Source organism: Ruegeria sp. ABF4_144 (assembly GCF_056160045.1).
The window spans coordinates 3294017-3406466 of the sequence record NZ_JBSWWK010000001.1 but is presented as its reverse complement, the minus strand read 5'-3'; the positions used below and the strand labels follow the sequence as shown (position 1 = coordinate 3406466).

Annotated in this window: 108 protein-coding genes, 3 tRNA genes and 2 riboswitches (2 of these 113 cut by a window edge); of the genes, 56 read left to right on the top strand and 55 right to left on the bottom strand. The window is 57.1% G+C overall.

Features of this window, described 5'->3' with window-relative positions:
* Both ACXAGD_RS17030 and cysQ read right to left on the bottom strand, forming a co-directional pair.
* Positions 1-713, bottom strand: partial view of a 3-deoxy-manno-octulosonate cytidylyltransferase gene (locus ACXAGD_RS17030; RefSeq protein ID WP_475212084.1) — the 5' portion only. Its footprint begins 88 nt before the window's first position; only the first 713 of its 801 coding nucleotides appear in the window; its start codon is at positions 711-713; its stop codon lies beyond the left edge, outside the window.
* Positions 713-1510, bottom strand: a complete 798-nt coding sequence (gene cysQ / locus ACXAGD_RS17025; protein WP_475212083.1) for a 3'(2'),5'-bisphosphate nucleotidase CysQ — start codon at positions 1508-1510, stop codon at positions 713-715. The genes ACXAGD_RS17030 and cysQ overlap by 1 nt, the downstream gene beginning before the upstream one ends.
* Positions 1511-1632: 122 nt before the next feature.
* Here cysQ and ACXAGD_RS17020 point away from each other — a divergent pair, with 122 nt between their 5' ends.
* Positions 1633-2454: an ABC transporter permease gene (locus tag ACXAGD_RS17020; protein ID WP_475212082.1), complete on the top strand. Its 822-nt coding sequence runs from the start codon at positions 1633-1635 to the stop codon at positions 2452-2454.
* Here the strand turns inward: ACXAGD_RS17020 and ACXAGD_RS17015 are convergent.
* Together ACXAGD_RS17015 and ACXAGD_RS17010 are read right to left on the bottom strand one after the other, a co-directional pair.
* Positions 2451-3053 carry an alpha-ketoglutarate-dependent dioxygenase AlkB family protein gene (locus ACXAGD_RS17015; RefSeq protein ID WP_475212081.1) on the bottom strand — a complete coding sequence of 201 codons (603 nt, stop codon included), beginning with the start codon at positions 3051-3053 and terminating at the stop codon, positions 2451-2453. The genes ACXAGD_RS17020 and ACXAGD_RS17015 overlap by 4 nt on opposite strands.
* Before the next feature lie 66 nt (positions 3054-3119).
* Positions 3120-3266 (bottom strand): hypothetical protein, encoded by a 147-nt coding sequence (locus ACXAGD_RS17010; protein WP_475212080.1) that lies wholly within the window; start codon positions 3264-3266, stop codon positions 3120-3122.
* On the opposite strand from ACXAGD_RS17010, the gene dnaK reads away from it, so the two are divergent.
* From dnaK to radC, 9 genes are all read left to right on the top strand, one after another.
* Positions 3267-5177, top strand: coding sequence for a molecular chaperone DnaK (gene dnaK, locus ACXAGD_RS17005; RefSeq protein WP_475212079.1), 1911 nt, complete (start codon positions 3267-3269; stop codon positions 5175-5177).
* 74 nt (positions 5178-5251) lie between these two features.
* Entirely contained in the window at positions 5252-6403 is a 1152-nt protein-coding gene (gene dnaJ, locus ACXAGD_RS17000) for a molecular chaperone DnaJ (protein WP_475212078.1), read from the top strand.
* 129 nt (positions 6404-6532) lie between these two features.
* Positions 6533-6639, top strand: a riboswitch (TPP riboswitch).
* A 44-nt stretch (positions 6640-6683) separates the two neighbouring features.
* The gene (thiD, locus tag ACXAGD_RS16995; protein ID WP_475212077.1) at positions 6684-7487 is read left to right on the top strand and encodes a bifunctional hydroxymethylpyrimidine kinase/phosphomethylpyrimidine kinase; all 804 of its coding nucleotides are present in this window, start codon (positions 6684-6686) and stop codon (positions 7485-7487) included.
* Entirely contained in the window at positions 7484-8461 is a 978-nt protein-coding gene (locus tag ACXAGD_RS16990; RefSeq protein WP_475212076.1) for an FAD-dependent oxidoreductase, read from the top strand. The genes thiD and ACXAGD_RS16990 overlap by 4 nt, the downstream gene beginning before the upstream one ends.
* Positions 8445-8639 carry a sulfur carrier protein ThiS gene (thiS, locus tag ACXAGD_RS16985; protein WP_475212075.1) on the top strand — a complete coding sequence of 65 codons (195 nt, stop codon included), beginning with the start codon at positions 8445-8447 and terminating at the stop codon, positions 8637-8639. The genes ACXAGD_RS16990 and thiS overlap by 17 nt, the downstream gene beginning before the upstream one ends.
* 2 nt (positions 8640-8641) lie before the next feature.
* The gene (locus ACXAGD_RS16980; RefSeq protein ID WP_475212074.1) at positions 8642-9406 is read left to right on the top strand and encodes a thiazole synthase; all 765 of its coding nucleotides are present in this window, start codon (positions 8642-8644) and stop codon (positions 9404-9406) included.
* Positions 9403-9999, top strand: a complete 597-nt coding sequence (locus ACXAGD_RS16975; RefSeq protein WP_475212073.1) for a thiamine phosphate synthase — start codon at positions 9403-9405, stop codon at positions 9997-9999. Before ACXAGD_RS16980 ends, ACXAGD_RS16975 begins: the two co-directional genes overlap by 4 nt.
* Positions 9996-10958, top strand: coding sequence for a HesA/MoeB/ThiF family protein (locus tag ACXAGD_RS16970; RefSeq protein WP_475212072.1), 963 nt, complete (start codon positions 9996-9998; stop codon positions 10956-10958). Before ACXAGD_RS16975 ends, ACXAGD_RS16970 begins: the two co-directional genes overlap by 4 nt.
* Positions 10959-11079: 121 nt before the next feature.
* Positions 11080-11835, top strand: a complete 756-nt coding sequence (gene radC / locus ACXAGD_RS16965; protein WP_475212071.1) for a RadC family protein — start codon at positions 11080-11082, stop codon at positions 11833-11835.
* Positions 11836-11839: 4 nt separating this feature from the next.
* Here radC and ACXAGD_RS16960 read toward each other — a convergent pair whose 3' ends face one another.
* The 3 genes from ACXAGD_RS16960 to secA form a co-directional block, all read right to left on the bottom strand.
* Positions 11840-13396, bottom strand: a complete 1557-nt coding sequence (locus tag ACXAGD_RS16960) for a substrate-binding domain-containing protein (protein ID WP_475212070.1) — start codon at positions 13394-13396, stop codon at positions 11840-11842.
* Between the two features lie 25 nt (positions 13397-13421).
* Positions 13422-14345: a hypothetical protein gene (locus ACXAGD_RS16955; protein ID WP_475212069.1), complete on the bottom strand. Its 924-nt coding sequence runs from the start codon at positions 14343-14345 to the stop codon at positions 13422-13424.
* A gap of 122 nt (positions 14346-14467) precedes the next feature.
* Positions 14468-17185, bottom strand: coding sequence for a preprotein translocase subunit SecA (gene secA, locus ACXAGD_RS16950; protein ID WP_475212068.1), 2718 nt, complete (start codon positions 17183-17185; stop codon positions 14468-14470).
* Between the two features lie 176 nt (positions 17186-17361).
* On the opposite strand from secA, the gene ACXAGD_RS16945 reads away from it, so the two are divergent.
* The 3 genes from ACXAGD_RS16945 to mutT are packed head-to-tail and all read left to right on the top strand — an operon-like array spanning position 17362 to position 19897.
* A complete protein-coding gene (locus tag ACXAGD_RS16945) occupies positions 17362-18210 on the top strand; it encodes a peptidylprolyl isomerase (RefSeq protein WP_475212067.1) in 849 nt (282 codons plus the stop codon).
* A gap of 6 nt (positions 18211-18216) precedes the next feature.
* Entirely contained in the window at positions 18217-19443 is a 1227-nt protein-coding gene (gene argJ / locus ACXAGD_RS16940; protein WP_475212066.1) for a bifunctional glutamate N-acetyltransferase/amino-acid acetyltransferase ArgJ, read from the top strand.
* 55 nt (positions 19444-19498) lie between these two features.
* Complete coding sequence (gene mutT / locus ACXAGD_RS16935) at positions 19499-19897, top strand: 8-oxo-dGTP diphosphatase MutT (RefSeq protein WP_475212065.1); 399 nt, start codon at positions 19499-19501, stop codon at positions 19895-19897.
* Positions 19898-19921: 24 nt separating this feature from the next.
* Here mutT and ACXAGD_RS16930 read toward each other — a convergent pair whose 3' ends face one another.
* A complete protein-coding gene (locus tag ACXAGD_RS16930) occupies positions 19922-20350 on the bottom strand; it encodes a GFA family protein (protein WP_475212064.1) in 429 nt (142 codons plus the stop codon).
* Positions 20351-20667: 317 nt separating this feature from the next.
* Here ACXAGD_RS16930 and ACXAGD_RS16925 point away from each other — a divergent pair, with 317 nt between their 5' ends.
* The 8 genes from ACXAGD_RS16925 (at position 20668) to ACXAGD_RS16890 (ending at position 29368) form a co-directional block, all read left to right on the top strand.
* Positions 20668-22611: an AMP-binding protein gene (locus ACXAGD_RS16925; RefSeq protein WP_475212626.1), complete on the top strand. Its 1944-nt coding sequence runs from the start codon at positions 20668-20670 to the stop codon at positions 22609-22611.
* A gap of 78 nt (positions 22612-22689) precedes the next feature.
* Positions 22690-23508 carry an ABC transporter ATP-binding protein gene (locus tag ACXAGD_RS16920; protein ID WP_475212063.1) on the top strand — a complete coding sequence of 273 codons (819 nt, stop codon included), beginning with the start codon at positions 22690-22692 and terminating at the stop codon, positions 23506-23508.
* A 29-nt stretch (positions 23509-23537) separates the two neighbouring features.
* On the top strand, positions 23538-24524 hold the full coding sequence (locus ACXAGD_RS16915; RefSeq protein ID WP_475212062.1) for a branched-chain amino acid ABC transporter permease: 987 nt from the start codon (positions 23538-23540) through the stop codon (positions 24522-24524).
* Between the two features lie 3 nt (positions 24525-24527).
* Positions 24528-24785 carry a hypothetical protein gene (locus tag ACXAGD_RS16910; protein WP_475212061.1) on the top strand — a complete coding sequence of 86 codons (258 nt, stop codon included), beginning with the start codon at positions 24528-24530 and terminating at the stop codon, positions 24783-24785.
* Positions 24786-24788: 3 nt separating this feature from the next.
* A complete protein-coding gene (locus tag ACXAGD_RS16905; RefSeq protein ID WP_475212060.1) occupies positions 24789-25865 on the top strand; it encodes a branched-chain amino acid ABC transporter permease in 1077 nt (358 codons plus the stop codon).
* 74 nt (positions 25866-25939) lie between these two features.
* Positions 25940-27223 carry an ABC transporter substrate-binding protein gene (locus ACXAGD_RS16900; RefSeq protein ID WP_475212059.1) on the top strand — a complete coding sequence of 428 codons (1284 nt, stop codon included), beginning with the start codon at positions 25940-25942 and terminating at the stop codon, positions 27221-27223.
* Positions 27224-27294: 71 nt separating this feature from the next.
* Complete coding sequence (locus tag ACXAGD_RS16895) at positions 27295-28128, top strand: ABC transporter ATP-binding protein (protein WP_475212058.1); 834 nt, start codon at positions 27295-27297, stop codon at positions 28126-28128.
* A 13-nt stretch (positions 28129-28141) separates the two neighbouring features.
* Positions 28142-29368: a phenylacetate--CoA ligase family protein gene (locus ACXAGD_RS16890; RefSeq protein ID WP_475212057.1), complete on the top strand. Its 1227-nt coding sequence runs from the start codon at positions 28142-28144 to the stop codon at positions 29366-29368.
* A gap of 68 nt (positions 29369-29436) precedes the next feature.
* Here ACXAGD_RS16890 and ACXAGD_RS16885 read toward each other — a convergent pair whose 3' ends face one another.
* Complete coding sequence (locus ACXAGD_RS16885) at positions 29437-29901, bottom strand: hypothetical protein (protein WP_475212056.1); 465 nt, start codon at positions 29899-29901, stop codon at positions 29437-29439.
* A gap of 187 nt (positions 29902-30088) precedes the next feature.
* Here ACXAGD_RS16885 and ACXAGD_RS16880 point away from each other — a divergent pair, with 187 nt between their 5' ends.
* Entirely contained in the window at positions 30089-31753 is a 1665-nt protein-coding gene (locus tag ACXAGD_RS16880) for an ABC transporter permease (protein WP_475212055.1), read from the top strand.
* Positions 31754-31829: 76 nt separating this feature from the next.
* The gene (locus ACXAGD_RS16875; RefSeq protein ID WP_475212054.1) at positions 31830-32180 is read left to right on the top strand and encodes a DUF2794 domain-containing protein; all 351 of its coding nucleotides are present in this window, start codon (positions 31830-31832) and stop codon (positions 32178-32180) included.
* On the opposite strand, the gene ACXAGD_RS16870 is transcribed toward ACXAGD_RS16875, so the two are convergent.
* The 3 genes from ACXAGD_RS16870 to ACXAGD_RS16860 form a co-directional block, all read right to left on the bottom strand.
* Positions 32177-32914, bottom strand: a complete 738-nt coding sequence (locus tag ACXAGD_RS16870; RefSeq protein ID WP_475212053.1) for a C40 family peptidase — start codon at positions 32912-32914, stop codon at positions 32177-32179. The two genes, ACXAGD_RS16875 and ACXAGD_RS16870, sit on opposite strands and share 4 nt — an antisense overlap.
* A complete protein-coding gene (locus tag ACXAGD_RS16865; RefSeq protein WP_475212052.1) occupies positions 32911-34293 on the bottom strand; it encodes a leucyl aminopeptidase family protein in 1383 nt (460 codons plus the stop codon). Before ACXAGD_RS16865 ends, ACXAGD_RS16870 begins: the two co-directional genes overlap by 4 nt.
* Before the next feature lie 63 nt (positions 34294-34356).
* A complete protein-coding gene (locus ACXAGD_RS16860) occupies positions 34357-34689 on the bottom strand; it encodes a hypothetical protein (protein WP_475212624.1) in 333 nt (110 codons plus the stop codon).
* Positions 34690-34890: 201 nt separating this feature from the next.
* On the opposite strand from ACXAGD_RS16860, the gene ACXAGD_RS16855 reads away from it, so the two are divergent.
* The 9 genes from ACXAGD_RS16855 (at position 34891) to ACXAGD_RS16815 (ending at position 44685) form a co-directional block, all read left to right on the top strand.
* Positions 34891-35541, top strand: a complete 651-nt coding sequence (locus tag ACXAGD_RS16855; protein WP_475212051.1) for a carbonic anhydrase — start codon at positions 34891-34893, stop codon at positions 35539-35541.
* Positions 35542-35646: 105 nt separating this feature from the next.
* On the top strand, positions 35647-36183 hold the full coding sequence (locus tag ACXAGD_RS16850; RefSeq protein ID WP_475212050.1) for an SRPBCC family protein: 537 nt from the start codon (positions 35647-35649) through the stop codon (positions 36181-36183).
* A gap of 131 nt (positions 36184-36314) precedes the next feature.
* On the top strand, positions 36315-37436 hold the full coding sequence (locus ACXAGD_RS16845) for a LacI family DNA-binding transcriptional regulator (protein ID WP_475212049.1): 1122 nt from the start codon (positions 36315-36317) through the stop codon (positions 37434-37436).
* A gap of 32 nt (positions 37437-37468) precedes the next feature.
* A complete protein-coding gene (locus tag ACXAGD_RS16840; protein WP_475212048.1) occupies positions 37469-38824 on the top strand; it encodes an ABC transporter substrate-binding protein in 1356 nt (451 codons plus the stop codon).
* Positions 38825-38881: 57 nt separating this feature from the next.
* Positions 38882-40114, top strand: coding sequence for a carbohydrate ABC transporter permease (locus ACXAGD_RS16835; protein WP_475212047.1), 1233 nt, complete (start codon positions 38882-38884; stop codon positions 40112-40114).
* Positions 40114-41322: a carbohydrate ABC transporter permease gene (locus ACXAGD_RS16830; protein ID WP_475212046.1), complete on the top strand. Its 1209-nt coding sequence runs from the start codon at positions 40114-40116 to the stop codon at positions 41320-41322. The genes ACXAGD_RS16835 and ACXAGD_RS16830 overlap by 1 nt, the downstream gene beginning before the upstream one ends.
* A 5-nt stretch (positions 41323-41327) precedes the next feature.
* Positions 41328-42575, top strand: coding sequence for an MGH1-like glycoside hydrolase domain-containing protein (locus ACXAGD_RS16825; protein WP_475212045.1), 1248 nt, complete (start codon positions 41328-41330; stop codon positions 42573-42575).
* Positions 42575-43621, top strand: coding sequence for an ABC transporter ATP-binding protein (locus ACXAGD_RS16820; protein WP_475212044.1), 1047 nt, complete (start codon positions 42575-42577; stop codon positions 43619-43621). The genes ACXAGD_RS16825 and ACXAGD_RS16820 overlap by 1 nt, the downstream gene beginning before the upstream one ends.
* A 158-nt stretch (positions 43622-43779) precedes the next feature.
* Positions 43780-44685: a YHYH protein gene (locus ACXAGD_RS16815; protein ID WP_475212043.1), complete on the top strand. Its 906-nt coding sequence runs from the start codon at positions 43780-43782 to the stop codon at positions 44683-44685.
* A 73-nt stretch (positions 44686-44758) separates the two neighbouring features.
* Here ACXAGD_RS16815 and ACXAGD_RS16810 read toward each other — a convergent pair whose 3' ends face one another.
* From ACXAGD_RS16810 to ACXAGD_RS16800, 3 genes are all read right to left on the bottom strand, one after another.
* Complete coding sequence (locus tag ACXAGD_RS16810) at positions 44759-45781, bottom strand: aspartate-semialdehyde dehydrogenase (protein WP_475212042.1); 1023 nt, start codon at positions 45779-45781, stop codon at positions 44759-44761.
* Positions 45782-45892: 111 nt separating this feature from the next.
* Complete coding sequence (locus tag ACXAGD_RS16805) at positions 45893-46927, bottom strand: glycosyltransferase family 4 protein (protein WP_475212041.1); 1035 nt, start codon at positions 46925-46927, stop codon at positions 45893-45895.
* A gap of 23 nt (positions 46928-46950) precedes the next feature.
* Complete coding sequence (locus ACXAGD_RS16800; RefSeq protein WP_475212040.1) at positions 46951-48123, bottom strand: MFS transporter; 1173 nt, start codon at positions 48121-48123, stop codon at positions 46951-46953.
* A 142-nt stretch (positions 48124-48265) separates the two neighbouring features.
* Between ACXAGD_RS16800 and ACXAGD_RS16795 the strand changes: the two genes are divergently transcribed.
* Positions 48266-49408 carry a DUF3095 domain-containing protein gene (locus tag ACXAGD_RS16795; RefSeq protein ID WP_475212039.1) on the top strand — a complete coding sequence of 381 codons (1143 nt, stop codon included), beginning with the start codon at positions 48266-48268 and terminating at the stop codon, positions 49406-49408.
* Between the two features lie 4 nt (positions 49409-49412).
* On the opposite strand, the gene ACXAGD_RS16790 is transcribed toward ACXAGD_RS16795, so the two are convergent.
* Both ACXAGD_RS16790 and ACXAGD_RS16785 read right to left on the bottom strand, forming a co-directional pair.
* Positions 49413-50183, bottom strand: a complete 771-nt coding sequence (locus tag ACXAGD_RS16790) for an HpcH/HpaI aldolase family protein (RefSeq protein ID WP_475212038.1) — start codon at positions 50181-50183, stop codon at positions 49413-49415.
* Positions 50184-50193: 10 nt separating this feature from the next.
* Entirely contained in the window at positions 50194-51606 is a 1413-nt protein-coding gene (locus ACXAGD_RS16785; RefSeq protein WP_475212037.1) for a pyridoxal phosphate-dependent decarboxylase family protein, read from the bottom strand.
* A 235-nt stretch (positions 51607-51841) separates the two neighbouring features.
* On the opposite strand from ACXAGD_RS16785, the gene hpaR reads away from it, so the two are divergent.
* Complete coding sequence (gene hpaR / locus ACXAGD_RS16780; RefSeq protein WP_475212036.1) at positions 51842-52276, top strand: homoprotocatechuate degradation operon regulator HpaR; 435 nt, start codon at positions 51842-51844, stop codon at positions 52274-52276.
* A gap of 536 nt (positions 52277-52812) precedes the next feature.
* A complete protein-coding gene (locus ACXAGD_RS16775; RefSeq protein ID WP_475212035.1) occupies positions 52813-53511 on the top strand; it encodes a fumarylacetoacetate hydrolase family protein in 699 nt (232 codons plus the stop codon).
* 3 nt (positions 53512-53514) lie between these two features.
* Here the strand turns inward: ACXAGD_RS16775 and ACXAGD_RS16770 are convergent, their stop codons facing one another.
* Both ACXAGD_RS16770 and ACXAGD_RS16765 read right to left on the bottom strand, forming a co-directional pair.
* Positions 53515-54723, bottom strand: a complete 1209-nt coding sequence (locus ACXAGD_RS16770; protein WP_475212034.1) for a winged helix-turn-helix domain-containing protein — start codon at positions 54721-54723, stop codon at positions 53515-53517.
* Between the two features lie 4 nt (positions 54724-54727).
* Positions 54728-55753: a LacI family DNA-binding transcriptional regulator gene (locus tag ACXAGD_RS16765; RefSeq protein WP_475212033.1), complete on the bottom strand. Its 1026-nt coding sequence runs from the start codon at positions 55751-55753 to the stop codon at positions 54728-54730.
* Between the two features lie 115 nt (positions 55754-55868).
* Between ACXAGD_RS16765 and ACXAGD_RS16760 the strand changes: the two genes are divergently transcribed.
* Positions 55869-55945, top strand: a tRNA-Arg gene (locus ACXAGD_RS16760).
* A gap of 3 nt (positions 55946-55948) precedes the next feature.
* Here the strand turns inward: ACXAGD_RS16760 and ACXAGD_RS16755 are convergent.
* From ACXAGD_RS16755 to ACXAGD_RS16735, 5 genes are all read right to left on the bottom strand, one after another.
* Positions 55949-56965 carry an endonuclease/exonuclease/phosphatase family protein gene (locus ACXAGD_RS16755; RefSeq protein WP_475212032.1) on the bottom strand — a complete coding sequence of 339 codons (1017 nt, stop codon included), beginning with the start codon at positions 56963-56965 and terminating at the stop codon, positions 55949-55951.
* Positions 56962-58008 (bottom strand): ABC transporter ATP-binding protein, encoded by a 1047-nt coding sequence (locus tag ACXAGD_RS16750; protein ID WP_475212031.1) that lies wholly within the window; start codon positions 58006-58008, stop codon positions 56962-56964. The genes ACXAGD_RS16755 and ACXAGD_RS16750 overlap by 4 nt, the downstream gene beginning before the upstream one ends.
* 11 nt (positions 58009-58019) lie before the next feature.
* Positions 58020-58913, bottom strand: coding sequence for an ABC transporter permease subunit (locus ACXAGD_RS16745; protein ID WP_475212030.1), 894 nt, complete (start codon positions 58911-58913; stop codon positions 58020-58022).
* A gap of 11 nt (positions 58914-58924) precedes the next feature.
* Entirely contained in the window at positions 58925-59806 is an 882-nt protein-coding gene (locus ACXAGD_RS16740) for an ABC transporter permease subunit (RefSeq protein ID WP_475212029.1), read from the bottom strand.
* A 75-nt stretch (positions 59807-59881) separates the two neighbouring features.
* Positions 59882-61186 (bottom strand): extracellular solute-binding protein, encoded by a 1305-nt coding sequence (locus ACXAGD_RS16735; protein WP_475212028.1) that lies wholly within the window; start codon positions 61184-61186, stop codon positions 59882-59884.
* 180 nt (positions 61187-61366) lie between these two features.
* On the opposite strand from ACXAGD_RS16735, the gene ACXAGD_RS16730 reads away from it, so the two are divergent.
* Complete coding sequence (locus ACXAGD_RS16730; RefSeq protein ID WP_475212027.1) at positions 61367-62416, top strand: LacI family DNA-binding transcriptional regulator; 1050 nt, start codon at positions 61367-61369, stop codon at positions 62414-62416.
* Between the two features lie 18 nt (positions 62417-62434).
* Here ACXAGD_RS16730 and arsB read toward each other — a convergent pair whose 3' ends face one another.
* From arsB to ACXAGD_RS16710, 4 genes are read right to left on the bottom strand one after another with little or no spacing between them, the layout of a single operon-like run.
* Positions 62435-63487: an ACR3 family arsenite efflux transporter gene (gene arsB, locus ACXAGD_RS16725; protein ID WP_475212026.1), complete on the bottom strand. Its 1053-nt coding sequence runs from the start codon at positions 63485-63487 to the stop codon at positions 62435-62437.
* Entirely contained in the window at positions 63484-64749 is a 1266-nt protein-coding gene (arsJ, locus tag ACXAGD_RS16720; RefSeq protein ID WP_475212025.1) for an organoarsenical effux MFS transporter ArsJ, read from the bottom strand. The genes arsB and arsJ overlap by 4 nt, the downstream gene beginning before the upstream one ends.
* Complete coding sequence (locus ACXAGD_RS16715) at positions 64746-65744, bottom strand: ArsJ-associated glyceraldehyde-3-phosphate dehydrogenase (RefSeq protein WP_475212024.1); 999 nt, start codon at positions 65742-65744, stop codon at positions 64746-64748. Before ACXAGD_RS16715 ends, arsJ begins: the two co-directional genes overlap by 4 nt.
* Positions 65741-66574 (bottom strand): arsenate reductase/protein-tyrosine-phosphatase family protein, encoded by an 834-nt coding sequence (locus tag ACXAGD_RS16710; protein WP_475212023.1) that lies wholly within the window; start codon positions 66572-66574, stop codon positions 65741-65743. The genes ACXAGD_RS16715 and ACXAGD_RS16710 overlap by 4 nt, the downstream gene beginning before the upstream one ends.
* Before the next feature lie 215 nt (positions 66575-66789).
* Between ACXAGD_RS16710 and ACXAGD_RS16705 the strand changes: the two genes are divergently transcribed.
* Positions 66790-66865: transfer RNA gene (locus ACXAGD_RS16705), tRNA-Thr, on the top strand.
* A gap of 615 nt (positions 66866-67480) precedes the next feature.
* Here the strand turns inward: ACXAGD_RS16705 and ACXAGD_RS16700 are convergent.
* From ACXAGD_RS16700 to ACXAGD_RS16670, 7 genes are all read right to left on the bottom strand, one after another.
* Positions 67481-68377 (bottom strand): hypothetical protein, encoded by an 897-nt coding sequence (locus ACXAGD_RS16700; protein ID WP_475212022.1) that lies wholly within the window; start codon positions 68375-68377, stop codon positions 67481-67483.
* A 486-nt stretch (positions 68378-68863) separates the two neighbouring features.
* Positions 68864-70792 (bottom strand): 1-deoxy-D-xylulose-5-phosphate synthase, encoded by a 1929-nt coding sequence (dxs, locus tag ACXAGD_RS16695; RefSeq protein WP_475212021.1) that lies wholly within the window; start codon positions 70790-70792, stop codon positions 68864-68866.
* Positions 70793-70808: 16 nt separating this feature from the next.
* Positions 70809-71675, bottom strand: a complete 867-nt coding sequence (locus tag ACXAGD_RS16690; protein WP_475212020.1) for a polyprenyl synthetase family protein — start codon at positions 71673-71675, stop codon at positions 70809-70811.
* A complete protein-coding gene (locus ACXAGD_RS16685; RefSeq protein ID WP_058272726.1) occupies positions 71676-71918 on the bottom strand; it encodes an exodeoxyribonuclease VII small subunit in 243 nt (80 codons plus the stop codon).
* The gene (locus tag ACXAGD_RS16680) at positions 71915-72841 is read right to left on the bottom strand and encodes a histone deacetylase family protein (RefSeq protein WP_475212019.1); all 927 of its coding nucleotides are present in this window, start codon (positions 72839-72841) and stop codon (positions 71915-71917) included. The genes ACXAGD_RS16685 and ACXAGD_RS16680 overlap by 4 nt, the downstream gene beginning before the upstream one ends.
* Before the next feature lie 69 nt (positions 72842-72910).
* Positions 72911-73612, bottom strand: coding sequence for a response regulator (locus tag ACXAGD_RS16675; protein ID WP_475212018.1), 702 nt, complete (start codon positions 73610-73612; stop codon positions 72911-72913).
* Positions 73609-74121: a MarR family winged helix-turn-helix transcriptional regulator gene (locus ACXAGD_RS16670; protein ID WP_475212017.1), complete on the bottom strand. Its 513-nt coding sequence runs from the start codon at positions 74119-74121 to the stop codon at positions 73609-73611. Before ACXAGD_RS16670 ends, ACXAGD_RS16675 begins: the two co-directional genes overlap by 4 nt.
* Before the next feature lie 159 nt (positions 74122-74280).
* Here ACXAGD_RS16670 and ACXAGD_RS16665 point away from each other — a divergent pair, with 159 nt between their 5' ends.
* From ACXAGD_RS16665 to ACXAGD_RS16650, 4 genes are all read left to right on the top strand, one after another.
* Positions 74281-75147 carry a branched-chain amino acid aminotransferase gene (locus ACXAGD_RS16665; RefSeq protein ID WP_475212016.1) on the top strand — a complete coding sequence of 289 codons (867 nt, stop codon included), beginning with the start codon at positions 74281-74283 and terminating at the stop codon, positions 75145-75147.
* A gap of 126 nt (positions 75148-75273) precedes the next feature.
* Positions 75274-76224 (top strand): AraC family transcriptional regulator, encoded by a 951-nt coding sequence (locus ACXAGD_RS16660; protein WP_475212015.1) that lies wholly within the window; start codon positions 75274-75276, stop codon positions 76222-76224.
* Between the two features lie 109 nt (positions 76225-76333).
* Positions 76334-76699, top strand: coding sequence for an SPW repeat domain-containing protein (locus ACXAGD_RS16655; protein ID WP_475212014.1), 366 nt, complete (start codon positions 76334-76336; stop codon positions 76697-76699).
* Positions 76700-76832: 133 nt separating this feature from the next.
* Complete coding sequence (locus tag ACXAGD_RS16650) at positions 76833-78401, top strand: alkaline phosphatase D family protein (RefSeq protein WP_475212013.1); 1569 nt, start codon at positions 76833-76835, stop codon at positions 78399-78401.
* A gap of 417 nt (positions 78402-78818) precedes the next feature.
* On the opposite strand, the gene cobO is transcribed toward ACXAGD_RS16650, so the two are convergent.
* From cobO to ACXAGD_RS16625, 5 genes are all read right to left on the bottom strand, one after another.
* Positions 78819-79418: a cob(I)yrinic acid a,c-diamide adenosyltransferase gene (cobO, locus tag ACXAGD_RS16645; protein ID WP_475212012.1), complete on the bottom strand. Its 600-nt coding sequence runs from the start codon at positions 79416-79418 to the stop codon at positions 78819-78821.
* A 57-nt stretch (positions 79419-79475) separates the two neighbouring features.
* Positions 79476-80411, bottom strand: a complete 936-nt coding sequence (locus ACXAGD_RS16640) for a DMT family transporter (protein ID WP_475212011.1) — start codon at positions 80409-80411, stop codon at positions 79476-79478.
* Between the two features lie 32 nt (positions 80412-80443).
* Positions 80444-81118, bottom strand: a complete 675-nt coding sequence (locus tag ACXAGD_RS16635) for an HD domain-containing protein (RefSeq protein WP_475212010.1) — start codon at positions 81116-81118, stop codon at positions 80444-80446.
* Complete coding sequence (gene aroC / locus ACXAGD_RS16630) at positions 81102-82202, bottom strand: chorismate synthase (protein ID WP_475212009.1); 1101 nt, start codon at positions 82200-82202, stop codon at positions 81102-81104. The genes ACXAGD_RS16635 and aroC overlap by 17 nt, the downstream gene beginning before the upstream one ends.
* A gap of 93 nt (positions 82203-82295) precedes the next feature.
* Positions 82296-82736 (bottom strand): 6,7-dimethyl-8-ribityllumazine synthase, encoded by a 441-nt coding sequence (locus ACXAGD_RS16625; protein WP_475212008.1) that lies wholly within the window; start codon positions 82734-82736, stop codon positions 82296-82298.
* A gap of 75 nt (positions 82737-82811) precedes the next feature.
* Positions 82812-83010, bottom strand: a riboswitch (FMN riboswitch).
* Positions 83011-83122: 112 nt separating this feature from the next.
* Here ACXAGD_RS16625 and ACXAGD_RS16620 point away from each other — a divergent pair.
* Positions 83123-83731 (top strand): glutathione S-transferase, encoded by a 609-nt coding sequence (locus ACXAGD_RS16620; protein WP_475212007.1) that lies wholly within the window; start codon positions 83123-83125, stop codon positions 83729-83731.
* A gap of 53 nt (positions 83732-83784) precedes the next feature.
* Here the strand turns inward: ACXAGD_RS16620 and ACXAGD_RS16615 are convergent, their stop codons facing one another.
* On the bottom strand, positions 83785-84231 hold the full coding sequence (locus ACXAGD_RS16615) for a c-type cytochrome (protein WP_475212006.1): 447 nt from the start codon (positions 84229-84231) through the stop codon (positions 83785-83787).
* Between the two features lie 473 nt (positions 84232-84704).
* Here ACXAGD_RS16615 and petA point away from each other — a divergent pair, with 473 nt between their 5' ends.
* The 4 genes from petA (at position 84705) to ACXAGD_RS16595 (ending at position 87998) form a co-directional block, all read left to right on the top strand.
* Positions 84705-85289 (top strand): ubiquinol-cytochrome c reductase iron-sulfur subunit, encoded by a 585-nt coding sequence (petA, locus tag ACXAGD_RS16610; RefSeq protein ID WP_475212005.1) that lies wholly within the window; start codon positions 84705-84707, stop codon positions 85287-85289.
* Positions 85290-85303: 14 nt separating this feature from the next.
* Positions 85304-86635, top strand: a complete 1332-nt coding sequence (gene petB, locus ACXAGD_RS16605) for a cytochrome b (RefSeq protein WP_475212004.1) — start codon at positions 85304-85306, stop codon at positions 86633-86635.
* 17 nt (positions 86636-86652) lie between these two features.
* Entirely contained in the window at positions 86653-87438 is a 786-nt protein-coding gene (locus tag ACXAGD_RS16600; RefSeq protein WP_475212003.1) for a cytochrome c1, read from the top strand.
* Positions 87439-87584: 146 nt separating this feature from the next.
* Entirely contained in the window at positions 87585-87998 is a 414-nt protein-coding gene (locus ACXAGD_RS16595; protein WP_475212002.1) for a nuclear transport factor 2 family protein, read from the top strand.
* 11 nt (positions 87999-88009) lie between these two features.
* Here the strand turns inward: ACXAGD_RS16595 and mtaB are convergent, their stop codons facing one another.
* Together mtaB and dapF are read right to left on the bottom strand one after the other, a co-directional pair.
* The gene (mtaB, locus tag ACXAGD_RS16590; protein ID WP_475212001.1) at positions 88010-89266 is read right to left on the bottom strand and encodes a tRNA (N(6)-L-threonylcarbamoyladenosine(37)-C(2))-methylthiotransferase MtaB; all 1257 of its coding nucleotides are present in this window, start codon (positions 89264-89266) and stop codon (positions 88010-88012) included.
* The gene (dapF, locus tag ACXAGD_RS16585; protein WP_475212000.1) at positions 89263-90105 is read right to left on the bottom strand and encodes a diaminopimelate epimerase; all 843 of its coding nucleotides are present in this window, start codon (positions 90103-90105) and stop codon (positions 89263-89265) included. The genes mtaB and dapF overlap by 4 nt, the downstream gene beginning before the upstream one ends.
* A 212-nt stretch (positions 90106-90317) precedes the next feature.
* Between dapF and ACXAGD_RS16580 the strand changes: the two genes are divergently transcribed.
* Together ACXAGD_RS16580 and ACXAGD_RS16575 are read left to right on the top strand one after the other, a co-directional pair.
* Positions 90318-90393 (top strand) — tRNA-Lys (locus ACXAGD_RS16580).
* Positions 90394-90734: 341 nt separating this feature from the next.
* Complete coding sequence (locus ACXAGD_RS16575; protein ID WP_475211999.1) at positions 90735-91103, top strand: DUF3768 domain-containing protein; 369 nt, start codon at positions 90735-90737, stop codon at positions 91101-91103.
* A gap of 39 nt (positions 91104-91142) precedes the next feature.
* Here the strand turns inward: ACXAGD_RS16575 and ACXAGD_RS16570 are convergent, their stop codons facing one another.
* On the bottom strand, positions 91143-91805 hold the full coding sequence (locus tag ACXAGD_RS16570; protein ID WP_475211998.1) for a hypothetical protein: 663 nt from the start codon (positions 91803-91805) through the stop codon (positions 91143-91145).
* 229 nt (positions 91806-92034) lie between these two features.
* On the opposite strand from ACXAGD_RS16570, the gene ACXAGD_RS16565 reads away from it, so the two are divergent.
* Together ACXAGD_RS16565 and ACXAGD_RS16560 are read left to right on the top strand one after the other, a co-directional pair.
* Entirely contained in the window at positions 92035-92373 is a 339-nt protein-coding gene (locus tag ACXAGD_RS16565) for a helix-turn-helix domain-containing protein (protein ID WP_475211997.1), read from the top strand.
* A 282-nt stretch (positions 92374-92655) separates the two neighbouring features.
* Positions 92656-93741 carry a hypothetical protein gene (locus tag ACXAGD_RS16560; protein WP_475211996.1) on the top strand — a complete coding sequence of 362 codons (1086 nt, stop codon included), beginning with the start codon at positions 92656-92658 and terminating at the stop codon, positions 93739-93741.
* Between the two features lie 313 nt (positions 93742-94054).
* On the opposite strand, the gene ACXAGD_RS16555 is transcribed toward ACXAGD_RS16560, so the two are convergent.
* From ACXAGD_RS16555 to ACXAGD_RS16540, 4 genes are all read right to left on the bottom strand, one after another.
* The gene (locus ACXAGD_RS16555) at positions 94055-95971 is read right to left on the bottom strand and encodes a DUF262 domain-containing protein (protein ID WP_475211995.1); all 1917 of its coding nucleotides are present in this window, start codon (positions 95969-95971) and stop codon (positions 94055-94057) included.
* Positions 95972-95983: 12 nt separating this feature from the next.
* The gene (locus tag ACXAGD_RS16550; protein WP_475211994.1) at positions 95984-97594 is read right to left on the bottom strand and encodes a TIGR04141 family sporadically distributed protein; all 1611 of its coding nucleotides are present in this window, start codon (positions 97592-97594) and stop codon (positions 95984-95986) included.
* 261 nt (positions 97595-97855) lie between these two features.
* Complete coding sequence (locus ACXAGD_RS16545; RefSeq protein WP_475211993.1) at positions 97856-98131, bottom strand: hypothetical protein; 276 nt, start codon at positions 98129-98131, stop codon at positions 97856-97858.
* 78 nt (positions 98132-98209) lie between these two features.
* Complete coding sequence (locus tag ACXAGD_RS16540; RefSeq protein WP_475212622.1) at positions 98210-98422, bottom strand: helix-turn-helix domain-containing protein; 213 nt, start codon at positions 98420-98422, stop codon at positions 98210-98212.
* A 119-nt stretch (positions 98423-98541) separates the two neighbouring features.
* Between ACXAGD_RS16540 and ACXAGD_RS16535 the strand changes: the two genes are divergently transcribed.
* The 4 genes from ACXAGD_RS16535 (at position 98542) to ACXAGD_RS16520 (ending at position 103012) form a co-directional block, all read left to right on the top strand.
* Complete coding sequence (locus ACXAGD_RS16535; RefSeq protein ID WP_475211992.1) at positions 98542-99189, top strand: hypothetical protein; 648 nt, start codon at positions 98542-98544, stop codon at positions 99187-99189.
* A 389-nt stretch (positions 99190-99578) separates the two neighbouring features.
* The gene (locus ACXAGD_RS16530) at positions 99579-100082 is read left to right on the top strand and encodes a hypothetical protein (protein WP_475211991.1); all 504 of its coding nucleotides are present in this window, start codon (positions 99579-99581) and stop codon (positions 100080-100082) included.
* Between the two features lie 226 nt (positions 100083-100308).
* Positions 100309-101922, top strand: coding sequence for an AAA family ATPase (locus tag ACXAGD_RS16525; RefSeq protein WP_475211990.1), 1614 nt, complete (start codon positions 100309-100311; stop codon positions 101920-101922).
* Positions 101923-101935: 13 nt separating this feature from the next.
* Entirely contained in the window at positions 101936-103012 is a 1077-nt protein-coding gene (locus tag ACXAGD_RS16520; protein ID WP_475211989.1) for a 5-methylcytosine restriction system specificity protein McrC, read from the top strand.
* On the opposite strand, the gene ACXAGD_RS16515 is transcribed toward ACXAGD_RS16520, so the two are convergent.
* From ACXAGD_RS16515 to ACXAGD_RS16500, 4 genes are all read right to left on the bottom strand, one after another.
* Positions 102962-104257 carry a DNA cytosine methyltransferase gene (locus ACXAGD_RS16515; protein WP_475211988.1) on the bottom strand — a complete coding sequence of 432 codons (1296 nt, stop codon included), beginning with the start codon at positions 104255-104257 and terminating at the stop codon, positions 102962-102964. The genes ACXAGD_RS16520 and ACXAGD_RS16515 overlap by 51 nt on opposite strands.
* A gap of 12 nt (positions 104258-104269) precedes the next feature.
* Positions 104270-105445, bottom strand: coding sequence for a DNA cytosine methyltransferase (locus tag ACXAGD_RS16510; RefSeq protein WP_475211987.1), 1176 nt, complete (start codon positions 105443-105445; stop codon positions 104270-104272).
* 373 nt (positions 105446-105818) lie between these two features.
* Complete coding sequence (locus ACXAGD_RS16505) at positions 105819-106994, bottom strand: tyrosine-type recombinase/integrase (RefSeq protein WP_475211986.1); 1176 nt, start codon at positions 106992-106994, stop codon at positions 105819-105821.
* Between the two features lie 383 nt (positions 106995-107377).
* Positions 107378-107917 (bottom strand): RNA 2'-phosphotransferase, encoded by a 540-nt coding sequence (locus ACXAGD_RS16500; RefSeq protein ID WP_475211985.1) that lies wholly within the window; start codon positions 107915-107917, stop codon positions 107378-107380.
* Positions 107918-108285: 368 nt separating this feature from the next.
* Here ACXAGD_RS16500 and ACXAGD_RS16495 point away from each other — a divergent pair, with 368 nt between their 5' ends.
* Positions 108286-108498, top strand: coding sequence for a hypothetical protein (locus ACXAGD_RS16495; RefSeq protein WP_475211984.1), 213 nt, complete (start codon positions 108286-108288; stop codon positions 108496-108498).
* An 838-nt stretch (positions 108499-109336) separates the two neighbouring features.
* Here ACXAGD_RS16495 and ACXAGD_RS16490 read toward each other — a convergent pair.
* From ACXAGD_RS16490 to ACXAGD_RS16480, 3 genes are all read right to left on the bottom strand, one after another.
* Positions 109337-111340: an acyltransferase family protein gene (locus ACXAGD_RS16490; RefSeq protein ID WP_475211983.1), complete on the bottom strand. Its 2004-nt coding sequence runs from the start codon at positions 111338-111340 to the stop codon at positions 109337-109339.
* A gap of 417 nt (positions 111341-111757) precedes the next feature.
* A complete protein-coding gene (locus ACXAGD_RS16485) occupies positions 111758-112030 on the bottom strand; it encodes a hypothetical protein (protein ID WP_475211982.1) in 273 nt (90 codons plus the stop codon).
* A gap of 419 nt (positions 112031-112449) precedes the next feature.
* Position 112450: a 1-nt sliver of an NnrS family protein gene (locus tag ACXAGD_RS16480; protein WP_475211981.1), read on the bottom strand. 1280 nt of this gene lie beyond the right edge of the window; a 1-nt sliver of its 1281-nt coding sequence is all that appears in the window; its start codon lies beyond the right edge, outside the window — the gene reads right to left on this strand; its stop codon straddles the right edge of the window (only 1 of its three bases is visible, at position 112450).

Genomic DNA, 112450 nt, shown 5'->3' with positions numbered 1-112450 from the left:
TCGACCTCGACGCACAGAACCTTGCGGCCGTTTTCCATGAAGCGCAGCTGTTCCAGCCCTTCCAGTTTCTCCAGCGGACCAACTGGCCAGGTGGGATAGGCGGCCAGCGCGTCAGGGCGATAGGCGTAAACGCCGACATGGTGGAAAACCGGGGTGGCGTCTTCGCCACCATAGGTATCGGCGGTGTAGGGCACGACCTCTTTCGAGAAGTACATGGCGCTGTTGTCAGCTGCGAACACGGCCGTGGTGCCACCGACGCGTCCGTTCTTGCGATCGTTCAGCAGGCTATTGAGCGCGTCACCATCGCAGCGCAAGACCGGCGTGGCCACGCCAGCCTCGGGCGCGGCGCGCAGACCAGCGACTAGATCTTCGACAAACCAATGCGGGGTCAGCGGCGCGTCACCCTGCAGGTTGACCACGATGTCATATCCTGCGCCAAGCACCTCATGCGCCTCGGCGCAGCGTTCGGTGCCATTGCCGCAGGTCTCCGACGTCATCACAACCTCGGCGCCGAAGCCTTCGGCTACTTCGCGGATGCGGTCGTCGTCGGTGGCGACAACCACCTTATCGACGCCCGAGACCGAACAGGCCGCGCGCCAGGACCGCTCGATCAGCGTCATGGCGTTGCCAGTGGCACCGGTCAGCGGCACCAGCGGTTTGCCCGGATAACGGGTCGAGGCGTAACGGGCGGGAATGGCGATCAGAACGGACATTATGCCTCCTTCAGGTCAACACCCGGAGCGTAGGCGATGAAGAATGGGTTTGCATAGCCGTCCTTGCCATAGGTCAGCGGTTCGTGGTTGTCGAACCGGACCACCTTGCCGCCTGCACCTGCCAGAACGGCGTGGCCTGCGGCGGTGTCCCATTCCATGGTGCGACCAACGCGCGGGTACAGATCGGCCTCGCCGGTGGCGACCAGACAGAATTTCAGCGATGAGCCCGCGCTTTTGCTGTCCTGCACTTGATATTTGTTAATGTAATCCTCGGTCGCCTGGTCCCGGTGGGATTTGGACGCCACGATCAACAGTGCGGAATTGTCCGGTTTAGAGACTGAAATTGGCGTTGATTCCCCCGCTTGTGCCTTGTCCAACGCGCCGATTTCCTCAACCGACTGACCGTCGGCTTGTGTATAGAACATACGCCCTTTGGCTGGCGCGTACACAACGCCTCGGGTCGGAACGCCGTTTTCCACCAGCGCGATGTTCACCGTGAAATCGCCGCGACGGTTGATGAATTCCTTGGTGCCGTCCAGCGGGTCGACGATCAGAAAGGTGTCGCCCTTTTCCGAATGCGAGGCGGCCTGTTCCTCGGTCACCAACAGAACGTCAGGGAAGGCCTCGCGCAGACCGGCCGAGATCAACGCATCGGCAGCCTCATCCGCTTCGGTCACGGGGCTGGCGTCGGATTTGACTTTGACGTCGAAATCATCGGCTTCGTAGATCTCCATGATCTTGTCGCCCGCTTCCAGGGCCAAACGTCGAATGACGGGAATAAGGGCGTCGTAGGTCACAAAAATGCTCCGTTCCTGTGATTTGTTGATCGAATATCCTGACGGCCTTATGATGTGCCGGTTACGGATCGGCAAGAAATTCGTGGCAGATTGCAGGTGAAAAAACGGGAAAGACGGTTCGGGTGTACTATTTCAAGCGAAACCAGACACTACTGGGTGGCGCGTTCACAACCGCCGAGCTTATTTTCCATGCCGTTGTGCGCAGCGTTCGATCGCAGCACAGCAACGCGGTACTCGCCATTCTGATCAATATTTTTCAGGTCTTGATCCTGGTGGCGGTGTTTTACACAATCATGTCCTTCATGGGTCCGCGTATCGCTAGAATCCGAGGCGAATTCATTCTGTACCTGCTGTCTGGCGTGTTCCTGTTCCTAACGCATGTCAAATCCGTCAGCGCGGTGGCGGGAGTCAGCACCGGCAACAACCCGATGATGCTGCATTCGCCAATGAACATGATGGTGATGCTGCTGGCGACCGCTTTCGGAGCGCTTTACACACAGGTGGTGACCATCATTATCATCCTGTTCCTGTATAGTGTCGCGGTGTCCCCGATTGAAATTCAGGAGCCCGGCGGTGCATTTGCTATGCTGATACTGTCTTGGTTCACAGGCTGTGCCGTGGGCGTGGTTTTCATGGCTCTGAAACCCTGGCTTCCGACCGTCGCCGTTATCCTGAGCAACATCTACCGGCGCCTGAACATGATCTTTTCCGGAAAAATGTTTTTGGCGAACGCCCTGGGCGGTGCCACGTTGGCCATGTTTGCTTGGAATCCGCTGTTCCATATCATCGACCAATGCCGAGGGTTTGTCTTCCGCAACTACTTTCCGCGCAATACCAGTTGGGAATATGCGCTATGGGTTGGGGTGATCTTGCTGCTGATCGGGCTGCTGGGGATTTTCTTCTCGCGCCAGCATGTCTCGCAAAGCTGGGGTGCACGCCGCTAGCCCGCCACGCGCAAGGTCAGGTTGATCCGCCCCCCTTTAGGCAGCAGTTTCGAAGATCCGAACCGAATGCGGTCGATGCCGTGATAGGTTAGCCGGGCAGGGCCGCCCATAATCACCACATCGCCCGAGTTCAGCCAAATCGACTCGGTCTTGCCACCGCGGGTCTGGTTGCCAATGCGAAACAGGGCGTCATCGCCCAGCGAGATCGACAGCACGGGCCACGAAAAATCGGCCTCGTCCTTGTCCTGATGCAGCCCCATCCGGGCACCTTCGCCATAATAGTTGATCAGACAGCAATCGGGATCACGATCGGGACTTGCCAGATCGCGCCAGATTTCAAGGATGGGATCGGGGATCGTCGGCCAATCAGCGCCTTTGGGATGCTGCGGCTGATATCTGTACCCGGCCTTGTCGGTGACCCAGCCTAAAGACCCGGCCGAGGTCATGCGCACCGACATTTCCTTGCCCGATGGTGTTACCGGTCGGAAAAGCGGTGCGGATTTCAGAATCGGGCGCAGGAGTTCGATCAGCTGCGCCTGTACAGCCGCATCCAGATGAGCTTTTCTAATATCAAATCCGCGCAAAAGCAGCCGCGCCATCAAAGATTCCCCAATCCTTGCCAAAACCTTGCCAAAAAAGGCGCCAGATTCCCGAAAACCTGCGTTTTACAACGCTTGCAGGCCATTCATCCCGCCCTTATATACGCCGAGACGCGCGATGGTGTAGGGCCGTTCGCGCATATCAGATCGGGGCCGGGTGCCATAACGGGTCCGGACCTCGGACATCGCCTTGAAGAGAAAGGGATTGAACATATGGGAAAAGTAATCGGGATTGACCTCGGGACCACCAACTCGTGTGTGGCTATCATGGACGGCTCGCAGCCGAAGGTCATCGAAAACGCCGAAGGGGCGCGGACCACGCCCTCGATCGTCGCATTCACCGAAGATGAGCGACTGGTCGGTCAGCCTGCAAAACGTCAGGCGGTCACCAACCCCGACAACACGATCTTTGGCGTCAAGCGTCTGATCGGTCGTCGTGTGGATGATGCAGAAGTCGAAAAAGATAAGAAAATGGTGCCGTACGCTATCGTTGATGGCGGCAATGGCGACGCGTGGGTTGAAGCCCGCGGTGAGAAATATTCTCCAAGCCAGATCTCGGCCTTCACTCTGGGCAAGATGAAGGAAACAGCCGAGAGCTATCTGGGCGAGGAAGTCACGCAGGCGGTTATCACCGTTCCTGCATACTTCAACGATGCTCAGCGTCAGGCCACCAAAGACGCCGGTAAAATCGCCGGTCTGGAAGTGCTGCGGATCATCAACGAACCGACAGCAGCTGCTCTGGCCTATGGTCTGGACAAGGAAGAAACCCAAACCATCGCGGTCTATGACCTTGGTGGCGGTACTTTCGACGTGACCATTCTGGAAATCGACGACGGCCTGTTCGAAGTTAAGTCGACCAACGGCGACACCTTCCTTGGTGGTGAAGACTTTGACATGCGCATCGTCAACTACCTGGCGGATGAGTTCAAAAAGGAACACGGTGTCGATCTGTCTGCCGACAAGATGGCCCTGCAGCGTCTGAAAGAAGCTGCTGAAAAAGCCAAGATCGAACTGTCCTCGACTTCGCAGACCGAAATCAACCAGCCATTCATCTCGATGGGTTCGAACGGTCAGCCGCTGCACATGGTTATGAAACTGACCCGTGCCAAGCTGGAATCGCTGGTTTCGGACCTGATCAAGAAGTCGATGAAGCCTTGCGCCGCTGCTCTGAAAGATGCCGGTCTGTCGGCCAGCGACGTGGACGAGGTTGTTCTGGTCGGTGGTATGACCCGGATGCCGAAAGTGATCGAAGAGGTCACCAAGTTCTTCGGTAAAGAGCCGCACAAAGGTGTGAACCCGGACGAAGTTGTTGCCATGGGCGCCGCCATTCAAGCCGGTGTTCTGCAGGGCGACGTCAAAGACGTGGTTCTGCTGGACGTGACTCCGCTGTCGCTGGGCATCGAAACGTTGGGTGGCGTCTTCACCCGCCTGATCGACCGCAACACCACGATTCCGACCAAAAAGTCTCAGGTCTTCTCGACCGCTGAAGACAACCAGAACGCCGTAACCATCCGCGTGTTCCAGGGTGAGCGTGAAATGGCTGCGGACAACAAGATCCTGGGTCAGTTCAACCTCGAAGATATCCCGCCGGCACCGCGCGGTATGCCTCAGATCGAGGTGACTTTTGACATCGACGCCAACGGCATTGTCTCGGTTTCGGCCAAGGACAAAGGCACCGGCAAAGAGCAGAAGATCACCATCCAAGCCTCGGGCGGTCTGTCGGATGACGATATCGAAAAGATGGTCAAGGACGCCGAAGAGAACGCGGAAGCCGACAAGGAACGCCGCGAGCTGGTCGACGCCAAGAACCAGGCGGAGAGCCTCATCCACTCGACCGAAAAGTCGATGGAAGAGCATGCCGACAAGGTTGACCCGACCACTATCGAAGCTATCGAGCTGGCGATTGCCGCGCTGAAGGACGAGCTGGAAACCGAGAATGCCGACAAGATCAAGTCGGGTATCCAGAACGTCACCGAAGCCGCGATGAAGCTGGGTGAGGCCATCTATAAGGCGCAAGCCGATGAGGCCGAGGATGAGCCCGCAGCGGCTGATGCTGCTCCGGCCGGTGATGACGACATCGTCGATGCCGAGTTCGAAGATCTGGACGACGACAAGCGTAACTAACGGGAAACCGGGCCAATTTGGGCCGGTCCGGTTGCCGGGCCGGCCCGATTACGTTGAGGCAGAAGGAAACACTGATGTCAAAACGCGACTACTACGATGTGCTCGGCGTGTCCAAGGGCGCATCGGCGGATGAAATCAAAAAAGGCTTTCGCACGAAGGCCAAGGAATTGCATCCCGACCGCAACAAGGACAACCCGGATGCCGAGGCGCAGTTCAAGGAAGCGAACGAAGCCTATGACGTGCTGCGTGATGCCGATAAAAAGGCTGCCTATGACCGATTTGGTCATGCCGCCTTTGAAAACGGCATGGGTGGCGGTGGCCGTCCGGGCGGAGGCTTTGGTCAGGGCGATTTCTCCAGCGCGTTCTCGGATGTGTTCGACGATCTATTTGGCGATTTCATGGGTGGTCAGCGCGGTGGTGCTGGTGGCGGTCGTCGTGCCGCGCGCGGGTCGGACCTGCGCTATAACCTGCGCGTAACGCTGGAAGAGGCGTTCTCGGGCCTGCAGAAAACCATCAGCGTACCGGCGGCCGTGGCTTGTTCGGCCTGTGATGGTTCGGGAGCTGAGGGCGGTGTGGAACCGACCACCTGTCCGACCTGCTCGGGCATGGGCAAGGTCCGCGCGCAGCAGGGTTTCTTCACCGTTGAACGGACCTGCCCGACGTGTTCGGGTCTGGGTCAGATTATCAAGAACCCCTGTAAGTCCTGCAACGGCGCAGGCCGCGTGGAGAAAGAACGCGCGTTGTCTGTGAATATCCCTGCCGGTGTCGAAACCGGCACCCGCATCCGTCTGGCGGGCGAGGGTGAGGCCGGGATGCGTGGTGGCCCTCCGGGCGATCTGTATATCTTTGTCGAAGTTTCCGATCACAAGCTGTTCGAACGCGACAGCGTGAACCTCTATTGCCGCGTACCTGTCAGCATGGCCAAGGCCGCACTAGGCGGGTCGATCGAAGTGCCGACCATCGATGGTGGTCGCGGCCGCGTGCAGATTCCTGCCGGTAGCCAGTCGGGCCGTCAAATGCGCCTGCGTGGCAAAGGTATGCCTGCGCTGCGCGGCGGCGGTGTTGGCGACATGTTCATCGAACTGGCCGTGGAAACGCCGGTCAACCTGACCAGTCGTCAGAAAGAACTGCTGAAAGAATTTGATGATCTGGGTGAAGATAACCATCCGGAATCAAAAAGCTTTTTCTCATCCGTCAAGTCCTTCTGGGATGGGATGAAAGGCTGAGTTTTCATCCGTTTAGCAAATCAAAGAGCCGGTCCAATGGGGCCGGCTTTTATGTTTCATAAGTCCAGATTGACTGAAGACTGCGCCAAAATTGGCCCTTGATTCCTCGGACGAGCCCTGAGATTGTCCGCGCAACCGTTGGGGTGCCCCAATCAAGGGGCTGAGAGGCGTGAATGCGCTAACCCATCGAACCTGATCCGGGCAATACCGGCGTAGGGAACGGTCTAACATGCACAGACGTTTTCCATGCTGCGTTGCCCATTGATGATGGAGCAACGATATGGCGCATATTGCCCTGACAATTGCGGGCTCGGACAGTGGCGGTGGGGCCGGAATTCAGGCAGACCTCAAAGCAATGTCTGCATTGGGCGTATACGGCGCCAGCGTCATCACGGCGGTCACGGCTCAGAATACCCGAGCTGTGACGGCAGTACATGGGATTCCGCTGGATGTGGTTTCCGCCCAGATCGACGCAGTTCTGACTGATCTGGATGTCGGCGCAATCAAGATTGGGATGCTTGCGACGCCAAGCATTATTCAGACAGTCGCAGAGGCCATTGACGGGTTTGGTGGCCCCGTGGTGCTGGACCCGGTTATGATTGCCAAATCCGGCGATACGCTACTGGCGCAGGAAGCGGTGCAGACTTTGCGCGATGTCCTTCTGCCGCGCGCCACCGTGCTGACGCCCAATCTGCCTGAGTCAGCTTGTTTGCTCGGCTGTTCCGAAGCCAACACACCGGATCAAATGATCGAGCAGGGGCTAGCCCTCTGCGGGTTCGGTGCGCAGGCTGTGCTGATGAAAGGGGGACATGGGCGCGGCGATATCTGCCATGACTTGTTGGTCAATGTATCGGGGCAAATCGCTGAGTACATGGCTCCTCGGCAAGAGACGCGGAACACACATGGCACAGGGTGCACCTTGTCGTCTTCGATTGCGGCGGGGTTGGCGCAGGGGCTTGGCCTGATCGACGCTGTCGCGCAGGCACATGACTATTTGCAGGGGGCCATCGCCCGAGCGGACGGTCTGATGATCGGGCAGGGGCATGGCCCGGTACATCATTTCCACCGGGTCTGGTCCGCGTGACGGTCTGGTCGGTCATAGGGTGCGGCGTTGCCGGTCTGGCGGTGGCCAGCGAACTTGTTTCGCGCGGTGCCAAGGTTCAGGTGTTCGACCCCGCTGGCCCACCGGGGCCCCATGGGTGTTCCTGGTGGGCGGGCGGTATGCTGGCCCCTTGGTGTGAGTATGAAAATGCCGAAGAGCCAGTATTGCGGTTGGGGCAGATTGCGTTGGACTGGTGGGCGGCGCGTACGTCGGTGGAAAGGCGGGGCACACTCGTCGTGGCCAACCCGCGTGACCTGCCCGATCTGCGTCGGTTTGCGCGGCGAACCGAAGGTTGCAGCGAAGTCGGTCAGTCCGAAATCGCCAATTTAGAGCCTGATTTGCACAGGTTTACCAAGGGTCTCCATTTCCGAAACGAAGCCCATCTGAACCCACGTCAGGCCTTGCGAGATCTCTATACACAATTGTTGGACCAAGGCGTTGAGTTTCACCGTAAGCTCGCTCCATCGCGGCTTGAAAACGCGATTGACTGTCGCGGGTTGCACGCCCGCGAGGTGCTGCACGATCTGCGCGGCGTGAAGGGCGAGATGTTGGTGATCCGCTGCCCAGACGTGACCCTGACCCGGCCCGTGCGGCTGCTGCATCCAAGGATGCCGCTTTACATCGTGCCGCGCGGTGATGGGATCTACATGCTGGGTGCTACGATGATCGAAAGTGAGGACAGCAGCCGCATCACCGCGCGTTCGATGCTGGAACTGCTCAGCGCCGCCTACGCGCTAAACCCCGCCTTTGGTGAGGCCGAAGTGCTGGAAATTGGGGTCGATCTGCGCCCGGCCTTTCCCGACAACTTGCCGCGTATTCGGCGATTGGGGCGCACAATCTATGCCAATGGCCTCTACCGCCACGGCTATCTGCTGGCCCCGGCACTGGCGCAGGGCGTGGCGGATCTGGCGCTGGACAACAAGCATTCGGAGATGGTCGATGAAGATCGTGCTTAATGGCGAACCACATGAGGTGCGGGCTGAAACCCTATCGGACCTGCTTGCAGAATGCGGATTCTCAGGGCGCGTGGCGACAGCCGTGAACGAGGACTTCGTCCCCTCGGATCTGCGCCTTGCTCACAGGCTGGCGGATGGCGACCGGGTCGAAGTCGTCGCGCCGATGCAAGGAGGTTGAGGATGAAAAGCTTCTACGGCACCCAACTGCATAACCCCCTGATGCTGGGCACGGCGCAATACCCCAGCCCTGCGATCCTGGAACAGGCGTTTCGGAACAGTGGCGCAGGGGTGGCCACGGTCTCGCTGCGACGTGAATCCGGGGCGGGCCAGACCTTTTGGCAGATGATCCGCGAATTGGGTGTGTTGGTCCTGCCGAACACCGCGGGGTGCCATACGGTCAAAGAGGCCGTAACCACCGCCCATATGGCGCGCGAGGTGTTTGATACACCCTGGATCAAGCTGGAACTGATCGGCCACACAGACAGCCTGCAGCCCGACGTGTTCCAATTGGTTGAGGCCGCGCGCATCCTGACAGAGGACGGATTTCAGGTTTTCCCCTACACCACTGATGATCTGATCGTAGGGGAACGTTTGCTGGCCGCTGGTTGTGAGGTGTTGATGCCCTGGGGCGCGCCGATTGGCTCTGGGCGCGGACTGAACAACGCATACGCCCTTCGCGCGATGCGGGCGGAATTTTCGGATGTGCCGCTGGTGATTGACGCCGGGATCGGGTTGCCCAGCCACGCCGCGCAGGCGATGGAGTTGGGATATGATGCGGTTTTGCTGAACACTGCCGTGGCGCGGGCTGGGGACCCGGCGGCAATGGCTAAGGCCATGAAGCTGGCGATCGAAGCCGGGCAATTGGCGCATCAGGCCGACCCGATTGAGGCGCGTGATATGGCAGAGCCCTCGACCCCGGTGATCGGAAAGGCATTCCTGTCATGAGGCTTGACCGGTTCTACCCAATCTTTGATCATTCGGACTGGCTACGGCGGACGCTGCCTTTGGGTGTGAAACTGGTGCAGTTGCGGATAAAGGACCGGCCCGATGCGGTGGTGCGTGAACAGATTGCCCTGTCGCGCGAACTTTGCCGTCAACATGGCACGGTTCTGGTCGTCAACGACCACTGGCAACAGGCGATTGACGCAGGGTGCGACTGGATCCACCTCGGGCAGGAGGATCTGGATGAGGCGGACCTGCAAGCCATCCGCAAGGCGGGGCTGAAACTTGGCGTCTCTACTCATGACGATGATGAGCTGGAGCGGGTGTTGGCGATGGAACCGGATTACGTGGCGCTGGGGCCCGTTTATCCGACGATCCTGAAGAAGATGAAGTGGGAACAGCAGGGCCTGCCCCGTGTCACCGAATGGAAAGCACGGGTGGGTGATATCCCTCTGGTCGGAATTGGTGGCATGAGCGTTGAACGTGCGCCAGGGGTGTTGCAGGCGGGGGCCGATATCGTCTCGGTTGTCACTGATATCACATTGAACGCTGACCCGGAGGCCCGGGTGCGCCAATGGATTGAGGCCACGCGATGAACCGCTATGCCCGCCAGATGATCCTGCCAGAGGTCGGGGCAGAGGGGCAGGCCCGCCTGTCCACCGCGCGGGTTCTGGTTGTGGGCGCAGGGGGGCTGGCTGCTCCGATGCTGCCGCTGTTGGCTGGGGCCGGGGTAGGGCAGCTGACCATCCTGGACCGGGATCAGGTCGACCTTTCGAACCTGCACCGGCAGACGCTATTCACTGAGGCGGATTGTGGGCGCTCAAAGGCAGAGGTTGCAGCGGCGCGGTGTCGAAACTTGAATGTCGAGGTTGCAGTTTTCGCCGAAAAACAGGCTCTAACAAGCCAAAATGTGAGTGGCTTCGTGGACCAGGCAGACGTGGTATTGGACTGCGCCGATAGTTATGCAGCCAGCTATATCCTGTCTGACACCTGCCTCTCGCTGGGTAAGCCGCTGATTTACGCATCCGTGCTTGGGCTGTCGGGCTATGTCGGCGGTTTTTGCGGTGGTGCGCCTTCGCTGCGGGCGGTGTTTCCGGATGCGCCTGATAGTGGTGCAAGCTGCGCAACGGCTGGGGTACTTGGTCCCGTTGTTGGGATGATCGGCGCGTTGCAAGCACAGATGGCGCTGAACCTGATCCTCGGCCTTCAACCCTCGCCGCTGGGGCAGATGGTGCAGGTCGAAGCGCGTACGTTCCGCAGCACGACGTTCCGTTTTGTCGGGGCTCCAGAACCTGAACAGCAGTTTCCGTTCGTTTCGGCCAATCAACTGACCGAGGATGACTTGATCATCGAATTGCGCGGGACTTGTGAAGCACCTGATCTTATCCATCCAAACGCTCGGCGCGTTACAGTGGAGTCGCTTAAAACAGAGCCTAATAGAGGGAAAAGGTTGGCATTGTGTTGTGCGTCCGGCCTGCGCGCATGGCGGGCTGCGGAAGATTTGCAACCGGATTGGTCGGGTGAAATTGTCCTCGTCGCGGCTTCAGCATCCTGAGTGGAGCTGGAACACAAGACTTGAGGGACCCGATCACAGCGATCGCTTTACTCGTTACGGCGCGTCTGGCGGCTGACATGCGTTAACCTTTCGGAAACCGATTCTGCGTCAGTCTGAGGACATGACCCAGAACGCGTTTGCCGAAGCCCCGATGCTGTTTGAAACTGACGAAGCCCCGGTACAGCCGCTGCCGTCGGGGCGATTGCCGTCTTACATCAAGGATCACCGCAAACGGTTGCGCGAAAGGTTCATGTCCGGTGGCTCGGCCGCAATGCCGGACTATGAGCTGTTGGAGCTGATCCTGTTCCGATCCATCCCCCGGCAGGACGTGAAGCCGCTGGCGCGGGTATTGATGGATACCTTCGGTGATTTCAACCGCGTGTTGACCGCGCCCGAGGAAAGGCTGCGTCAGATAAAGGGCGTCGGAGACACCGTGATCACCGATCTGAAAATCCTCGAGGCCTGTGCCCACCGCATGGCCCGCGCGCGGGTGATGCAGCGGCATGTGATCTCAGGCTGGGATGCATTACTAGATTATTGCCACACCACCATGGCGCACCGTGAGACCGAGCAGTTTCGGGTGTTCTATCTGGACCGTAAGAACGTGTTGATCGCGGATGAGGAACAGGCCAAGGGCACCGTGGATCACGTGCCGGTCTACCCGCGCGAGGTGGCGAAACGGGCGCTTGAGCTGAACGCCTCGGCGCTTATTCTTGTGCATAACCATCCGTCGGGTGATCCGACCCCGTCACAGTCGGATATCGACATGACTAATCGGATTCAGGACGCCTGTCTGGCGCTGGGCCTGACCCTGCATGACCACCTTATCATCGGTAAATCGAATGAGTTGAGCTTTCGATCGGAAGGGTATCTTTAAAGGGTTACCTGACCCAGACCTCAACCCGGCGATTGACCTTACGGCCCCAGTCGGTGTCATCGCAAGCCATCGGCATAGCCTCGCCGAACCCATCAACCTCAAGTTCGATACTGTCGGGGATTGCTGTTTCTACCGCCGCCAGAACTGCATTGCGAACTGTTTTTGCCCGCAACAGTGCAATCCGTGCGTTGGCGGCCGCATCACCGTCTCCGTCGCTGAAACCGATAAAAACCAGCTTGCGAACATCCATCGTTCCCGCCTCAAGCTGTTGGGCCAGGTGCTGAATGTTTGACCGTGATTGTGCGTCGGGCCGCGAAGATCCAGCCTCGAACCGGAAGGATAGTGACAGGCGCGACAATGGCCGCAACGTGGTGACCATGCGCTGCAGTTCTTCCAGCCCGACCTCGGTACCGCCTGAGGCCACGGCATTCGCGAATCGGTTTCCCTGCAGGTCTATTGGCATCTTTTCGGGCGCCTGATCGACAAAACCAGCCTCGCGGATTGCCATCTGGGCGTCAGAGCTTTGGGTATAGGCCAGAAACTGACGGGCGACGCGTGGCAAGCGTTGTTGCGGCATGTATAGGAACATGGGCGAGGTTAGCGGGTAGTCCTCGGTTTTGATCGTTTGACGCGTGGCCATCAGCGCATGACCGCATCCCCCCGCCAAGGGAAGGGTCCGGGCTGTATCGGCCTCGGCCTGGCTGGCGATTCCTATGGCAAAGGGATCACCGGCCACGGCCCGCACCAGATCGCTGCCGCGTGTATGTCGAAGCACGGCCTCTGCCAGACCGGCATTGGTGGGGGTCAGCAATCGATCCTCGACAGCTTGGGCCAGCCCCGATCCGGCATCAGGCAGGTGCAGCGCAATCGGCGCGTCCGGCCCGCCCAAAGCGGACCAGTTGTCGATCTCGCCGGCCAACACCAGCGTCAGATCGGACAAGGAAATAAACGGCAACGGGTTGTCCGGTGCCACAATGGGGACCAGTGCATCCAGCGCCACTACCCGCGATCGGCGCGCATGGGTCAGGTCGCCCAGACCGGCGGCCTCGGCATCTTTGGTCTCTTGCGGGCGAATTTCGCGCAAGGCCATCACAATATCGGTTTGGCCCTCGATCAGGTCGTTAAAACCGCGACCTGTGTTGCCAGTGTTGAAAAAGAACCGCCCAAGCGGGGCTACGCGCCCGGGTTGGTACAGCTCAAAAACCCTTTCACTGCTCTGATTGGTGAGGGAGGATAAAGACATGCCTTCCTGTTCGGCAAAGCCCATCAGCAGGGCGGGCAACACCTTTTCGGCCATGACAGACGACCCGGAGAACCTCAGCTCGGCGACAAAATCTGTCAGGTTGGGGCAGGCGGGCCCGTCGCAAGTCACACCGGACCCATCAACTGTCAGTTCGCCGAATTGCGTGTCGACGCGGTAGAACTCGCCATCGAATCCCAGAAGGGTGCCGGCCACCTCGACCTTGCCGTCATGAGACGTAAGCGTGATGTCCTGCGCCTGAACAGTCGAAGTAAGTGTTGCCGAAAACAGTGCGGCTGCCGCCACACGAAGAAATGTCATTGGAAGTTCAAGCCTGCCTGCGGGTTTAGTTTGCCGCGATTGTCAGGTTTTGGAACAGATTATTCAACACCAGAAACTCGCCGGTTCTGGAACAATCCGGAAAGCTGAGCGTCAGGTCGCGTGATCGCAGGCGCTGATCTTCACGCAATTCCAGCGATTGTACGCTTAAATCCTGCCCGCAATTGGCTGCTGTCACTTCGGCCTCGACCGTCAATTCGATCGACCCCGATTGATGGGATTGCGCCGCAGGAAAGGAATAGACCTCGACATTGCGCGCATCGCGGAATGCAGGCTGGGCCAGATGCACGACGTTGCCCGTACCCAGCGTATCAGACCCGGCCGAGACATGACCTGCATCGCCATAGCTGGCTCCAAATTCCAGCGCATGTATCTGCAGATCCGTCTCACCCTGCCATTGGAGGGCAACGCGGGAGTACTGGCCGATGTCGGGGATGTGAGTGGTGGCTACGGTCCCCTTCCGATCCTCAAGCGAGATCAGAAAGATCGCGTATTCCGACAGGGCCGGTATGGTCAGGTCCAATGTGCCGTTTGCGTCTGTCTCCTGCGTTACCGTCAGGCCGCTGTGATGCACTTCGATCCGTTCATTGCCGTGGCAGGGGGCTTTGACGATCAGGCGGGCAGCGGCGCCAGGGACGGCGCTGGCCCGAGCGCTGAGGCCACATTCGGCGCGGTCAGAGGGGGTTGACCGGCTGGGCTTTAGCGATCGTTGTGTTGATGATGCGATCTGGCCTGTTTTGGGGGCGGGAGACGAGGATGTCAGAACGATGTCCTGCAGCCCGGACACACCCGCGTTCTGCGCGGTGGCCACAGCTTCGAGGTCCTGCGACCCGTTCGGTCCAACAGGAATTCCGTTCTGCATCAGGTAACCAATCGCCAGCGCGCAAACGACTGTGCCGCCGGTGGTCACGTAGTTCTTTATTACAAACAAGACACCCTCCCCAGTTGAAGGAGCGAGTCGCATATTGATTAAGAAACACGGCCAATATGTGGCCGTGAGGGGGACTCAATGTGTCTCAATTGCGCTGACTTTAGGTCAAGCGCCAGTTGAATCTAAGTCAGACGCCCGTGGCAATGTTTGAACTTTTTGCCAGACCCGCAGGGGCAGCGGTCATTGCGCGACGGGTTGCCCCAGGTGCTGGGATCATTCTCGTCAAAACCGGGAAGCGCATCGCCCGAGGCTTCGGCCTCGGCCACGGCTTCTGCCTGGTCGGCGGCCTGATCGACCGCCTGTTGCGCCTGTGCCTGTTGCGCCTGCATCTGAGCAAGCATTTCGCGCTGTTCTTCTTCGGTCAGTGGGCGCACGCGCGACAATTGCTGCGTTACGGTTTCGCGCAGGCTGTCCAGCATCCCTTCGAACAGCTGGAAGCTTTCGTTCTTGTATTCGTTCAGCGGGTCGCGCTGCGCATAACCCCGGAAGCCCACAACCGAGCGCAGGTGTTCCAGCGTCAGAAGATGCTCGCGCCATTTGCTGTCGATGGTGTTCAACAGCACCTGTTTTTCGATGTTGCGCATGTTTTCGGGGCCAAAGGCAGCAGCCTTCTGGGCCATCATCTCGTCGGCGGAGTTGATTAGGCGTTCGCGCACCTGCTCATCATCCACGCCTTCTTCGGCGGCCCAATCCTGAACAGGCGCGTCGATGGTCAGCTTGTCCTTGATTGCCTCGTGCAGGCCCTCGGTGTCCCACTGATCGGCATAGGTCTTCGGCGGCATGTATTCGTCGATCAGATCGTCGATCACCTGTTCGCGCATATCCGAAACGATCTCGGACAGATCATCTGAGGACATGATTTCGCGACGCTGGCTGAAGACAACTTTCCGCTGGTCGTTCATTACGTCGTCGAATTTCAGAACGTTCTTGCGCATGTCAAAGTTGCGGCCTTCGACCTTGGATTGCGCGCGTTCCAAAGACTTGTTGACCCAGGGGTGAACGATGGCCTCGCCCTCTTTCATGCCCAGCGTGGTCAGAACCTTGTCCAGCCGTTCCGAGCCGAAGATGCGCATCAGATCGTCTTCGAGGCTCAGGTAGAATACGGTACGGCCCGGGTCGCCCTGACGGCCCGAGCGGCCGCGCAGTTGGTTGTCGATGCGGCGGCTTTCGTGGCGCTCGGACGCCATCACATAAAGACCACCAGCGGCCAGAACCTTTTCTTTTTCTTCCGCGTGGCGGGCCTCTTCGGCAGCGCGCAGTTCCGACGGATCGGCTTCGGGGTTATCGGCCAAAGCCTTCAGAACCTTCATTTCCACATTGCCGCCCAGCTGAATGTCAGTGCCGCGGCCGGCCATGTTGGTGGCGATGGTCACTGCGCCCAGACGGCCGGCATCGGCGACGATCTGCGCTTCTTGCTCGTGCTGGCGGGCGTTCAGAACGTTGTGTTCGATGCCTTCCTTCTGCAGCAGCTGGCTCAGTAGTTCGGATTTCTCGATCGACGTGGTGCCCAGCAGGACCGGTTGGCCCTTTTCCTGCGCTTGCTTCGTCTGTTCGATCATCGCACCATATTTCTCGGCCCCGGTGCGATAGACCTGATCGTCTTCGTCCAGACGAGCGATTGGCTTGTTGGTCGGAACCTCGACCACACCAAGACCGTAGATTTCCGCAAATTCCTCGGCCTCGGTCAGGGCGGTACCGGTCATGCCGCTCAGCTTGTCGTAGAGACGGAAATAGTTTTGGAAGGTCACGCTGGCCAGCGTCACATTTTCGGGCTGGATCTGGACGCCTTCCTTGGCTTCGATGGCCTGGTGCAGACCTTCGGACAGGCGGCGGCCCGGCATCATACGGCCGGTGAATTCATCGATCAGAACGACATTGCCGTCCCGCACGATGTAGTCCTTGTCGCGCGTAAACAGCTTGTGCGCGCGCAGGCCTTGGTTCACGTGGTGCACGACCGTGGTGCTTTCGGGATCATAAAGCGAATGACCTTCGGGGATCAGACCGGCAGCAATTAGTTGCTGCTCCAGAAACTCGTTGCCTTCATCGGTAAAGGTCACGTTGCGGGACTTCTCATCCAGCGAGAAGTGATCGTCGCTCAGCGACGGGATCAGCGCGTCGATGGCAGTATAAAGGTCCGATCGGTCCTGCGACGGCCCCGAGATGATCAGCGGCGTCCGCGCCTCGTCGATCAGGATCGAGTCGACCTCGTCCACGATCGCGAAATTGTGGTATTTCTGGTAAATCTGGTCCAGATCGGCCTTCATATTGTCGCGCAGATAGTCGAACCCAAGCTCATTGTTGGTGGCATAGGTGACGTCGCAGCCATAGGCGGCCTTTTTGTCCGCATCGGGCTGACCCGACCAGATCACGCCGGTGGTCATGCCGACGGCGGCAAAGACCTTACCCATCCATTCCGAGTCTCGCTTGGCCAGGTATTCGTTGACCGTAACCACATGAACGCCTTTGCCAGTCAGCGCGTTCAGATAGGCAGGGAAGGTCGCGACCAGCGTCTTACCCTCACCCGTTTTCATTTCCGAGATATTGCCCTGATGCAGGAAGGTGCCGCCCATCAGCTGCACGTCAAAAGCGCGCAGACCCAGTGCACGCTTGGCACCTTCGCGGACATTAGCAAAGGCTTCGGGCAGCAGATCGTCCAGGCTTTCACCATCCAGCGCCCGCTTGCGCAGTTCTGCTGTCTTCTCGATCAGCCCGTCATCGGACAGTTTCTCGAACTCGGGCTCCAGCGCGTTGATCTTTTCGATCAGCGGGCGGGTCGCCTTGATCTTGCGGTCGTTCGGTGTTCCGAACACCTTTTTGGCGAGCGTTCCGAGTCCCAGCATGTTCACTCCAGCGGATCTGTTCTTGTCTTGGTTGCGACAGGCTTGCCCACCTTGCGCGCAACCCATAGATACGGGGGGTGAAAGGCGGCCCTGTCCAAGGCTTCAAAGCGATGTAAGCGGCAGGTTCCAGAGTGTCAACGCTGCGCCCTGTCGCGGCAAAGAAATAGGATGATTCCATGCCCAAAGGCCTCACTTTTCTGCCATCACTGGCGCTTGCTGCGGTGATGGCCATGCCATTGGCCGCCGAAACCAAACCCGATGCCAGCACCGTCATCGCGCGTGTGAACGGGGATGAGATCACATTGGGTCACGTCATCGCCACCGGGGCTGCCTTGCCCGAGCAGTACCAGCAGATCGAAGACGACGTTCTGTACGAGTTGATCGTTGACCAGCTGATTCAGCAGGCCTTGCTGGGCCAGCAGCAGGACACCTTGTCCAAGCTGAACACGCTGGCTCTGGAAAACGAGACACGCTCGTTGCTGGCGGTGCAGACGGTGAATGCGCTGATCGAAGAAGAACTGACGGATGAGGCGATCCAGGCGGCCTATGACGCGAAATACGCCGATTTCCAGGGTGCGGACGAGTTCAACGCCAGCCACATCCTTGTGGAAACCGAAGAAGAGGCCAATGAGATCAAGGCGCAGCTGGACGACGGCGCCGATTTCGCCGAGCTGGCCAAGGAAAAATCAACCGGCCCGTCCGGTCCCAACGGCGGTGAGCTGGGCTGGTTCGGTTCGGGTCAGATGGTTCCAGCCTTTGAGGCGGCGGTGATCAGTCTGGAAAAGGGTCAGGTATCTGATCCGGTGAAAACCCAGTTCGGCTGGCACGTGGTCACCCTGAACGACAAACGTAAATCCGAAGCGCCGAACATTGATCAGGTGCGCGCCGAGCTGACCCAGACCCTGCAGCAAGAGGTCATTCAGGCCCGTATCGACGGACTGACCCAAGAGGCCGAGATTGAGCGCCCCGCATTGGAAGGTGTTGGCCCCGAGGTTCTGCGTCAGACCGACCTGATTCAGGAGTAAACGCCTGTGGCCACGATTACCAAGGTCTCTCCGCTGGCTCCGGCGGCCTTTCCCGAATTGCCTGCAATTGACGGTGTGCGTTTCGCCACCGTCGAAGCAGGCGTGCGCTATCAGGGCCGTACAGATGTGATGCTGGCCGTGCTTGACCCGGGCACGTCTGTGGCCGGGGTGTTCACTCGCTCTGCCACCCGTGCGGCTCCGGTGCTGGACTGTCAGGAGAAAATCGGCGGGGCCAGTGATGGCCCGGCGGCGATCCTTGTGAATTCGGGCAACGCCAACGCGTTTACCGGGCGTTACGGTCAGACCTCGGTGGCCGAGGTAACGCAAGCTGTCTCAAAAGCCACCGGTGTTCCGGTCGAGCGGATCTTTACCTCGTCTACCGGTGTGATCGGCGAGCCGCTGCCGCATGACCGCATCGTGGCGCAGCTTGAGGCGCTGAAATCGGGCCTCAGCCGTCATGCTATCGAGGACGCCGCGCGCGCCATCATGACCACGGATACATTCCCTAAGGGTGCTAGCGCGCAGGTTGAGATTGATGGCAAAACAGTCTCTATCTCGGGGATTGCCAAGGGTTCGGGCATGATCGCGCCGGATATGGCGACGATGCTGGTTTACATCTTCACCGACGCGCAGGTCGAACAATCCGCCTTGCAAGCCATGCTCGGCGCGCAGACTGACAGGACGTTCAACTGTATTACAGTGGACAGCGATACTTCGACCTCGGACAGCCTGCTGTTGTGCGCGACTGGTGCTTCGGGCGTGGACGCCACCAGCAACGCAGCTTTTGCCGAAGCGCTGGAAACTGTGATGCTGGACCTTGCGCAGCAGGTTGTGCGCGACGGTGAAGGCGCGACGAAATTCGTGGAAATCCGCGTAACCGGCGCCGCCTCGGACGCAGACGCCAAGGTGCATGGGCTGGCGATTGCGAATTCTCCGCTGGTGAAAACCGCAATCGCGGGCGAAGACCCGAACTGGGGCCGCGTGGTCATGGCCATCGGCAAGTCCGGCGCGGCAGCGGATCGGGACCTGCTGAGCATTTCCTTCGGTGACATTCTGGTGGCCGAGAAAGGCTGGGTCAGTCCGGATTACAGCGAAGAAGACGCCGCCGCTTATATGAAAGGTCAGGATCTGGTGATTGCTGTCGATCTTGGGCTGGGCGAGGGGAAATCCACCGTTTGGACCTGTGACCTGACCCACGGCTACATCGAGATCAACGCGGATTATCGCTCGTGAAACCGGAACAATTCCAGCAAAAGTGGAGCCCGGTTTTGCCTCCGGGATTGTGACCATGAAAACAGTCTTAGTTTCTGCCGTTGCCCTGATCGACGTCGAGGGCCGGGTGCTGCTGGCGCAGCGCCCGGAGGGTAAATCCATGGCCGGGCTTTGGGAATTCCCCGGTGGCAAGATCGAACCCGGCGAAACCCCCGAGGCCGCCCTGATCCGCGAATTGCACGAAGAGCTGGGCATCGACACCTGGGCCTCGTGCCTCGCGCCGCTGACTTTCGCCAGCCACAGCTATGAGGATTTCCACCTGCTGATGCCGCTGTTTGCCTGCCGCAAATGGGAGGGCATCCCGCAGTCGAAAGAAGGGCAGGCTTTGAAATGGGTGCGTGCGAATGATCTGCGCAATTACCCGATGCCTGCCGCGGATGTACCGCTGATTCCGATATTGCGGGATTGGCTTTAAACACAAAGTCGACTCTAAATCAGCTTAATTGTCATAGGCGATCAGATCCTCAGGGGCGTGAAGTAGTGTGCCTTCGTACTTCTTCAGATCGTCTTCGATACGAAGCCACGACAGTTTGCTCTGGAAGTTGACGTGGAAGGTCGGAACAAAGTCCTCTGGGTGTTCCATTGAGGCTGCATACAAGTGCATCCCACCGGGGTAGTGGTCAGCTTCAAAGCCAACTGGAGAACCACAATCTCGGCAGAAATGACGAAAAACACCCTTTGAACTTTCGAGTGTTTTGGGTGCTTGGGCGGTCCATTTGAAGTTCCGAAGTGGAACACCCAACCATGCGACTATGGGTGCGGCACAGTTTCGACGGCAATCATCGCAATGGCAGTAGCAAGCCCATGTCACATCGCCTACAAACTCCCATTTTGTATTTTTGCACAGGCAATAGCCTCGCGTTGTCATATCAAGCTCCTAGTTCCATTCGCCCGCTATTGTTGACATAGCCACTGGTCTAAGACTGTTTGAAAGCGAACAGTTAACGTACAAAACACGACCGGAATATGCGGTTTGCAACAGGATCAGATGATCACGCCCGCCCCTGTTACAATTCGTAAGAATTGAGAAAACATCAGGCAAAACTTGGCGCTGATCGTGCCACTGTCCCTTAATCGGGGCGTTGGCGTTCGGGCTTGTAGTCCGAACCTGCCATTTCCGGCTCGGGGAGGAGCCGGATGGGGAGGAGAGAGAGATTGGCTCAGACGCAGTCGGGCGCGGACGGGATGGCCTCCCTTCCGGCGCTGTTAGATCGCAATGCGAAACAGTTCGGGGATGCCCCGGCCTATCGGGAAAAGGAATTCGGCATCTGGCAATGCTGGACTTGGGCGGAAACAGCCGCCGAGGTCCGCGCGATGGCGCTTGGATTTCTGGAAATTGGCGTTGAAAAAGGTGATCATATTGCCGTGATTGGCCGCAACCGTCCGGCGCATTACTGGTCGATGGTAGCCGCACAGATGGTGGGTGCGGTTCCGGTGCCGCTCTATCAGGATTCCGTGGCCGAAGAGATGGCCTATGTGCTGGAACATTGCGGCGCGAAATACGTCGTCTGCGGCGATCAGGAGCAGGTCGACAAGGTCATCGAGATTCAGGAAAACCTGCATCAGGTCAAACACATCCTCTATACCGACAAGCGCGGGATGCGGAAATACGACCATTCCCAGATGAACGCGCTTGAGGACATTATGGCCGAGGGCAACGCGGGCCATCAGCGGTTCGATGCGGAACTGGACAAGCGGACCGCTGCGATCACCTATGACGACACCTGCGTGATGCTTTACACCTCGGGCACCACGGGTAAGCCCAAAGGGGTGGTGCTGTCGAACCGCAACGTGATCGAAAGCGCAAAGAACTCGGCCGAGTTCGATCACCTGACCCGGAATGAGGACATCCTGTCCTATCTGCCGATGGCCTGGGTGGGCGATTTCATATTCTCGATCGGTCAGGCTTATTGGTGCGGTTTCTGCGTAAACTGCCCCGAAAGCGCCGATACGATGATGACCGACCTGCGCGAAATCGGGCCGACTTATTTCTTTGCCCCGCCGCGCGTGTTTGAAACTCAGCTGACCAATGTGATGATCCGTATGGAAGACGCGGGCAAGCTGAAGCAGCGCATGTTCCATCACTTCATGGCCCACGCCAAGAAAGTTGGCGGACTGTTGCTGGACGGCAAGCCGGTGGGTTTTGCGGATCGGATCAAATATGCGCTGGGCAATCTGCTGGTCTATGGTCCGTTGAAGGATACGCTAGGTTATGGCCGCTTTCGGGTGGGATACACTGCGGGTGAGGCCATCGGGCCGGAGATCTTCGATTTCTACCGCTCGTTAGGCATCAATCTGAAGCAGCTTTACGGCCAGACCGAGGCCACCGTCTTCATCACCGTCCAGCCGGATGGTGAGGTGCGGGCGGACACGGTTGGTGTGCCGGCGCCGGCGGTTGAATTGAAGATCGATGACAATGGCGAGATTCACTACCGCTCGCCGGGTGTGTTCGTCGAGTATTACGACAACCCGGCCTCGACGGCTTCGACCAAGGATGCCGAAGGTTGGGTGGCCACCGGGGATGCCGGGTTCATCGAAGAGCACACGGGCCATCTGAGGATTATCGACCGTGCCAAAGATGTGGGCAAGATGGCTGACGGATCAATGTTCGCGCCCAAATATGTCGAGAACAAGCTGAAGTTTTATCCCGATATTCTTGAGGTCGTGCTGTTCGGCAATGGCCGGGATCATTGCGTGGCTTTCATCAATATCGACCTGACGGCGGTGGGCAACTGGGCGGAACGCAATAACGTGGCTTATGCTTCGTATCAGGAATTGGCGAGCCATCCGCGCGTCCTGGATACCATCAGGTCCCACGTGGAAGAGGTGAACAAATCGGTGGCCGCAGACGAGATGTTGTCGGGCTGTCAGGTGCATCGCTTTGTAGTTCTGCACAAGGAACTGGATGCGGATGATGGTGAAATGACACGGACCCGGAAAGTGCGGCGTGGGTTTGTCGAGGAGAAATTCCAGGACATTATCGATGCGCTTTATGACGGGTCCGAAACCGTCTCGACCACAACCGAAGTGACGTATGAGGACGGGCGCAAGGGGGCGATCTCGGCGACGTTGAGTATTGTCGATGCGCCGGTTGTGCCGGTCGCGCAGCATAAAGTTGCCGCGGAATGAAGGCCGGTCGTGTGCCGCTCGACCTGCGGTCATCGCCCCGCCCGCCATCCCGTATTTGCGTAAGTCAGGGAGCGACTGATGCTGGATAATTCCGAAGGATATGTCACCGAAGACGGCCGCAAGATCGGCGGCGTGGTGATGGAGATGAAGAACATCACCCTGCGCTTTGGCGGTGTGGTGGCGATCAAGGATATCTCGTTCGACATTCGTGAGGGTGAGATCCGGGCGATCATCGGGCCGAACGGCGCGGGTAAGTCCTCGATGCTGAACGTGATTTCGGGGTTTTATGTCCCACAAGAGGGTGAGGTTTGGTTTCATGGGTCAAAGCGCCCGCCAATGCGCCCCTATGAGGTGGCGCGGCAGGGCATCGCGCGGACGTTTCAGAACATCGCCCTGTTCGAAGGCATGAGTGTTTTGGACAACGTCATGACTGGGCGCTTGAACTACATGAAGACCAACATGTTCCAGCAAGCCTGGTGGAAGGGCAAAGCCGAGGCGGAAGAGGTGAAAAACCGCGAGGCCGTCGAAAAGATCATCGATTTCCTTGAAATCCAGCACATCCGCAAGACTCCGGTATCGCGCTTGCCTTACGGTTTGAAAAAACGTGTCGAACTGGCACGTGCTTTGGCGGCTGAACCCAAGCTTCTGCTGCTGGATGAGCCGATGGCTGGCATGAATGTCGAAGAGAAAGAGGACATGAGCCGTTTTATCCTCGACGTGAATGATGAGTTCGGCACCACGATCGCCCTGATCGAACACGATATGGGCGTTGTCATGGACCTGAGCGACCGGGTGGTCGTGATGGATTACGGTAAGAAGATCGGTGACGGCACCCCGGATGAGGTGCGCAGCAATCAAGATGTCATCGACGCCTATCTGGGGGTCAGCCATGACTAAGCATCGGACAGACATGGGGAGTGGCGCAGATGTCTGAACAACTCGTATTCGCGATGGAGGTCATCCTCAATGGTCTGATGGCCGGGGTGCTTTATGCGCTGGTCGCGCTGGGCTTTGTGCTGATCTACAAGGCATCCGGAATTTTCAATTACGCCCAAGGGGTTATGGCCCTGTTTGCGGCGATGACGCTGGTTGGAATCATGAGTGGTCAGGTGCCGTTTGCACATCTGATCAACGCGACTTTCGGTACGCATGTGCACAAGTTTGGCTGGAATGTGCCGGCGCTGCTGGCGATTATCCTGACGATGGGCGTCATGGTGTTACTGGCCTGGGCGGTGCAGCGGTTCGTCATGCGCCATCTGGTCGGGCAGGAGCCGATCATCCTGTTCATGGCCACCATTGGTCTGGCCTATTTCCTTGAAGGTGTGGCCGACCTGATGTGGGGGTCTGAGATCAAGACTCTGGATGTGGGTCTGCCGCAGGGCATCAACCTGTGGATCGATGAGACGACATTCAACATCTTCGGCTACGGCTTCTTCATCGACAATCTGGACATTGTGGCGACGGTGATTGCGGCGCTGCTGGTGGCGGCACTTGTCGCGTTCAGCCAGTACACCAAACAAGGCCGGGCGATGCGCGCGGTGGCCGATGATCATCAGGCGGCGTTGTCTGTGGGCATCTCGCTGAACTTCATCTGGATCATGGTCTGGTCGGTGGCAGGTTTCGTAGCGCTGGTCGCGGGCATCATGTGGGGCACCAAGTCGGGCGTTCAGTTCTCGCTGTCGCTGATCGCGCTGAAGGCGCTGCCGGTGCTGATGCTGGGTGGGTTCACCTCGATTCCCGGCGCCATCGTGGGCGGTCTGATCATCGGCGTGGGTGAGAAACTGTTCGAATTCGCCATCGGTCCACTAGTTGGCGGCGCGACCGAGAACTGGTTCGCCTATGTGCTGGCGCTGATCTTCCTCGTGTTCCGGCCGCAGGGCCTGTTCGGTGAGAAGATTATCGAGAGGGTATAGGGCATGACCAAACTCATCGCCATCATCAACGTAATCTCGTGGGCCGGGTTCTGGGCTTTTGGGTACATCGCCATCACATCGGACGATCTGACGGATGGTCAGCTGACCATCGCCGCGATCCTGGCCTTTGCCGGGCTGATCATGGGCGTGCTGGCCTATCTGAAACTGGTCCGCGCCTCTGAGGCGAGCGGATACGCCAAAGGGTCCAACCAACTGGATGCCGAAGCCCGCAACCGGGCGCAGGAACAATGGGGAAAGTAAGACATGTTCTATCGTGAGGCCGGGGATTTCAAAACCTCGTACATTGATGACAGCCAGACCTTCCCGATTAAGTTCGACCGGTATCGGTACTATGTCGTGCTGGCTGTAGCGTTCGGGATCATTCCCTTCCTGATCAACGACTACCTGGCAAACGCGCTGTTGCTGCCGTTCCTGATCTACGCGATTGCTGCGATCGGGCTGAACATTCTGGTGGGCTATTGCGGGCAGGTTTCGCTGGGTACGGGGGGCTTTATGGCTGTGGGGGCCTATGCCTGCTACAAGCTGATGACCGCTTTCCCGGATGTCAGCATGTTCATCCACGTGCTGCTGGCCGGAGGAATCACAGCCATTGTCGGCGTGCTATTCGGCCTGCCGAGCCTTCGGATCAAAGGGTTCTATCTGGCGGTGGCAACGCTGGCGGCGCAGTTCTTCCTTGTGTGGCTGTTCAACCGTGTGCCGTGGTTCTACAACTACTCGGCCTCAGGTCAGATTAACGCGCCCGAGCGTGATGTGTTCGGCATCATCATCACCGGGCCGAACGCCCCTGCATGGGCGACCTACCTGTTCTGCCTGATCTTCCTGACCTTCTGCGCGCTCATCGCGCGGAACCTGACACGCGGAACCACCGGGCGCACCTGGATGGCGATCCGTGATATGGATATCGCGGCCGAGATCATCGGGGTGAACCCGCTGAAGGCGAAACTGACCGCCTTTGCTGTCAGCTCGTTCTTTGTGGGCATCGCCGGGGCGCTGTTCTTCGCGGTCTATCTGGGCGCGGTCGAGGTTGGCGAGGTTTTCGGCATCCAGAAATCGTTCCTGGTGCTGTTCATGATCATTATCGGCGGTTTGGGCTCGATCTTCGGCTCGTTCGCGGGCGCGGCGTTTCTGGTGCTGCTGCCGGTGGTGTTGAAGGTGGTGGGCGCCGACTGGCTGGGCTGGCCCACGGATATCGTGGCGCATTTGCAGCTGGTGATCGTCGGTGGGCTGATCATCCTGTTTCTGATCCTTGAGCCGCACGGTCTGGCGCAGCTTTGGCGTGTGGCGAAAGAGAAACTCAGACTATGGCCGTTCCCGCACTAAGGGGCAGGCCCAATCAGATAACGGGCACAAAAGCCCGACCCCAACATCGGACCAACCAAGGGAGGAGACACCCGATGAAATTGAAACTGGCAACCGCGGCGCTTAGCGCCCTGATGGCCGCAGGGCCAGCTCTGGCGGATCTGGTGATCCCCGATCTGAGCTATCGGACCGGACCTTACGCAGCTGGCGGCATTCCGTTCTCGGACGGGTACAACGACTATTTCACCATGCTGAACGAACGCGATGGCGGTATCGGCGGCGTTCCGATCCGCGTGGTCGAGTGTGAAACTGGCTACAATACCGAAAAAGGCGTTGAGTGCTATGAGTCCACCAAGGGCGAAGGCGCGCTGGTCTATCAACCTCTGTCAACCGGCATCACCTATCAGCTGATCCCGAAAGTGACTGCGGATAACATCCCGCTGCACACGATGGGCTATGGCCGGACTTCAGCCAAGAACGGCTCCGTGTTCAGTCACGTGTTCAACTATCCGGCCAACTACTGGGACGGGGCCTCGGGTGCGATCAACTATTTGCTCGAGGAAAATGGTGGCGACCTGAGCGGCAAGAAAGTCGCGCTGGTCTATCACAACTCGGCTTATGGCAAGGAGCCGATCCGCACGCTGGAAGAGCTGTCCAAGAAACACGGCTTTGAACTGGTGGCCCTGCCGGTCGATCACCCGGGTCAGGAACAGAAGTCGCAGTGGCTGCAAATCCGTCGCGATCGTCCTGACTATGTCCTGATGTGGGGCTGGGGCGTGATGAACCAGGTGGCCGTGCAAGAGGCTGCGAACATCCGTTTCCCGATGGAAAACTTCATCGGCATCTGGTGGTCGGGTTCGGAAAACGACGTTGTGCCCGCCGGTGAGGCCGCAAACGGCTATAAGGCGCTGACCTTCCACAATGTGGGCACGGACTTCCCGGTCTTTGATGACTTGCAGACGCACGTGATTGATGCGGGCAAGGCTGCAGGCGCAGGTGATCAGGTCGGTTCGGTTCTGTACAACCGTGGTCTGTACGCCGCTGTGCTGGCTGCCGAAGCGATCAAGAAAGCGCAAGAGATTTCGGGCAATGCCGACATCACCCCGGCAGAAATGCGCGAAGGTATGGAAGCGCTTGAGATGACTGAGGCGAAAATGGCGGAACTGGGCCTGCCGAACTTTGGTCCGACCTTCTCGGTCTCGTGCGAGAACCACGGCGGTGACGCTCTGGTGGGCGTGACCCAGTGGGACGCGGCGAACAAGACCTGGTCGCTGATCTCGGAGTTCAAACCTACCGACGGTGAAGTGATCGGTGCGCTGATCGACGAAGATTCCGCAGCTTATGCCTCGGAAAACAACATCGAATCGCGCTGCAACTAAAGCGCTTTGACACACCGGGGCGGCGGTGAGTTGCCGCCCCGAACCCCACACTCGCACAAGGACACGCGCAGATGCTGGATGCGGCTCAAACCACCGAAGTTCAGGCAGAAACCCTGCTTGAAGTGAACAATATCGAGGTGATCTACAACCACGTCATCCTGGTTCTGAAGGGTGTCAGCCTGACCGTGCCCAAAGGGGGCATTACCGCTCTGCTCGGCGGAAACGGCGCGGGCAAGACGACGACGCTCAAGGCGGTGTCGAACCTGCTGCAGTCGGAACGCGGTGAGGTCACCAAGGGTACAATCAAGTATCGTGGGACCAGCGTGCATGAAAGTGATCCGGCCGATCTGGTGGAAAAAGGCGTCATCCAGGTGATGGAAGGCCGCCACTGTTTCGAACACCTGACGGTCGAAGAAAACCTGCTGACCGGCGCCTATACCCGCAAAGACGGCAAGGCCGCGATCCAACAGGATCTTGAACTGGTCTACACATATTTCCCCCGCCTCAAGGAACGTCGCCGGTCGCAGGCGGGCTATACTTCGGGCGGTGAGCAACAGATGGTTGCGATGGGGCGCGCACTGATGTCACGGCCCGAGACGATCCTGCTGGACGAACCCTCGATGGGTCTGGCGCCACAGTTGGTCGAAGAGATTTTCGGCATTGTAAAGGATCTGAACGAGAAAGAGGGCGTGTCCTTCCTTCTGGCCGAACAGAACACAAACGTGGCGCTGCGATTTGCGCATTACGGTTACATTCTGGAGTCGGGTCGGGTGGTGATGGATGGCCCGGCAGCCGAGCTGCGTGAAAATCCGGACGTGAAGGAATTCTATCTGGGCATGTCGGACGAGGGGCGCAAAAGCTTCCGCGACGTGCGCTCATATCGCCGCCGCAAGAGGTGGCTGTAAGCGGATGGAGGATATGGTCATGACGAAGTATTACGACGCGCTCGAAACCCGCTCAGCCGACCAGCGTGCCTCCGATCAGGCACGGGCATTGCGTGTCCAGCTTCAGCGAGCACTGTCTGCACCGGGGTTTGAAGCGCATCTGGCTGGTGTGAACACCGACGCTGTCGCCTCGGCTGAGGATCTGGTGAAATTGCCGGTTCTTCGCAAATCCGATCTGGCGCAGGCACAGGCGTCGCGGCCCCCGTTCGGTGGGTTCACGGTCAAACCGGCGCGGCATTTCCACCATGTTTTCCAGTCACCGGGTCCGATTTACGAACCCGGCAGCACTGACCCCGACTGGTGGCGCATGGGGCGGTTCCTGAATGCGGCGGGCGTAGGCCCTGGCGATATCGTGCAGAACTGCTTTGGCTACCACCTAACGCCCGCAGGCATGATCTTTGAAAGCGGCGCGAGGGCCGTAGGGGCCGCCGTGCTACCTGCCGGTACTGGCCAGACCGAGTTGCAGGTGACCGCCGCGCGCGACGTGGGCTGTACCGCGTATGCCGGAACCCCGGACTATCTGAAGGTCATCCTTGACAAGGCAGATGAGATGGGCGTGGCGCTGGGCTTCAACGCGGCCGTTGTCGGCGGCGGCGCGCTGTTCCCGTCCTTGCGTCAGGAATACGCCGACCGCGGCATTTCCTGCCTGCAGTGCTATGCCACCGCCGATCTTGGCAATATCGCTTACGAAAGCTCCGCGATGGAGGGAATGATCATCGACGAACATGTCATCGTGGAGATTGTCACTCCGGGCACCGGAACCCCCGTGGCCGAGGGTGAGGTCGGTGAGGTCGTGGTGACCTCGTTGAACCCAGACTATCCGCTGATCCGGTTTGCCACCGGCGATCTGTCGGCGATCATGCCGGGCCAATCCCCCTGTGGCCGCACCAACTTGTGGATCAAGGGCTGGATGGGCCGGGCCGATCAGACCACCAAGATTAAGGGTATGTTCGTGCGCCCCGAGCAGGTGGCCGCGCTGGTCGAAAAACATGAAGAGATTGTCAAAGCCCGTGTCATCGCTGCCCGACAGGGTGAGATGGACACCATGACCGTTCAGATCGAAAGCCCAGGTGGAGACGGCAACGCCTATGCCAAGTCGGTGATCGAGGTGCTGAAACTGAAGGGCGCGATCGAGGTTGTGGCCCCCGGTTCGCTGCCCAAGGACGGTCTGGTGATCGAGGATCAGCGGGTTTATGAATGATAAATTCGAGGGCGGCGTAGTTTACGCCGCTCGCCAACATTAAAAAAACATGTACCGGACGCGGGTTATCATTTGCTATTCAAGACACTGTTCACACGCACCGGAATACCATCATCTTGCAGCAAGACACCGGAATACAGGCTGTAAGCTAAAAACGAATTGAGTGGGTGCATACTCCATTGAAGCTCGTCCTTCGGGATCACTCCACCAATAATAACCCCTTCTCCGTCGTAGTCGTGTAACCTCATGACAGCTCTTGACCGAAAAATTCGCTTTGACATTTGAAACCCGTTTGCCGCCATCCAGGCCATCAGTTTGTCGGGGTTTGACAATCTTTCGGCTATGGAGAGCAGGCAGAAATCCAACTCTTCCAGAAATCTGATTTTCTTCCAGTTCAGCGTCGAGTTTTCCAATTCGGTTTCGCCCGATACCAGACATTTCGCGGCAAACTCCGCGTCAACACGCGGGTCTGCGTTTACTGAAAGGCCGTGGAACACAAGAATTGACGAAATGAGAAGCGCATTTAGTTTCATCGAATTCCCAGCCCCAAACCTATTGATTGAGTTGGACGTGATCCACTTGCTCACAGCAAGTCCGGAATTCCTGCGCATGACCAAGCAGCAGTTTGTTCATCTTGAGGCCTCAGCCTTTGTTTATTGGTGCTGGAAATTCCGACAAATTTAGTCGAAAAGGCAATCTAGCACCAAGCAAAGAGCCCGCATGGCCGAAATCGAATTTTCAGAACACGGAACGCGCAATCGGGGCGTGTTTGGCACCCGGCTGGTGGGCTCGGTGGCTTGTCTGGTGGCGGCCGCGTGCCTGTTGCCGATGGTGGCTGTTGTTCTGGCGGCGGTCACAGGCGGGACGGATACGATCTCGCACTTGCTGGATACGGTTCTGCCGCGATATGCGCTGACGACGCTTGTATTGGTGGCTCTGGTGGGAACCGGAACCTTTCTAATCGGCGTTGGAGCAGCCTGGCTGGTGACGATGACCCGCTTTCCCGGCGTTCGGTTTCTGGAAATAGCTCTGGTCCTGCCGCTGGCCTTTCCTGCCTATGTTCTGGCCTATGCCTATACCTTTGTGCTGGATCATCCCGGCATCGTTCAAACCACATTGCGCGAGGTAACCGGCTGGGGTCCGCGCGATTATTGGTTCCCCGAGATCCGCTCGACCGAGGGTGCGGCGGTGATGCTGATCCTGGTACTTTATCCTTACGTCTATCTGCTGGCGCGTGCGGCGTTCCTACAGCAAAGCGCCACCGCGTTTCTGGCTGCCCGCGCGCTGGGCAAAAGCCCTTGGCTGGCCTTCTGGCATGTGTCATTGCCGATGGCGCGCCCGGCCATTGCGGGCGGCGTTCTGCTGGCCATTATGGAGACCATCGCCGATTTCGGCACGGTGGCCTATTTCGGCGTGCAGACCTTTGCCACCGGTATCTATACCAGTTGGTTTTCGATCGGAGACCGCGCCGCCGCCGCACAGCTTGCCCTTTGTTTGCTGGGATTTGCGCTGGCCATTGCCGTGATCGAAAGAACCCAACGAGGCAAGGCGAAGTACTATCAGGCCGGCAAAAGCCATGCGACGCTGCAGGTGGCTGAGCTGAAAGGCTGGAAATCCACATTGGCTTTTTGCTTGTGCGCTTTCCCGGTATTTTTGGGTTTTTTACTGCCGGTATTCATTCTGGTCGAAATGGGATTGGAGTCGGAACAAAACCTGCTGTCGCGGCGCTATATCGGGTTCATCCAAAATTCACTGACACTGGCTGGCACGGCGGCGGTCGTCACCGTTTGCGCGGCGATATGTGTGGGGTTCTTTCAACGCCTGCGTCCGGGCCGGGCATCGGCCACAGCGGGTTATCTGGCGCGGCTAGGCTATGCAGTGCCGGGCGGAGTGATCGCGGTGGGCCTGATGGTGCCGTTTGCCAGCTTTGACAACGCGCTGGATGCGTGGATGCGGCAGACTTTTGATATTTCAACCGGGCTCTTGGTGACTGGATCGATTTGGCTGCTGATTGCGGCCTATATGGTGCGGTTTCTGGCTGCCGCGCTCAGCGCTTACGAAGGCGGGCAGAGCACGGTTCACGCCAATATGGACGCCGCCGCGCGGTCTTTGGGGCAGACGCCGCTGGGCACGCTGCGCCGCGTGCATTTGCCGATCCTGACACCATCACTGCTGACAGCGTTGCTGATCGTTTTTGTCGATGTGATGAAAGAGCTTCCTGCAACCCTGATCATGCGCCCGTTCAACTTTGATACACTGGCGGTACAGGCCTATCGGCTGGCCTCGGATGAGCGGCTCGAAGGGGCCGCCGTGCCCTCGCTGGTGATCCTTGCGGTGGGGCTGTTGCCGGTGATTCTGATCTGTCGTCAGGTCGGGCGGCGCTAGGTCACGATCGACCAAAAAACCACACCTTCTCGTGCTTAGGCTTGATTTAAACACGTTTTCCGGCAAGGCTTAGGGTATGAACATGCAGCCTCCCAGCCGGTTTTCTGCTAACTCGGCACAGATGCCCGTCGCGTTCGACCGGCGCGAGATGTCCCATATCCTGTCCGTCTATGGCCGGATGGTCGCCGCCGGGGAAATGCGCGATTACGGTATTTCGAACCTTAAGGATATGGCAGTTTTTTCAATATTCCGACGCACGGCCGAGCATCCGATCTACCGGGTCGAGAAGCATCCTCGCCTGCGTCAAAAACAGGGCATGTATTCGGTGATCGGCATGGATGGCCGCATCCTGAAACGCGGCCACGACCTGCGCACCGTACTGCGGGTTCTGGAGCGTAAACTGATCCGCTCGGTCGACCTTGATTAAAGCCTTTTATGGGATGTTACGGGGCCGTCGCCCTGTTCCAATATGCGCGTGATGGCCTGATCCATCGGCTCGAAGGTTACGTCCATGTGATAGGCGTTGGCGTGCAGCAGCATGTTCTCACCATAGACCCAGGCGACATGGCCCTTCCAGAATAGCAGATCCCCGTGTTTCGGTTCCGTGCCTGCGGGCAAGGCCTGACCCAGTTGTCGTTCCTGATCACCGCTATCGCCAGGGCAGGGGATGCCGCAGGCCAACAGCCCGGCCTGCACCAGACCCGAGCAATCCAGTCCGAACCGGCTGTTCCCGCCCCACAGATAGGGCGTGCCCAGAAACAGCTCTGCTACGGCGACCGGATCGGTCAGATGGGTGGCGTTAAGCTTGGCGTGTACGGCGGGGATGAAGCCCAGTTCCGTTTCCAGAAACCTGTTCTGCTCAGACAGGACCTGAACCCTGCTACCGAAACTCAGCGAGACCCGGTCGGAGCTTTTCATATCCGGTTCCGCATAGGCATGGGTCGCAGGGGCGGTGATCCAGTGGGTACTGGCAACCGGCGCCCCCAACTGGTCCGAGTCGACCCAGCCGGAGTAACCATCCTTATCCGCGGTCACCCGGCTCCAACTGTCTTGGACTTCCGTCACGTTGACCGTATCACCGAACAAAAGCTGCCGGTCCCGCGGACCGTTGGGGTGGCGCAACAGGTTGACCACGGGGTTTATGATACGTTGTCGTGTCATAGGCCCAGCATCTCGGGCAAGGCTGTCAGCAGCGCGCGCGGGCCTTGGCCAAGGCCGCCTTTACTGCGGCCTGGTGCTTTGCTGGCTTGCCAGGAATAGATGTCGAAATGCATGTAACGGCTGTCGCCCACAAACCGGCGCAGGAACAGCGCGGCGGTGATTGATCCCGCAAACCCGCCCGAAGGAGCGTTGTCCAGATCGGCGATACCCGGTTCAATCATCGCCTCGTAGGGTTCGTGGAAGGGCATCCGCCAGACCGGATCGGCGGCCTGTTGACCGGCCCGCGCCAGCGCATCGGCGGCGCCGTCGTCGTCGGTGTAGAACGGTGCCAGATCACCGCCGACAGCTACCCGCGCCGCGCCGGTCAGCGTGGCCATCGAGATCACCATGTCCGGATTGCCCTCATCCGCCAGCGTCAACGCATCGGCCAGCACCAGCCGCCCTTCGGCATCAGTGTTGTTGATCTCGACCGTCAGACCCTTGCGTGAGGTCAGAATATCGCCAGGTCGGAAGGCGTTTCCGGCCACTGAATTCTCAACCGCCGGAATCAGCACCCGCAGTTGAATAGGCAGTTTCAGTGCCATGATCATGCGCGCCAGACCCAGCACGTTGGCGGACCCGCCCATGTCTTTCTTCATCAGCGCCATCGAGCTTCCGGGCTTCAGGTTCAGTCCTCCGGTATCGAAACACACGCCTTTGCCAACCAAAGTCAGCTTGGGGCCGGAGCTGCCCCAGTTCATCTCGATCAAGCGCGGTTCCTGCGCGGCGGCGCGGCCAACGGCGTGGATCATGGGAAAGTTCTGGTCGAGCAGAGCCTGCCCCTTGATCACGTCGCACGAAGCACTGAATTCTTGCGCCAATGACTCGGTCGCCGCTTGCAATTGCTCTGGTCCCATATCCGCGGTGGGCGTGTTTACCAGATCGCGGGTCAGGGCCTCGGCCTGTGCAAGAACCTCGGTCCGGACGGCGTCCAACCCTGCCGGGGCAACCAGTCGTGCCTTTGCCCCGGATTGCGCGGCATAGCGGTCAAACGCATAGCTGGTCAGCAACCAGCCCAGACACTCGGTGCCCTGCACATCTTCAGGCACGCCCGATGCGATGTGATAAGCGCCTTTGGGCAAGGCTTCGGCGGCGGCGGCCAGCGGAAACCGTTTGCGTGCACGGCCTGCGGCTGTGCCATACCCCGCAATAGCAAAGTCCGGAGTGTCATCGGAACCCGGGATCAGGGCGACCTGTCCAAGCGCGCCGGTAAAGCCGCTGGCCTGCACCCAGTTCGACACGTGATCAGGCTGACCCGTCAGCCAGTCATCCAGATCGGGTTGCGCTATGACGTGCAGCGGCAGCGAGGGCTCAGAGGGTGATGCAAAGGACAGGGTCATGGATATCTCGGCTGGTTCGATTTGCGCCCAGCCTAGCCGCCCACGGCCCGTCCGCAAGCCCCGTCAGACGGAAAGATCCTGCTGATCCCAGATCACGGTCAGCGATTTCTCTCCGACCCGGATCAGCCGTGACAGGGTGGCGCCGGTCGCCACCGCATCGCCCGTATCCACGGTCTGCGCCACATCGCCGGCAACACGGGCCAGTGCGACCATGCCGATCTGATCGGCAATTGCCACCAGTGACCGCGCGCATTTGCGCAGGCCCGCCCAGTCGCGCTGCCGCCAGAACCGTTCACAGTTTGAAAGGCGCACGGCCAGTTCCTCGACGGTGCGGCATAGTACATCCAGCGTGTTCTTGTCGCCCAACTGACGATACAGACCACTAAGTTGATCCATGTCCAGCCGGACGGTTTCCTTGTGTTCAAGCGTGAGTATCTTATCCACCACATTTACCCCAATTCTTTACGCCCCCACGGCATAGGCTGACTTTGATGGTGAATTCCTTTGCAAAACCTTGCATCCGCACAGGATAATTGCTCGAATTTTCCGCGAATTCAGGGTAGAGCAGCCCATAGGAACACGAAGATGGACAGAAGAATGGAATTAGCGAAACCTCTGCCGGGCTATCTGGTCAAACGGTACCATGGCTGGAAAGCCACCACCTATTCAGAAAATCAGGTCTGGTATCGCCGCCTGGCGACCGAGGGTCAGCGCCCGCGCGCGATGGTCATTTCGTGTTGCGACAGCCGCGTGCACGTGACCTCGATGTTCGGGGCGGATCAGGGCGATTTCTTCATCCACCGCAATATCGCCAATTTGGTGCCCCCATACGCGCCGGACGGCGATCACCACGGCACCAGTGCGGCGATCGAATATGCCGTCACCGCGCTGAAAGTGGCGCATCTGATCGTGCTGGGCCACTCGCAATGCGGTGGGGTTCAGGGCTGTATCGACATGTGCAAGGGCCAGGCTCCGCAACTGGAGGCCAAAGACAGCTTTGTCGGCCGTTGGATGGATATTCTGAAGCCAAAATACGAACTGGTTGCCGATATCGAAGACAGCGTCGATCAAGCGCGGCAGTTCGAACGGCAGGCCGTTGTCGCTTCGCTCGAGAACCTGATGACCTTCCCGTTCGTGTCCTCGGCGGTGCAAGACGGGTCGCTCAGCCTGCATGGGCTATGGACCGATATCGGTGAGGGCGGGCTGCAATGCTATGACCCGCAGGAAAAGAAATTCGTGGTCGTCTGACCCATTGGAAAATTCTGCTTTTTTGATTGGCGCGGGATCAGGTCTCTGATTCCGCGCGATTTTTTGCTATAGTCGCCTTATCCGGGTTTGCATCGGGGGCGTATCATGCGAGTCATTAAACGCATTCTTGTGGCACTGCTTGTGCTGATTTTACTGCTGATCGGGGTTTCCTACCTGTTGCCCGGACGGGCCGAAGTGTCACGCAGTATCACCATCGACGCCCCGCCCGCTGCCATCTTTCCCTATGTAAATTCGATGCAAGAGACCGAGAAATGGTCGCCTTGGTTGGAACGCGATCCAGAAACGCAGCTAACCTATAGCGGCCCTGAGTCCGGGGTGGGCAATACCTTGAACTGGAGCTCGGAAAATCCGCAAGTCGGGACCGGATCGCAGGAGATCGTCGAAAGCACCCCCGATCAGACGGTCAGAACGGCGCTGGATTTCGGATCGATGGGCACCGCCTTGGCGTCGTTTGATCTGGTGCCCGAGGGTGATCAGACGAAAGTAACATGGGGATTCGTCACCGATCTGGGCCTGAATCCGATGGCGCGTTGGATGGGGCTGATGATGGATGAATGGGTGGGCGGCGACTATGAACGGGGCCTGTCTAATCTGAAAGTGTTGGTCGAAACGCAGGGTTAGCGGATTCTGCCCCCTGGGTAAGTCGCACCATCAGAACGGAAAATCAGCAAAGGCGCTAAAAAATGACCAGTTTGCATCTTTTTTAACTTTTTCGTTGCCGAAACCGGTTTCGGAGCAAACAAATGGAAAAAATGACTACGAATCTCTCATATCAGTCGCTCGCATCGGCGAATCGCACCTCGGTTTCTGGCCGGGTGAAGCTAGACGAGTTGGCGGCGCATCTGGGCCTATCGAAAAGCACGGTGTCGCGTGCGTTGAACGGCTATTCTGATATTTCCGAGGTTACGCGGACCCGTGTCGAAACCGCCGCGCGCAAGCTGGGCTACCGCCCGTTGAGCCACGCTCAGGCAATACGAACCGGACAGGTGCGTGCCATTGCGATGGTGCTGAACAGCGAAGAGCCGGATCAGCACAACCCGTTCCTGCAGGACTTTCTGGCCGGGGCTTGTGAGGCCGCCAGTAGCCTTGATTGGACGATGACGATCTCCACGGCGACTTCGGAACGCGACACGCTGAAAGTGCTCAGCCGCCTGTTCGAGGAACGCAAGGCGGATGGCTTCATCCTGCCGCGAACGATGGTCAAGGATGCGCGCGTCGGGCTTTTGCGCAATCTCGAAGTGCCGCATATCCTTTATGGCCGGACCGGATATGGGCAGCCGAACACGTGGGAGGAAACTTCGTGGTTCGACATTGCGGGCGAAACCGCCATGCGCAAGGCTGTGCTGCGGCTGGCCGGGTTCGGACATACGCGCATCGGGTTTGTCGGCAGCGATCCCAAATTCAACTACAGCCACCTGCGCCGCGATGGGTACACCGATGGTCTGCATCAGGCGGGCTTGCCGCTTGATCCCAACCTGATCCGCGAAGGCGCTCGGACACGCGAAGACGGCGCCGCGCAGGCGATGGCGCTGATGCAGCTGGACCAGCCGCCCACCGCGATTGTCTTTGCCACCGATTTGGCTGCGTTGGGCTTTTGTGCGGCCGCGCAGGATCAGGGGTTTGAGATTGGTCGCGACGTGTCGGTCATCGGTTATGATGGCATTCCGGAATGCCGTTACGCACGCCCCGCGCTGACCACATTCGCAGTCGATTCCCGCATGGCCGGGCAACGGCTGGCAACCTTGCTGATCCGCCAGATCAGGGGCGAGGACCCCGCCAGCCTGCGCGAGCTGACCGAAGCGACTCTGATCGAAGGGGAGTCGGACGGGCCGCCGCATCTGACACCGGCGGAACTGGCGAAGAAACACACGTAATTCAACAAAGACTAACCGGGAGGAGACCACACATGAAACTGACACCCAAAGCCGCAAGGCTGATGCTTGGATCGTCACTGGCACTGGCGCTGACCGCACTGTCCGTGCAGGCCGACACGATCCGGTTCTGGACCACCGAAGAACAGCCCGAGCGTCTGGCCAAACAGCAGGAGATGGCCGATCAGTTCAAGGCCGAAAGCGGCACCACGGTTGAGGTGATCCCTGTCACCGAAAGCGATTTGGGCACGCGCGCCACAGCCGCCTTTGCTGCCGGTGACCTGCCGGACGTGGTCTATCACACGCTGCAATACGCGCTGCCTTGGGCCGAGGCCGGCATTCTGGACACCGAAGCTGCCACCGAGGTGATCGAGGAACTGGGCGCCGACACCTTTGCCCCCGGCGCGCTGGCCATGGCGGCGTTCAACGGTGAAACCGCCTCCGTACCGGTGGATGGCTGGACCCAAATGGTTGTCTATCGCAAAGACCTGTTCGATGAGGCTGGTCTGGAAGCGCCCAACAGCTTTGCCGACATTCAGGCCGCGCTTGAGGCCCTGCACAACCCGCCGGAGATGTACGGCTTTGTGTCGGCCACCAAGGTTGATGAGAACTTCATGAGCCAGGTGTTGGAGCATGTCTTCCTCGCCAATGGTGTCTCGCCGGTCGGCCCTGACGGGTTCCAGCCGCTGGATGAAGCCAAGACCACCGAGGTTCTGGATTTCTACAAGGCGATCTCCAAGGCGTCACCTCCGGGTGAGCTGTACTGGAAGCAATCGCGCGAGCTGTATTTTGATGGCAAAGCAGCGATGATCATCTGGTCGCCCTTCATTCTGGATGAGCTGGCTGGTCTGCGCGACAGCGCCCCACCAACCATCACCGATGACCCGACCTCGCGCGATCTGGCGGGCAAAACGGGTATAGTCACCAAACTGTCCGGCCCGTCGAACCCCGATGGTGCCGCATGGGGCGATGTTCGTTACTTTGGCATCACCAACGATGCGGATACCGACGCGGCGATGGAGTTCGTGAAATACGCCATGGATCAGGGATATACCCAGACGCTGGCTATCGCGCCCGAGGGTAAGTTCCCGGTACGTCGCGGCAATGCCGACAACCCAACCGCCTTTGCTGAAGCCTGGGCCGAGCTGCCTGTAGGCGTGGATCGCAAAGCTCCGCTGGGTGAGCTCTATGAACAGGCGATGATCGACGAGATCGTCGGCGGCCTGGACGTGGCCCAACGTTGGGGCGTGGCCGAAGGGCAGCTGTCGCTGGCCTCGAAGATGATCAACTCTCAGGCCATCAACCGGATCGTGCGTCAGTATATCGACGACGAGATTGACGCCGCCGCCGCCGTCGCGGCCATGAACGAAGAGCTGGCCAAGGTTCAGTAATCCACCAGCATCAGCAGCGGCGTCCGCGCCGCTGCGCACAACCCTTTGAGGTATCCCATGTCTTCGGCCACCCCACCGACCGGAACCGGGGCGCTTGCCAAACGCGAGGCGCGTTTGGCCTGGGCGCTGCTGGCTCCGACCGTGATCAGCGTGTCGCTTGTGGTGATCCTGCCCCTGCTGGCAATCATCTGGATCAGCTTCAAGCCCTTTACCCTCTCGGATCTGCGCCCCCCTGCGCCGGTTGTCCGCGAAAGCCTGCGCGGTTCAGGCGACGATCTGCGGATCGAATACCGTCTGCGTAACTCCAGCCAGGAGATCGCCATTGAGGGCGTGACCCTGAGTGACGTGCTGCCCGACGGTGTGACCGCCGGAGAGATTGCCGCTCCCTGTGTTCTGAGTGGGCAGGAATTGTTCTGCGACTTCGGCACGTTGGAGGGTGGTCAGCGAGAACGTATCCGCATTCCTGTGGCTATCGATGGTGACCCTGACGCGTTCGAGGACGTGGTCGAAGGATCGGAACCGCGCGTCACTGGCAGCGGGCCGAGCGTGTTGACCAATCTGGAATTCAGCCTCGAAAACTTTGCCCGTGTCTTTGACGGCTCGGAATTCTGGGGCGTTCTATGGGTGACCCTGTTCTATACCGTCTTCGGCACCATTGGCGCGTTGGTCATGGGCCTGTTTGCCGCGCTGCTGCTGAACAAGAGCTTCAAGGGGCAGGGGTTTATCCGCGGCCTCTACCTGTTTCCCTATGTTGCCCCGGTGATCGCCGTGGCGTTTACTTGGGTCACGTTGTTCGATCCGTTCTCGGGCTCGGCCAATGCCCTGTTGGTGCAGATGGGCCTCAGCAGTGAGCCGATTAACTTCTTCGGCGAACGCCCTTTGGCTCTGATCATGGTCACCGTGTTCGAAATTTGGCGCTATTTCCCGCTGTCCTTCTTATTCATCCTTGCGCGCATGCAGTCTATCGACTCGAGCATGTATGAGGCCGCGGATATGGACGGAGCCTCACCGTTCCAAAAGTTCTGGTTGCTGAGCATCCCGCAGCTGTTGGGTATCCTGTCGGTGCTGTTCCTGCTGCGCTTCATTTGGACGTTCAATAAGTTCGACGACATCTTCCTGCTGACCGGAGGCAATGCGGGCACTCGCACGCTGACCGTGAATGTGTACGAGCAGGCCTTTGCGGTCTCGAACATCGGGGCGGGCGCGGCGGTGGCCGTGGTGATCCTAATGTGTCTGATCGCCTTCAGCTTTGTCTTCTTCCGTTTCATCAGCCGAGAGGAGGGCCTGTGATGCGCAAAGGGTTTATTACCGGCCCCGCTCTGGGCGCGCTGTGGATGTTGGTGATCGCCACCACCATCGCGGTCACCATGTCTTTCGCAACGGGCGCGGCGTTTCGCCCACAGGTTCTGCTGAGCCTGATTTGGGGCGCGGTGGCCGGGCTGGTCTATGTCCGCTTTCCCGCGCGCCGTGCTCCGGCCCGTCTGGGCGTGGCCGCCCTGCTGGGCCTTTCCTGCCTGACGGGTTTTGGCCCGGTTCTGATTGGGTCGGACACCACGCTGCAAGCGGTTTTGATTACCGTGGTCGCGGTGGCCGTGGTGATGCATATCTCAATGGCCGCGATCCTCAACGAGCTGCCCTTTGCAGAGCTGACCCGTCACGAGTTCGAAGACGCGGTGATCCGGTTCTGCACCGGGTTCGGTTACATCTTCTTCACCGCCATCGTGGTTATCCCCTTCTATGTGATGGTGATGACCAGCCTGAAATCGCAGCAGGCACTGTTACAGAACCCGTTGGATTTCTCGGTCGACCTTGGCCAGGGCTGGGCACTGTTTCGCAGCTACACGGAACTGTTCCGCGACTTCAATTTCGGTACCTACCTGTGGACGTCCTTTTACGTGTCTTGCCTGACCGTGTTCATCACCCTGCTGTTCAGCGTGCCGGGTGCCTATGCGGTGGCGCGGTTCCGGTTTCAGGGGCAAAAGGCGTTCTCACGCTCGATCCTGCTGATCTACATGGTGCCGATGATCGTGCTGGCATTGCCGATCTATATCGCATTCTCACTGACTGGTCTGCGCAACTCGATCCTTGGTATCGTGATGATCTACCCGGTCACCACGATCCCGGTCGCGCTTTATATGCTGCAGGGCTATTTCCGCGGCCTGCCGACCGAGGTCGAAGAGGCCGGCCTGATGGATGGCCTGTCGCGTTTGGCAGTGATCTGGAAAATCACCCTGCCGCTTAGCCTGCCGGCGCTGGCCTCGGTGTCGCTATATGTCTTCATGATCGCCTGGAATGAATTCCTGCTGGCTTTCATGCTGCTGGACGACCCGTCGAAATTTACCCTGACCCGAGGTGTCACGATGCTGAACTCCTCGGAAATCCCCCGCCAACACTTGATGGCCGGGGCGGTGATAGCCACCGTTCCGATCATGGCCCTGTTCTTGGGGCTTGAACGTTTCATGACCAAGGGCCTGACGGCTGGCTCGGTCAAAGGATGACAGACATGAACTACTATACAACGCCGAGTGAATCGGCCCGCAACATCCTGATTGCCAATGATCGGGGCGGCTATACGATCCCGACCAGCGGTCTTTATCCCTATCAGTGGAACTGGGACAGCGCGGTTGCAGCGGTGGGCTTTGCCGAATTCGACATCGATCGCGCCTGGGTTGAGCTTGAGACGCTGTTCTCGGGCCAGTGGAACGATGGCATGGTGCCCCACATCCTGTTCCATAAGCCTGATCCGGGCTACTTCCCCGGGCCGGATGTCTGGGGCGGCACCGGGCCGATTGCCTCTTCGGGTGTGACCCAGCCGCCGCTTGCCGCCACCATGGCACGCCGGGTCTGGGACAAGGACCGCGCGGCGGGTGAGGCGCGCCTTCGCGCCCTGTTCCCGGCCATGCTGGCCTGGCACCGCTGGTTCATGGCGTGGCGTCTGGATGAACATGGCGCCGTCTGCACCACCCATCCTTGGGAGGCCGGACGTGACAATGCGCCGGACTGGGATGGCGCGATGGCGGGGATCGATGCCTCGGACGTGGGTGAATATCAGCGCCGCGACACCAGTCATGTGAACAGCGCCGACCGGCCTACGAAATACGACTATGACCGGTACATCAAACTGGTGCAGATCGGGCGTGAGGTCGGTTGGGATCAGCAGAAATTGCTGGCGCTCAACCCGTTCCGCGTGGCCGACCCGACCATGACCTTCACCACCCTGCGCGCCGCCCGCGATCTGCTGGCCATCAGCGAGGAACTGGGGATCGAAGCCGAAGGGCTCAGCGCCGATGTGGCCCGGCTTGAGGCGGGTGCAAAGTCGCTGTGGAACGAGGCGCTGGGCGCCTTTGACGCCCGCGATGCACATACGGGCGAATGGGCTGAAAGTGTCTCTAACGCAAGCTATCTTTGTTGGTATGCCGGCATACAGTCCCCGCAAATGCTGGACCGTGTGAAAACTGTTCTGACCACCGTCCCCCATCCGATCCCCAGCTATGATCCGAATATGCCCAAGTTTGATGAGCGCCGCTATTGGCGCGGGCCGACCTGGGCCTTCATGAACATGCTGGCAGGCTTTGGTCTTGCGGAAATGGGTCACGGCGTCGAGGCCGAAGCCCTGCGCCTGAAAACCGCGCGTCTGATCGCGGGCCACGGCTTTGCAGAATATTACGACCCGATCACCGGCAGCCCGGCCGGAGGCAATTCATTCACATGGACAGCCGCCGTTTGGCTGCATTGGGCAGGGAGGAACTGATGGGTAGCATCGAGCTCAAAGCCGTCGAGAAATGGTTCGGCGAAGTGCAGGTGATCAAAGGCATCGACCTGCAGATCGAAGAGGGTGAGTTTGTCGTCTTCGTAGGCCCCTCGGGCTGTGGTAAATCCACCCTGCTGCGGATGATCGGCGGGCTCGAGGATATCTCGCGCGGGTCGCTTCTGATCAACGGGAATGACGTCACTGACCACCCGCCCTCGAAACGCGGGCTGACGATGGTGTTCCAGTCCTATGCGCTGTATCCCCACTTGACCGTGGCCGAGAATATGGGGTTCTCGCTGAAGGTGGCGGGTGTGCCCAAGGCTGAGATCGCCGAACGCGTTGGCACCGCCGCCGAGGTGCTCAAGCTGGAACCGTATCTGGAACGCCGCCCCAAGGATCTGTCCGGCGGTCAGCGTCAGCGTGTGGCGATTGGGCGCTCGATTGTGCGCGATCCCACTGCGTTTTTGTTCGATGAACCTCTGTCCAACCTCGACGCCGCCCTGAGGGTCGAGATGCGATACGAGATCGCCAAGCTGCACCAGAGCCTGAACCGCACCATGATCTATGTGACCCACGACCAGGTCGAGGCGATGACACTGGCAGATCGCATCGTGGTGCTGGAGTTTGGAAAAATTGCGCAAGTTGGCACGCCCCGAGAACTGTACGAACGCCCTGCCAACCTGTTCGTAGCACAGTTCATCGGCAGCCCGAAAATGAACGTGCTGCCCTGTACTGTCGCCGGAGACCGGTTCCGGCTGGAGAATGGAGGCAGTGGTCCGTATGACCGTTCCGGCGCGGCCGCGATGCTGGGCATTCGCCCGGAACATATCAGCGTGGTCGAGCCCGGCGCAGGTCACAGCGACGGAATGGTCGAGGTGGTCGAATACCTCGGCGCCGATATGTTCGTCATCGTCGATTGCGGCACCGAGGAGAAAGTCACTGTCCGCTTGGGTGGCGATACCGAGATTAAGGCGGGCAGCAAAATCGGGCTGCATTTCGCCCCGGAAAAACTGCAGTTCTTCGACGCAGACGGGCAGGCACTGTAAATGGCGCGGGGCCAGACCCCGCGCAACTCATTCAGTTATGACGACTTTACGAGGTGCTTTGAGTTCAGCTTAAATCTGTTATCGTCCGATGTAAGTGACACGGTTTCGCAATCCACACGGAGACCAAAAGCGTGAACAGATTAAAAGCTTGTATTTCAATGATCATATTTGCTTCGCCCGTGCTTGCGCAACAAGGCGAAGGAACGAATATTAAGAACGCCATCCTGACAAATAGATCGGGCGATTGTGCCGACTACATCGGCAGTTATGTGGCCGATGTGGAAGATATTCAAAAAGGCAAATCGTATCAGGCTCTGGTCAAGATCGATGCGGACAAGGATACTTGCACGATCGCCTCAAATGGCACGCCCAATCACGACTTCAATGGCGCAACGGCCAGGTTTGCCAATGACTTCCAGCCGCTGCTAAGCGAATTCAGAGTTGCACGAAACCCAGAGAAAGCGGCGCAGCCCACACAATTGGGGCAACAGGCGTATAACGCCGTATTGCTTAACGGTACCCCTGTGGATTTGCTGTCCGCCGGATGTTACCGTCCCGATGGCCCTCGGGCGGATAGGAATGGCAACGTTCTTGCCGGATGCACCACCCGTGATCCATGGCTGATCGATCCACCCTCTTACGACAAGTATTTTGGCGTGGATTTGCATAATGCTCATACGCAACCGGACGGGCGATATCATTATCACGCAAACCCGAATGCTTTGTTCAATGACCGCCAGTTTAATGAACCGTCTCCGGTGATCGGGTTCGCAGCGGACGGGTTTCCAATTTTCGGCACGATATTCAAGGATGAAGAAGGCAACATCCGGGCTGCGGTCTCCGGCTATGAACTGAAGACTGAAGAACGGCCTGGGCCGCCCGCAGGGCCGGGCGGTATGCCTGACGGCACGTATATCGATGACTATGAATTCACGGGCAATGGCGATTTGGACGCGTGTAACGGCATGACCGTTGACGACCAATACGGGTACTATGTCACGACGACTTACCCTTGGATCATGAAGTGCTACATCGGAACCCCTGATCCATCCTTTCGAAAGTAAAATGATTTTGAGTTGCTAACAAAAAACCCCGCCGAGAGCTCGACGGGGTTTCCTGTTCTTAAGTTCTGAGGTCTCAGCCCTTTTTCAGAACCTCACGGCCCAGCAGCTCGGCGATCTGAACTGCGTTCAGGGCGGCACCCTTGCGCAGGTTGTCTGAGACGCACCACAGGTTGATGCCGTTCTCAACGGTCGAGTCCTGACGGATGCGGCTGATGAACGTTGCGAAATCACCGGCGCATTCGATCGGCGAGACGTAGCCACCAGCTTCGCGCTTGTCGATCACCATGATGCCCGGTGCCTCGCGCAGGATGTCGCGGGCCTCGTCTTCGTCCAGGAATTCTTCGAACTCGATGTTCACGGCCTCAGAGTGGCCAACGAACACCGGAACGCGAACGCAGGTTGCGGTGACCTTGATCGACGGATCGACGATCTTTTTGGTTTCCACAACCATCTTCCACTCTTCCTTGGTCGAGCCGTCTTCCATGAAGACGTCGATCTGCGGAATAACGTTGAATGCGATCTGTTTCTGGAACTTCTTCGGTTCAACCTCGGTGGTGGGGTTGTAGATGGCTTTGGTCTGATCCCAAAGCTCATCCATGCCCTCTTTGCCAGCACCCGAAACCGACTGATAGGTCGACACGACAACGCGCTTGATCTTGGCGCGGTCATGCAGCGGCTTCAGCGCGACAACCATCTGCGCGGTCGAGCAGTTGGGGTTGGCGATAATGTTCTTGTTCTTATAGTCGTGAATCGCTTGCGGGTTACATTCCGGCACGATCAGCGGAATGTCCGGGTCGTAGCGATAGAGCGACGAGTTATCGATTACCACACAGCCAGCCGCGGCCGCCTTGGGGGCGTAGACCTTGGTTGCGTCCGAGCCGATGGCGAACAGCGCCATGTCCCAGCCGGTGAAGTCGAAGGTATCGATGTCCTGGGTTGTCAGTGTCTTGTCGCCAAAGCTTACTTCGGTACCCAGCGAACGACGGCTTGCCAGAACGGCGAGTTCATCGACCGGGAACTGGCGTTCCGCCAGGATGTTCAGCATTTCGCGGCCCACGTTACCCGTGGCGCCGGCGACAACGACGCGATAGCCCATTTCATGTCTCCAAAGTTAAGGACGCGCGTTCATAGCCGCGTTGCAGCGAAGAAAAAAGGGTTTTCGGGGTATATTTGCCGCAATGACACCAATTTTACGCAGCTAGTGGTGTCAGGCGTCGTTCAGAAGCCTCTCGTATAGGGCCACAAGGGTCCTGGCCTCGCCATTGATGTCGAAATTCTGTTCGACATGGGCGCGCGCGGCGACGCCGGATCGCGTCAGGGAATCGCGGTCGGACAGCATTTCGGCAGCGGCGTTGGCCAAGGCGGGGATTTCACCGGGCCCCACTACCCGGCCCAACGAGGGGTCGGTGACGATCTCGGAAAACGCGCCCACATCGGTGGCGACGACCGGCACGCCGCAGGCCATTGCCTCAAGCGGAGTAAGCCCGAACCCTTCCCACCGTTGCGGGGCGATGAACAGATCCAGTACCTGATACCATTCGGCGATCTGGTCCACGGTCACTTCGGGCATGAACAGGATACGGTCGGACAGGCCCGCCTTAGCGACCTTGTCCTTGAGTTCGGCCAGAAAACCGGTGTGTTTCTCGGTCGCGCGGCCCATGACGATGCCGTGAACGTCGTCGAAGCGGCCGCACAGATCGATCATCGCATCAACGAAGGCGTCGGTGCCTTTCTGATGCCGGATGCGACCATAACACCCCAGCAACAGGCCTTCTGGCAGGCCCAGTCGCGCCCGAACAGCGGCCTTGTCCTTGGGGGGAGCGAAATCCTGAAGGTTGATGCCATGCATAATCACCTGCGCGTCCCGCTCCAGATACCCCGCGGTCTTGCGCGAGGTGGCGACCACGGCATCCATCTTGTCGATCAGCCATTTGGTATAGCCCGTATGGGCGCGTTGCGAGGCGCTGGTGAACAGCATTTTCAACCTCAGCCGCAGAACGTTGCGCAGGAACAAGCCCAACAGCATCTCGGTATTTCGGCGGGCGTGCCAGACGCGCAGGGTTTTGCGCGACAAAAAGGGTAGGCGGACCAGGGGAATATGCGGAATATCTTCGGGCAGGCCCGGTCCCGTCGCGGCGATATCGATCCATTGCACCTGCAGAGGTACCAGCCGGGCAATCGTCGCGGTCACGCCCGAAAGCCGGCGTTTGAGATTGGGGGCAATGACGCGCGGGTCGGACATGGACTCTCCTGACGGTTCCAGCGTCAGTCGACGCTGTCGCGGCTGAATAGATATATCACGCAGCCGATGGCAAGCGTGACTGCAAAAAAGCCGAATATCGCTGTGTAGGGTGCGGTTGGGCTGATGTCCACCGTGGCTGCATGGATGCGCCCCGTGACGAATTGCGCGATACCAACGCCACCAATGCCAAAGAGGTTCAGCAGGGTCATGCCGCGCCCCACCAGATGCGGTGCCACAAAGGCGCGGCCATGGGCCATGATGACAGGAAAGCTGGCACCCATGAAGCCGATCACCGCCATCAGCACCACCGACAGCCAAACCGCGTTGTCGATCCACAGGCACAGCAGCACCAGTGCCGCCGTGCCCAGCGCATTGCCACCGAAGATCACCCATTTCCGCGTGCCCAACATCCGGTCAAGCGGACCATAAGCGAACGTTCCGGCAATCATTGCCGCCCCCATGATCAGCGTCGCCGTGCCGATCTGTGTGGTGCTGAGGGCGAAAATGTCGCTCAGATACGGCCCGGCCCACAGCCCGCGTGTCGCGGCCGAGGGCGCATAAGCCACCAGCATCAGCGGCAGGATCGTCCACAAAGCAGGTTCTTTCAGAAGGTCCAGCACCGATCCCCGGTGCTCGGTTTCAACCCGTTTGGGATCGTGCACGGTGATCCAGATGCCCAGCGCAATGGCACCTGAAAACAACGCCAGCACCCACATCGTCGCACGCCATCCCATCAGCTCGACCGCCAGCGCTGTGGGGTAAGAAGCCGCCAGATTGCCCACCGATCCAACGCCCAGCATCACGGCGGCCAAAGTCGCAAACCTTGCGGGCGGATACTCTCGGGCAAAAATGTAGTAGGACGCCATCAGGACGGGCGAGCACCCGACCCCGATCAGCCCCATGGCGATGGCAATGTGAAACGGCGTGCTGGCGACGGCAAACAGCGCGGCACCACCTGCGCCGCCGACCAATAGCAATACCGCAGCCGTCAGGCGTGGCCCGATCTGATCAAGTGCCCAACCCACGGGCAGCTGCATCGCCGCAAAGACCAGAAACCAAAGCCCGGATGCAAAGGCCAGATCCTCGGGCGTGGCACCGATATCACGGCCCAGATCAACGCTCAGTACCGCCAGAAAGGCGCGAAAGAACTGGCTGAGCACATAGCCCAGGCACAAGACCACCAAACCTGCCTTCATGAACTGGCTCATCCTCCCCAAGTTGCGCGGAAATGCTTGGCACGTCCCGATGCGTCACACAAGCTCGTGTGCTATACTCTTTTCACCGGACAGCGTTCACAATCGGGCTATCTGTTCCAAAACCCATCACCCTGAGGTGCCGATGAAAGACGCACAGGCCGCCTTTTATGACAGCCTTCCCCGACAGCGGGACTTCACCAGCCTGGCGCAGCCAGCGCGGTTTACACCCGTGCCGGGAGACTGGGTGCTGGGCGTGGCCGACATCGTCGATTCCACCGGTGAGATCGCGCGGGGCCGCTATAAAACCGTCAATATGGTGGGTGCGGCGGTAATCTCGGCCATGATCAACGCGTTAAAAGGGCAGGAGTTTCCTTACGTCTTCGGTGGCGATGGCGCCGGGTTTGCGATCCCCGCAAGTGCTGTCGACACTGCCCGCACGGTGCTGGCCCAGCTGCGGCGCTGGGCGGACGAAGAATTCTCGATTGCGCTGCGCGGGGCACTGGTGCCGGTGTCCGAAATCCGTTCGGCCGGCAGGGATCTGCGGGTGGCACGCTATGCCCCTTCGGACGGGGTCGACTATGCCATGTTTTCTGGCGGCGGTCTGGTTTGGGCAGAAACACAGATGAAATCCGGTGCGTTCGAGGTTCCGCCTGCTGACCCGGGTGCGTTGCCCGATCTGACTGGCCTGTCCTGCCGCTGGTCCAACAGCAAGGCGCGCCACGGTCAGATCGTGTCTCTGGTGGTGCAGCCGACGCAAAAAGCAACCGAGAGCGACTTTTCCGATCTGGCGCGGTCGGTTCTGACGGCCTTGGAACGGTTAGAGCGCGCAGGTCACCCGGTGCCGGAGAACGGTCCCCCGATCAGCTGGCCGCCGCCGGATGTTGAACTGGATGCCCGCGTGTCCCGCGCTGGGGGGAACCTGCTTGGGCAAAGGATAAAGTTGCTGGGGCAGAACCTGCTGATCGCGCTGTTGTTCAAAACCGGCAAGCGAATGGGCGATTTCGATCCCGGACACTACAAACACATGGTCAGCCGCAACGCGGATTTCCGCAAATTCGATGACGGGCTGAAGATGACGCTGGATTGCGACCCGGCCACGCTGAAGCAAATCAAGATCATGCTGGAACAGGCGCGCGAACAGGGCAAGGTCCGATATGGGTTGCATGCGCAGGACGAGGCGATGATGACCTGCTTTGTGCCTTCGGCCATGCGGGACGACCATGTTCACTTCGTCGACGGCGCCTCGGGCGGATATGCGCAGGCCGCGGCCGCGATGCAGGCCTAGGGCGCTATTTTGCCTTCCATTTTGCCGCCAGCGCCCGTGCGGCTTGCGTCAGCAGCATCACGTCGATCCCAACGGCCAAAAACTGCGCGCCCATGTCCAGGTATGCCTGATTGGCCTCATCATTCGTTCCCAGAATGCCGGGCGCTTTGCCCGCCGCTTTGATCCGTGTGATGGCATCGGCGATTGTGGCGCGCACCTCGGGGGCGGTGCTATCGCCCTTAAATCCCATATCTGTAGACAGGTCTGCCGGGCCGATGAAGATACCGTCAACGCCATCGACCTGCAGAATATCGTCCAATGCCGCCATTCCGGCGCGGTTTTCCACCTGCACCAGCAAGCAAATCTGTTCGTCCGCGGTCTGAATGTAATCCGCAACCGAGCCATATCCCGTGGCCCGCGCTGCCCCGGCACCGACCCCGCGAACGCCTTCGGGGGGATAACGGCAGGCCTTCACCAACTCGCGGGCCTGTTCAGCACTATTGACCATGGGCACCAGAATGGTTTGTGCGCCGATATCCAGCACCATCTTGATCAGCGCAGTATCACCCACCGGCACGCGCACCACCGGATGCGAAGGGCTGGCGGCCAGCGCCATCAGTTGATCCCGCAATGACCGGATGTCATTCGGTGCGTGTTCCCCATCGACCACCAACCAGTCGAAACCAGCAGTGCCCATAATCTCGGCTGCGATGGGCTCGGCGAAGCTGTTCCAGCAGCCAATCACGCGTTCGCCATTGATTAGAGCCTGTTTGAACGTATTCGTGGGCGCAGCCATTTGGGAACCTCTATGCTAGGGAGCGTGCGATTTCGGTGATGACATCATAGGCCATGCGGACGTCATCCTCGGTGGTTTCGAACTGACCAGCCTGAAAACGGATCACCAGATCGCCATCAACGCGGGTCTGGGTCAGATAGATGCGGCCATCATCGTTGATCGCGTTGACCAATCGCAGGTTCAGATCGTCCAGATCCATTTGCCCGGCGGGTGTGTAGCGGAATGTCCACAGCGACCACATCGGGGGTGTCACAATCTGGAAATCCGGTTCGGCCCCCAACCGGTCATGAAGGTCATTGGACCAGTTCACATGGTTTCGCAGCCTTTTGCGAAGTCCTTCAAGCCCATAGGCGCGGATCACAAACCACAGTTTTAGCGCCCGGAACCGACGACCCAGAGGCACCGACCATTCTGAGTAGTTGATGATCCCGTCTTTGCCGTGTGTCTTTAGGTATTCCGGGCTGATGGCCAGCGTCTGCACCAGATCGTCGGGGTTCTTCAGGAAATGCGCGCAGCAATCGAACTGCACCCCCAGCCATTTATGCGGGTTGAACACGATACTGTCGGCCTGTGCGATCCCCGGCCAGTAGTGTCGGTAGTCCGGGCAGATCATCGCAGACCCTGCCCAGGCCGCGTCCACATGGGAATACAGCCCGTATTTTTGCGCGATCTTCAGGCATTCATCTACCGGATCTGTTGCTCCGGTGCCGGTGCCGCCGACACACAGAATGACGCCTGCAGGCTGCAAGCCAGAGTCTAAGTCGGACTGAATTGCCGTTTCCAGCGCCTCGGGGTCCATGCCACGCCAGGCGCCCTTGATCGGGATGCGCACCAGATTATCCTGCCCGATCCCCGCCACCCAGATGGCGCGATCCACCGAGGTGTGCACCTCGGCCGAGCAATAAACGCGCAGCGGCTTCTGTCCGAACAGCCCCTGCCGGTTCCCCTGCCAGTTCAAGGCTTTTTCCCGCATGGTCAGTACTGCCGCCAATGTTGCAGACGAGGCAGAGTCCTGAATAACGCCCGCAAACTCCTCAGGCAGGTCTAGCGCCTGACGCAGCCAGTCCATCATCCGCGTTTCCATCTCGGTCGCGGCGGGCGAGGTCTGCCACAACATACATTGCGGTGCGATGGCGCTGGTCAGAAACTCGGCCAGAACCGATGGAGGGGACGTGTTGGCGTTGAAATAAGCGAAGAACCGGGGGTGTTGCCAATGAGTGATCCCAGGCATCACGATATCTTCGAAATCGCGAAAGATATCCTCCATCGCCTGTGCCTGTTCCGGCGGGTGGGCCGGCAGAGCGTCCAGAATTTCGCCTGGCTCGGTTCGGGCACGCACTGGTTTGTCACCCACGGTTAGGTGGTAATCCTGAGCCCATTCGGATATCTTCTTACCCCAGTCGGTGAACTCGTCCCACTTCATGCCAAACCTCGGATATCTGTCAGACCCGGATTTCCCCCGGGTTGAGTTTCTTCATTGTGCCAGTCATGGCTATTCAGCGCCAAAGGTCAATATTAATTGCTATGTTTACTAAATTTGAATTGCATCGGCCCAAAGCGCGTCAACTTGAAAGACCCTAATAAAGGCGAAAGGTAACAATACAACGAGGAATAGATTGGCCCGTTGCAGTGGTGCCGGAATTCGGCGACACTTTCTTATGACCAATGAAGTACCATTGACGTCACGTTCATTGCCCATTGCACTTCTTCGGGCCAGAGAACGGGTCATGGGACCCATTCGCAAGATGCTGGCGGATGTCGGTGTAACGGAACAGCAATGGCGCGTGCTGCGCGTCCTAGACGAGGAAGGCCCGCAAGAGCCGACCCATCTTGCGGACCGGGCATGCCTGCTGTTGCCGAGCCTCACCCGTATTCTGCAAAAGCTCGAGGCCAAGGGGCTGATCCGCAGGGAGATTCATCCAGACGATAAGCGTCGACAGATCGTCGATATCTCAGTCAAGGGAAAGCAGATTATTCACGACAACATTCAGGTGACGGTCCATTTGGCCGAGGATCTGCGTACCAAGCTGGGCCCGGAACGGCACGAGGCGCTGCTGGACCTGTTGAATGAACTGCGCAATCTGGAAGCGTGACACCCCACATTCGAACCCCGCCGGAGACAGGCTTGTCCTCCGGCGGGGCGGCCAGACGTGTACTGGATTTTGAGCCTGGCCCGAGGCCGGTTACGCCGGACAGGTCCCGACGGTCCGACCTACGCTTCAGAAAACGTGCCGGACCGAAATATGCCGGCGCTCTGACACAAGGACTTTGGGGGTAAAGTCATTGGCCGTAGTTCTCCGAAGTATTCGCACCCGATAACACCGCGCGGTTCGCGGGATTATGGGATGTCTTCACGTCCAGACGGGTGCATGTTTACCCGCCGTACCTGTGAGCGGCGGCCAGAGCGCGCCGTACCCCGATTAACCGGCGTATGTTGCTCTGCTATCTTTCAACTTAGAACTGTTCCTGTGGAATCCAAGACAGGGCTCTCGGATTGTGAACGGGGTTTGCCCAGATTTAATGCTTTTGCGGCGTGTTTTGCAGGACCGACCTCTGTGCAAATCGGGTGTCTTGTCCTGCCGGATTGCGCCATTAAGATGCGGGATGTCTGAGACTTAAGGGGGCCGCGATGCCAGGCACAGTGTTTTCTCTACCCGAGCCGATTACCATTCCGGTTCAGGGTCAGCAGGCAGCGTATCCGGTGGGGCGGATTTTCTGTGTAGGCCGCAACTATGCGGCGCACGCGGCGGAGATGGGGCATGAAGTCGACCGCGAAGCACCGTTTTACTTCACCAAATCCGCGCAAAATGCTGTTCTGACCGGCGCGACCGCACCCTATCCACCAGGCACCGATAATTTCCATCATGAGATGGAACTGGCCGTGGCTATCGGCAAGCCTGTGTTCCGTGCCACCAGGGCGCAGGCCTGGGATGCGGTTTACGCCTATGGCTGCGCGCTGGATATGACTCGGCGCGACCTGCAAATCCGCGAGCGCAACAAGCAACGCCCCTGGGATCTGGGTAAGGACCTTGAGGCCGGAGCAGTGTTTGCGCCGTTGACCCCTGCAACCGACTGGTCGCCGGTGGATGACACCCGCATTCATCTAAGCGTGAATGGCGAGGTCCGACAGGATGCAACGTTGAGTGAGCTGATTTGGAAGATCGACGAGATCATCAGCCATCTGTCCGGCTACTACCATTTGCGGCCCGGAGACCTGATCCTGACTGGCACACCGGCCGGAGTCGGCCCGGTACAGGCCGGGGACGTGATCGAAGGTGGCATTGATGGGCTGCAGCCGATCCAATTGACGCTGACGGAAGCGAAATAGAGCCTATTTAGGGTCTTTTAGCCAGTCTTTCGCGAATTCCACACTGTCCAGCCCAGCAAAACGACGGACCCGGTCCAGTTCCGATTGCAGACGACGGGTGCGGGCCTCTGACCACCGCACCTTGCGTTCTGGCCACAGCGCGCTGACTTGCAGGACCCCCCGGTCGCGCTGGGCCTTCATATCGATGCGCCCGATCATCCTGTCGCCCTCCAAGAGCGGAAAAACGTAATACCCATAGGTCCGTTTGGCAGCGGGGACGAAGACCTCGATCCGGTAATGAAAGCCGAACAGCCGCTCAGCCCGATTGCGATCGCGCAGCATGGGGTCAAAGGGGCTCAGCACCCGAATACGGCCCGGAGGTGCGGGCAAGTCCGCTTCGGCAACGCCGGGTCGTGCCAGTAGTTTCCGCACCTGCCCAGTGGCGCAAGTGATTTCAATTTCCTCCAGAAACCCTTGCGTTAGACCCTTTTCGCACCAACCCTTGGCCTCGGCCACACTGACCGTGTCCCAGAAGGCCGCCAACTCTCCGGAGGTGGCAAAGCCCAGCCGGTCCAATGCTGCATTGCAAAGCCAATCCACGGTTTCCTCAGCATCGCAGGCCATGTTGCCCGGACAAAGATGCGTCTCGATCACCCTTTCGGTCAGGTCATAGCGTTTTTGAAATCCGCTTCGGCCAATCACCGTCAACGCTCCTGACCGCCACAGAAACTCCAGCGCGGTTTTCGAGGGATGCCAGTCCCACCAACCGCCCGACCCCTTCTTTTCGTCCTTGCCAACATCTGAGGACGAAACTGGCCCGTGGTCGCGGATATGTTTCAGGACGGTGGCGAATTGCTGTTCGAACCCGTCGCGCCGCCAGTTCTTCCAGCGGGATTTCAAAAGTGCTTCGTCGCGTTGAAACCGCAGGTGCCAATGCGGATAGAACTCCATAGGGATGACGGCTGCGTCATGGGTCCAGTGCTCGAACAACGCTTTGTCGCGCTCATATAAGTTCTTGAGGTTCTTCGCGCGGTAGGACGGCCGGCGCGAAAACAGGATCATGTCATGGGCGCGGGCGACCGTGTTGATACTGTCCAGCTGCACGAAACCCAGGCGGTGGATCAGGTCCAACAGGTCAGCCCCTTTGGACGCACCCGAAGGCTGTTCGGTCAGAGCATGACGGTCCATGAACAGCGCACGGGCCGCCTTGTTGTCCAGCCGCTGCAATGCCACCGGATCAGCGCCGTTTCAGCGTGTCGCCAAAGCTGATTTTGGGGGTCAGTGTCACTCGGGTATCGATCTCGGCTTCCGGTTCAGCCAGTTGCCGGGCGATAATCTCGGCCGCCTTGCGCCCGATCTCCAACCGGCAGGCATCCATCGTGGCCAGCTTACGCGGCAGACCCTGCAACAGTTCGACATTGTTGAACCCGGCCAGGCCGATCTGCCCCGGCACGTCGATGCCCTGTTCCAGCAGATACAGCAAACCACCAGCCCCAATCATGTCGTTGGAATAATAAAGGAAATCCAGTTCGGGCGAGCGTTCTAACATGGCTTGGGTCATCTCGCGGCCCTTGGCCAGAGCCGACCCGCCGGAATAGAACTCGCGATCCTCGATCTCGACACCGTTTTTGCCCAGAACTTCGGTGAAGCCCTCGAACCGCTTTCGCGCCCGGTGGTCTAGTGGCATCTTGGTGCCCATGAAACCGATATGCTGATAACCGGCCTTCAGGATCGCCTCGGCCATTTCACGCCCGGCGCGGCGGTGCGAGATCCCAACCATCGCGTCCACAGGTTTGCCATCGGTATCCATGATCTCAACCACCGGAATTCCGGCCGAATCCAGCATAGCTCGGGCCGCTTCGGTATGCTCAAGCCCCGCAATAATTACGCCGGAGGGCCGCCACGAGAGCATCTCGTACAGGACCTTTTCTTCCTTCTCGGGCAGATAGTCGGTAACGCCGACCACGGGCTGTAGTTCAGTGTCTTCCAGAACCTGATTGATACCGGTCAGAACCTCGGGGAAGACCATGTTCGACAGCGATGGGATGATCACCGCAACCAGATTGACCCGGCTTGAGGCCAGCGCACCTGCGATCTTGTTTGGCACATATCCCAGCTCTTTCGCGGCGGCCAGAACGCGGGTGCGGGTGGCGTCGGACACATCGCCCCGGTTTCTCAGCACCCGGCTGACCGTCATCTCGGATACTCCGGACGCTTCCGAGACATCACGAAGGGTAAGCGGGCGTTTTGTTTCTGTGGTCACGGAGGGCACCTGCGCTGTTGTTTTGCCCGATGGTAGCGTGAACAGGACGCGATTTACAACTGTTGTGCAAAACTCATGACAACCGAAAAAAACCGCGCTACAGAGGGCCTTGCGCGGCCCCGTGGCTCAACTGGATAGAGCAGCCCCCTCCTAAGGGGCAGGTTGCAGGTTCGAATCCTGCCGGGGTCGCCAGTTTCAGGCTGTTTTGGTCTGAGACTGAACAGTGCTCCAGACGCAATCGTGGTCTGACAGCGGCGTTCCTGTTTCGGCAATCGAGGTCAAAATACCGCGTTCCACAGGGGCGAACCCGCGGCCTGCCAGCCAGTCCAGCTTCATTTTTCGGCCCGGGTGCGGGGTGATCAGGCTTGGCCGAGTCGTCAGCCCGGGCGGGGTGAAAGCCCAAGAATAGCCCTGATCCTCGGCCAGATCGAACAGAGTTTCCTGTCGCCAGTCGAAATCGGGCGGCAGGTGGTTTCCAGTATTCAGGTCTCCGCCGATGAGGACCGGCACACCGGGGGCAAAAGCGTCGATTTTCTGCAGCAGTAGATTGAACTGGGCGTGCCGGTGCGCAACATCCGCGTTGCTTTCCAGATGGGTCGAAACCACGCAGATGGGGCCGTTGGCGGTAGGGAGCACCGCGGCGATGGCCATCCGGCCGCCGACGCGGGGTTGCTCGGGGTCGGCGGCCCCGGCCTCGGGCGCGAACCAGTGGCCGTGGTCGTCCAGACGGATCAACGAGGTGCGTTCAAACGGGACCGAGGACAGGATCGCGTTGCCGTGCCAGCCATATTCGTTGAATTCATCACTGCAAAAGGAGCGTTCTGTCGGGCCGCCCAGATCAAGCTCGTGAAACTCAACCCCGAAGGCGTAGACCATGCCCAGCGCGCGCGCCATCTCAGCGGTTGTGTGACGCTGCGCAGTGCGGGCCATGCCGTGATCGACCTCGGACAGCAGAACAACATCCGGGGCGATGGGTTTCAGATGGGTGGCGGTGTCTTCGGGGAACAGGCAGCGTTCCACATTCCAGGCCGCGACGGTGAATTGCCCGGGCAGTTGGGCAACTGAGGCCTCACCCCCCACTTGCAGGGCGTTCATAGCGGGCAGGCCGGACAACAGGCTCCGATGCACTTCGGACGTGCGCGGTGCGGCCAGAATTTCCTTCAGCTGATCCGGAGTCACAGCGGGAAGAGCATCCAAAACTTTTGTAATCACAGGGTTTTTCCCGTTTCCATATCGAACAGCCGCAGGGCGTCGGGTTTTAGGGTGACGCGGGTTTCGCCGGTTTGGACGTCATGGTCCTTGCCAACCATCACCGAAAAGGGCTGATCCGCAATCGCACCGTGCAGTAGGCGATGGGCGCCCAGCTCTTCCAGAATATCAACGCGGAAGGTAACCGGGCCTTGATCATTCAGCTCTACGTCTTCGGGGCGAATGCCCATCGTGACGGGTCCGACATAGGCGGCGGGGGCGGGCATCAGATCGCCATAGCCGTTGATCCGAACCTGCTGTTCGGCCACTTCGGCTTGGATCAGGTTCATCGGCGGTGCGCCCATGAACGAGGCGACAAAGGTCGAGGCCGGGTTGTGATAGATCTCATGCGGGGTGCCGATCTGTTCGATCCGGCCTTCGTTCAGGACAATGATGCGATCCGCCATCGTCATCGCTTCGACCTGATCGTGGGTTACGTAGACGGCGGTCGTGCCAAGGCGGCGTTGCAGGGCCTTGATCTCGATCCGCATCTGGTTGCGCAGCTTTGCGTCAAGGTTCGACAGCGGTTCATCGAACAGGAACAGCGCCGGGTCGCGCACCACTGCGCGGCCCATGGCGACGCGCTGACGCTGGCCGCCGGACAGTTGCGCCGGTTTGCGGTCCAGATATTCGGTCAAGTTCAGCATCTTTGACGCGTCTTCCACCTTGGCGGCGATCTCGGACGCCGGCGTGCCGCGGTTTCTCAGCCCGTAGCCGATATTCTTGCGGACCGTCATATGCGGGTACAAAGCATAGTTCTGGAACACCATCGCGATGTCCCGATCCGCCGGGTCCACATCGTTGACCACCCGGTCGCCGATTTTCAGCGTGCCCTCGGTGATGTCCTCCAACCCCGCGATCATCCGCAACAGGGTGGACTTGCCGCAGCCCGAGGGGCCGACCAAAACAACGAACTCGCCATCCTGAATGGTGAAGCTGGTGCTTTCCACCGCTTGAAAGCCGTTTGGATAGACCTTGCGGATGTCCTCTAAAGAAACCTGAGCCATGCGCGTATTCCTTATTTGTCGGATTCTGTGAGGCCCTTGACGAACCAATTCTGGAAAAAGATCACGATGGCCACGGGCGGGATCATCGCGACGATGGCCAAGGCCAGGGCCTGACCGTGCTCGGGAATGGTCCCGTCGGTATAGGTCAGCACGATCTGCTTGATGCCCCGTACCAGTGTGAAAAAGCTTTCATCGGTGGTGATCAGGGTCGGCCACAGATACTGGTTCCAGCCAAAGACAAACATGATGATGAAAATCGCCGCAATCATCGTCCGGCTGAGCGGCACGAGGATATCGATAAAGAACTTCCACGGGCCTGCGCCGTCGATGCGGGCGGCCTCGGCCAGTTCCTCGGGGACGGACATGAAGAACTGTCGGAAAAAGAACGTACCTGTAGCCGACGCGATCAGCGGCACGATCAAGCCGGTATAGGTGTTCGTCAGGCCTAGTTTCTGGATCGCCTCGTACGAAGGCAGGATGCGCACCTCAAGCGGCAGCAGCAGGGTGGTAAAGATCATCCAGAAGGCCAGCGTAGCAAACCGCAGGCGGAAATAGACAATCGCATAGGCCGCCATCATCGAGATGATGATCTTGCCGACCGCAAAGCCGATGCCCAGAATGAGCGAGTTCATCAGCATCAGCGTGCCATCGACCGTCTGGGTAAAGCCGCCTTTTTCGAACATCGCGGCGTGGAAGTTTTTACCCAGATCGTCACCCAGCGTCAGCTGCAGGCCTTCGCGGTGGATCGTGACCGCATCGTGGCTGGCCGTGGTCAGCGCCATCAGCGGCGGCAGGATCATCAGCAGAGAGCCGAGGATCAGGACAAAGTGATCGCCGACCGCCTCCCATCGAATGCGACGAGGGTGGCGGGTGACGGCGGGTGTTTCCAGCGTTGTATCAGCCATGACAAGCCCCCTCAGGTATAGTGGATCCGGCGTTCAACCAGCCGGAACTGAAAGACGGTCAGGATCAGGACCAGCACCATCAGAACAACGGATTGCGCTGACGATCCGCCCAGATCATTGCCCCGGAACCCGTCCAGATAGACCTTGTAGACCAGCGTCATAGGGTTGTTGCCGGGCTCACCCTTCATCAGCGCGTCGATGATGCCGAACGTGTCGAACAGGGCGTAGGTGATGTTGATGATCAGCAGGAAGAACGCGGTGGGTGCCAGCAGCGGGAAAGTGATCTGCCAGAACCGTCCGGTGGCTGAGCGGTTGTCGATCATCGCCGCCTCGCGCACAGAACGCGGGATGGATTGCAGACCCGACAGGAAAAAGATGAAGTTGACCGGGATCTGCTTCCAGACTGACACGACAATCAGGGCGGTTGCGGTGGCGTTGTAGTTGACGCCCAGTTTGAAATCCCAGCCGAACATCTGAAAGAACTTGGTCATCGGGCCGGTGCTCTGATCAAAGAACAGGATGCCAAGAAAGCCTGCGACTGGTGGTGCAATGGCATAGACCCACATTAGCAGTGTGCGATAGCTCTTGGCTCCGCGCAGCACCTTGTCGGCCTTGACCGCCAGCAACAGCGCGATGGCCAGCGAGAAAAAGGTGACTAAGACCGAAAAGACGATCGTGAACCACGCGATGCGCATGTACTGATCGTTCCCGATCAGAGAGGTATAATTCTCTGCCCCAACAAAGGTCGATCCAAACCCGAACGGGTCTTGCAGAAAGAAGGATGATTGCAGCGCCCAGCCCGCAGGCCAGTAAAAGAAGATGCCGATGATCATCAACTGCGGCAACAGCAGCGCCACAGGTAGCCAGATATTGTCAAAGCCCGCGCGTTTCATGAGTGGTCCGTTACGAAAAAAAGGGGAATGGCCGCGCCAGTGTGACGCGACCATCCCTGGGGGTGATCCCGGGGCTTAGCCCTGGGTCTTAGCGAAGCGGGCCAGCAGTGCGTTGGCTTCCTCTTCGATGGTTTTGAAGGCGGTTTCGACGTCGGTCTCACCGGTCAGGATACGGCCATATTCGCGGTTCATGATGTCGCGGATCTGGACGTAGAAGCCCATGCGGTAGCCCTTGGTGTTTTCGCCCGCTTTGTCCTGCAGCTGGTTCACGCCAACTTCTGCGGCCGGGAAACGGTCATAGTGGCCATCGGTCTTGGCAAGCTCAAAGGCGGCCTCGGTGATCGGCACATAGCCGGTTTCTTGATGCCAGAAATACTGCGTTTCGGGCGAGGTCAGGAAGCGGAAGAATTCGGCGGTTGCCTTGTTTTCCTCGTCCGACTTGCCGGACATCGCAAACAGGGCGGCACCCCCGATGAAGGTTTGGGTCGGTTCGGCGGTCACGGCTTCCCAATAGGGCAGTTCCACGGCGCTGAACTCGAACGGCAGGTCTTTCTGCAGCAGACCGCCGAACGAACCCGACGATCCCAGCCACATGGCTACCTTGCCTTCTTCGAACGGCTTGGCGTTATCGCCCCAGCCGGTGCCGTACCATTCGAACAGGCCGTCTTCTTTCCATTCGGTCACGGCAGTGAAGTGCGCCTTGATGGCATCGTTGTTGACAAGGATTTGCGTGTCGGTGCCGTCGTAGCCGTTGTTGTTGGTGGCAAACGGCAGATCGTGGCGCGACATGAAGTTTTCGGTGAAGATCCAGGGCAGGTGCGACTGGCTGAGTGCGATGTAGCCTGCGCCTTTCAGTGCCGGCGCGGTGGTCGACTGGAACTCTTCCCAGGTTTTCGGCGGGGTTACGCCGGCGGCTTCCAGCGCGTCAATGTTGTAGTACAGAACCGGGGTCGACGAGTTGAACGGCATACCGATCATCTTGCCGTCGCTGTCGGCATAGAAATAGCGCACGCCGGCGATATAGTCGTTGATGTCGAATTCAACACCATTATCGGCCAGCAGGTCCTGAACCGGGATGGTCGCGCCTTTGGCACCGATTACGGTAGCGGCACCGGCATCAAACACCTGCATGACATTTGGCTGCTCACCTGCGCGGAACGCGGCGATACCTGCGGTCAGCGTCTCTTCGTAACTGCCCTTGAAGACCGGAGTGATCTTGTAGTCGTCCTGCGAGGCGTTGAAATCCTCGGCGATTTTGTTGACGGTCTCACCCAGCTGGCCGCCCATCGCGTGCCACCAGGTGATTTCGGTTTCGGCAAAAGCTGCGGTCGCGGAAAAGGCGACAGCGGCAGCCGTTGCGCTGAACTTGAAGTTGGTCATTTCGATCCTCCGGTTCGGGAGCAGCCCCGAGTATTGGCAGATACGCCGTGCTGAGGGGTGGGCCCTCGTCGTGAAAAAGTCTGATGCAATCGGGGAAAGCCCGGACGCAATGCACAGGATGTGCACACGTGGTCACATACGCGGATCGTGTGACAGTCAGGTGAAACTTTTTTAGCAATATTGACAAATTACGCAGAAACAGAGGACAGCTTGGGCGTGGTGGACGACAGCAGAAAAACCGCCGAAAGGCCGCGCCGTGTGACGGCGCAAGCCGTGGCTGACGCGGCCGGAGTGTCGCGTTCCGCTGTCTCGCGCGCTTTTACGCCGGGCGCTTATGTGGATGCGGATAAACGAAAAAAAATCCAAAAGATCGCTGCACGCATGGGCTATCAACCCAACGCTCTGGCTGCAGGGCTCAAAGGGGGACGGTCGCATTTGGTGGCGGTTTTTGTCGGCAACATGCGCAGCACCTACGATTCCGAATTCGTGAACCGCCTGGTGGGTCAGTTGAACGCGCTGAACAAGTGGCCGATTCTGATCGATGGCAGCGATGACAACGACCAAGCGGCCATTGATCAAGTGATGCGATATCCGCTGGACGCGTTGATTCTGCGTGGCGGCAGTATGCCCGGCGCGCTGGTTGAACAGTGCAGTAAGTTCGGTGTTCCCATGATCTCATGCGGCCGCATTGTTGAGGCGTCGGGAGTGGACAACGTGTGCTGCCGCAACGCCGAGGGGATGCGCATCGCAACGCAAGTCCTTATCGACCGGGAGCGCAAGCGGTTCGGGTTTATTGCGGGCGCGAAATGTTTTGCCTCATCCGACGATCGCCGGGCAGGGTTGATGGAGGCTCTGGATCAGGCCAGGCTGCCGCTGATTGCCGAAGAGGCGGGCGAGTTTACCGTCGAAGCCGGATACAACGCCTCGATGAAGCTGCTGCAAGGTCATTATCTGGATGCCTTGGTCTGTGCCAATGACGCCAGCGCAATTGGCGCGCTGATCGCGGCGCGGGAACTGGGGTTCGATGTGCCGGGCGCCCTTTCGATTGTAGGCTTTGACGATATCGAAATGGCTGGATGGCCTAATTTCAATCTGAGCACGGTGAACAATCCCATCGATCAGGCGGTCTCTCATGTGGTGCGCTTGCTGGAACGCCGTTTGTCCGAGCCGGGCAGGCCCAGCGAAACCCTTCTGATCGATCCCTTCTTTGTGCCGCGCGGGACTCACTGATTACGCGTGGGCCACGTGCTACGGCTGGAGGTTCTCCGCGCTTGGCGCACCGATTTCGGCAGGATCCGGGAACCGGTCGCGGGTACGGTTGGCAAAGGCCACCAGAGACAGCATCACCGGCACTTCGACTAGAACGCCCACCACGGTCGCCAAGGCCGCGCCCGAGTTCAGGCCGAACAGGCTGATGGCAACGGCGACGGCGAGTTCGAAGAAGTTCGAGGTGCCGATCATGGCGCAGGGCGCGGCAATACGGTGGGGGACTTTCAGCGCATAAGCTGCTCCGTAGGCCAAGGCGAAGATGCCGTAGCTTTGGATAAGGATCGGCACGGCGATCAGGACAATCACCATCGGTTTCGCCAAAATGGTCTGCCCTTGCAGACCGAACAGGATGACCACCGTGGCAATCAGACCCAGCACCGACCACGGTTTCACTCGGGCCGAAAAGGCGTCGATGGCGTCTTGTGAGCGGAGTTTCCGTCGCGTGATCAACCCGGCGATTAGAGGTAGCACGACATAAAGTACGGTTGCCAGCACCAGCGTTTGCCACGGGACCGAGATGTCGGTGACCCCCAGAAGAAAGGCCACGATGGGCGCAAAAGCCACGACCATGATCAGATCGTTCACCGAGACCTGCACCAACGTATAGGTCGCGTCCCCTTTGGTCAGTTGCGACCAGACAAACACCATCGCGGTGCAGGGGGCCGCGCCCAGCAGGATCAGACCGGCGGTGTATTGCGCGGCATCCTCGGGCTGTATCCATGGGGCGAAGACATAGTCGAAGAACAGCACCGCCAGCAGCGCCATGGTGAAGGGCTTAATCAGCCAGTTGACCACCAGCGTCACGATTAGCCCTTTGGGTTGCCGCGCCACACCGGAGACCGCGCCGAAATCGACGCCCACCATCATCGGATAGACCATCGCCCAGATCAGCAGGGCCACGACCAGATTGACGCTGGCGACCTCGGCCGAGGCGATCAGCCCGACGAGCCCCGGCGCGGCGAGGCCGATCAAAATCCCTGCAATCATTGCAAGGGCGACCCAGACGGTCAGATAGCGTTCGAATATACTCATGAGTATGCCTCAGTCGTTTGATCGGTCAGCTTGCCAGAGGTCAGCGCAGCCAGCGCGACCATGACAGCAGCGGTGCCCAGAACCAGTGGCAGTCCGCCGACCTGATAGGTCAGGCCGGACAACACGGTGCCCACAAGGCGGCCCGTTGCGTTGGCCATGTAGTAGAAGCCTACATCCATCGTTACACGCTCGGACTTGGTGAAGGCTAGGATCAGATAGGAATGCAGCGAGGAGTTGACCGCAAAGATCGCTCCGAACACCAGCAGGCCCAGAACTAGCGTGACCGTCAGCCATGTCTGCGGCCCTTGGGAGACCAGCACCGCAATCGTCAGCGCTGCCGGAACGCAGAACAGGGCGGCGGCCCAGCTGCGGGCAGCGTGGATCAGATCGCCCTCGGTGCGGTCTGAGGCGCGCAGGATCTTGGGTGCGCTGGCCTGAACGGCTCCGTAGAGGATGACCCAGACTGCCATGAAGGTGCCGATCATGAAGAATGCCGCGCGGTTGCCGTCCTCGGTGCCGTCGGACAGGACTGCGTAGAAATAGATCGGGATGCCGACCACAAACCATACGTCCCGCGCGCCGAACAGAAACACCCGTGCCGCCGAGAGCCAATTGACGTTGGAGGATTTCGAGAACACCTCAGAGAATTTTGCGCCCTTGCGCCCCTTGGGGAGGCCCGGCGGCATGAACAGGATCACGGCCACCAGAATGATCGCCAGCACAATCGCCATGGCCAGCGTGGCCCACACAAAACCCAGAGTCGCCAGCAAAGCGGCCCCCAACAGGAAGCCCAAGCCTTTGACGGCGTTTTTCGAGCCGGTCAAAACAGCAACCCAGCGGAACAGACCGCCGCCCTCAGTCGGTGCCAGCAGTTTAACTGCGGATTTCGAAGACATCTTGGCCAGATCCTTAGCCACACCGCTAGCCCCCTGAACGATCATCACAAAGGCAACCTTGGTTGGAATCGCCCAGTTAGGATCTAATTGTGTGAGAACAAGCAGCGCGCCAACCTGTAACGCCAACCCCGCATACAGCGTTGAGGTCAGCCCGAACCGCGCTGCGATCCAACCCGCTGCAAGATTGGTGCCCATACCCGCGACTTCATAAAGAACAAACAGATACGCCAACTGAACCGGCGAGAACCCCATCGTATGAAAGTGCAGCAGCACCAACATACGCAGGGCCCCGTCGGTCAGCATAAAGGCCCAATAGGCCGCCGTGACCGCGATATAGGCCGACAGTCCTTCGGGCCGGGGTGTCACAGCGATGCCCCAACCTTTAGTGCGACGTCGACCAGACGGTGGGCATAGCCCATCTCGTTGTCATACCACGCGTAGATCTTCACCTGCGTCCCGTTCACCACCATGGTCGAGGGCGCGTCGACGATCGAAGACCGCTCGTCATTGGTGTAGTCAGTCGAGACAAGAGGCCGGGTCTCATAACCCAAAATGCCCTTCAACTCTCCTTCAGCTGCGGCTTTGAAGAAAGCGTTGACCTCTTCAGCGGTAGTTTCACGTTCAACCTCGAACACGCAGTCAGTCAGCGAGGCGTTTAGCAGCGGCACCCGCACCGCATGGCCGTTCAACCGACCCTTGAGCTCGGGATAGATTAGCGTGATCGCGGTGGCCGAACCGGTTGTAGTCGGGATCAGCGAGTTCAACGCCGAACGCGCGCGGCGCAGGTCCTTGGCGGGACGGTCCACGATGGTTTGCGTATTGGTCACGTCATGGATCGTGGTCATCGAGCCGTGGCGGATGCAGAGGTTTTCGTGAATGACTTTGACCACCGGGGCCAGACAATTGGTGGTGCAGGAGGCCGCGGTCACGATGTGATGCGAGGCGGGATCATAGGTCTCTTCGTTCACGCCCATGACGATATTGGCGGTGGGGCCGTCCTTAACCGGGGCCGAGACGACAACCTTTTTAACACCCGCTGCAAAATAGGGCGCCAGCTTGGCCTCGGTCTTGAACACTCCGGTGCAGTCGATCACCACGTCCACGTCTTCCAGAGGCAGCTCGTCCAGATCTTTGGTGCCGATAAAGGGCAGGCGCGTGCCGTTGATGGTGACGCTTTCCGCGTCGTGGGAAAACTCCGCATCCCAACGACCGTGCACTGTGTCGAACTCCAGTAGATGCGCGTGCATCTCGGGGTCACCCACCCCGTCATTGATCCAGGCGATCTTTGCGCCCTTTTCCAGCAACGGCTTCAGGGCCAGCTTTCCTATGCGGCCCAGGCCGTTTACAGCGTAAGTCGTCATTTCGTGTCCTCAAGTGACGTTCTGCCGATGTCATCGACAGCAGTTTGCAATGCGATCCGGTCCAGGCTTTCGACCGGCAGAGAGGTAAAGGCCTCGATCCGCCGCTTCAGCGCGCCATAGGCATTCTGGAAGGCCAGGCTTTTCTCGGCATCGGTGCCGGTGGCCTTGACCGGGTCAATCATTCCCCAATGGCCGCTGATCGGCTGACCTTCCCAGGCCGGACATTCTTCGTTGGCGGCCTGGTTGCAGACGGTAAAGACAAAATCCATTTCGGGCGCGCCAGCTGCGGCGAACTCGGACATATGTTTGGAGCGCAAGACCGAGGTGTCATGCCCTTTGTCCTTCAACACCTGCACGGCGAAAGGGTTAAGCTCCGATGTCGGCTGTGTTCCGGCTGAATAGACGTTGAACCGGTCGTTACCCAGTTCGCGCAGCAGCGACTCGGCAAAGATCGAGCGGGCGGAGTTGCCCACGCACAGAAACAGTACATTGAACTTGCGGTCCGTCATGGTGTCATTTCCTTGGCTGAAAGGCATGCAGATATCAGGGCGGCCACGGCAGCAATCGAGGACCAGAAAATCCAGCATGTGCTGCACGTTCTTCATATCGACCGAATAGAGCAGAGATGTTCCCGACCGTTCCTGCGTCACCAGCCCCGAACGCTGCAGCGCATTCAGATAGTTCGACAATGTGCTGGCCTTGATATCCAGCTCTGCCGCCAGCTCTCCGGCGGGCACAGTGTCAGGAAAGCGTCGCATCAACATGCGAAACACCGAGATGCGCTGCGGGTGGCCAAGGATGGCAAGTTGGTCGGTAATCTGTTCTGTCATATTTCATGAAATATAGAAATAATGATTGTACGACAATCCCGAAAATGCGCCGTTACAATATCTTCACAATCCGAACCTGCTGGGCTTGTGACTAGCGCAACGAAGTGCTGGAAGCGTGAGGCGCGAAAACTGAAGCACGGTATAACCAGCAGGAAGAAATCCCATAGATCGAGTCTTGCACGAGCACCCTCGACCGTTTAAACGATCCTTCGCTTGCCTCAATAGCTCAGCTGGTAGAGCAGGTCCTTCGTAAGGACAAGGTCGGGGGTTCGAGTCCCTCTTGAGGCACCATCTTTCCAAGAAACGATGCTGAAAAGCACAAGACTTACAGGTCCCAACTCCGTTATACCCAAGTAGCTTCTCGGCTTTTGGTGACCGATGTCTATGGGATGGCCGCGTCTTCATCCCTGACGTCGTCTTCACCTTAAAGAAATGGGCTTCTGAGTATCGGGGTTTGGTGCAGTAAGGTAACAGGTCAAGCGCCAAACGCCGGAAGGAAGGCTGCGGGCAGTTTCAACTAACCTGGCCTGAGCAAATAAACGCCGCCTGCGTTGCAAGTTTCCGCTGCGTAAAATTGCACCGACTTTGCAACTTCAGAAGTTTGGTCTACTCGGAGGAAACCATTTTGATGGGGGTCAAAATGAAACTAAACGCGTTTGAAATCTGTTGCATTCTGCTGGCCAGCGCAGTGGCGGCGGCCGGGTTTATCGAAGCTGCGAACGCAGTGATTTCTGCTATCTGAACCTTTCGAACACTTAGCGTCCTGATAGGGGCATTGGGTTCCTCTTTGACGTCCGTGGCGCCTACTAAAAGCGCATTTCCTTAACTGCACAGGTCTGGGGGCGAAACTCCCGGGGCATATTCGATGCGGAATTTCGTAAACTCGCTTCCACTGATGATAACCGGTCACCCATCAAGAACCTCACCATCAGCAAAGCAGGAATCGTCGATGATCTTAAATTGCTGAATCTTGTAGCGTCCAAACCAGGCGATGCCTGAGACAAGCCCTTTGACGACGCGAATGTTGATCGTGTCTGTTTCCTTCAGCATCTCTTGCACCTTGTCGGACGACTCGTGGAAAAGTGCGTCGCACGCAAGTTTGAGGTCGACCTGTTCAAATGGGACTTTGGTATTCCCGCGTCGGCCAAATGTGAACGTAAGCCCCTTGTCGGTTTTATTATACTGAACAGGCGACCAGCCCGTCAGCGGTCCAGGGTAGCTCCAATCGAAAACCAGTTGTTCATCGAAGGCGCGACATGTCCCGTCTTGGACCTTCACCGGAAAGATGTCAGTAGGGGTACCGTCTTCTACTTCAAAGAACCGAAAGCCAAGGCGGTAAATATCGTTGCGCGTGGCCCCTTCGGGTGGGGCCGGCAACTTTGTCAGTACCGAGCCACAAAGGGATCGCAGCAACTCACCGGTAATGGTGAAAGTGCTTTTGCCTGACGTGCCGACAAGGATGGGGTTTACTTTCATGTCGAGCGCATACTCGTCGTACATGATGGACCAGGTCGGATCCAAGCTCTGCCAGGTCAGGTCGCCACTAGTATATACCGGACCTGCCTTCCCAGCTGGTCTATTGCTCACCAAGTAAGGTTTGGCGAATAGTGCCAGCAGACCCAAGGCGCCGCAGATCAGAAGAAGCTTAAAGGGAAACTTCTTTTTCGGGGGTGGCCTTGAGGGAATATGCGTGGCCTGCACTTCGGCTCCGATGGGCTCGGGGCCTGTTGAATTACTATCCGGTGACACGTGCTGAATTGCTCCGTAAGCCCATTGTTGCAACAGGACTTTTTCTGAGCCCATTGTTTATTCGGCCAAAGTAAGAAACTCCTGCGGCCGACGCAATCGACCATGTCGGGTGCAAGGTTTCGGAATGGTTCTGCGCCAGCTTGATTGCGGTCCAAAGCGCGGCCAAGACAAATTGAACGTCTTTCCTAAAACAATGTCTCTGCGAATGTGATCCGCATTACTGACGGCCCTGTCGAACCGGTCAATACTGGGTGCAGTTACTGAGTTAGCGCTCATAGTATTTTAAGAGCGCAGTTTTCATTATCCTCCCTGTGGACTGGGCGCGCTTATTATTAAGTGCGTCCTTTTTTGTCCGAAGAGAGTAAATTCTCATTTCCTCCAAAGTGGTTCCTACCGAACGCTGCCCAGATCGTCTGCCGTCTTTCCCTGCGCCCGCCGAGGGGAAATCGTCATCACTGCCTGCGAAGGGGCGTGTTTAGATACCAAGCAAAACGGGCCTTCAGCCAAACACTAAGGCTGCGCTTGGTGCTTCCCTCCGCCTTAGGCGCGTTTTTCACCGATCGTCGTCACGCCCAGCACCGACAACACCTTGGCCTCGATCTGTTCGGCGTTCATCCCTGCAACAGCGTACATATCTGCCGGGCTGGCCTGATCGATGAAGATGTCCGGCAGCACCATCGAGCGGTATTTCAAACCGTGATCGAACACGCCCTCATCCGCCAAAAGTTGCGCCACGTGGCTACCGAACCCGCCAATTGCGCCTTCTTCGATGGTGATGAGCGCTTCATGGTTTGCCGCGAGGTCCAGAACCAGCTCACGATCCAAGGGTTTGGCAAAACGAGCATCGGCAATGGTGGGTGTGATCCCCCGAGCCGAGAGCGCCTCGGCAGCTTTCTGAACCTCAGCCAAACGGGTGCCGAAGGACAACAGCGCCACGCGAGCGCCCTTCTGGATCATCCGACCTTTGCCAATTTCCAGTACCTCGCCGCGTTCGGGCAGATCGACGCCAACGCCCTCACCGCGCGGATAGCGGAACGCGATGGGTCCGTCGTTATGAGCCGCAGCGGTGGCGACCATATGCACCAGTTCGGATTCGTCCGCAGCGGCCATGACGGTCATGCCGGGCAGGTTGGCGAGATAGGCGATGTCGAACGATCCCGCATGGGTGGCACCATCGGCCCCAACCAGACCTGCGCGGTCGATAGCAAACCGCACTGGCAGGCGCTGGATGGCTACGTCATGCACTACCTGATCATACCCACGTTGCAGGAAGGTGGAATACATCGCGCAGAACGGTTTCATCCCCCCGGCTGCCAATGCGGCGGCGAAGGTCACGCCGTGTTGCTCTGCAATTGCCACGTCGAAACAGCGCGAAGGGTAGCGCTCTGCAAATAGGCTTAGCCCTGTGCCGTCCGGCATCGCGGCGGTGACAGCGACAATCTTGTCATCGCGCCCGGCCTCTTCGACCAGTGTCTTGCCAAAGACCGAAGTATAAGATGGCGCGTTGGAAGGCGCTTTGTGCTGCTTGCCGGTCACTACGTCGAACTTGGCAGTTGCATGACCTTTGTCGCGGGCCTGCTCGGCAGGAGCGTAGCCTTTACCCTTTTTGGTCAGCACATGGATCAGGATCGGACCGGTTGCCCGCGCCTTCACCGTCCGCAGAACCGGCAGCAGTTGATCCATGTCGTGCCCGTCAAGGGGCCCGATATAGGAAAAACCCAGTTCTTCGAACAACGTGCCGCCCACAGCCATGCCTTTCAGCATCTCCTTGGCGCGTTTCGCACCTTCGCGGAACGGTTCGGGCAGAAGCGAGACCGCACCTTTGGCGGCGGCTTTTAGATCGTGAAACGGGGCCTCGGTGTAAATCCGCGACAGATAGTTGGACAGCGCACCCACAGGCGGCGCAATGCTCATCTCATTGTCGTTGAGGATGACAATCAGGCGTTTGCCAAGATGACCCGCATTGTTCATCGCCTCGAACGCCATACCGGCGGACATCGAGCCATCGCCGATCACAGCAATCGCATCGCCCAACCCTTCGGGTGTCACACCGCCCAGATCGCGGGCGACGGCAAAACCCAGCGCGGCACTGATCGAGGTTGAACTGTGCGCCGCGCCGAACGGGTCATAGGGGCTTTCGCTGCGTTTGGTGAACCCACTCAGGCCGTCTTTCATACGCAGGGTGCGGATACGGTCGCGTCGTTCAGTCAGGATTTTATGCGGATAGCACTGGTGGCCGACGTCCCAGATGATCTTGTCGCGCGGCGTGTCAAAGACAGCGTGCAGCGCCGTGGTCAACTCGACCACTCCAAGACCTGCGCCCAGATGCCCGCCGGTGACGGACACAGCCGAGATCGTCTCGGCCCGCAATTCTTGCGCCACCTGATGCAACTGTGCGTCCGAAAACTGCTTGAGATCCGTAGGGCGGTTCACAAGGTCCAGCAGGGGCGTATTCGGGCGGTCAGACATTTGGCGCGTTCCTGGCTTAGCTGTCCCGGGCAATAACGAAGCGGGCGGCGTCCTTCAAGGTTTCAGCCGAGGATCCGTACCCATCCATCGCCGCGCAGGCCTCATCGATCAGCTCGGCAGCGCGGGCCTTGGCCGCAGTTAGACCCAGCAGGGATACAAACGTCGCCTTGCCGGCTTCGGCGTCCTTTTGCAGGCGTTTTCCCGCCTTTTCGGCATCACCTTCCACATCAAGGATGTCATCCGCGATCTGAAAAGCAAGCCCAAGGGCTTGGGCATATTGGCGCAAGGGTTCCGGATCAGCTTGCGCCAACCGAGCCCCCGCGCAGGCCGACCATTCGATTAGCGCCCCGGTTTTGCCCGCCTGCAGGCGCGTGATTTCGTCAAGCGACAGCGGAGTCGCCGCCGACTCCGCCGCAATATCCAGCGCCTGACCCAGCACCATGCCTTGCGCTCCGCTGGCTTTGGCCAGTGTCAGGGCGAGATTTGCACGGACGTCGGCAACTCCCACCTCGGGCCGGGTGCACAGTTCGAACGCCAGCGTCTGCAACGCATCTCCGGCCAGAACGGCAGTGCCTTCATCCCATTTCACATGCACAGTCGGACGCCCGCGTCGCATTTCATCGTCATCCATGCAGGGCAGGTCGTCATGCACCAAAGAATAAGCATGCAGGGCCTCAATCCCTGCGGCAGGCCAGATTGCGCGGTCTGCATCCACGCCATGCAGCCGTGCGCTTTCCAGCACCAGAAACCCGCGCAACCGCTTGCCGCCTTCTGTGGCATAGGCCATTGCCCGGGTCACATCCAGATCGTCCAACGCGCCCAGAACCAGATCAAAATGGCTCTGAATCCGCGCCGCATCTTGCGCTAGCTTTTCGCGAAACATTTACTGACCTTCGACAGGCGTCGTCCCGGTCGGCTGACCATTGGCATCCAGAGTGATAGCGGCCACTTTTTCCTCGGCCCGCTTCAGTTCATCCTCACAGCGTTTTTTCAGCGCAGCGCCTCGCTCGTAAAGCGCGATCGACTGGTCCAGCGCCACGTCGCCACGTTCCAACTGGCCAACCACGGCTTCAAGCTCTTTCATCGCCTGTTCGAATGTCATTTGATCAACGGGGGTATCGGTCATCGGGCTGCCTTCATCAATTCTTCCACATGGGCGCGTGTGGCCTCGGCCAGTGCGTTCAGATCATACCCGCCTTCCAGAGTCGAGACGATACGTCCCTCACACATCTCGTCGGCAATCTTGCACAGCTCTGCCGTGATCCAAGCGAAATCACCGGTGGACCAGTTCAGATTGGCCAGTGGATCATCCTGATGGGCGTCAAAACCGGCTGAGATAATGATCAGTTCCGGTTTGAAGGCGCGCAAACGTGGGAAGGCTTGCGTTTCATATGCCGCACGCATTTCCGCCCCGCCAGTTCCAGGGGCGAGAGGGATGTTAAGGACGGTCTCAAAAGCTCCGGTCTCATCCGGACGTCCAGATCCGGGCCATAACGGCATCTGTTGGCTGGTGATCACCAGTGCGCGCTTCTCATCCCACAACAAATCCTGTGTGCCATTGCCGTGATGGACATCGAAGTCAACGACGGCAACACGTTTCAATCCGTGATGATCCAACGCATGTTTCGCTGCTAGAGCGGCGTTGCCAAACAGGCAAAAGCCCATCGCTGTGTCTGTTTCCGCATGATGCCCCGGTGGCCGGATCGCACAAAACGCATTCGGAGCCTCGCCGCCCAATACCATATCCACTGCGCGCACTACGGCCCCGGCGGCACGATAGGCCGCATCGACCGAACCCGGGGACATGAACGTATCCCCGTCAATCTGGGCAAACCCCTCTTCCGGGCGCGCGCTGCGAATATCGCGGACGTAGCTTTCCGGATGCACCCGCAACAGATCATCATCTGCCGCCATGGGGGCCGTCACCCGGTTCAAATCCAGCGACTCCAGCGCGTGCAGGATGTGTTCCAACCGCGCCACCCGTTCCGGATGCCCGCCCGGCGTAACATGCCCCAAACAATCCGCATGAGTCAGTAGGGCAGTTTTCATCGGAATCCCCTGTTCATCTGGCTAAAAGTATCCTCGCTGGAGGCCAAAGTCCGCTGCCCCGCGGCCAATTCAATCTGGTGCCAGCATATATCCGGCGCCGCGTACCGTCTGCAGGTACCGAGGCTGCTTAGGGTCCTGTTCGATCTTACGGCGCAGGCGGGTGATCTGTACATCCACCGCACGCTCCTGTGCTTGACCCTTGTCGCGGCCCAGATCCTCGACCAATTTCGCACGGCTGATCGGCTCACCCGGCTGGGCCGAGAAAATCTTCATTAGCTGGCTCTCGGTTGCCGTCAAACGCACAGGCTCTTCGCCTTGCCACATCTCGCCGCGTTCCACGTCATAACGGATCGGTCCGAGGTTCAAAATTTTGGATGCAGTATCCTGCGCTGGCGTTTCCGGCATCCGTCGCAGGATCGCATTTATCCGCAGCAGCAGCTCTTTCGGTTCAAACGGCTTGGCAAGATAATCATCCGCCCCCGCCTCAAGCCCGGCAATCCGGTGCTCGGTCTCACCGCGCGCCGTCAGCAGCAGGATCGGCGTGCTATGGGTCTCGCGTAGCGTCTTTGTCAGGCTGACGCCATCCTCGCCCGGCATCATCACATCCAGCACGATCATGTCGAAGTCCAGCCCCGACAACACCCGCCTTGCGTGTGCCGCATCCCGGGCTGCGGTAACCAGAAAACCGCTCCGCATCAGGAACTTCTTGAGCAGATCACGAATACGCTCATCGTCGTCAACGATCAGCAGATGGGCGTCCATATCGCTCATGAGGTGGTATCCCGCAGTTTCGTGTAAGCATGACGCATATCAGCATCCATCATCGCTTCAAGCACTTTACGAAATCCTGACACCGCCTCGGGGCCTGCGTCCTTATAGGCGGCACGCATTCGAACGCGCTGGGCCTCGGACAATTTCGCCTCCAGCTCCTTGCCTTTTTCGGTCAGGAACAGATGCCGCTCGCGCTTGTCTACCGTGCCAACACGACTTTCGACGAGGCCATCCTCGATCAACGTCCGCAGCACCCGGTTCAGCGATTGTTTCGTCACCCCCAGAATGGCCAGCAGGTTGTTCACCGTTGTGCCAGGCGCGCGGTTGATGAAGTGAATCGCCCGGTGATGCGCCCGGCCATAGGCCATCTGCGCCAGAATGCGATCGGGGTCTGCGGTAAAGCCGCGATAAGCGAAAAACATCGCCTCGATCCCCTGCCGAAGCTGTTCGTCGGTCAAGAACAACAGGCTTTCACCGCCAAAGACTTGGGCGGGACGCGTATCCGACATAGTATGCCTCATTCGTTACTCGTGCCGAGTTTATGTCAGCGTTGTTGACATTCCAAGAGTGGACAGGTATCGAATCGCAGTTTCTGCGCAACTTTATGTCCGCATCGGACTTAATTGGCGCAACAATCGGAAAATTCAACCCAAGGCTGGAGGTTTCGCATGGCGGGGTATGATGATCGTGATGGCACCATCTGGTTGGATGGCAAACTGGTTCCATGGCGCGATGCCAATGTGCACATCCTGACTCATGCGATGCACTACGCCTCATCCGTGTTCGAGGGTGAACGCGCCTATAACGGCAAGATCTTCAAAAGCCGCGAGCATTCCGAGCGTCTGATCGCTTCGGCCGAAGCGCTGGACATGCCGATACCCTATTCGGTGGACGAGATTGAGGCCGCCAAAGAAGAAGCGCTGAAAGCCAGCGGCCTGCAGGACGCTTATGTCCGCGTGTTGGTCTGGCGCGGATCGGGCGAAGACATGGGTGTCGCATCGGCCAAGAACCCGGTTCGGATGGCAGTGGCTGTCTGGCCCTGGGGGGCCTATTACGGTGATGCCAAGATGCAGGGCGCCAAGCTGGACATCGCGGAATGGAAACGCCCAAGCCCGGAAACCATCCCGGTGCATGCCAAGGCGGCGGGTCTCTACATGATCTGCACCATCTCCAAGCACAAGGCCGAGGCCAAGGGCTGCTCGGACGCGCTGTTCATGGACTGGCGCGGTTACGTGGCCGAGGCGACCGGCGCGAACGTGTTTTTCGTCAAAGATGGTGAGGTGCATACGCCTCTGGCCGATTGCTTCCTGAACGGCATCACCCGCCAGACCGTGATCCAGATGCTGAAAGACAAGGGCATCACCGTCCACGAACGCCGCATCAAGCCCGAGGAAATGGCCGATTTCGAACAGTGCTGGCTGACCGGCACCGCTGCCGAGGTCACCCCGGTCGGGCAGATCGGCGACTACACCTTTGAGGTCGGAGACCTGACCCGCGAGATCGCCTCCGAGTACGAGGCGCTGGTCCGCTCCTGATCAGGCCGACCGACATTTTCTGGAACCCCCGCTGTTTGCGGGGGTTTTTCTTTGCCCGCCGTTCAAGACTTTGTGCAGATCGTTCAGATGGCTGGACGAAGGCGCAGCCGGGTGTAGGTTAACCCCATGTTGGACCTGCTCAGCGATATCCTCACGCGTCTGTCCCTGCGCGGGACATTCTATTTTCGCACCTCTTTCACACCGCCGTTTGGCGTTCAGGTCCCCGCCTTTGAAAATGTGGCCCGGTTTCATTTCGTTCAGCGTGGAGAGTTGAAGATTTTCGTCTCTAACACAGGCGAAACGCTGCGATTAAAGCAGGGCGACCTGATCCTGATCCCGCATGGTTCTGCCCATGCGCTGCTTTGCAATGAGGTCAAACCGATGGACGCGCTGCCGTTGGAGCAGGTTTTGGACGATGCCGGGTATCAGGGCGATGGCGTGCTGATCTATGGTGGTGAGGACAAAAGCCGCGATACACAGCTGATCTGCGGCCATTTCTCGTTCACCGGGCCGCCGGGGCGGCAGGGCACCGGGCACATGCTGATCGACCGGTTGCCGCCCTACATCCTGATCGAAAACTATGGCGAAGAGGCCGGGGCCTGGATCGAATCCACGCTGCGCATGATCGGGTCCGAAGTCAGCGGTGCCCGGATCGGCGGCGACCTGATCGCCCTGAAACTGTCCGAGGTGCTGTTCGCACAAGCCATCCGCGCCCATCTGGAACATCAAAGCCCCAGCGAATCCGCCCTTGCCGGGTTTGCCGATCCCCGCATTTCCCGCGCTCTGACCGCGTTCCATCAGGCCCCCGCGCAGGAGTGGAGCGTTGAATCGCTGGCGCGCGAGGCCGCTATGTCACGCACCGCCTTCGCCCAGCTCTTTGCCGAGAAGATGGGCACCACGCCAATGCAATACCTGACGGACTGGCGGATGCAGATCGCCTGTCATGGCTTGACCGAAAACCGCTGGAACGTGGCGGATGCGGCGGCCGAGGTCGGCTACGCCTCCGAGGCTGCGTTTTCGCGCGTGTTCAAAAAGCAGATTGGCCTGTCCCCTGCGGCGTATCGGTCCATGCACTGATAAAACTCAGTTCTGAACGATCTGCATAGTTTTACGAACGATCCGGAATTATGCGTCCGAATGCTCTTTCCTAGTTTGGGGTCATGCCAAACAAGGAAAGGAAATTTCAATGTCTGCTCGTTTCGTTACCCGCACCATCCACGCCTATCTGGATTACCCGGTCGCCTTTGCGCTGATGGGGCTGCCCTTCGTTCTGGGGCTGGGGCAATCCAACCCGATGGCCTTGTGGCTGTCTGTAGCAACCGGCGCTGCGGCCTTTGTGTTAACCGTGCTGACCGATCACCACCTCGGCGTCTGGCGGGTGCTGCCTTACAAGCTCCATCTGGCCGTCGATCTGCTGGTTGGCGTTGTGTTTCTGGCCGCGCCCAGCCTGTTTGGGTTCACGGGGCTGGATGCGATATACTACTGGCTGAACGGCGCGGCGGTGGTCGCCGTCATCTCGCTCAGCACGCCGGAAGAGGGTGTAACAGCCTGAGCAGGTTATCCACAAGTGTCACAATATCATCGTGATACTTTCAAGAATCTGAGCCGCTTGTTTTACAAACAAGCGGCTCACTGCCGCTCACCAATCGCGTGGCCCAAAAGGGTCACCAGACAGGAGAGCCACCATGACCCGAATCCTTCGCCCGAACCGCCGCGCCTTTCTGGCAAGCAGCACCGCCTTTGCCGCATCGCTGTCCATGCCTGCGATCAGCCGTGCTGCATCCCGCCCCGTCTTTACCCACGGCGTACAGTCGGGAGATGTCGACATGAGTTCGGGCATGATCTGGACCCGCACGGATCGTCCTGCGCGCGTGATGATGGAGGTCTCGACCACCGAAAGCTTTGCTGACGCCCGCCAGTTGACCCCTATGGACGCCATCCCGAACAGCGACTTCGCGGTTAAGCGGCTGGTCGAAGGGCTGCCCTCGGATCAAGATATCTTCTATCGCTTTGTGGCCGCAGATCTGAGCGACATAAAAGTCGTATCAGAGCCTATTATTGGCCAATTCCGTACTGCACCGTCCGAGCGCCGCAATATCCGCTTTGCATGGTCGGGTGATACAGCGGGGCAGGGCTGGGGTATTGATGACGAAGGGATGCGGACCTATGCGACCATGGCGCAGCACCGGCCGGATTTCTTTATCCACTCGGGCGACACGGTTTATGCCGATGGTCCGATGCAGGATGAGGTCGAAAAAGACGGTCAGCTGATCTGGAAAAACACCACGCTGATCGACGAGAAACGCAAGGTGGCCGAAACGCTGGACGAATTTCGCGCCCAGTGGAAATACAATATGATGGACGATCACGTGCGCGCGATGAACGCTGTTTGCCCGACCTTCTTTCAGTGGGATGACCATGAGGTTGTGAACAACTGGTCGGATGCCAAAGATCTGATCTCGGACGACCGCTATTCCGAGAAATCTGTGCATGTGCTGCAATCACGTGCGGGCCGTGCGTTTCACGAAATGACCCCGCTGCGGATCACGCCGGCCGAGCCTGGGCGCGTGTATCGCAAGATCGCGTATGGTCCGATGCTGGACGTGTTCTTCCTGGATCTGCGCAGCTATCGCGGGCCGAACGGACCGTCGTTGGAGGATGAAATCACCGATCAGTCCCGCATTCTGGGGGCTGAGCAGCTGGCCTGGCTGAAGCGCGAGCTTGCTGCGTCGCCGGCGACATGGAAAGTCATTGCCTCTGACATGCCCATCGGTTTGATCGTCTGGGATCGTTGGAAGGATCAGAAGGGGGCCGAGGCGATAGCGAACGGTGACAGCGGTCCGGCCAAAGGGCGCGAGTTGGAGATCGCCGACCTGCTGCGCTTCATTAAGACCGAAGGCGTCACCAATACGGTCTGGTTCACGGCTGACGTACACTATACCGCTGCGCACTTCTATGACCCTAACAAAGCGAAATTTCAGGATTTTGAGCCGTTCTGGGAGTTCGTATCCGGCCCGCTGCACGCCGGAACGTTTGGACCGAACGCGTTGGACGGGACCTTTGGACCTGAGGTGAAATTCGTCAAAGCGCCGACCGAAGAACAGGGCGCAAATCTGCCGCCCAGCGCAGGTCTTCAGTTCTTTGGCCTGGTCGATATCGACGGAACGACGCAGCAAATGACCGTACGGCTCATGGATCGTGCGGATACCGAGTTGTGGTCGGTCACATTGGACCCGCAGCCGCAGGGGATCTAGTGGGCCGCCCCAACAGCACTATTGGGGAGCGTTTTTTTACCCTTGAAATTTCCGACTAAAATAGTCAGATAACGCGTAACGCCAGATACGCAGGTATCGGCAAAAGGTTTCGAGGCGGTTTGCGGGCTTAGCGCATGAATAGGTGAGAGCCTGCCGCCGCCTCGAAAACGAATGATCGGAGTAAGACATGGGTGATCCGCTGGACGAAATCATGGCAAGGCACGAGGCAGCTACTGCCTGCGGGTGTTCCTGCGACGATGATTTTTGCGCCTATGTTGACAAGCCGCCAAAAGCAGACAGAAACCTGCCAGAAACACTACCGGCCAGCGCTGCAAGCCGCCGTGGGTCAGTCCGGTTTCTGAATGAGAACCCGGCTGGATAACAGCCCCGGGGAAGGGGCTGCATAGGCATTAAACCTCAGAAATCGACGCCACGCTGGGCTTTGATGCCAGCTTGGAACGGGTGCTTTTCTTCGGTCATTTCGGTGACCAGGTCGGCATAGTCGCGCAGCGTTTGCGGTGCATCGCGGCCTGTCAGGAACACTCTGGTTTTGTCGGACCGTTCATTCAATCCGTCGATCACCTGATCAACTGTCAGGTACTCATAGCGCAGAGCGATGTTGATCTCGTCCAGAACCACCAGATCATACTCACCGCTGGCCATCAGGGCGCGCGCCTTGTCAAAGGCGGCGTTGGCGGCGGCGATGTCACGTTCCTTGTCCTGCGTGTCCCAGGTAAAGCCTTCGCCCATCGTGTGCCAGGTCACCAGATCGCGTTCTTCGAAAAAACGGCGCTCACCGGTTTTCCACTTGCCCTTGATGAACTGCACCACGGCAACCTTTTGGCCCCAACCCAACGCCCGGATCACCACACCAAACGCGGCTGAGGATTTGCCCTTGCCCTTGCCGGTGTTGATCAGAACCAGCCCGCGTTCCGGGTCAACGGCCTCAGAGACCTTTTTGCGATGCTGGGCCTGTACCTTCTGCATCTTTTCCTTGTGATCTTGTGCGTCGCTCATGGGCGGAACCTTTCCTGATTTGCGCCCAACCTAAGCGAAGTTTGCCAAAGGTAAAGATCAGGACTTCGGGTCGGGGGCCGACTTGTCCTTGCCCCGGTCTACGCCCAATTGCCGTTCGCGCAGGATGACCAGCACGTTGCCCGCGATCACCAGTGCCGCGCCGCCCAGCATGACAAGCGTCGGCAACTCGTCGAACCAGACATAGCCGATGACAATGGCAAACAGCATGGTGGTGTAATCATATGGCGCCAACATCGAGGCCTGCCCGAAACGGTAGGAGGAAGTCACCAAAATCTGCGCAACGCCACCGATTAGCCCCATAAAGGCTAGTATTAGAGCCTGTTCCCACGTCGGCATGGTCCAACCCCAGAAGGCGGTCAGGGATGACAGCAACGTGGCGGTCAGCGAGAAATAGAACACTACCGCAGCGGGGTGATCGACCTGCACCAGTTGCCGGATGTGGATCTGCACGAAAGCACGCGCCATGGTCGCTGCCAGCACGCAGAGCGCGCCGATAGTGGCGGCGGTGTCCATGTTGTTGCCGCCTAACCGTGGCCAGATCATGATCAGAACCCCGAGCAGGCCGATGGCAACTGCGCCGATACGGATCATGCGGATACGTTCGCCCAGCATGACCGCCGCCAGAATCAGGGTAAAGATCGGAGTGGCATAGCCAATCGCAGTGACCTCGGGCAGGGGGAGCAAGCTGAGACCGGTGAAGGTCAGGCCCATTGCGCTGGTGCCCAGAACGCCGCGCCAGAAATGACCCATAGGCTTTTTGACAACCAGCCCCTGCGCCAGCTCACCCCGATAGACCAGCCAGCCGATGATCACCGGAACCGCAAAGAGCGATCGGAAGAACACCATCTCTCCGGGTGGGAAATCGACCGACAACGCTTTGACCAGCGCCTGCATGGCGGTGAACAGGACCAAAGCGCTGAGTTTCAGCGACACGGCCAACACAGGTCGATGCGATGTTAAGGGTTTTGCCATCGGCGCGACCCTGCGCCTTCGGCTGTCAAAGATCAATGTCCGCTTCGGGAATTTGACCAGTCGGTGGGCAGGGGATGACCGATCTCGTCGGCGAATTCTTCCAGAAACCGGATCATCCGTTGCGTACGTCGCCGCGCCAAATCCGCACCGCCTTCGGTCAGCATGTCATCCGGCAGCGCCAACAGCTTGACCTTCCAATGGTCGATGGAAAAGGCAAGATCGTCCAGCGGGCGGTTTGCCGCAAAAGGATCGGCCGCATCATACAGAGTCCGCCCCAAGGCGCCCGAGACGGAGAAGTTTCGCGCGACACCAATGGCCCCTAGTGCATCCAGCCGATCCGCGTCACGCAGAATGCAGGCCTCGGGTGTTTCGGGCGTGATATTTGCAGAAAAACTATGCGCTTCGATAGCATGCTGAATTGCGCTGATCTGGGTCGGGTTGTAACCAAATTCACGCAGAATAGGCTCTGAATCCTGCGCTGACTTGCGCGAGGCAAGATGGCGTTCGGGATCGTCTTTCGGCAGGTTGATTAGGTCATGCAGGTAACAGGCCGCCAGCAGCACGGAACGGTCCGTCGCCTCATCCGCGATGTTCTGAGCATTCACCCAGACCCGGTCCAGATGGGCCAAGTCATGTGCCGGATCGGTTTCCATTCGCTGCGCGACGACGGCGCGCAGGCGCGTGCGCAGATCAGCCGATCCGTCCACGGTTCTCTCCGATCTGACCGCGATGTAGCAGCAGGTGGTCCAGGATGACACAGGCCATCATTGCCTCGCCCACCGGAACAGCGCGAATGCCGACGCAGGGGTCGTGGCGGCCTTTGGTGATTATCTCGGTTTCTTCGCCCGACTTGGTAATTGTTTTGCGCGTGGTCAGGATCGACGAGGTCGGTTTGACGGCAAAGCGCACCACAACATCCTGTCCGGTCGAGATACCGCCCAGAATACCACCCGCGTGGTTCGAGCTGTATTGCGGGCCGTTCTGGCCCATGAAGATCTCATCTGCATTGGCCTCGCCGGTCAGCTCAGCGGCGGCCATGCCCTCGCCGATTTCCACGCCTTTGACAGCGTTGATCGACATCATCGCAGCGGCCAGATCAGTGTCTAACTTTGCATAAACGGGTGCGCCAAGCCCGGCGGGGACACCGCGTGCCACGACCTCGACCACGGCACCGACCGAGTTGCCGGATTTGCGCAGGTTGTCCAAATATGTGGCCCAATCGACAGCTGCCTGCGCGTCCGGTGTCCAGAACGGGTTCTGCTCGATTTGCGACCAGTCGAAATTGGCGCGGTCGATCTTGTGAGGGCCGATCTGGGTCATATACCCGGTGATCTGCACATTCGATGCGATCTGTTTGATCGCCTCACGGGCCAAGCCGCCTGCGGCCACGCGCGATGCGGTTTCACGGGCCGAACTGCGCCCGCCGCCGCGGTAGTCGCGGATGCCGTATTTCTGCCAATAGGTAATATCGGCGTGCCCTGGACGGAACTTGTCGATGATATCACCGTAGTCTTTGGATCGTTGATCGGTGTTTTCGATCATCAGCTGGACGGGCGTGCCGGTTGTCTGGCCTTCAAACACGCCGGACAGGATTTTCACCTGATCGGGTTCACGGCGCTGAGTGGTGAACTTGTTCTGCCCCGGTTTGCGCTTGTCCAGCCAGTGCTGGATCATGCCCTCGTCAATCGCCACGCCCGGAGGGCAGCCGTCAACGGTCGCACCCAAAGCCGGGCCGTGGCTTTCACCCCAGGTGGTGACGCGGAAGAGGTGTCCAAAGCTGTTCATCGACATGGGGCGTGCTCCTTTGAGGGTTGTGATTAGCGGGCAAGGCCCTTGGCCTCAAGCGGATTTGCGGTTGGGGCAGGGCGCCCCAACCTCATGTTGTCATGCCGCACGGGCCAGCATGGCGCGGGTTTCGGTGATTTTCAGCGCTGCCTGAGCGGCCTCGCGCCCTTTTTCCACGAAATGCGCGCGGTAGATGGCGTTATGGTGGTCGGTTTCCTGATACTGGTGCGGGGTCAGCGAGACCGACAGAACCGGAACGCCGGTGTCCATACCAGCCCGCATCAGGCCATCGACCACGGCTTGGGCCACAAAATCGTGCCGATAGATGCCGCCATCCACAACAAAGGCGGCACAGGCGACGGCCGCGTATTGGCCGGTTTGGGCCAGATCGCGGGCCAGCAGAGGCATCTCGAACGCGCCGGGGACGTCGAAGACATCGACTTGCTCAGCGGGAATAAGCTCCAGAAAACCGTCAAGTGCGCGATCCACGATATCGGAATGCCAGTTGGCTTTGACGAAAGCATAGCGGGTGTGTGTCATCATGATCTCCTTAGCAAAACAGACACGTCACCCAAGGCGATCACGAGCAGACGCGCCGTATCACCGGCGCGGCTAGCACGTTCTCTTCCATCCGGACTTTAACCGTCGACTCTGGCCTCTCACCAGATCTGCTGACACCCTTTAGTGGTTCCACAATTTGTCCGAAAACCGGTTCCCACTTTTCGGATCGTGGACACTGCGGGGCCGCTCGCGGGCTTACGGGTCATGCCCGCATACCGCCGGTGGGGAATTTCACCCCGCCCTGAGAACGAGGCGGAATGTGCCAAGCTGCGTTCACTTCTGCAAGAGGCTTTGCGCCCCACCCAATTGACGGCTTTTGTTTCCATGATCGTCCTGTAAGGTCGCAGCAACCAAGGAGAGCGCGAATGAAACTCTATCACAGTCCAACATCGCCCTATGTCCGCAAGGTAATGGTTTTGCTGCACGAAACCGGCCAGCTTGAGGATGTCGAGGTGCTGAACATCGCCACCACTCCGCTGGCCCCTGCAGACGAGTTGCAGGGCAAAGTGCCTCTAAGACGCATTCCGGCGCTGGAGCGACCCGATGGTCCGACCCTGTTCGATAGCCGCGTGATCTGCGCGTTTCTAGATGCGCGCGCCAAGGCAGGGATGTATCCCGACGGGGCCGGACGCTGGGATGTGCTGACGTTGGAGGCGCTGGCCGACGGCATTTTGGATTCGGCGGTAGGTATGGCATACGAGGCGCGCCTGCGTCCCGAGGACAAACAATGGGACACATGGCTGGATGCGCAATGGGACAAGATCGAACGGGCCTGTGCCGCGTTGAACCAGCGCTGGATGGCGCACCTGTCGGGTCCGCTGGATATGGGGCAGGTGGCCGTGGCCTGTGCGCTGGGCTATCTGGACCTGCGCCATGTTGCGCGGAACTGGCGCAAGGGTAACGATGCGTTGGGTGACTGGTTTTCAGCGTTCAGCGAACGGCCCAGTATGGTGGCGACCCGCCCCGAAGGCTGAGCCCGGTTTCATGAGCGCTGGCCGTGGCAGGCACGGCCAGCGCCGAATAACAGTCAGGGGGTGCTGAACGTGGCGAGATAGGCCGCGATGTCGTCGGCACCTTTTTTCAGTTTCACGCTCATGTTCGGGCGCGCGGTCTCGTCATCCAAGTATTCCTGAATGAACCCGATCGGATCCTGCGAATAAGCGGCGATGTTTTCCTGGGTCCAGACCAGACCCTCTTCGCCGGCGCGGATCATGTCATCGGTGAACATGCCTACGGGAAGCCGCTCGCTGCCGTAACGATAATCGTTCTCGGCGCCAGCGACGCGGCCGACCACCCCATAGAGATTCGGTCCGGTGATGCCGCCTTTGACCAGAACCTCACCGTCTTTGATGATCGCATGGCAGGAAGAGCAGCGGTTATAGAGTTTTTCGCCTTTGGCCGGGTCACCGGCAGCGGCGGCATGTGACGTAAGGGCAATCGTAAGGAGCAACGCAGTTGGAATGAGCTTTGGCATGGAAAACGTCCTGCTGAGGTTGGGATTAATTCGGCCCTTCGTAAATTCCCGTTAAAAGTGCAATCGAAATCAGACCTAAGTAAGCTCCTGTAAAATATCTATTTTTAACTCAGTTTTTTCCCGGTCACGGATTTCACGAAAGTGGGAAATAGCATGGCGAAAATGGGTCAGAATTTTGCAAATCAGGCAGTCCGCGATGGGGGGAAGACTGCTCCCGACGGCTCACGCGCTCCTGACCCGAATCACATGGGGGTGAAATCTGCTGATTGGCGGATTTCCCGGCTTAAGCCTGTCCAAAACTTGAAAAATCACCCCTTCGTTGTGACATGAATGCCCAGATGCGGCGTAGTGCGCGCCTATGACCGCTGGACGAACCGATTTCTCCCGGCTAGATACCCGCGTTGAGACACCGCATTCGTGCGGTGCGCGAGCTATATGCCCGTGCGCGGGCGCTAGAAATCGGAGAGAACCTCGTGTCCCACGCAGAAGACAACGAAGGCACCCGCAGAGATTTCCTCTACTACGTCGCTGGCGGCGCAGGTGTCGTTGCGACGGGTGCAGCCGTATGGCCCCTTGTCAACCAAATGAACCCCTCGGCGGATGTGCAGGCGCTGTCCTCGATCCGCGTGGACGTGAGCGGCGTTGAGCCGGGTACACAGCTGACCGTGAAATGGCTGGGTAAACCTGTGTTCATCCGTCACCGCACCGGTGCCGAGATCACCGAAGCCCAGGAGCAGGACGCCGAAGGCGTAGCTGCGCTGCCGGATCCGCTGGCGCGCAACTTCAATCTGGCTGCTGACGCGCCTGCGACCGACGCCAACCGCGTGATGCCGTCGCCCGAAGGCGAAGCACCCGGCGCCTGGATCGTTCAGATGGGCGTCTGTACTCACCTGGGTTGTGTGCCTCTGGGGGATGCCGGTGACTTTGGCGGCTGGTTCTGCCCCTGCCACGGTTCGCACTATGACCTTGCCGGTCGTATCCGCAAAGGCCCCGCGCCAGAAAACCTGCCCGTCCCGCCCGCTGAGTGGGTGGACAACAGCACCATCAAGCTCGGCTAAGGGAGACCTAACTCATGTCCGGAATTCCCCACGATCATTACGAGCCGAAGACAAACGGCGAGAAGTGGCTGAACAGCCGCCTGCCCATCGTCGGCTTGCTGTACGATACGCTCATGATCCCCACCCCCAAGAACCTGAACTGGATGTGGATCTGGGGCATCGTCCTGACTTTCTGTCTGGCGCTGCAAATCGTCACTGGTATCGTTCTGGTGATGCACTACACCCCGCATGTTGATCTGGCCTTTGCCAGCATCGAACACATCATGCGCAACGTGAATGGCGGCTACATGCTGCGTTACCTGCACATGAACGGCGCGTCGTTGTTCTTTGTTGCGGTTTATATCCACATCTTCCGTGGCCTGTTCTACGGATCATACAAAGCCCCGCGTGAGATCACGTGGATCATCGGGATGCTGATCTACCTGATGATGATGGGCACCGCCTTCATGGGCTACGTTCTTCCCTGGGGTCAGATGTCCTTCTGGGGTGCGACCGTGATCACCGGCCTGTTTGGCGCGATTCCCTTCGTGGGCGACGCGATCCAGACCTGGCTTCTGGGCGGACCCGCAGTGGACAATGCTACGCTGAACCGCTTCTTCTCGCTGCACTATCTGCTGCCGTTCGTAATTGCGGCGCTAGTGATCGTGCACATCTGGGCCTTCCACACCACCGGCAACAACAACCCCACGGGTGTTGAGGTTCGCCGCGGTTCGAAAGCCGAGGCCGAAAAAGATACGCTGCCGTTCTGGCCCTACTTTGTGATCAAGGACCTGTTCGCACTGGCCGTTATCCTGGTCGTGTTCTGGGCGGTTGTCGGCTTTATGCCGAACTATCTTGGCCACCCGGACAACTACATCGAAGCCAACCCGCTGGTGACGCCTGCACACATCGTGCCCGAATGGTACTTCCTGCCGTTCTACGCGATCCTGCGTGCCTTCACCGGTGAGGTTTGGGTTGTTCAGTTCGCCAGCTTCATCACCGGCGGTATCATCGACGCCAAGTTCTTTGGTGTGATTGCGATGTTCGGTGCGATCCTGGCTATGGCTCTGGCGCCGTGGCTGGACACTTCGACCGTGCGTTCGGGTAAGTACCGTCCGATGTTCAAATGGTGGTTCTACCTGCTGGTCATCGACTTCTTTGCCCTGATGTGGCTGGGTGCGATGCCCGCGGAAGAGCCCTATGCGACCTTCTCACTGATCGCGTCCGCCTACTGGTTCGCTTATTTCTTCGTGATCCTGCCGATCCTCGGTGTGATCGAGAAGCCTCTGGCACAGCCCGAGACCATCGAAGAAGACTTCAACGCGCATTATGGCAAGGCTGACGCCGACGCCACGCCGGCCGAGTAAGAAGAGGGACCGGAATCATGTTCAAGAAACTTGCAATCGGTGCCGCATTTGCTTTGGCCCTTGCACCCGCCTCGACCTTTGCGGCAGGTGGCGGTGAGCAACACATCGAGGACTTCAGCTTTTCCTTCGAAGGCCCTTTCGGCACGTGGGACAAGAACCAGCTGCAGCGCGGTCTTCAGATCTATACCGAGGTCTGCGCGGCCTGCCACGGTCTGAGATACGTGCCCCTGCGGACGCTGGAAGACCTGGGTTATTCGGAAGAAGAAGTCATCGCCTATTCGGCGGACAACTTCGAAGTGTTCGATCCCGAGCTGGATGATTTTCGCCCAGCGATCCCAACCGATCACTTCCCGGTTAACGACGGTGTTGGCGCACCGGATCTGAGTCTGATGGCCAAAGCGCGCGCCGGTTTCCACGGCCCCTACGGTCTGGGTATCAACCAGTTGTTCAAAGGTATGGGTGGTGCGGAATACATCGCCTCGCTGCTGGACGGCTATACCGGCCACGAAAAGGAAGAGGCCGGTACGGTCCTGTACGAAAACACCGCCTTCCCGGGTGGTTGGATTTCGATGGCACCGCCGCTGGCTGAGGATCAGGTTGAGTTCACCGATGGTCACCCGGCCACGGTTGAAGCCATGTCCGAAGATATCGCTGCCTTCCTGATGTGGACGGCCGAGCCGAAGATGATGGAGCGCAAATACTCAGGCTTTGTCGGCGTGATCTTCCTGTCGCTGTTGTCGGTACTGCTGTATCTGGTCAACAAGCGCCTGTGGGCCGCTGTGAAGGGCAAAAAGAACGACTGATTGTTCTTATTACCTTAGGATTAGAAAGGCCCGGTGTTCAGCACCGGGCCTTTTTTGTCTGAGGGCCTCGGGATGCTATACTCGATCCGTCCCCATCGTTTCTGGGGCACTGCATTTTCAGCGCAATTCATTTGGGAGGGCGGGTTATGGACACGCAAGGCAACGTCAAAAAGATGTGGAAGGCTTTTGAAGAGTGGAACGCTTGCAAGGCCTCGGATGTCGAGATGTGGGAAAAGTACACGACCGAGGATCTGTGCATGCGCTCGCTGGGTCGAGGGAAATACGGGCTGGATTTCAGTTGCGAGCGCAACGGCAGGGAAGAGATGCAGGAATATCTGGAAGACCTGACCCGTGCGTTCACAATGGAACACTGGACCCTGAAAGACACCATCGCCCAAGATGATCGTGTCGTCGGCCTCGGGGTGTGCGCCTGGACGCACAAGGATTCCGGCAAAACAGTGGAAACGCCGATTGTGATCATCTGCCGGTTTCGCGACGGGCTGGTCTGTGAGTACGACGAATACTACGATACCGCCGCTGTATCAGCAGTGATCAGTTGAGCAAGCCGGTCTTAGACAGTCAGTTGGGTGTCTGTTTGACCGGAAATTCTGGCGGTCACAATCTGCCCTTCGGTTTGAGGCGCTTCGAATGAAACCTCAGTGAATTGCTCGGTGCGGCCCATATGCGGGTTTTCCATCAGAATGTGATGGGTTTTGCCGATCTGGTCGGTCAGGTGTTTCGCGACTTGAGCCTCACCCGCCGCACGTAAGCGGGCGGCGCGATCCTTGATTATATTTCCGTTAATCTGCTGCGGTATACGGGCCGCCGGGGTGCCTTCGCGTTTGGAATAGGGGAAGACGTGCAGCCAGGTCAGATCGCAATCGGTGACCAGTTTGACCGAATTTTCAAAATGCGCCTCGGACTCGGTTGGGAAGCCCGCAATGATGTCAGCGCCAAAGGTCATCTCGGGGCGCAGCTTACGCGCCTCTTCGGTGAACCGGATGGCGTCATCGCGCAGATGGCGGCGTTTCATCCGCTTCAGGATCAGGTCATCCCCGTGCTGCAGCGACAGGTGCAGATGAGGCATCAGGCGCGGCTCGGTCGCGATGGCTTGCATCAGGTTCTCATCCACTTCGATCGAGTCAATCGAGCTGATCCGCAGACGCGGCAGGTCGGGAACCAGTTTGAGGATACGCATCACCAGATCGCCCAGCTTGGGCTGCGCGGGCAGGTCAGCGCCCCATGAGGTCAGGTCTACGCCGGTCAGAACAACCTCGTTATAGCCCCGGTCTACCAGCCGCTTGATCTGATCCACCACAACGCCCGCAGGGACGCTGCGCGAGTTGCCGCGGCCATAGGGGATGATGCAGAAGGTGCAGCGATGATCACAGCCGTTCTGGACCTGCACATAGGCGCGCGAGCGGGTGCCGAAACCGTCGATTAGGTGGCCGGCGGTCTCGGTGACCGACATGATGTCGTCGACCTGAACCGCTTCGGTCTGACCGATGAAGTCCGCCGCCATGCCCTTCCAGGTGTCGGGCTGCATCTTCTCGGTGTTGCCGATGACGGCATCGACCTCATCCATCCGCGAAAAGGTCTCGGGTTCGGTCTGAGCAGCACAGCCGGTCACGATCAGCCGTGCATTGGGGTTTTCACGGCGCAGCTTGCGAATCTCTTGCCGGGCCTTGCGTACGGCCTCGGCCGTGACCGCGCATGTGTTCACCACAACCGCGTCTGTCAGCCCCGCCTGTTGCGAAAGCTCTTTCATCGCCTCGGTCTCATAGGCGTTCAGGCGGCAGCCCAACGTGGTGAATTTGGGCGCGCTCATCCCAGCGAACTCAGGAAATCAGGCGTCAACTTGCCCGAGAACACATGGCAGGTGGGTCCGGTCATCCAAACGCCATCCTCGCGCCAGTCAATCCAGATAGTGCCACCGTCCAGATCAATCTGAACCTTGCGCCCGGTCAGGCCGCGACGGGCTGCAGCCACGGCAGTAGCGCAGGAGGATGAGCCCGAGGCCAGCGTGATGCCCACGCCACGTTCCCAAACGCGCATGCGGATGTGATCCGGGCCGATCACCTGCGCCACTTGAACATTGGTGCGCTCGGGGTAGAGCGGGTGGTATTCATACCGCGATCCGAATTCGCTCAGCGGAATCGCTTCGGCATCCTCGACAAAGAACGTGCAGTGCGGATTGCCCATGCCGGTGGCGGTCGGGCCGCCTTCGATCGGTAGCTCGAGCGTGTCGACCTCTTCCGCCAGGGGAATGTCTTGCCAGTCCAGCTGCGGCAGCCCCATGTTCACCGACGTCATGCCATCGCCCGCATCGCGCGCGTACAAGGTGCCGCGTTCCGTGGTCAGGGTCAGGTCTGTCTTACCAGTCTCTTCCATCAAGAATCGGGCAATACAGCGCGTGGCATTTCCGCAAGCGGCCGAGGTCGACCCGTCTGCATTGTAGAACACTAAATGCGCGTCCGAATCGCCGTTCTCGATCACGGCCAACTGGTCAAAGCCCACACCGAATTGACGGTGCCCGATTCCCTTGGCCAGAGTGGACGAAACCTCAATGGGCTGCGCGCGCGCGTCCACAATGACAAAGTCATTGCCTAGCCCGTGCATCTTCATGAAGGGCAAACCGGTGTCGTGTGTCCGTTGCATGGCGGGCATATAACGATGGTCAGGAAAGGAATCCACCCTGCGGTGAAGATTCCTGAAAAAAGGGGTTGACCCCCCCGCGCCACCTGCCTAATTAGGCCGCCTATCGGGACGCTGGAAACAAGTTAAGTGAAGGCGAAACGAGGCGCAAAATAAGGGCTTGAACCCAGTCGGGTAAATGCTTAGAGAGCGCCACGGATCGACAAAGATCCAGACAAAAGAGTGGGCCGTTAGCTCAGTTGGTAGAGCAACTGACTTTTAATCAGTGGGTCGCAGGTTCGAATCCTGCACGGCTCACCACTTTTTTCAAAGGGTTAGCAAGAATAGGCGAGAATTTCTCACGCCTACAGCAACCACCTAGCAACCACGCGGCATGGATTGACGTAGAAACGTGTAGAAAACCGTTTCGTTGAGCGCGTGGATTTTCTCTTTTGGTGAGACCGTAAGGCATTGTTAATTTGAAGCTTTTTGACATTTGGAAGAGTTTTTGATACACTGACTACGTACAGAGCGGCAATTGACTGTCGCGTGCAACTTCCAAAAGAGCACAGAAAACAAGAACGGCTACGCCCAAAAAGCGAAGCTATGCCTGCCTGTACGTCCTCACAACAATCAAAAATCTCAAAGCACAGGAGCTTTCCATGACGGACAGCAAAATCTCTTCGCATGTCAAATTGACTGACGAAATGTCTCCCACTCAAAAGAACCAAGTTTTGAACGATCATTTCCGAAAGACAGGGGAAGGCGGCATTGTCATGATCTCAATGGGGATTCATCTTCTTGGAAGAGCAACCGTTGACGCCATCATGAAACAACTCGCCGGGGATGCGGGCGACAAAAGTGTGGAAGCTGGCGGCGAACATGATGTGGGGTCAATCAAAGTCAACAATCGAACCGTTGATTGGGAAATCAACTACTACAATAAAGAGCTTGATGATGAATCCCCGGATTCTACGGACCCACTGCAGACAACGAGACATATGGCAGTTTTGCTTTCCACAGAATACTGACTTTGCGAGCCAGCTTCTCAATTCGAGAAGCTGGTTATTTCAATCTTCCCAGTCATCTTCATCATTGGAATCGTCTTCCCCTAGCTCACTGTCGGGTTGAACCTCCAAGTCGTGAGTTTCATCAGAAGAGACGTCCCAATCGTCGTCGTCAGAGTCATCGACAGCAGCGCCTTCCTTGGAGCTTTGCTTGGAAGTTGTTTCCTTAAAGCCCGTTATATACTTGCCCTCTTGATGAATGTATCCGATCAAGTATCCGTGCGGGACGCCTTCCCGCAAAGCGTGGGACAATTGACGGGACAATCGTGTCCTCTCACCCGATCTGACCCACGCTCCGCTGAAATCTACGCCGCGGAAACATAAAAAAATCAGAGACTCAACTTCTTCCCGCTCTTCCGACGGTAGGAGGTGTCCTCCATTGGCGCGCACCAATCTTTCCATTTCGTCTTGAAGAGTGTTTTCCCACCCCTTTAGAAAACAATAGTCGGCCAGCTGGAAGACTAGTCGCTTCAGGACGTTCTTAGGGCGGTCGATCGGCGGCTGGCCCACGAAAGCCAGTTTTTCTGCCGCCTCTACAATCTGCCGAATGTCTTCGACGATGCTTTCAATGCTGGCAGCAAACTCAGCGATATTCTCTGCGTGCGCTAGGTACTCCCCATCTTCAGCAAAGTGTATCCAGCCGCCATTCCTAAAGACTTCACTCATTCTAACCTCAGAACGGGGTTTCGTTTCGCTATCTATAGTGCGTAATTTAAAATCAGCACATCAAATTTTGATTCTACCTGAATAAACTTTATAAGACTTTGTAATATAATGACTTTTTGTTGAAATCTCAGCTGATTACATTCTACACCAATCTGGCATCCTTATAGGGAAGGTTGAACGCCACCGTCGGTTTCGGCGTTGCAGCCTCTAACCAAACAAGGAGATTAAAATGACCCAAGGTATGGGATTAGGAGAGGTTTGCCAGGTCAAACCCAAGGGATCACTGGCTCCGGCGTTCTTGTCGGAAAAGCAAGCCGCATCTTACCTCAATATGTCAGTGCAATGGCTCAGGAAGTGTCGATCGAACGGAACAGGTCCGACTTGGATGAAGTTTGGCCAAGCAATCCGCTATCCAGTTGCTGAGCTGGAAAACTACATCTCACAATCGAGCCGAAAGTTCACTGGGGAAGATGTTGCTAAAGCTGATCAATGTCTCAAGACATCCAGAGATTGGAAATCCAGCTTTGGTACCCGAGTTCGCGAGTACAGCCAGACCAGCACCGATTGAACACCCCAACAACTGCGATGTTGTAGGTAATTGGTAGCAGGCTGACCGGAAGCACTAAGGAACAACGCGCTTCCGGTCCGCTTGCACCAGATAACCCAAGTCAGTCTCAGACAATGACGCAACGGTCGCCAGTGTGACCGAAGTCTCAGTCGTGCCTGACGGACACTGAAAGCTACTACCAATGAAATCCAAGAACCAAAACTCAAAGGCTAATTCGGAACTAAAACCGAAAGCCAAGAAGGGGCACAAGAAGAAGGAAAAAAGCCGTCATGCTGTAAGGGAATGAAGAACACTGAAAAACAGTCTAAACAGTGGGATAAACTATCTAAACAGGGCACTTCTATACGGGATACAGACACTTTTCATCCTGAGACTGTCCTGAAATTCCCAAAGTATGATGATGATGCTGACCACAGCAAAAAGCGTCATCTCGAAGATTGCAAGAAGCAGAAAAAAAACATCTACCGGTGCTTTGAGAACCGCGTGTTTAAAAACACCAACAAAGAAGACTTCTTGGCTCTGGCTGGCTGCAAGAAGTTGTTTGCCGACCATATGCCCGCGTGTGATGTTTATGCACGGTACAGACTCGGCAGACTTTTGATAGATGAGTTTCAGGAACTGCTTCCGAAGTTGATATACGACCGCAACTCGAAAATGTTCATGGTAACCATCGTAGATGACAAACACCACGTCAACGAACGAGGTGGCACGTTTGAGGTGAGCGCGTTCAAGGAAAAGGTTCAGTCTGCCATTCGCACGTATACATCCTTCGATGCTGTCGGAGTGATCGAAGTTCACCCTTTTGTGAACTACCCGTTCGAGAGCAAAGGTAAGTCAATATCCCTGCACGCCCACCTGATATGCTGGGGGCGCGATGCCAAAGAGCTTAAGGTCCTCAAGAAGCGCGCTAAGGGTTTTAAAAGTAAGATCACCAAACTGCCAATTCACTCTAAGAAAATCGACAAAATCGAAGGTCATGTAAGTGGAGCTATACGATATCTACTCAAACCGCATTGCAAAGGAAAAGCGGTTGATCCTCGTAAGTTCGGTAAGGGTAAGCGATGCTTGTACAATTCACGGGGTTTGAAACTGCACCATCATCTGCGTTTGTTTGAAATCGGTGCAAAACTACCGATTGTGCAGACAGTTTTTGGCGTAAACGATGGAGTAGCGGTCAGGAAGCGTGTCGTCGCCAAACTTGAGGCGTGGCAAAAAAGAAGACGGAAACGCAGCACTGAGATCAAGCTTGAGCATCGAGTGTACTCTTTGTTTGAGAAGTTCTTGGCAGATGACAAAAGGCTTAAGAACTATAGGCCGTTTGTCGTTAACTGGCGCAAGACTTCAAGGCGCAAGAAGTCGAGAAAATAAAGTGCTGGGCGGGGGTACTACCCCGCCTACAATCGTTTCCAATGAGCAACCTGGTAAACACAAACCGGACATACTCACGCTATGAATCTAAGGCTGGCTGAGAGCTCACAACCACGAGTGTTGCACCTAGCCGAGTGACTCCGAAGCGCAGGAAACGGACTTTGCAAAGTCTTACTATCGGCTTTTTACTGACTTTGCCCAAACAGTTCGGCGCCCTAGGGCGGGCAGGCCGGACCTGACTTTAACAAGTAAGCTCATGTGCTATACATGCTGTCGCCTTGGAGGTCGCACATTGGATGGGACCCAGAACAGATTACGACGGGGCAATATGGTACACGGTGTCCTCTTGGGTTCGTAGGTCGCTCCATTTGGCGACGATCACATCGCCAATCTCGCCTGCCCGCGATTCGATGCTCTTTTCGGTCCAGCTATCGAACTTCGCAACCATGCGGTTCAGCGCAAGCAGGGAACCAGACAGTTTTTCACGCTTCTTTTCCCAACCGGCGTTGCCCAAGCTGGGGTTCAGAGCGCCAGTGATAAGGGTAAGATTGCCCAACGTATCCACCGACTGCGCGCGGGCTTCGACCAAAGCCTTCATGGCGTCATCCATTGGAACTCCCGCTATCATCGCTTCAAAACTTGATTCGTGCGAAGCGCTCCTACCATCGCTTAGTGGCCAGTGTTCGGCCCACTTGCGCGGCATCACATGTTCGATGGTCAGATTAGAGGTTGCGACAGTAACTTCGTCGAACTTGTCACGAAGATCGTACTCTACGTTCTGAAGGATAAATCGCAGCCGGGGGGTCGGGATCGTCACGTAAGCTCTGCGGCGCAACACCGCTTCCTTCACTTCGGCGTTTGTCGGCATTTTAGAGATGTCGCCCGTCATCGACGTCATATACTTGCTGAATGCATCAAACGTATCTGGCGTCGACTTGGCGGCGCGGATAAAGCTCGTAGTTACCTTGTTGTAGTTCTTCGTCGTAAGGCCGCATAGTTCGCGGCGCACGAGATAGCTTTCAAGAAGCTTGAGTATACGGCCTTGTTCGTCTGCGTCAGGCACATAGCTTAGCACCCAAAGAACAAAGGGATGGAATGTAGACAAATCCCATATCTTCAAGACGTTGGCGATTCGACCAACAACTGTACCCTCCTTGGCTTCCTCAAGCAGCCGGTAGTTTTTGGCGTGACCGATCAGAACGTCCAGCTCTTCAGCCACTGTCGGAAAAGCACGGTCGCGCGCGTAGTGCTGATATTCGGTTGAGATTTTGCCGATGTTGGCGTCTCTCGCCGTCTCGGCTACAACTGTGTGCGCGACAAGGTGGTCCGCTCGGGCGCGCTTCAGTCGGCCCTGACGGACTTCTTCGGTCCAAAAGGGTTCTTCGAAAAGTTTCCAACGCCCATCGAACAGTTTTTCGTCGTTTTCTCCGAGCTTCCGCGCGCGATGGAAGACGCTGTTACGTATGAGGTCAAAGGGTGCGAGCGGTTTCCCAAGCCCATTAAGTGACGCGAATATTTCCTGCGCATCATCGTTTTCGTCCAATTGGATGACGACGATCTGAAATCCCGCAAGGAAGCCTTCAAGCAGCGCCCCAAGCACGGCTTCAGGTTCTTCGCCCATCTCTACCCGGCCGTCTACGAAATCGGCTATGTCCTTGTAAAGGTGATGGTAGGCGAGAAGTAACTTCGGGGTTCCACTTTTCTTGATCCGCCCGGTACCATAGAAGTATCGTGGGGTGAACGACGAGACCACTTCAGCGTATTCTTCCGTCGCGATCTTCTGAAACAAGTTACGGTCGTACGATGAGGGCCAGAGCTTAAACCGCTCCTTTTCAGCGTCCTTCATGCCCTTGTTTTCGTCGTTAAAAAGGTAGGTGCTGGCCACTTCGACGAGGTGCTTTATCTCAAGCTTTCGCGCTATTTCACGGATCGCGACAAGGACGATTTGGAAGGTGGTTATCCGCTGTTGCCCATCGACAAGGAAGCGAAGGGGGACAGCGCCAAAAGCCTGTTGCGACGGTTCGGAATAGATGATCGCCCCGAAGTAATGGGGAAGTGGCGTGCGGTCTTCCTCTAGTCGTTCGACGGCCTTGTCACATAGGTCCTCCCACAATTTAGGAATCTGCTTGTCCGCGTCCGTTTCCCATTCGTAATGACGCTGGTAGACAGGCACGACCCATTGCTGTCGCTGCCCGAGAACAAAATTCAGATCGTGCGCCTTGGCGTCCATGCTTTGGTACCCTTAATCAGTTGGTGTCGGAATGAAGCGCAACGCTACTTCGAAGGCCATGCCCTTCAAGTTGCGGCTTTCATCACGAAGTGTAATGCGGCTAAAAAATGGGATCATGAACTTCCCATCATTGCGTGGGGCGTCAATGATGTGGAATTCAATCTTCCAACCGCTCATGGTGTCGCCAATAGCAGACTCCAGATCGTTGGCCGTTGCCGCGTCTGTTAAGTCTCTGACATTGCCGACAAGCGCCTCGCGGGCCTCTGGTATGGTCTTTAATATTCGGGCCGAATTGCTGCCTTGCTTGAAGAAGTGGCTCAGCACACTTGATTGTCGAGAGCTTTTCTTCACATGGATCAGACGTTTACCCTCAATATCCAGTAGATCGCAGGCTTCGAATTTACCGTAAGGTATTGCTGGAACGGTCAGAATCCGCTGATCCAGAAGAACTTGCCCATATTCGTTGGCGCAGCGCTCATTGTAAGAAAGCTCACTTTCATAACCGGTCTTCTTCCCATCGTCGGAGACCTTTTTTATGATCATCAACGGTGGATTGGGCCAGTCCTCTTTGAGCGTTTCGAAGCCAGCATCAACATCGGTCTTGAATTGTTCATCCAAGCGATACCATTCGCCTTCGCTGATTGCGTATAGTCCGCCGGCTTCTATCACTGAGCCAACTAGAGCTTTCTTGACACTCCATCGTTTTTTGACGCTGGCGTCGTTGTTGAATTCAGCGATTATGCCGTGTTTCTGAATGGCATTCACGTCAAGATCGCCAAGCTTTGCGCCCATTGCCTTCCTATAATTGGACATTAACAGATCGGGAAAGCGACCCTTCAGGCCAGGCCCGTACAGCCCGTAGTAAACCACGTCATCTTCCGACCAACCCGGCATTGAAAGCTCGAAGTTGTCCTCGCCGTCCTTGATGACATCGACCGCTCGTTGGTCAAGCGTAGCAAGGACGAGCCTGTCCAAGATCGGGCGCACCTTGTCGATAATGTAAAAGCCAGTGTTCTTGTATTCTGCCGATTGCGAGCGCATTAGCGCTTCTTCAGCTGTTTCTGGAAGGTCAGAAAGTTCCATCTCTCGCGTTATTTTCAAACCAGTGGCGCCTGAGATGCTATTTGCAAAATCGTCGTCTTCGACGCGCCCAGAGATTCGGCGCACAAGATCAAGGGCTTCGTCTACACCGAATGCTTGCAGATCACGTTGAAACGCAGACTGTGAAACGCCCTTTATTGCTTCGCCGAGATGACTGCTGTCGATCCGTTTGACTTTCGAGTCATCAAGAGAATTGATGGCGACCTTTAAGCCGAAGTCTGACTCAATCTTAGTGTCGTCCAGATACTGCCAGCCATGCGCAAAGGCTGTGGCGAAGATCCGGTCGACGTGTTTGAAAATCACAACTGCGCAAGACGATCTATTCGTCAATGCAGGCGTTCCTGCGAAAACTGTGTTGATATCAGCCAGCCAACTAGGCGGCTTGGGTGGGCTCGGGAATATATAGACAGTCGCCTCGTCTCCGAGATCATCGGAATCGCTCAAGACGGCGTCACCAGCTTGAATCTTTTCTTTTGCGGTATCGGTGAAGACATCTTCAAAATTCTCAATGTCGGGTTTCACAAGATACAGGGAATAACTTTTTGTCTTTGGCAACTGTCTGAATACTCAAAATCAATCTAAAGTTGATTGTTTCAGAGCAAAGATCATTCGTCAACGCGGTGAAGCCGCTCATCATCGAAAAGAAGGGGAGCAAAGGCTTTGCCCGCATCACTCCGTCTGCAGGTCACGTAGCCAATGTCTGGTTTCAGTTGACCTCGTCAGGCGGTTGAAAAGCGGACTCACCTTTGCATGATCAATTGAGGTGAAAGATTAAGAAACGGTTTAGATTTTGATCAAAGCACGTAGTATATGATTTCTAAAATCCTTTTGTGCATGTTCTGTTGCTTCAATGTAGGTGCTAGTTTGCACGATGTATTGTACAGCGGACCCCAGCCACATAACCAATTTAAACGGAAACTTTGCGTCTTTTTGCTGCTCTACAATCATGTAGTCTCTTCCATGGTCGGTGTAGGTACGCCAACCAGTTTGAACACCGTCACTGAACGGAACAAAATTCAGTTCTTTGACACTTACACAATCAGGAAGTTCTGTTAGCATTTTGACTAGTTAGCTCTGCTGCTCTTGAGTTAATCTTTGCGATTTAGATTAGGTAGTCTGAAGTCCTCCTGACATTTTCTACTGCTCATGCTCAACCATCTTTGTCAGTATTTCGCAGAAAGCCTCAGCGCCAGTCGTTGCATCCGCCCACCTCGCAAACTCAACTACATCCATCCGTCTTTCACCAGTTTCGGACTTAGCGACGAACGACTGAACCGTGCCCAAACGTTCTGCGAGCGCAGCTTGCGTCAAGCCTGCTTGGAGTCTGGCTTCTTTGAGGCCAGCTATCAAAATTTGATGCTCTCTGGTTCTGAGGGATTTCAATGTCAGGTGCCGTATTGATCAGTCGTTGGCGACCTGATAATCCCAAGTTAGAATAATCCCATTTTGGAATAAGGCGATCTAACTTGTTGAGAAATATAATTGCATTCCTGCTGTTTGCTTTCGGCAGCGTTGCTTTTGCACAGACAGCGACCGAACGCCACAACCTAGAAACTGCATTCCGTGAGCTCGACCATGCCTCGCGCAAAACGGCGCAATTTGAGCTTAAACAACAGAACTTGTACTCACAGCAGATTGACGGCCTCTGGGGTGCTGGAACGGAGCGGGCTCTATTGGCTGCGCTATTTATGTTGAACGAAGTTGGAACGAGGGTTTCGGTAGAAACGGAAGCCGACGCACAACTTTTCCTCGACTTCATCATAGCTGGTTCTACACAAGGTCTCATTTTTGGTGAAGCTGATGAGCCTGAGGAGAGTATTGGCTTGCCCAGTTGGTTGGCGAACTACCTATCGTTTGACGCACAAATTGCCGATTGGCGACATGCGACTTACCAGATCAAAGTCGCGTCTGCCGCAAACTACTACACGGCCTTGATCCCTTCCGATGCTCAAGTACAGAGCCTGATCCAGGCAGGGCAGTTGCAGGTGATCGCGGAACACATCGCTCCATGCATGGATGAGATGATCGAATTCGGTTTGCAGACCGGGCAAAAACGCGCGACCGATCCTATCTACCCTGATTTTTCACAGGTGTGTGCAGCGTTGGTTCTTCAATAGACCCCAAAACTTGCCGGTCATTGTCTGATCCGAAATTTCTACCCCCTAAAACAGGATACAAAATGAAGTTCTTAATCGGCGCGGTCGCCATGATGGTCTGTTTCTATTTGGGCCAATCGATGCTCCGCAGTGGAATACAGTTGAAGACCAATGGCCATAAGATTAGCGGCTGGTTCCGCATAATCTGTTCTATCCAGTTCATACTAGGTCCACTGATCGGCATGGCGATGATTTTGCCCGCCAAATAGCCAACGATCAATGAGACGGACGAGCCAACCTCAAACTCTCCATCCTGCCGAAATGCGACCTATGATCGTCACGGTGCAATCGCAAAAACCTCTGGCTCAAACCAACAGACAATTCAGACATACAAAAACGAGTAGTGAACGATGGCTTTAACAACCTGCTACGAATGCAAAGCGAAAATCTCCGACCACGCCGCCGCCTGTCCTAGCTGCGGCGCGCCGCAACACACTGTTGAAGACAACGTGCCAAAGAAAAGCGCTGCCCATGAACTTGTGAGGATAGTGGCAGGTTTTGTGGTCGTGAGCTTTGTCTTGACTTATGGGTTGAACTGGTTGTCCCAAGGTGAGCCGCCAAACCCTGTTGAAATGGTGACTGACCTTTTGCGGCAAATGGATTTTGAAGTCGGCGATCTGGATTGCGAGAGTATCCACGATGAAGTCATGGCGCTTTCCAAAGAGCATGCTATTCAGAATAGTGGTGTCACGATGCAGGCCCTCGTGAACATATCGACCGAGTCTCAGTCGCCAAAGGAAGTTAACTGCATCGGCCGTGCGACTTGGTCGAATAGCACCAACAGCCGGGTCGAATACTCAAAAACATATAGGGGCGGAGAGGCGTGGCTTGAGTTTCAAGAATTGTTGTTTTGATAGTCAGCGTCACCCCTCCAAGCATCGTGAAAAAATACACGGCGACGAAAGCGCTAACCCATAGATAACGAGGAGCATGTGCTGAGCGGCGCTCTAACGCGCAGAGCGTGGCCGTTCAGCAAATTTATGCATGTTGTAGCATTGGCGCGTAGTTCGTGCGTCAGTGCCACGCTCTAGCGACGCCAGCATTAAACCAATAATTGGGCAGAGTAAGCGGCACTTGATAATGTTGGTTTATCGCCGTCGGCCGACAGTTGAAGCCATCACTCTGCAACGACGCAAAATCAAATTTGCGCGGGCACAATTTTTGACCTGTGCTCATTCCAAAGTTGAATCTAAGGTAGCCGCCGAAAGAAGAGATCTCAGGGCGGTATTGATGGGCGAGAACGAAACTGACTCGAATGTGCAGAAGTCGGATACATCCGGCGGTCAAGCGCGGGGCATCTCGTTAGAAGAACTGTTTTCCCACCTTGGCGAAGCCTACAGGGGTCAAGGAAGAGACCAACTTACTAACGCTCAAAAAGATGGTTTCCTAGAACCACTTGCTGACGTAGCCGATACGCCTCGGGCACATGTGGATATTCGATCTCTCAATGACGATAAGCAAACCCGCAGATCGATATCAGAGTCCACATTTGCACGTGTTCAATCTGACGTGGAAATGCTGGACTGGATTTTCGTGGGCCGCTGCTCAGGAGAGGAAGACAGCTATGAAAAGATTCTGAACTATATGGCCGAGAAGGTACATATCCTCGCGGGCATATCCGTATTTGTTGGGGCAAGGCCTAACTGGCATGTGATTGGGATCTATTACGACGCTGAGAATATTGAGCGGGCCCGGAAGATTAGTGCTTTCCTGGATTTCAATTTCTCTGAAGCTCACGAAATCCGGGTCCGAGATCGTAGAAACCTTACAAAGAATCTCAGTGACTTAGATGACCCTATTGCATCGGATGTATTCCTGACCGAAGGTGCTAGGTCACAACTCGTTTCCGAACTCATGAGAAAGAAGTGCATTGCCATTCAAGGGCCACCAGGGACGGGCAAAACAGTTGTGGCAAAAAGTATTTCTTTGGAAGTTGCCCGCGACGCAGGTAGAGTACTCTCTCTTCAATTTCATCAATCTTACTCGTACGAAGATTTCATTCGTGGATGGCGACCGACAGGTGATGGCAACCTTGAGTTGGCTGATGGTACATTCCTACAGTTCTGCGAACGTGCGAGGAAGGATCTGGCTAACCCCTATGTGGTGTTTATTGACGAGATCAACAGAGCCAACATCTCTCTAGTCTTTGGTGAAGTACTATCACTCATCGAGGCTACCAAACGAGACGACAAGTTTTCAGTTGCCCTTGCATATAACCGTTCCGGCGACGATAGCGTTTCTTTTTATGTCCCAAAGAACATCTTTCTTGTTTCGACGATGAATACAGCCGACCGCTCGCTGGCTGTGGTTGACTATGCGCTCAGAAGACGATTCTCGTTTGTAGACTTAAACCCTGCCTACGGTGAAACCGAGTTTCACGACTTCGTTGAAGCTAACGGAGTGGACAAAATGTCAGCGCAAGAAATATCTAGAAGGATGAACGCGTTAAACAGCGTGATTAGAGAGGACAACCGAAATTTGGGACCCGGTTACCAAATTGGGCATAGCTACTTTTGTGGAAAGATACCGAAGGGCGCGAGTGTTCAAGATTGGTACTTGAATATCATCCAGCATGAAATCGCCCCACTCTTGCGAGAATACTGGGCCGATGAAGTGGAACTTGCAGACGACCGCATCGCGCAGCTTTCTTTGAAGCTACCCGAAGCGGAAAATCGTAGCGATGGTGCGGTATAGCGTATTCTGAAAAATGCCCCCTAGGATATCTGTTTCAAACTTCTTTTTGATGCTTGTTTATGCTTGGTCTCATTATCGGCCAGACCAGCTCAAACTGTTCGGTTCTGCCGACTACGACAAACCAGTTGATTTTCTTTCTGGCTTGTTGTGCGAAGTTGTTAGGGAAGCAGTTGTACACAATCTCGCTCGCCGCCACTCATTCAAGTCAGAGAGGCTGAGAACTGTTCGTGGTAAAATTGAACTAAGGAAAACGCTTCTGTCACCGGATTGGAAGGCGGGGTCAGTAATTTGCAGACACCCAGTTGTTGTTGTTGACACGTTGGAGAACCAACTAATCAAGGCAACGTTATGTCAGATTTCATCCTCTCCTAGCGTAACTAAGCAATTGAGGTCCGATGCAAAAAAACTTCAATCGGAATTCGTAAGTGTCTCCGATATTGCGCCGTCAAAATCGTATTTTCGTCAAGCTTTGGTTGACAGGTCAATGAAGCGGTACAGGTTTCCTTTGGCGATATGTGAGCTACTGCTCACGCGTGAAATGGTAGAGGACGGCACAGGTAGGACATGGTTTGCTGACTACATTCGCGATGAAGTTGCGATGCGAAGACTGTTCGAAGCCTTTGTTCGTGAGTTCTTGCGATACAAGCTAAAAAGCAAGGCAAAAGTAGGGGGTAGAAGGCTGTCCCCTTACATGCTTGCTATGAAGGAAGGTCATAGCGCAGTAGTCCCATCCATGACTACTGATGTCACCGTTCAAACTGAAACGACAAACCTTGTAATCGATACCAAGTATACGCCTAACTCAATCCAGAAGAAGTTTGGAAATACCACAATACGTTCTGATCACTTCTATCAAATTCAGGCGTACGCAACACACACGGACCGCCATCAACCTGGCCGGTCCACTATGGGAATGGTCTTGTACCCATTGGCTGATTTGGATTTGAATGTTGAATTTAGTTCCGACAATCTCAACTATATTTTTCGGACGCTCGACCTATCCAAGAATTGGCAGGAGGTCGAGGTCGACCTTCTAAGTCTAGTCCAAAACTGCCTGCAGAGAAGCAAGACCGACGTAGTAAGCCAGTAGTGGCGGAACGGCATTTCCAATCATCCGCGCGTACTTCCCCCTCTTTTGCTTCCCGAAGTCAAAAAAGTCTGGGAAGGTTTGAATCCGGGCCCCTTCGTGTGGGGTAATCGTTCGCCTTCGAGTCGGATGAACAAATCTGCCTTGCCCCATAACTAGAAAACCTGTGGTCATCGTCGGCGCTGGAGTGTGTTCCCGCATCCTTCCATAAACCGAGTTATAAGTGTGTGACTTGAGTCTATGGCAATCTGGTCGCATGCTGTCGTCTAACTCATACATGGAGTTGTCGAACAGCCAGTCGACCCGCGCTCTACTTTCGTCGGAAAGGTTGGAGGGTTCGTCAAATTGAGTGCTTGGTTCAATATCTACCAGATCGATCATTGACCAAAGTGGCGTCCGGTACTGAGAGTCGGAAAGCCCATCAAGGCTTTCTCTCCATTGCGTAACTGTTGCGTGACGCTGCGCTGCGAAAACAAACGTTCGCTTTCGACTCTGAGGAACGCCGTAGTCCACCGCATTAAGCGTCACTACTTCAACGAAGTACCCCAATTCTTCTAATGCGAGTATCGTCCGACCAAAGTTACCCGTTCGGTCCCTCTTAACACCGGGAACGTTTTCAATGATTACGGCGGAAGGTTGGAGGATCTCAGCCGCGCGCGCCATAGTGAAATAGAGCGAGTTTCTGGGATCGTTTCTTCGAGTGTAATTATTGAGGTCCGAGTGCCCTTGGCAGGGCGGCCCACCGCAGAGTAGGTCGACGTTGCCGATTTTTTCAATAATTTCGTTTTCCGCTGTGGTCGGTCTTTGTCCAAATACACCGTCGAAAATTTCTGAGATATCACCAACATGCAACTGACACGGGTTCAAATTTCTCCGGTACACGTCGGCGATTTCTGGATCGTGCTCTGCTGCGAAAATGTGTTTAGTACTTCCACCTAATGCTGACGCCGCTTCAGCAAAGCCAAGACTCATTCCGCCGCAACCTGAAAACAGATCAACAATCGAAAAAGTTCTTTCAGCAGATCGGTTACGTGAGCTTTGGGTTCGCTTTAGCCACGCTTGATAGAAGTTATCTGATAAGCGGTTTTCTTTATGTGCAGCAAAAGGCTTGGTGACGTTCAGAAACTGTCCATCACCTTGCCCATGCGTTTGGCAAACAACAGTGCGAGTTATACCGTTTGCTTCGGGCGCAAAGTCTTCCCACACTTTTCGATCGAATACCTTCGCAAAAGTATCTTTCCTCAACATCTCCATAGTAGGTTAAGCCGCTTCTGATTTTTTGATTTCTTTGATTGCCATGCCGTTTGCGTGGTTTTCAATGGCCTCTAGAAACCCATCCACAAACTTCAGTTTCCCTTCTCGCGCACGTTTCAAGAAACCGCGTGATGCCCTCTCCGACAAGGGCTTTACCGGAGATTCTAGGAACTTGTCTAAGCCGACGCTTGGAAGTGTTTCGGGAAACTCTCCAATTTCCACCCTCATAACGCCATCTCCTACATCGTAAGCCGCGTTAGGCCAAACTCTGGCTGTCCAATGACTTGTGTCAAATTCGATCTTGTTAGAACCAGGCGCATTCAGCCTCCTGAAAACCCAATCAGCCAGTCCAACTGGAACTGCATTTCCGACTAGTTTCCACCGAGCTCCCAATTGTCCTCTTGATCCAGTTGCCGACTCAGTCCAGTTGGCTGGAAACCCTTGTAAACGTTCAGCGTCGGTAATGTCTGGTGTTCCAATCAAGCCATTTTTTCTAAACCAAATCGCTGGTGGGGATGGAACGCCGACTCTTGATCCACCCTTAATCGTAGGTACGCAATTGGGTGCCCAGCCGAGCCCATAACGGCCTTCGGTCCAAGAAAACCCACAGGAGGACTCACCGTCATCCAAAATCCACTTTGGCGACGGCACATTGTCTGAAAATAGAACTCCACGAGGATCGTGTGTTCTTGACGCAACGATAATCACTCTACGGCGACGTTGCGGAACGCCTGAAGCTCTTGCATCTACAACCCTGTAGGCCCATCGGTACCCGATTTTTCTCAGCGTCTCAGTAACGAACCGAATTGCTTCGCCTTTTCTCTGCCAAAGCATAAAGGGAACGTTCTCAAGTATTAACCATTCATGGCTTCGTGACTTCTCAAGCAACTTAAAAAGATCAAAAACAATCTTCGTGTCTCTGCCATCTATACCGCTATTGTCGCCTACCAAGCTTAAGTTTTGACAAGGAAAACCAGCTGTAACGGCAAACGCTTTTGGTAGGCTTTGGAGCTCGGATACATCCTGATGCAATTCTGTGCCAGGAAACTTCTCGCGTAGGACCGTTTGTGCATTTGCTTCAATCTCGCATGCCAGACTTGTATCAATGCCGTTGGCTTTCGCTCCCAGTTCAAAGCCACCAATGCCCGAGAACAGGCTTACTATTGTTTTTTTGTTTTCCAAACTGCTCTGCCCCTCTGCCTGTAAGTCGCCATGCGACTGTCGTATATAGCTACCAATAGACTATTGATAACAATATATCGAGGAAAATCGCCTGCGTTCTCGTTTTCTTGTTTGCGCCCTGCGTCATCGTGAGTACAGTCAATAACAAGCGAAACTTCCTGTGTTCTCTATGTGTTCTTATCCCGGGTGGAGGTCAGATGTCTACAATACTGACTCCACAAAATTCTTACTTGGTTAAGTTCTGTTACCTAAAATGATCCGCTAGGTTGCTCTGTCTACAGTAAAATTCGTTTTTCGCCAGCCCACGGGCAGTGCATGTCCGTTTGGGGCTGCGACCATCGGTAACTATGTCGATAGTCTGTGAGTTTTGGGCCTATCCAATGGACTCACTTACGACCATGCCAATAGCATTGGCCGCAGCCAATGCAGGGTCGCTGTCAACGTGCGCGTAACGCGCCGTCGTTTGGGTTTGCGTATGGCCAAGCAAGCGACCGATGACCGTGAGACCAACACCTTGGCCGACTGCTATACTTGCTGCGGTGTGGCGCAGATCATGTATCCTGATTTCTTTCAGTTCAGCCGCTTCGCAGATCACTTTCCAAGGTTTTGACAAGTTGACCAGCGGTGCATCCTGTTTTTTGCCGGGAAAAACGTAAACTGAATCAGGGTCGCGGGTAGTGACCTTCTGTGATTGTAAGACCTGAAGTGCGCTATCACCCAAGAACAGTGGTTTCGCCCCGGTTTTGCTATCGGGCAGAGAGATTCGCTTCTTTTCCCAGTCGACCCAGTCCCACTCACACTTGGCGATTTCGTTCCTTCGGGCACCTGTCAGCAATAGGAGCCTGATTAGATTGGCTACATCCGGCCATATTGCACCTTCATCTACCAGATCGCGCATTGCTTTACCGAGCCGGTCCAGTTCGGGGCCAGACAAGAACCGTTCCCGAGATTGCTCTTCAAACTTCTTTACATAGCGGCATGGATTGGTTCCTTGCTCTCGCCACTCCCATGCTTCGCATCTGTTCATCAATGAAGACAACAAGGCCAGCATCCGATTTGCTAAGTATGGCGTGTCACTCAGCGACTGATGTAAGCGGCTAACGTCTGAACGCGACACATCTACTGCTTTGGTGCTACCCAACTTTGGGCCAATGTGCCGCTCCCAGCATGAGGTATAGTCTCGGATGGTCGCGGGCTTCTTGTTGGCCAGTTCCTCGCGTTCGAATTTCTCCCATGCATCAAAGAGCTTTGGTGCGCCGCGTATGGCTAGTCTTTCCCCCTGCGGATCTGCTCCACGTTTCACAGCCGCCAAAATTTGTCGCGCGTGCTCTTTTGCTTGGTCAAACGGGATTTGGCCATGAATGCCAATCGTCACCCAGCGTTGTTTGGCACTGCGCCCACCACCGTAAGAGCGGTATTTTACGACGTACCGCTTTGAGCCGGTCGGCAAAAGTCTCACGCCAAAGCCGGATAGCGTGCCGTCCCAAAGATAAAGTGTCTTATCTTTGCGGCATGTGGCGTTGTCGATTTGTCGTTTAGTCAATTTCATCAGCTTTGGTTCCTCAAAATAGCCACAGCAACCACCTAGCAACCACCGGGCGTAGTACTTTGTGACAAACAGTATGAGGAGAGCGCGAAGGAATCTCAATAAAAACACTTGTATTTCAAATAGTTATACACCATTGTAGCGCTGCGTGGAAAACCGTAGAAAAGCCATTTGAACTAACTTTTAATCAGTGGGTCGCAGGTTCGAATCCTGCACGGCTCACCACTCCAACCCTTGAAAGATGAACGATGTTTGTCGCTTTTGCGCATAGAGCAGTAGGTTCTGCGCATCGCGGACTATCGACCTGCCGCAGAATTGAGCACTTTCAGTGTGGTTCCGCCGGTAGATGGCGTTCAAGGCTGCGCACTTGCTTGCTACGCTTTTTTCTATGCAGTTTTCCCGAATCCCAAGTAGGCCGCAGGCACATTGTCAGTGAGCCAAACACCGTTGTCTGCGCAAAAAAACTGAAACCCGTCTTCGAACATTCGTTGTGCTTCGACACGTAGAACAACAGGCTTGCCGTGTCGTTGGCCGACGCGTTCAGCTGTGGCAGGATCCAATGAGAGGTGAACTTGATGGCGACGCCCGGGGTTTAATCCGTCTGAGAAAATCGAATCCAAATTTGCACTGGCGGTGCCGTGGTAGAGTTCGTTAGGTGGACGTTGCGCCACTAGGCCTAGATCTACATCAAATGAGTGACCCTGAGCTGCTCTGATTCTCAGGCCATCCTCAGAGATAGTGAAGCGTTTTTTGTCGTTGCTTTCGACCAGCCGAATGAGTTCGTCACGGCTTAGTTTTCGATTGGCTTTTTTCAGTTTGCGCAGCAAGTCATCAACGCGAGCCCACCCATGCTTATCAAGTTGAAGATCAATCTCTTCTGGTTTGTGCCGGAGAACCAGACTTAGAAATTTACTCTCTCTGCTCATAGATGACCCGTCCACACTCGACCGTTTTTGCCCCTGGATGAGGTACACAGTTCAGAAGGTGCTTCGGTGATTTAGGTTGGTCAACAGCTATGTTTCCCAGTTGGACACAAGTAGACGCAGGTGGGTACCAGAAGTTAGGTGTGCGCCGAGAGTAGTAGGAAATTACCAGTGGTTACAGTCTCGACCAAAACGATTGATGCGACTTTGATCCAAACCGCTTTCAACAAAGGCCGCATCTACATCCTCTGATAGTGCCTGACACCATTCCCAGGTCTGGGGGACTTTGCCGGCTTTAACTTAGCCTGTAACTCCGAAGATAAGGCACCGGATGCCCATGCATCATGGATATCTAAAAACAGTTCCCAAAAATGGGTTCGCAACTTGACTTGGGGGCCGTTAATGCAATTGCCAAACAAGGGTTTCGTACGGATTTCGGAGCATTTGCGAGGTGGCTACAACGTGTCGATCACAGCAGTGACAAGTATGCCGAACTTTTGGATATTGTTACTGAGTTTGCATTCAAGAATTACCCGTTTGGTCCGGGAGATGTACTTTTCGGCAGAACCCGTCGTAAGCAGTGAATTCACAATGTCACCTCTGCGACCAAGCAGCACCATTTGAATTGTCCGCGTATGACAAGCTTGGTTTTGGGTTTGGGCAACGATGGTTGCCACGAACGCATCAAGTTTTCAGCGCAATAGTACGGTCCAATATTGAACGAGTTTGCGCAGTGTCTTCGTCCAAAACCTGCGGCCAGAAGAATTGGTGTTCATCTCACCATGTTGCAACGTCTGGCTGGCGCTAAAATTTTAAAGCCAGGGTTCGACTTTCCGACTATGTTGCCGGCTATCATCCTGACGATCTTGATAAGTTTACGGCTTCAGTCTTTGAACATGCGAGGGTGGTCACCAATATTCCAACTGGTCATATTTTACTGATCAAGTTGTGCACGCACGCCTGTTTTTTCCGAGGAGGTCACTCAGACTGCCAACGGCAGTTGGGGTCCAAAAGTGTTTTGCAGACCCGGAAGACTTGCGAGATCAGGTTCAAACTCAGGCGCATCGAGTTTAGCCGTTGCGTGGCTCTGAACCTTCTAGCCTTCACTCCGCCATTAGGCTTTGAGGAGAAGTGGTTTGAGGCGATCATTCTTCCTTTTAAGGTCGAATATAGGTGCAGGGTTTGGAGCGCTTGCCTTGGTAAGGACATGGCGCATTTTTGGCCAGCATGGCGAGAGACTTCGACCAGCAAGTCGCGGAAATCCAATAGGCACAGCAGTGTTCAACCGGTAACAGCCCTTGGCGTTCCACTCACCGAGGCCGTAGGGCAAATCTGACCGGTGGAAGGTGAACTCCACTCTACATCCGGAATTGTTCGACTAAGCCCATATCGAATCGAATTTCAAAAACTTTCAGTTTTTGATCAGCTATTCATATCCCCAATTTCAAACAGATGTTCACGCAATGCCTCAAAAAATCGATCATACGCAATTGGCGTTAGATGCACTCCGTCGTTCCAATAATAAACCGCCGGTCCTTGACGTAGCAGGCAGTTACGGTCGGAATCACAGAACCATTTGGCAATCGACAAGTAGTTCACAAGGGGATCACCGTCGAAACGGTCGAGTAGGTGATTGTCCAGTTCGTGGAAGAACTCAGATTCCTTGGTGGTATCGCTGGCGAAGCTCTCCGCAATGCCGAAGGTATTATACCATTGGTGTGTGAGCGACGGGATATCAAAGACGGAAAGCTTCGGATTGCCACCAATAACCACAAGGCGCCCACCTTTATCGCTAATCTTCTTTGAAAAGTTGTTCAACGCAACGTCGTAGGCGTCGGTTGGCGGGAAATCCGTTGAGTAACTGCCAAGATAAGCCGGATTCGTAAAGAAGAGACGCAGAACTACAATATCGTTCGCTCCAACTCTCTCAACGACTTCCTGTGAGAGCCAAGTATCGTCCGCCTCTGTACAGGTCCCGCGAATTTTCCCCTGCACGTCGGAAAATGGCAGAGGGAACGGGCAGCTAAAGCCGTAAAGAACACCAAACTCTCGGTTCATTTCGTCCGCTATAGCAGCGACGTGTTCTATGGAACTGCCTGCAAAACTGTCACCTATCAGAATCATGCGCGATCTCTGAGCCGACGAAACAAGACAACGGTCAAGGAACTCTTCGTCCAAAACCGGCTTGGGTGCGTACTGATGTCCAGCCAGATGATGAGGCGTAATGTTACACGACTTGGCAAGCTCACGTGCGGCGACAATCGTTTCATCCTGGCGAGCGATCAATTGGCTCTGATACAATTGGTTCTCGCTCTTGGGACTTCCAAGGGCAAGCATCCCGCCAAATGGATTCCACATAAGGTAAACAAGTGCGGCTGCTGCTGATGCCATTCCGAAACCCAGTTGGACGGTTCTGCCAGGGTAAACCGACCAACGTGCGTATCTCAAAGGACGTTCAACGTAGTGGTAAGAAATAGCCGCCAATCCAAAAATCGTGACGATTTGAGGAATAAATGTCGCCAGCGAAATTCCGATGGTCCAACGGCTAATAACGAGAATAGGCCAGTGCCAAAGGTAAATTGAATACGATGCAAGCCCAATCCACAAGAAGGCTTTGTTTGTCAGCGCTACGCGCAGGAAACCACTCTGGTTTGTGCCCATAATCAATCCGCAGGTTCCCAGCACAGCCAGCGGTGTAGCAACCCGGGCGGCTTCTTCTGGCAGCGAAAAGCTGAAACAAAGTAGCGCCAGCCCGATCAAGGCGACGGCTGTCCCACTCCGCTTCTTCAGGTTTACCTCCGCAAGGCACAGAATGCAGCCTGCCGCAAGCTCCCAGAACCTAGCGGGCATTAAGTAGAAGCCAAAGGTTGGATTTCTGACAATTAGATAGTCAAAAACGAGAAGGGAGAGAATTCCCAAAAGTGCTAGGAAACCAATGGCAACATACTTCTGACCACGGTTTATTGCGCCAAGAAAGAAATAAAGAACAACCGGGAAAATGAAATAGTACTGTTCTTCAACCCCAAGTGACCACGTGTGAGTGAATGTATTGAACTCGCTTGCAATACTAAAGTAGTCCTGTGCGTTTATAGCGAGAAGTATATTGGACAGGCCGAACATGGCGGCCATCCCAGTATAGATCGACTCCTCGGGGTCAGGGTGAAAGAATGCTGTCAGCAATGCTCCGACAATCACCACGATGGCAAGCGCTGGTATCAGCCTCTTCAACCGTCGGCTGTAAAACTGCAAAATATAGCGGCCAAATCCAGACTCTTTAGTTCGAACCAGAGAGCGAGTGATAACGAACCCGGAAATTACAAAAAACACGTCTACGCCAAGGTAGCCACCAGGCAACAGGTCAGCGTTGAAATGGAAAAGTACGACGCTCAGTACTGCGATAGCTCGCAAGCCGGTAATTTCGTCCAATTGTTGAGAGGAGCCGTGCGAAAATCTCATACCTAGGCCTAACTAAAGAAGAAATGTGGGGAAGCTTAGCGGTGTCCGGGCGGTTCCTACCCACAAGAGCGAGCAAAAGTAAACTGAAAATGTTTCCGTCGCTCGTTCTGCACTTAACTGTCATTCCGACTGCAGTTCTGGCCCCGCTTTTAATCCTCTGTATTAACGGGTCCTCGTGAACCGCGATTTGGAATTCAGCCGATCCGCATGAGGCTACGGGCATCGAGTACCCCTCGGTCAAACCTAGGGTACGCACTCCATTGGGGGTTGTGCGCCTCAGAGTGCGCCACGTTCGCTCGAGGCGTCGATTATCATCCCCTCCGAGCCGAGGTCATCCAGCTTGGCCGTTGTATTCGCTGAAAGGGCTTGTGCAATCCGTGCCTGCGCCTAAGAAGCTGGGTTACCAACAGGCCACGCAATGAAGTCCCTTGCGGCTGGCCCACCGGCCAGAATTCCGGATGCTGCCCCGCGTATCAGCGCGCCCACGTCCATACCCTCAGCGAGACCTGCAGCCCGCTCAGAGATATCGCTATCGGTGTGACCGAAGCCAGCAAGGCCACCGTACACAGCGCCGCCTATGGCTGACCTCATCACAATCTTCCCCGGTGTCGATGCTTTCAACTGACGCAGCTTGAGTGCTGCAATCGGGTCCTTACTCAATATCCTAACTCCTGATAGCGGCGGGGCAGGACTTCTTGCTGGGCGGGCGTCAGGCTGTCTACGTCGGTGTTGTTGAGCTCCCAAACTTCCATATTGGAAAAGTTGAAGTCCTGCGCATTACAGGTTTGCGTGGGCCTCGACGAAACCGCCTAAACCGTGCCGTCATCCAAGATTTGCCAGCTTCCTTCGCCATATACGGAAGCAAATGGTGGTGAATTCTGAAGTTTTTCATCAAACGATGGTGCGACGAAGTTCAACGTAAATATGTGTTTTTCTAAATTTTTGTCAGCGCCATGAAATCTGACAAAATGGAGAGAAATGGTTCTGGCCGTTCACCTAATAGATGACGCGCAGGTCCGAGACCTGCCTGATTCCCCGCTTATTAAGGGTAGTAACCGACAGGCGCGGTTTTCTTACGCC

What these genes read in the sequence shown, in the direction of transcription:
- ACXAGD_RS16530 (WP_475211991.1), top strand. Translation starts at nt 99,579, where the DNA reads ATGGCTTTAACAACCTGCTACGAATGCAAAGCGAAAATCTCCGACCAC.
- ACXAGD_RS16790 (WP_475212038.1), bottom strand. Translation starts at nt 50,183, where the DNA reads ATGGCTGCGCCCACGAATACGTTCAAACAGGCTCTAATCAATGGCGAA.
- ACXAGD_RS16670 (WP_475212017.1), bottom strand. Translation starts at nt 74,121, where the DNA reads ATGTCGGATACGCGTCCCGCCCAAGTCTTTGGCGGTGAAAGCCTGTTG.
- ACXAGD_RS16570 (WP_475211998.1), bottom strand. Translation starts at nt 91,805, where the DNA reads ATGAGTGAAGTCTTTAGGAATGGCGGCTGGATACACTTTGCTGAAGAT.
- ACXAGD_RS16505 (WP_475211986.1), bottom strand. Translation starts at nt 106,994, where the DNA reads ATGAAATTGACTAAACGACAAATCGACAACGCCACATGCCGCAAAGAT.
- ACXAGD_RS16660 (WP_475212015.1), top strand. Translation starts at nt 75,274, where the DNA reads ATGTTGGACCTGCTCAGCGATATCCTCACGCGTCTGTCCCTGCGCGGG.
- ACXAGD_RS16560 (WP_475211996.1), top strand. Translation starts at nt 92,656, where the DNA reads ATGAAGAACACTGAAAAACAGTCTAAACAGTGGGATAAACTATCTAAA.
- ACXAGD_RS16745 (WP_475212030.1), bottom strand. Translation starts at nt 58,913, where the DNA reads ATGGCTGATACAACGCTGGAAACACCCGCCGTCACCCGCCACCCTCGT.
- arsB (WP_475212026.1), bottom strand. Translation starts at nt 63,487, where the DNA reads ATGAGTATATTCGAACGCTATCTGACCGTCTGGGTCGCCCTTGCAATG.
- ACXAGD_RS16825 (WP_475212045.1), top strand. Translation starts at nt 41,328, where the DNA reads ATGAACTACTATACAACGCCGAGTGAATCGGCCCGCAACATCCTGATT.
- dxs (WP_475212021.1), bottom strand. Translation starts at nt 70,792, where the DNA reads ATGTCTGACCGCCCGAATACGCCCCTGCTGGACCTTGTGAACCGCCCT.
- ACXAGD_RS16600 (WP_475212003.1), top strand. Translation starts at nt 86,653, where the DNA reads ATGTTCAAGAAACTTGCAATCGGTGCCGCATTTGCTTTGGCCCTTGCA.
- hpaR (WP_475212036.1), top strand. Translation starts at nt 51,842, where the DNA reads ATGACCAATGAAGTACCATTGACGTCACGTTCATTGCCCATTGCACTT.
- ACXAGD_RS16875 (WP_475212054.1), top strand. Translation starts at nt 31,830, where the DNA reads ATGAACATGCAGCCTCCCAGCCGGTTTTCTGCTAACTCGGCACAGATG.
- ACXAGD_RS16715 (WP_475212024.1), bottom strand. Translation starts at nt 65,744, where the DNA reads ATGACGACTTACGCTGTAAACGGCCTGGGCCGCATAGGAAAGCTGGCC.
- ACXAGD_RS16735 (WP_475212028.1), bottom strand. Translation starts at nt 61,186, where the DNA reads ATGACCAACTTCAAGTTCAGCGCAACGGCTGCCGCTGTCGCCTTTTCC.
- ACXAGD_RS16900 (WP_475212059.1), top strand. Translation starts at nt 25,940, where the DNA reads ATGAAATTGAAACTGGCAACCGCGGCGCTTAGCGCCCTGATGGCCGCA.
- ACXAGD_RS16515 (WP_475211988.1), bottom strand. Translation starts at nt 104,257, where the DNA reads ATGTTGAGGAAAGATACTTTTGCGAAGGTATTCGATCGAAAAGTGTGG.
- ACXAGD_RS16975 (WP_475212073.1), top strand. Translation starts at nt 9,403, where the DNA reads ATGAGGCTTGACCGGTTCTACCCAATCTTTGATCATTCGGACTGGCTA.
- aroC (WP_475212009.1), bottom strand. Translation starts at nt 82,202, where the DNA reads ATGTCGATGAACAGCTTTGGACACCTCTTCCGCGTCACCACCTGGGGT.
- ACXAGD_RS16740 (WP_475212029.1), bottom strand. Translation starts at nt 59,806, where the DNA reads ATGAAACGCGCGGGCTTTGACAATATCTGGCTACCTGTGGCGCTGCTG.
- secA (WP_475212068.1), bottom strand. Translation starts at nt 17,185, where the DNA reads ATGCTGGGACTCGGAACGCTCGCCAAAAAGGTGTTCGGAACACCGAAC.
- ACXAGD_RS16675 (WP_475212018.1), bottom strand. Translation starts at nt 73,612, where the DNA reads ATGAGCGATATGGACGCCCATCTGCTGATCGTTGACGACGATGAGCGT.
- mutT (WP_475212065.1), top strand. Translation starts at nt 19,499, where the DNA reads ATGAAAACAGTCTTAGTTTCTGCCGTTGCCCTGATCGACGTCGAGGGC.
- ACXAGD_RS16595 (WP_475212002.1), top strand. Translation starts at nt 87,585, where the DNA reads ATGGACACGCAAGGCAACGTCAAAAAGATGTGGAAGGCTTTTGAAGAG.
- ACXAGD_RS16665 (WP_475212016.1), top strand. Translation starts at nt 74,281, where the DNA reads ATGGCGGGGTATGATGATCGTGATGGCACCATCTGGTTGGATGGCAAA.
- ACXAGD_RS16615 (WP_475212006.1), bottom strand. Translation starts at nt 84,231, where the DNA reads ATGCCAAAGCTCATTCCAACTGCGTTGCTCCTTACGATTGCCCTTACG.
- ACXAGD_RS16815 (WP_475212043.1), top strand. Translation starts at nt 43,780, where the DNA reads ATGATCATATTTGCTTCGCCCGTGCTTGCGCAACAAGGCGAAGGAACG.
- thiS (WP_475212075.1), top strand. Translation starts at nt 8,445, where the DNA reads ATGAAGATCGTGCTTAATGGCGAACCACATGAGGTGCGGGCTGAAACC.
- ACXAGD_RS16545 (WP_475211993.1), bottom strand. Translation starts at nt 98,131, where the DNA reads ATGCTAACAGAACTTCCTGATTGTGTAAGTGTCAAAGAACTGAATTTT.
- ACXAGD_RS16655 (WP_475212014.1), top strand. Translation starts at nt 76,334, where the DNA reads ATGTCTGCTCGTTTCGTTACCCGCACCATCCACGCCTATCTGGATTAC.
- ACXAGD_RS16925 (WP_475212626.1), top strand. Translation starts at nt 20,668, where the DNA reads ATGGCCTCCCTTCCGGCGCTGTTAGATCGCAATGCGAAACAGTTCGGG.
- ACXAGD_RS16620 (WP_475212007.1), top strand. Translation starts at nt 83,123, where the DNA reads ATGAAACTCTATCACAGTCCAACATCGCCCTATGTCCGCAAGGTAATG.
- dapF (WP_475212000.1), bottom strand. Translation starts at nt 90,105, where the DNA reads ATGCCCGCCATGCAACGGACACACGACACCGGTTTGCCCTTCATGAAG.
- ACXAGD_RS16835 (WP_475212047.1), top strand. Translation starts at nt 38,882, where the DNA reads ATGTCTTCGGCCACCCCACCGACCGGAACCGGGGCGCTTGCCAAACGC.
- dnaJ (WP_475212078.1), top strand. Translation starts at nt 5,252, where the DNA reads ATGTCAAAACGCGACTACTACGATGTGCTCGGCGTGTCCAAGGGCGCA.
- ACXAGD_RS16915 (WP_475212062.1), top strand. Translation starts at nt 23,538, where the DNA reads ATGTCTGAACAACTCGTATTCGCGATGGAGGTCATCCTCAATGGTCTG.
- ACXAGD_RS16495 (WP_475211984.1), top strand. Translation starts at nt 108,286, where the DNA reads ATGGGTTCGCAACTTGACTTGGGGGCCGTTAATGCAATTGCCAAACAA.
- ACXAGD_RS16880 (WP_475212055.1), top strand. Translation starts at nt 30,089, where the DNA reads ATGGCCGAAATCGAATTTTCAGAACACGGAACGCGCAATCGGGGCGTG.
- ACXAGD_RS16800 (WP_475212040.1), bottom strand. Translation starts at nt 48,123, where the DNA reads ATGAAGGCAGGTTTGGTGGTCTTGTGCCTGGGCTATGTGCTCAGCCAG.
- ACXAGD_RS16960 (WP_475212070.1), bottom strand. Translation starts at nt 13,396, where the DNA reads ATGACATTTCTTCGTGTGGCGGCAGCCGCACTGTTTTCGGCAACACTT.
- dnaK (WP_475212079.1), top strand. Translation starts at nt 3,267, where the DNA reads ATGGGAAAAGTAATCGGGATTGACCTCGGGACCACCAACTCGTGTGTG.
- ACXAGD_RS16805 (WP_475212041.1), bottom strand. Translation starts at nt 46,927, where the DNA reads ATGTCCGACCCGCGCGTCATTGCCCCCAATCTCAAACGCCGGCTTTCG.
- ACXAGD_RS16970 (WP_475212072.1), top strand. Translation starts at nt 9,996, where the DNA reads ATGAACCGCTATGCCCGCCAGATGATCCTGCCAGAGGTCGGGGCAGAG.
- cobO (WP_475212012.1), bottom strand. Translation starts at nt 79,418, where the DNA reads ATGAGCGACGCACAAGATCACAAGGAAAAGATGCAGAAGGTACAGGCC.
- ACXAGD_RS16820 (WP_475212044.1), top strand. Translation starts at nt 42,575, where the DNA reads ATGGGTAGCATCGAGCTCAAAGCCGTCGAGAAATGGTTCGGCGAAGTG.
- ACXAGD_RS17015 (WP_475212081.1), bottom strand. Translation starts at nt 3,053, where the DNA reads ATGGCGCGGCTGCTTTTGCGCGGATTTGATATTAGAAAAGCTCATCTG.
- ACXAGD_RS16640 (WP_475212011.1), bottom strand. Translation starts at nt 80,411, where the DNA reads ATGGCAAAACCCTTAACATCGCATCGACCTGTGTTGGCCGTGTCGCTG.
- ACXAGD_RS16945 (WP_475212067.1), top strand. Translation starts at nt 17,362, where the DNA reads ATGCCCAAAGGCCTCACTTTTCTGCCATCACTGGCGCTTGCTGCGGTG.
- ACXAGD_RS16930 (WP_475212064.1), bottom strand. Translation starts at nt 20,350, where the DNA reads ATGACAACGCGAGGCTATTGCCTGTGCAAAAATACAAAATGGGAGTTT.
- ACXAGD_RS16895 (WP_475212058.1), top strand. Translation starts at nt 27,295, where the DNA reads ATGCTGGATGCGGCTCAAACCACCGAAGTTCAGGCAGAAACCCTGCTT.
- thiD (WP_475212077.1), top strand. Translation starts at nt 6,684, where the DNA reads ATGGCGCATATTGCCCTGACAATTGCGGGCTCGGACAGTGGCGGTGGG.
- ACXAGD_RS16690 (WP_475212020.1), bottom strand. Translation starts at nt 71,675, where the DNA reads ATGTTTCGCGAAAAGCTAGCGCAAGATGCGGCGCGGATTCAGAGCCAT.
- ACXAGD_RS16860 (WP_475212624.1), bottom strand. Translation starts at nt 34,689, where the DNA reads ATGGATCAACTTAGTGGTCTGTATCGTCAGTTGGGCGACAAGAACACG.
- ACXAGD_RS16500 (WP_475211985.1), bottom strand. Translation starts at nt 107,917, where the DNA reads ATGAGCAGAGAGAGTAAATTTCTAAGTCTGGTTCTCCGGCACAAACCA.
- ACXAGD_RS16810 (WP_475212042.1), bottom strand. Translation starts at nt 45,781, where the DNA reads ATGGGCTATCGCGTCGTTGTCGCCGGCGCCACGGGTAACGTGGGCCGC.
- ACXAGD_RS16785 (WP_475212037.1), bottom strand. Translation starts at nt 51,606, where the DNA reads ATGAAGTGGGACGAGTTCACCGACTGGGGTAAGAAGATATCCGAATGG.
- ACXAGD_RS16625 (WP_475212008.1), bottom strand. Translation starts at nt 82,736, where the DNA reads ATGACACACACCCGCTATGCTTTCGTCAAAGCCAACTGGCATTCCGAT.
- ACXAGD_RS17010 (WP_475212080.1), bottom strand. Translation starts at nt 3,266, where the DNA reads ATGTTCAATCCCTTTCTCTTCAAGGCGATGTCCGAGGTCCGGACCCGT.
- radC (WP_475212071.1), top strand. Translation starts at nt 11,080, where the DNA reads ATGACCCAGAACGCGTTTGCCGAAGCCCCGATGCTGTTTGAAACTGAC.
- ACXAGD_RS16685 (WP_058272726.1), bottom strand. Translation starts at nt 71,918, where the DNA reads ATGACCGATACCCCCGTTGATCAAATGACATTCGAACAGGCGATGAAA.
- ACXAGD_RS16520 (WP_475211989.1), top strand. Translation starts at nt 101,936, where the DNA reads ATGCCCCCTAGGATATCTGTTTCAAACTTCTTTTTGATGCTTGTTTAT.
- ACXAGD_RS16710 (WP_475212023.1), bottom strand. Translation starts at nt 66,574, where the DNA reads ATGACAGAACAGATTACCGACCAACTTGCCATCCTTGGCCACCCGCAG.
- ACXAGD_RS16795 (WP_475212039.1), top strand. Translation starts at nt 48,266, where the DNA reads ATGAAAGACGCACAGGCCGCCTTTTATGACAGCCTTCCCCGACAGCGG.
- ACXAGD_RS16525 (WP_475211990.1), top strand. Translation starts at nt 100,309, where the DNA reads ATGTTGGTTTATCGCCGTCGGCCGACAGTTGAAGCCATCACTCTGCAA.
- mtaB (WP_475212001.1), bottom strand. Translation starts at nt 89,266, where the DNA reads ATGAGCGCGCCCAAATTCACCACGTTGGGCTGCCGCCTGAACGCCTAT.
- ACXAGD_RS16905 (WP_475212060.1), top strand. Translation starts at nt 24,789, where the DNA reads ATGTTCTATCGTGAGGCCGGGGATTTCAAAACCTCGTACATTGATGAC.
- ACXAGD_RS16910 (WP_475212061.1), top strand. Translation starts at nt 24,528, where the DNA reads ATGACCAAACTCATCGCCATCATCAACGTAATCTCGTGGGCCGGGTTC.
- ACXAGD_RS16980 (WP_475212074.1), top strand. Translation starts at nt 8,642, where the DNA reads ATGAAAAGCTTCTACGGCACCCAACTGCATAACCCCCTGATGCTGGGC.
- ACXAGD_RS16845 (WP_475212049.1), top strand. Translation starts at nt 36,315, where the DNA reads ATGACTACGAATCTCTCATATCAGTCGCTCGCATCGGCGAATCGCACC.
- ACXAGD_RS16680 (WP_475212019.1), bottom strand. Translation starts at nt 72,841, where the DNA reads ATGAAAACTGCCCTACTGACTCATGCGGATTGTTTGGGGCATGTTACG.
- petB (WP_475212004.1), top strand. Translation starts at nt 85,304, where the DNA reads ATGTCCGGAATTCCCCACGATCATTACGAGCCGAAGACAAACGGCGAG.
- ACXAGD_RS16850 (WP_475212050.1), top strand. Translation starts at nt 35,647, where the DNA reads ATGCGAGTCATTAAACGCATTCTTGTGGCACTGCTTGTGCTGATTTTA.
- ACXAGD_RS16920 (WP_475212063.1), top strand. Translation starts at nt 22,690, where the DNA reads ATGCTGGATAATTCCGAAGGATATGTCACCGAAGACGGCCGCAAGATC.
- ACXAGD_RS16775 (WP_475212035.1), top strand. Translation starts at nt 52,813, where the DNA reads ATGCCAGGCACAGTGTTTTCTCTACCCGAGCCGATTACCATTCCGGTT.
- ACXAGD_RS16750 (WP_475212031.1), bottom strand. Translation starts at nt 58,008, where the DNA reads ATGGCTCAGGTTTCTTTAGAGGACATCCGCAAGGTCTATCCAAACGGC.
- ACXAGD_RS16865 (WP_475212052.1), bottom strand. Translation starts at nt 34,293, where the DNA reads ATGACCCTGTCCTTTGCATCACCCTCTGAGCCCTCGCTGCCGCTGCAC.
- ACXAGD_RS16565 (WP_475211997.1), top strand. Translation starts at nt 92,035, where the DNA reads ATGACCCAAGGTATGGGATTAGGAGAGGTTTGCCAGGTCAAACCCAAG.
- ACXAGD_RS16870 (WP_475212053.1), bottom strand. Translation starts at nt 32,914, where the DNA reads ATGACACGACAACGTATCATAAACCCCGTGGTCAACCTGTTGCGCCAC.
- ACXAGD_RS16890 (WP_475212057.1), top strand. Translation starts at nt 28,142, where the DNA reads ATGGTCATGACGAAGTATTACGACGCGCTCGAAACCCGCTCAGCCGAC.
- ACXAGD_RS16555 (WP_475211995.1), bottom strand. Translation starts at nt 95,971, where the DNA reads ATGGACGCCAAGGCGCACGATCTGAATTTTGTTCTCGGGCAGCGACAG.
- ACXAGD_RS16830 (WP_475212046.1), top strand. Translation starts at nt 40,114, where the DNA reads ATGCGCAAAGGGTTTATTACCGGCCCCGCTCTGGGCGCGCTGTGGATG.
- ACXAGD_RS16700 (WP_475212022.1), bottom strand. Translation starts at nt 68,377, where the DNA reads ATGGGCTCAGAAAAAGTCCTGTTGCAACAATGGGCTTACGGAGCAATT.
- ACXAGD_RS16840 (WP_475212048.1), top strand. Translation starts at nt 37,469, where the DNA reads ATGAAACTGACACCCAAAGCCGCAAGGCTGATGCTTGGATCGTCACTG.
- ACXAGD_RS16885 (WP_475212056.1), bottom strand. Translation starts at nt 29,901, where the DNA reads ATGAAACTAAATGCGCTTCTCATTTCGTCAATTCTTGTGTTCCACGGC.
- ACXAGD_RS16575 (WP_475211999.1), top strand. Translation starts at nt 90,735, where the DNA reads ATGACGGACAGCAAAATCTCTTCGCATGTCAAATTGACTGACGAAATG.
- ACXAGD_RS16650 (WP_475212013.1), top strand. Translation starts at nt 76,833, where the DNA reads ATGACCCGAATCCTTCGCCCGAACCGCCGCGCCTTTCTGGCAAGCAGC.
- ACXAGD_RS16855 (WP_475212051.1), top strand. Translation starts at nt 34,891, where the DNA reads ATGGAATTAGCGAAACCTCTGCCGGGCTATCTGGTCAAACGGTACCAT.